At 41.3% G+C, this 115,343-nt stretch carries 101 protein-coding genes, 13 tRNA genes, 9 rRNA genes, 1 other RNA gene and 2 other annotated features (2 of these 126 cut by a window edge); of the genes, 120 read left to right on the top strand and 4 right to left on the bottom strand.

The annotated features are described in order from the left end of the window. On the bottom strand, positions 1-381 hold the 5' portion of the coding sequence (locus JFU24_RS16370; protein ID WP_201222479.1) for an isochorismatase family cysteine hydrolase. It extends 165 nt beyond the left edge of the window; 381 of the gene's 546 nt are visible here — the first part of the coding sequence; the start codon lies at positions 379-381; its stop codon lies off the left edge, out of view. Positions 382-521: 140 nt separating this feature from the next. Between JFU24_RS16370 and tadA the strand changes: the two genes are divergently transcribed. From tadA to rsmI, 23 genes are all read left to right on the top strand, one after another. After that, positions 522-1,028 carry a tRNA adenosine(34) deaminase TadA gene (gene tadA / locus JFU24_RS16365; RefSeq protein WP_201250186.1) on the top strand — a complete coding sequence of 169 codons (507 nt, stop codon included), beginning with the start codon at positions 522-524 and terminating at the stop codon, positions 1,026-1,028. A 151-nt stretch (positions 1,029-1,179) separates the two neighbouring features. Then, an RNA gene (ffs, locus tag JFU24_RS16360) (signal recognition particle sRNA large type) lies at positions 1,180-1,444 on the top strand. Positions 1,445-1,630: 186 nt separating this feature from the next. Continuing rightward, positions 1,631-3,319 carry a DNA polymerase III subunit gamma/tau gene (gene dnaX, locus JFU24_RS16355; RefSeq protein WP_201222478.1) on the top strand — a complete coding sequence of 563 codons (1,689 nt, stop codon included), beginning with the start codon at positions 1,631-1,633 and terminating at the stop codon, positions 3,317-3,319. 21 nt (positions 3,320-3,340) lie between these two features. After that, a complete protein-coding gene (locus JFU24_RS16350) occupies positions 3,341-3,658 on the top strand; it encodes a YbaB/EbfC family nucleoid-associated protein (protein ID WP_053348895.1) in 318 nt (105 codons plus the stop codon). Positions 3,659-3,718: 60 nt separating this feature from the next. Then, positions 3,719-4,315: a recombination mediator RecR gene (recR, locus tag JFU24_RS16345; RefSeq protein WP_053348887.1), complete on the top strand. Its 597-nt coding sequence runs from the start codon at positions 3,719-3,721 to the stop codon at positions 4,313-4,315. A 20-nt stretch (positions 4,316-4,335) separates the two neighbouring features. Next, complete coding sequence (locus tag JFU24_RS16340) at positions 4,336-4,554, top strand: YaaL family protein (protein ID WP_056528984.1); 219 nt, start codon at positions 4,336-4,338, stop codon at positions 4,552-4,554. A gap of 114 nt (positions 4,555-4,668) precedes the next feature. Then, positions 4,669-4,932 carry a pro-sigmaK processing inhibitor BofA family protein gene (locus JFU24_RS16335; protein WP_201187772.1) on the top strand — a complete coding sequence of 88 codons (264 nt, stop codon included), beginning with the start codon at positions 4,669-4,671 and terminating at the stop codon, positions 4,930-4,932. A gap of 366 nt (positions 4,933-5,298) precedes the next feature. Beyond that, a 16S ribosomal RNA gene (locus JFU24_RS16330) occupies positions 5,299-6,850 on the top strand. A gap of 117 nt (positions 6,851-6,967) precedes the next feature. Beyond that, a tRNA-Ile gene (locus JFU24_RS16325) sits at positions 6,968-7,044 on the top strand. A gap of 16 nt (positions 7,045-7,060) precedes the next feature. After that, positions 7,061-7,136, top strand: a tRNA-Ala gene (locus JFU24_RS16320). Between the two features lie 104 nt (positions 7,137-7,240). After that, positions 7,241-10,175, top strand: a 23S ribosomal RNA gene (locus JFU24_RS16315). A gap of 61 nt (positions 10,176-10,236) precedes the next feature. Beyond that, a 5S ribosomal RNA gene (rrf, locus tag JFU24_RS16310) occupies positions 10,237-10,352 on the top strand. The 16S, 23S and 5S rRNA genes sit together here with 2 tRNA genes alongside, the layout of an rRNA operon. Positions 10,353-10,561: 209 nt before the next feature. Continuing rightward, positions 10,562-10,780, top strand: a complete 219-nt coding sequence (locus JFU24_RS16305) for a sigma factor G inhibitor Gin (RefSeq protein ID WP_082527567.1) — start codon at positions 10,562-10,564, stop codon at positions 10,778-10,780. Positions 10,781-11,018: 238 nt separating this feature from the next. After that, a complete protein-coding gene (locus tag JFU24_RS16300) occupies positions 11,019-12,473 on the top strand; it encodes an aminotransferase class I/II-fold pyridoxal phosphate-dependent enzyme (RefSeq protein WP_201250185.1) in 1,455 nt (484 codons plus the stop codon). 39 nt (positions 12,474-12,512) lie between these two features. Further along, positions 12,513-13,154 (top strand): dTMP kinase, encoded by a 642-nt coding sequence (gene tmk / locus JFU24_RS16295; protein ID WP_201187776.1) that lies wholly within the window; start codon positions 12,513-12,515, stop codon positions 13,152-13,154. A 110-nt stretch (positions 13,155-13,264) separates the two neighbouring features. Further along, a complete protein-coding gene (locus tag JFU24_RS16290) occupies positions 13,265-13,594 on the top strand; it encodes a cyclic-di-AMP receptor (RefSeq protein WP_053349015.1) in 330 nt (109 codons plus the stop codon). Between the two features lie 24 nt (positions 13,595-13,618). Beyond that, complete coding sequence (locus JFU24_RS16285) at positions 13,619-14,059, top strand: YaaR family protein (protein ID WP_201187778.1); 441 nt, start codon at positions 13,619-13,621, stop codon at positions 14,057-14,059. Between the two features lie 14 nt (positions 14,060-14,073). Then, positions 14,074-15,072 (top strand): DNA polymerase III subunit delta', encoded by a 999-nt coding sequence (gene holB, locus JFU24_RS16280; RefSeq protein WP_053349022.1) that lies wholly within the window; start codon positions 14,074-14,076, stop codon positions 15,070-15,072. A 1-nt stretch (position 15,073) separates the two neighbouring features. Beyond that, a complete protein-coding gene (locus JFU24_RS16275; protein WP_053349013.1) occupies positions 15,074-15,904 on the top strand; it encodes a PSP1 domain-containing protein in 831 nt (276 codons plus the stop codon). Between the two features lie 50 nt (positions 15,905-15,954). Continuing rightward, positions 15,955-16,293 (top strand): DNA replication initiation control protein YabA, encoded by a 339-nt coding sequence (gene yabA, locus JFU24_RS16270; protein ID WP_207196469.1) that lies wholly within the window; start codon positions 15,955-15,957, stop codon positions 16,291-16,293. A gap of 178 nt (positions 16,294-16,471) precedes the next feature. Continuing rightward, positions 16,472-17,215 (top strand): tRNA1(Val) (adenine(37)-N6)-methyltransferase, encoded by a 744-nt coding sequence (locus JFU24_RS16265; protein ID WP_053349011.1) that lies wholly within the window; start codon positions 16,472-16,474, stop codon positions 17,213-17,215. Continuing rightward, a complete protein-coding gene (locus JFU24_RS16260) occupies positions 17,202-17,462 on the top strand; it encodes a GIY-YIG nuclease family protein (RefSeq protein ID WP_056525514.1) in 261 nt (86 codons plus the stop codon). The genes JFU24_RS16265 and JFU24_RS16260 overlap by 14 nt, the downstream gene beginning before the upstream one ends. Positions 17,463-17,465: 3 nt before the next feature. Then, positions 17,466-18,347 (top strand): 16S rRNA (cytidine(1402)-2'-O)-methyltransferase, encoded by an 882-nt coding sequence (gene rsmI / locus JFU24_RS16255; protein WP_053349009.1) that lies wholly within the window; start codon positions 17,466-17,468, stop codon positions 18,345-18,347. Between the two features lie 61 nt (positions 18,348-18,408). Here the strand turns inward: rsmI and JFU24_RS16250 are convergent, their stop codons facing one another. Beyond that, positions 18,409-18,693: an AbrB/MazE/SpoVT family DNA-binding domain-containing protein gene (locus JFU24_RS16250; protein WP_056525508.1), complete on the bottom strand. Its 285-nt coding sequence runs from the start codon at positions 18,691-18,693 to the stop codon at positions 18,409-18,411. Positions 18,694-19,337: 644 nt separating this feature from the next. Here JFU24_RS16250 and metG point away from each other — a divergent pair. The 30 genes from metG (at position 19,338) to JFU24_RS16100 (ending at position 49,361) form a co-directional block, all read left to right on the top strand. Further along, positions 19,338-21,299, top strand: coding sequence for a methionine--tRNA ligase (gene metG, locus JFU24_RS16245; RefSeq protein ID WP_201222475.1), 1,962 nt, complete (start codon positions 19,338-19,340; stop codon positions 21,297-21,299). Between the two features lie 206 nt (positions 21,300-21,505). Further along, positions 21,506-22,273 carry a TatD family hydrolase gene (locus tag JFU24_RS16240; RefSeq protein ID WP_201222474.1) on the top strand — a complete coding sequence of 256 codons (768 nt, stop codon included), beginning with the start codon at positions 21,506-21,508 and terminating at the stop codon, positions 22,271-22,273. A 275-nt stretch (positions 22,274-22,548) separates the two neighbouring features. Beyond that, a complete protein-coding gene (locus JFU24_RS16235; protein ID WP_242485348.1) occupies positions 22,549-23,703 on the top strand; it encodes a G5 and 3D domain-containing protein in 1,155 nt (384 codons plus the stop codon). A 282-nt stretch (positions 23,704-23,985) separates the two neighbouring features. Then, complete coding sequence (gene rnmV / locus JFU24_RS16230; RefSeq protein ID WP_201188168.1) at positions 23,986-24,549, top strand: ribonuclease M5; 564 nt, start codon at positions 23,986-23,988, stop codon at positions 24,547-24,549. Then, positions 24,542-25,420 (top strand): 16S rRNA (adenine(1518)-N(6)/adenine(1519)-N(6))-dimethyltransferase RsmA, encoded by an 879-nt coding sequence (gene rsmA, locus JFU24_RS16225; protein WP_201187786.1) that lies wholly within the window; start codon positions 24,542-24,544, stop codon positions 25,418-25,420. Before rnmV ends, rsmA begins: the two co-directional genes overlap by 8 nt. Positions 25,421-25,630: 210 nt before the next feature. Further along, positions 25,631-26,509 carry a sporulation peptidase YabG gene (gene yabG, locus JFU24_RS16220; protein WP_201187789.1) on the top strand — a complete coding sequence of 293 codons (879 nt, stop codon included), beginning with the start codon at positions 25,631-25,633 and terminating at the stop codon, positions 26,507-26,509. A 312-nt stretch (positions 26,510-26,821) separates the two neighbouring features. Then, positions 26,822-27,073 (top strand): biofilm formation stimulator Veg, encoded by a 252-nt coding sequence (gene veg, locus JFU24_RS16215; protein ID WP_034316343.1) that lies wholly within the window; start codon positions 26,822-26,824, stop codon positions 27,071-27,073. A gap of 151 nt (positions 27,074-27,224) precedes the next feature. Then, positions 27,225-27,401, top strand: a complete 177-nt coding sequence (locus JFU24_RS16210) for a small, acid-soluble spore protein, alpha/beta type (protein WP_053349002.1) — start codon at positions 27,225-27,227, stop codon at positions 27,399-27,401. A 323-nt stretch (positions 27,402-27,724) separates the two neighbouring features. After that, complete coding sequence (gene ispE, locus JFU24_RS16205; protein ID WP_053349001.1) at positions 27,725-28,594, top strand: 4-(cytidine 5'-diphospho)-2-C-methyl-D-erythritol kinase; 870 nt, start codon at positions 27,725-27,727, stop codon at positions 28,592-28,594. A gap of 61 nt (positions 28,595-28,655) precedes the next feature. Continuing rightward, the gene (purR, locus tag JFU24_RS16200; protein WP_053349000.1) at positions 28,656-29,480 is read left to right on the top strand and encodes a pur operon repressor; all 825 of its coding nucleotides are present in this window, start codon (positions 28,656-28,658) and stop codon (positions 29,478-29,480) included. A gap of 12 nt (positions 29,481-29,492) precedes the next feature. Further along, the gene (locus tag JFU24_RS16195; protein WP_053348999.1) at positions 29,493-29,867 is read left to right on the top strand and encodes a RidA family protein; all 375 of its coding nucleotides are present in this window, start codon (positions 29,493-29,495) and stop codon (positions 29,865-29,867) included. Between the two features lie 199 nt (positions 29,868-30,066). Next, positions 30,067-30,363 carry a septation regulator SpoVG gene (gene spoVG / locus JFU24_RS16190; RefSeq protein ID WP_034316332.1) on the top strand — a complete coding sequence of 99 codons (297 nt, stop codon included), beginning with the start codon at positions 30,067-30,069 and terminating at the stop codon, positions 30,361-30,363. A gap of 687 nt (positions 30,364-31,050) precedes the next feature. Beyond that, positions 31,051-32,424: a bifunctional UDP-N-acetylglucosamine diphosphorylase/glucosamine-1-phosphate N-acetyltransferase GlmU gene (gene glmU / locus JFU24_RS16185; protein ID WP_201187791.1), complete on the top strand. Its 1,374-nt coding sequence runs from the start codon at positions 31,051-31,053 to the stop codon at positions 32,422-32,424. Positions 32,425-32,439: 15 nt separating this feature from the next. Then, a complete protein-coding gene (locus tag JFU24_RS16180) occupies positions 32,440-33,393 on the top strand; it encodes a ribose-phosphate diphosphokinase (protein ID WP_053348997.1) in 954 nt (317 codons plus the stop codon). Positions 33,394-33,731: 338 nt separating this feature from the next. Continuing rightward, on the top strand, positions 33,732-34,712 hold the full coding sequence (locus JFU24_RS16175) for a sulfonate ABC transporter substrate-binding protein (RefSeq protein WP_201250184.1): 981 nt from the start codon (positions 33,732-33,734) through the stop codon (positions 34,710-34,712). A gap of 13 nt (positions 34,713-34,725) precedes the next feature. Beyond that, on the top strand, positions 34,726-35,898 hold the full coding sequence (gene ssuD / locus JFU24_RS16170; protein WP_201250183.1) for an FMNH2-dependent alkanesulfonate monooxygenase: 1,173 nt from the start codon (positions 34,726-34,728) through the stop codon (positions 35,896-35,898). Beyond that, positions 35,867-36,646 (top strand): aliphatic sulfonate ABC transporter permease SsuC, encoded by a 780-nt coding sequence (gene ssuC / locus JFU24_RS16165; RefSeq protein ID WP_201187798.1) that lies wholly within the window; start codon positions 35,867-35,869, stop codon positions 36,644-36,646. Before ssuD ends, ssuC begins: the two co-directional genes overlap by 32 nt. A 13-nt stretch (positions 36,647-36,659) precedes the next feature. Continuing rightward, positions 36,660-37,412, top strand: coding sequence for an ATP-binding cassette domain-containing protein (locus JFU24_RS16160; RefSeq protein ID WP_201187800.1), 753 nt, complete (start codon positions 36,660-36,662; stop codon positions 37,410-37,412). A 179-nt stretch (positions 37,413-37,591) separates the two neighbouring features. After that, positions 37,592-38,230 carry a 50S ribosomal protein L25/general stress protein Ctc gene (locus tag JFU24_RS16155; RefSeq protein WP_201222471.1) on the top strand — a complete coding sequence of 213 codons (639 nt, stop codon included), beginning with the start codon at positions 37,592-37,594 and terminating at the stop codon, positions 38,228-38,230. A gap of 262 nt (positions 38,231-38,492) precedes the next feature. Next, positions 38,493-39,053: an aminoacyl-tRNA hydrolase gene (gene pth / locus JFU24_RS16150; protein ID WP_201187804.1), complete on the top strand. Its 561-nt coding sequence runs from the start codon at positions 38,493-38,495 to the stop codon at positions 39,051-39,053. A 98-nt stretch (positions 39,054-39,151) separates the two neighbouring features. Continuing rightward, positions 39,152-39,382, top strand: a complete 231-nt coding sequence (locus JFU24_RS16145) for an anti-sigma-F factor Fin family protein (protein ID WP_056525473.1) — start codon at positions 39,152-39,154, stop codon at positions 39,380-39,382. Positions 39,383-39,552: 170 nt separating this feature from the next. Continuing rightward, entirely contained in the window at positions 39,553-43,089 is a 3,537-nt protein-coding gene (mfd, locus tag JFU24_RS16140; RefSeq protein WP_201222469.1) for a transcription-repair coupling factor, read from the top strand. A gap of 190 nt (positions 43,090-43,279) precedes the next feature. Continuing rightward, a complete protein-coding gene (gene spoVT, locus JFU24_RS16135) occupies positions 43,280-43,816 on the top strand; it encodes a stage V sporulation protein T (RefSeq protein ID WP_053348988.1) in 537 nt (178 codons plus the stop codon). A 222-nt stretch (positions 43,817-44,038) separates the two neighbouring features. Further along, positions 44,039-45,649 (top strand): putative polysaccharide biosynthesis protein, encoded by a 1,611-nt coding sequence (locus tag JFU24_RS16130; RefSeq protein ID WP_201250182.1) that lies wholly within the window; start codon positions 44,039-44,041, stop codon positions 45,647-45,649. A 4-nt stretch (positions 45,650-45,653) separates the two neighbouring features. Then, positions 45,654-47,126: a nucleoside triphosphate pyrophosphohydrolase gene (mazG, locus tag JFU24_RS16125; RefSeq protein ID WP_201222465.1), complete on the top strand. Its 1,473-nt coding sequence runs from the start codon at positions 45,654-45,656 to the stop codon at positions 47,124-47,126. A 23-nt stretch (positions 47,127-47,149) separates the two neighbouring features. Then, positions 47,150-47,413, top strand: coding sequence for an RNA-binding S4 domain-containing protein (locus JFU24_RS16120; RefSeq protein ID WP_034316386.1), 264 nt, complete (start codon positions 47,150-47,152; stop codon positions 47,411-47,413). A 75-nt stretch (positions 47,414-47,488) separates the two neighbouring features. Next, positions 47,489-47,797 carry a sporulation protein YabP gene (gene yabP / locus JFU24_RS16115; protein WP_053348985.1) on the top strand — a complete coding sequence of 103 codons (309 nt, stop codon included), beginning with the start codon at positions 47,489-47,491 and terminating at the stop codon, positions 47,795-47,797. After that, positions 47,794-48,426, top strand: coding sequence for a spore cortex biosynthesis protein YabQ (yabQ, locus tag JFU24_RS16110; protein WP_053348984.1), 633 nt, complete (start codon positions 47,794-47,796; stop codon positions 48,424-48,426). The genes yabP and yabQ overlap by 4 nt, the downstream gene beginning before the upstream one ends. 37 nt (positions 48,427-48,463) lie before the next feature. Next, positions 48,464-48,826: an FtsB family cell division protein gene (locus tag JFU24_RS16105; protein ID WP_309446321.1), complete on the top strand. Its 363-nt coding sequence runs from the start codon at positions 48,464-48,466 to the stop codon at positions 48,824-48,826. 79 nt (positions 48,827-48,905) lie between these two features. Beyond that, the gene (locus tag JFU24_RS16100; protein ID WP_201222463.1) at positions 48,906-49,361 is read left to right on the top strand and encodes a S1 domain-containing RNA-binding protein; all 456 of its coding nucleotides are present in this window, start codon (positions 48,906-48,908) and stop codon (positions 49,359-49,361) included. 200 nt (positions 49,362-49,561) lie between these two features. Here the strand turns inward: JFU24_RS16100 and JFU24_RS16095 are convergent. Together JFU24_RS16095 and JFU24_RS16090 are read right to left on the bottom strand one after the other, a co-directional pair. After that, positions 49,562-49,633: transfer RNA gene (locus JFU24_RS16095), tRNA-Glu, on the bottom strand. Positions 49,634-49,651: 18 nt separating this feature from the next. After that, positions 49,652-49,725: transfer RNA gene (locus tag JFU24_RS16090), tRNA-Met, on the bottom strand. Between the two features lie 327 nt (positions 49,726-50,052). Here JFU24_RS16090 and spoIIE point away from each other — a divergent pair. The 67 genes from spoIIE to rplB form a co-directional block, all read left to right on the top strand. Further along, positions 50,053-52,527 carry a stage II sporulation protein E gene (spoIIE, locus tag JFU24_RS16085; protein WP_201187816.1) on the top strand — a complete coding sequence of 825 codons (2,475 nt, stop codon included), beginning with the start codon at positions 50,053-50,055 and terminating at the stop codon, positions 52,525-52,527. 208 nt (positions 52,528-52,735) lie between these two features. Further along, positions 52,736-53,473, top strand: a complete 738-nt coding sequence (locus JFU24_RS16080) for a VWA domain-containing protein (RefSeq protein ID WP_053348980.1) — start codon at positions 52,736-52,738, stop codon at positions 53,471-53,473. Then, positions 53,439-54,437: a protein kinase domain-containing protein gene (locus JFU24_RS16075; protein WP_397444148.1), complete on the top strand. Its 999-nt coding sequence runs from the start codon at positions 53,439-53,441 to the stop codon at positions 54,435-54,437. The genes JFU24_RS16080 and JFU24_RS16075 overlap by 35 nt, the downstream gene beginning before the upstream one ends. Before the next feature lie 94 nt (positions 54,438-54,531). Beyond that, positions 54,532-55,926 carry a tRNA lysidine(34) synthetase TilS gene (gene tilS / locus JFU24_RS16070; RefSeq protein ID WP_201187818.1) on the top strand — a complete coding sequence of 465 codons (1,395 nt, stop codon included), beginning with the start codon at positions 54,532-54,534 and terminating at the stop codon, positions 55,924-55,926. 32 nt (positions 55,927-55,958) lie between these two features. Beyond that, a complete protein-coding gene (gene hpt, locus JFU24_RS16065) occupies positions 55,959-56,498 on the top strand; it encodes a hypoxanthine phosphoribosyltransferase (RefSeq protein WP_053349019.1) in 540 nt (179 codons plus the stop codon). A gap of 117 nt (positions 56,499-56,615) precedes the next feature. Continuing rightward, positions 56,616-58,676 carry an ATP-dependent zinc metalloprotease FtsH gene (gene ftsH / locus JFU24_RS16060; RefSeq protein ID WP_082612830.1) on the top strand — a complete coding sequence of 687 codons (2,061 nt, stop codon included), beginning with the start codon at positions 56,616-56,618 and terminating at the stop codon, positions 58,674-58,676. Positions 58,677-58,858: 182 nt separating this feature from the next. Beyond that, positions 58,859-59,638, top strand: a complete 780-nt coding sequence (locus tag JFU24_RS16055; RefSeq protein WP_201187820.1) for a type III pantothenate kinase — start codon at positions 58,859-58,861, stop codon at positions 59,636-59,638. 33 nt (positions 59,639-59,671) lie between these two features. Then, on the top strand, positions 59,672-60,553 hold the full coding sequence (gene hslO, locus JFU24_RS16050; protein WP_057217165.1) for an Hsp33 family molecular chaperone HslO: 882 nt from the start codon (positions 59,672-59,674) through the stop codon (positions 60,551-60,553). A 19-nt stretch (positions 60,554-60,572) separates the two neighbouring features. Beyond that, the gene (locus tag JFU24_RS16045; RefSeq protein ID WP_053348977.1) at positions 60,573-61,469 is read left to right on the top strand and encodes a peptidyl-prolyl cis-trans isomerase; all 897 of its coding nucleotides are present in this window, start codon (positions 60,573-60,575) and stop codon (positions 61,467-61,469) included. A 129-nt stretch (positions 61,470-61,598) separates the two neighbouring features. Beyond that, positions 61,599-62,525, top strand: a complete 927-nt coding sequence (cysK, locus tag JFU24_RS16040; protein ID WP_053348976.1) for a cysteine synthase A — start codon at positions 61,599-61,601, stop codon at positions 62,523-62,525. 162 nt (positions 62,526-62,687) lie between these two features. Next, positions 62,688-63,533: a dihydropteroate synthase gene (gene folP, locus JFU24_RS16035; RefSeq protein ID WP_201187824.1), complete on the top strand. Its 846-nt coding sequence runs from the start codon at positions 62,688-62,690 to the stop codon at positions 63,531-63,533. Further along, entirely contained in the window at positions 63,526-63,885 is a 360-nt protein-coding gene (gene folB / locus JFU24_RS16030) for a dihydroneopterin aldolase (protein WP_201187826.1), read from the top strand. Before folP ends, folB begins: the two co-directional genes overlap by 8 nt. Positions 63,886-63,887: 2 nt before the next feature. Further along, entirely contained in the window at positions 63,888-64,415 is a 528-nt protein-coding gene (gene folK, locus JFU24_RS16025; RefSeq protein WP_201222459.1) for a 2-amino-4-hydroxy-6-hydroxymethyldihydropteridine diphosphokinase, read from the top strand. Further along, positions 64,367-64,579, top strand: coding sequence for a helix-turn-helix domain-containing protein (locus JFU24_RS16020; RefSeq protein WP_098177753.1), 213 nt, complete (start codon positions 64,367-64,369; stop codon positions 64,577-64,579). Before folK ends, JFU24_RS16020 begins: the two co-directional genes overlap by 49 nt. A gap of 24 nt (positions 64,580-64,603) precedes the next feature. Further along, positions 64,604-65,602 carry a tRNA dihydrouridine synthase DusB gene (dusB, locus tag JFU24_RS16015; protein ID WP_053348971.1) on the top strand — a complete coding sequence of 333 codons (999 nt, stop codon included), beginning with the start codon at positions 64,604-64,606 and terminating at the stop codon, positions 65,600-65,602. Between the two features lie 188 nt (positions 65,603-65,790). Beyond that, positions 65,791-67,290: a lysine--tRNA ligase gene (gene lysS, locus JFU24_RS16010; RefSeq protein ID WP_277950976.1), complete on the top strand. Its 1,500-nt coding sequence runs from the start codon at positions 65,791-65,793 to the stop codon at positions 67,288-67,290. Between the two features lie 426 nt (positions 67,291-67,716). After that, positions 67,717-69,269: ribosomal RNA gene (locus JFU24_RS16005) — 16S ribosomal RNA — on the top strand. Between the two features lie 174 nt (positions 69,270-69,443). Next, positions 69,444-72,378 (top strand): 23S ribosomal RNA (locus tag JFU24_RS16000). 61 nt (positions 72,379-72,439) lie between these two features. Further along, positions 72,440-72,555, top strand: a 5S ribosomal RNA gene (gene rrf, locus JFU24_RS15995). Positions 72,556-72,565: 10 nt separating this feature from the next. Then, positions 72,566-72,641, top strand: a tRNA-Val gene (locus JFU24_RS15990). An 11-nt stretch (positions 72,642-72,652) separates the two neighbouring features. Next, positions 72,653-72,728: transfer RNA gene (locus JFU24_RS15985), tRNA-Thr, on the top strand. Positions 72,729-72,770: 42 nt separating this feature from the next. Further along, positions 72,771-72,846 (top strand) — tRNA-Lys (locus tag JFU24_RS15980). Between the two features lie 9 nt (positions 72,847-72,855). Further along, positions 72,856-72,937 (top strand) — tRNA-Leu (locus tag JFU24_RS15975). Between the two features lie 5 nt (positions 72,938-72,942). Next, positions 72,943-73,017, top strand: a tRNA-Gly gene (locus JFU24_RS15970). A gap of 12 nt (positions 73,018-73,029) precedes the next feature. Beyond that, a tRNA-Leu gene (locus JFU24_RS15965) sits at positions 73,030-73,118 on the top strand. Between the two features lie 9 nt (positions 73,119-73,127). After that, a tRNA-Arg gene (locus JFU24_RS15960) sits at positions 73,128-73,204 on the top strand. An 8-nt stretch (positions 73,205-73,212) separates the two neighbouring features. Beyond that, positions 73,213-73,289: transfer RNA gene (locus JFU24_RS15955), tRNA-Pro, on the top strand. Positions 73,290-73,298: 9 nt separating this feature from the next. Beyond that, a tRNA-Ala gene (locus JFU24_RS15950) sits at positions 73,299-73,374 on the top strand. A 161-nt stretch (positions 73,375-73,535) separates the two neighbouring features. After that, positions 73,536-75,089, top strand: a 16S ribosomal RNA gene (locus JFU24_RS15945). 174 nt (positions 75,090-75,263) lie between these two features. Continuing rightward, positions 75,264-78,197, top strand: a 23S ribosomal RNA gene (locus JFU24_RS15940). Positions 78,198-78,258: 61 nt separating this feature from the next. After that, a 5S ribosomal RNA gene (gene rrf / locus JFU24_RS15935) occupies positions 78,259-78,374 on the top strand. A 349-nt stretch (positions 78,375-78,723) separates the two neighbouring features. Further along, positions 78,724-79,185 carry a CtsR family transcriptional regulator gene (locus tag JFU24_RS15930; RefSeq protein ID WP_053349092.1) on the top strand — a complete coding sequence of 154 codons (462 nt, stop codon included), beginning with the start codon at positions 78,724-78,726 and terminating at the stop codon, positions 79,183-79,185. A gap of 20 nt (positions 79,186-79,205) precedes the next feature. Beyond that, positions 79,206-79,757, top strand: a complete 552-nt coding sequence (locus tag JFU24_RS15925; RefSeq protein WP_098175000.1) for a UvrB/UvrC motif-containing protein — start codon at positions 79,206-79,208, stop codon at positions 79,755-79,757. Further along, positions 79,754-80,830, top strand: coding sequence for a protein arginine kinase (locus JFU24_RS15920; protein WP_053349090.1), 1,077 nt, complete (start codon positions 79,754-79,756; stop codon positions 80,828-80,830). The genes JFU24_RS15925 and JFU24_RS15920 overlap by 4 nt, the downstream gene beginning before the upstream one ends. 118 nt (positions 80,831-80,948) lie before the next feature. Then, a complete protein-coding gene (gene clpC / locus JFU24_RS15915; RefSeq protein ID WP_056521792.1) occupies positions 80,949-83,390 on the top strand; it encodes an ATP-dependent protease ATP-binding subunit ClpC in 2,442 nt (813 codons plus the stop codon). Between the two features lie 233 nt (positions 83,391-83,623). After that, entirely contained in the window at positions 83,624-85,012 is a 1,389-nt protein-coding gene (gene radA / locus JFU24_RS15910; protein ID WP_201188189.1) for a DNA repair protein RadA, read from the top strand. Between the two features lie 2 nt (positions 85,013-85,014). Beyond that, positions 85,015-86,088 carry a DNA integrity scanning diadenylate cyclase DisA gene (gene disA / locus JFU24_RS15905; RefSeq protein ID WP_201188190.1) on the top strand — a complete coding sequence of 358 codons (1,074 nt, stop codon included), beginning with the start codon at positions 85,015-85,017 and terminating at the stop codon, positions 86,086-86,088. Positions 86,089-86,314: 226 nt separating this feature from the next. Next, complete coding sequence (locus JFU24_RS15900) at positions 86,315-87,412, top strand: PIN/TRAM domain-containing protein (protein WP_056521799.1); 1,098 nt, start codon at positions 86,315-86,317, stop codon at positions 87,410-87,412. A gap of 21 nt (positions 87,413-87,433) precedes the next feature. Next, positions 87,434-88,114, top strand: a complete 681-nt coding sequence (gene ispD, locus JFU24_RS15895; protein ID WP_201188191.1) for a 2-C-methyl-D-erythritol 4-phosphate cytidylyltransferase — start codon at positions 87,434-87,436, stop codon at positions 88,112-88,114. Between the two features lie 17 nt (positions 88,115-88,131). Continuing rightward, a complete protein-coding gene (gene ispF / locus JFU24_RS15890) occupies positions 88,132-88,611 on the top strand; it encodes a 2-C-methyl-D-erythritol 2,4-cyclodiphosphate synthase (protein WP_056521805.1) in 480 nt (159 codons plus the stop codon). Between the two features lie 90 nt (positions 88,612-88,701). After that, positions 88,702-90,159, top strand: coding sequence for a glutamate--tRNA ligase (gene gltX, locus JFU24_RS15885; protein WP_201188192.1), 1,458 nt, complete (start codon positions 88,702-88,704; stop codon positions 90,157-90,159). A 42-nt stretch (positions 90,160-90,201) separates the two neighbouring features. Continuing rightward, positions 90,202-90,451 (top strand) — a binding site (T-box leader). 85 nt (positions 90,452-90,536) lie between these two features. Further along, positions 90,537-91,187, top strand: coding sequence for a serine O-acetyltransferase (gene cysE / locus JFU24_RS15880; RefSeq protein WP_201188193.1), 651 nt, complete (start codon positions 90,537-90,539; stop codon positions 91,185-91,187). Between the two features lies 1 nt (position 91,188). Beyond that, positions 91,189-92,586 carry a cysteine--tRNA ligase gene (gene cysS / locus JFU24_RS15875; protein WP_201188194.1) on the top strand — a complete coding sequence of 466 codons (1,398 nt, stop codon included), beginning with the start codon at positions 91,189-91,191 and terminating at the stop codon, positions 92,584-92,586. A gap of 3 nt (positions 92,587-92,589) precedes the next feature. Further along, positions 92,590-93,012, top strand: a complete 423-nt coding sequence (locus tag JFU24_RS15870; protein ID WP_201188195.1) for a Mini-ribonuclease 3 — start codon at positions 92,590-92,592, stop codon at positions 93,010-93,012. Then, positions 93,009-93,752 carry a 23S rRNA (guanosine(2251)-2'-O)-methyltransferase RlmB gene (rlmB, locus tag JFU24_RS15865; protein ID WP_056521815.1) on the top strand — a complete coding sequence of 248 codons (744 nt, stop codon included), beginning with the start codon at positions 93,009-93,011 and terminating at the stop codon, positions 93,750-93,752. Before JFU24_RS15870 ends, rlmB begins: the two co-directional genes overlap by 4 nt. Positions 93,753-93,756: 4 nt before the next feature. Continuing rightward, positions 93,757-94,266: an NYN domain-containing protein gene (locus JFU24_RS15860; protein ID WP_053349078.1), complete on the top strand. Its 510-nt coding sequence runs from the start codon at positions 93,757-93,759 to the stop codon at positions 94,264-94,266. An 85-nt stretch (positions 94,267-94,351) separates the two neighbouring features. Continuing rightward, positions 94,352-94,984 carry an RNA polymerase sporulation sigma factor SigH gene (gene sigH / locus JFU24_RS15855; protein WP_098175004.1) on the top strand — a complete coding sequence of 211 codons (633 nt, stop codon included), beginning with the start codon at positions 94,352-94,354 and terminating at the stop codon, positions 94,982-94,984. A gap of 206 nt (positions 94,985-95,190) precedes the next feature. Beyond that, positions 95,191-95,340 carry a 50S ribosomal protein L33 gene (rpmG, locus tag JFU24_RS15850; protein ID WP_082527447.1) on the top strand — a complete coding sequence of 50 codons (150 nt, stop codon included), beginning with the start codon at positions 95,191-95,193 and terminating at the stop codon, positions 95,338-95,340. Positions 95,341-95,394: 54 nt separating this feature from the next. Next, entirely contained in the window at positions 95,395-95,577 is a 183-nt protein-coding gene (gene secE, locus JFU24_RS15845; protein WP_053349076.1) for a preprotein translocase subunit SecE, read from the top strand. Between the two features lie 257 nt (positions 95,578-95,834). Further along, positions 95,835-96,368 (top strand): transcription termination/antitermination protein NusG, encoded by a 534-nt coding sequence (gene nusG, locus JFU24_RS15840; RefSeq protein WP_053349075.1) that lies wholly within the window; start codon positions 95,835-95,837, stop codon positions 96,366-96,368. A gap of 174 nt (positions 96,369-96,542) precedes the next feature. Next, on the top strand, positions 96,543-96,968 hold the full coding sequence (gene rplK / locus JFU24_RS15835; protein WP_053349074.1) for a 50S ribosomal protein L11: 426 nt from the start codon (positions 96,543-96,545) through the stop codon (positions 96,966-96,968). 104 nt (positions 96,969-97,072) lie between these two features. Then, positions 97,073-97,768, top strand: a complete 696-nt coding sequence (rplA, locus tag JFU24_RS15830; RefSeq protein ID WP_056521819.1) for a 50S ribosomal protein L1 — start codon at positions 97,073-97,075, stop codon at positions 97,766-97,768. Positions 97,769-97,814: 46 nt separating this feature from the next. Further along, positions 97,815-97,965: a sequence feature (ribosomal protein L10 leader region), on the top strand. 39 nt (positions 97,966-98,004) lie between these two features. Beyond that, positions 98,005-98,505 carry a 50S ribosomal protein L10 gene (gene rplJ, locus JFU24_RS15825; protein WP_201188196.1) on the top strand — a complete coding sequence of 167 codons (501 nt, stop codon included), beginning with the start codon at positions 98,005-98,007 and terminating at the stop codon, positions 98,503-98,505. Positions 98,506-98,568: 63 nt separating this feature from the next. After that, the gene (gene rplL / locus JFU24_RS15820; protein ID WP_053349071.1) at positions 98,569-98,928 is read left to right on the top strand and encodes a 50S ribosomal protein L7/L12; all 360 of its coding nucleotides are present in this window, start codon (positions 98,569-98,571) and stop codon (positions 98,926-98,928) included. Between the two features lie 190 nt (positions 98,929-99,118). Next, the gene (locus tag JFU24_RS15815; RefSeq protein ID WP_201188413.1) at positions 99,119-99,724 is read left to right on the top strand and encodes a class I SAM-dependent methyltransferase; all 606 of its coding nucleotides are present in this window, start codon (positions 99,119-99,121) and stop codon (positions 99,722-99,724) included. Between the two features lie 238 nt (positions 99,725-99,962). Continuing rightward, positions 99,963-103,532: a DNA-directed RNA polymerase subunit beta gene (rpoB, locus tag JFU24_RS15810; protein ID WP_201188198.1), complete on the top strand. Its 3,570-nt coding sequence runs from the start codon at positions 99,963-99,965 to the stop codon at positions 103,530-103,532. Between the two features lie 183 nt (positions 103,533-103,715). After that, positions 103,716-107,315 (top strand): DNA-directed RNA polymerase subunit beta', encoded by a 3,600-nt coding sequence (gene rpoC / locus JFU24_RS15805; RefSeq protein ID WP_098174991.1) that lies wholly within the window; start codon positions 103,716-103,718, stop codon positions 107,313-107,315. Between the two features lie 294 nt (positions 107,316-107,609). Continuing rightward, positions 107,610-107,858, top strand: a complete 249-nt coding sequence (locus tag JFU24_RS15800) for a 50S ribosomal protein L7ae-like protein (RefSeq protein ID WP_034305040.1) — start codon at positions 107,610-107,612, stop codon at positions 107,856-107,858. Between the two features lie 104 nt (positions 107,859-107,962). After that, a complete protein-coding gene (rpsL, locus tag JFU24_RS15795; protein WP_053349068.1) occupies positions 107,963-108,385 on the top strand; it encodes a 30S ribosomal protein S12 in 423 nt (140 codons plus the stop codon). Between the two features lie 41 nt (positions 108,386-108,426). After that, positions 108,427-108,897 (top strand): 30S ribosomal protein S7, encoded by a 471-nt coding sequence (gene rpsG, locus JFU24_RS15790; RefSeq protein WP_048677878.1) that lies wholly within the window; start codon positions 108,427-108,429, stop codon positions 108,895-108,897. Between the two features lie 44 nt (positions 108,898-108,941). Beyond that, the gene (gene fusA, locus JFU24_RS15785) at positions 108,942-111,020 is read left to right on the top strand and encodes an elongation factor G (protein WP_201250181.1); all 2,079 of its coding nucleotides are present in this window, start codon (positions 108,942-108,944) and stop codon (positions 111,018-111,020) included. A 120-nt stretch (positions 111,021-111,140) separates the two neighbouring features. Beyond that, positions 111,141-112,328: an elongation factor Tu gene (tuf, locus tag JFU24_RS15780; RefSeq protein ID WP_201188200.1), complete on the top strand. Its 1,188-nt coding sequence runs from the start codon at positions 111,141-111,143 to the stop codon at positions 112,326-112,328. Between the two features lie 422 nt (positions 112,329-112,750). Continuing rightward, on the top strand, positions 112,751-113,059 hold the full coding sequence (gene rpsJ / locus JFU24_RS15775) for a 30S ribosomal protein S10 (protein ID WP_019244375.1): 309 nt from the start codon (positions 112,751-112,753) through the stop codon (positions 113,057-113,059). 40 nt (positions 113,060-113,099) lie between these two features. Beyond that, the gene (rplC, locus tag JFU24_RS15770; protein WP_201188202.1) at positions 113,100-113,729 is read left to right on the top strand and encodes a 50S ribosomal protein L3; all 630 of its coding nucleotides are present in this window, start codon (positions 113,100-113,102) and stop codon (positions 113,727-113,729) included. 25 nt (positions 113,730-113,754) lie between these two features. Further along, a complete protein-coding gene (gene rplD / locus JFU24_RS15765; protein WP_053349064.1) occupies positions 113,755-114,378 on the top strand; it encodes a 50S ribosomal protein L4 in 624 nt (207 codons plus the stop codon). Continuing rightward, positions 114,378-114,662 carry a 50S ribosomal protein L23 gene (gene rplW / locus JFU24_RS15760; RefSeq protein ID WP_034305023.1) on the top strand — a complete coding sequence of 95 codons (285 nt, stop codon included), beginning with the start codon at positions 114,378-114,380 and terminating at the stop codon, positions 114,660-114,662. Before rplD ends, rplW begins: the two co-directional genes overlap by 1 nt. A 26-nt stretch (positions 114,663-114,688) precedes the next feature. After that, positions 114,689-115,343, top strand: partial view of a 50S ribosomal protein L2 gene (rplB, locus tag JFU24_RS15755; RefSeq protein WP_053349063.1) — the 5' portion only. The gene runs 176 nt beyond the window's last position; the window shows 655 of its 831 coding nt (coding positions 1-655); its start codon is at positions 114,689-114,691; its stop codon lies beyond the right edge, outside the window.

Genomic DNA, 115,343 nt, shown 5'->3' with positions numbered 1-115,343 from the left:
ACCAGCAATGCCGGTAAGAATTAAGGTTTCCACCTTCAGTTGTTTAAGCAGTGTATTAAGGGCAGTCCCATAAAAAGCCGAATGCTTCGGTTTGATGAGAAAGAACTCATCTTTTTGTGGTTTGATTTTTTCAATTAGCTGAGCATTTCCTGTATTTTTACAGGTGTCGATAATCTTATCGAAGTCAGCCTGCCATAAATCATAATGGTCATTGATATAAATGATAGGGAATCCCTTTTCTTTCATGTGCTTTTTCAACTTCAGTATTGGCTCGATGATAAGCTTCGTATGTTCAAGGAGCATGTCACCGTGATTGAAATTAAAATCATTAATTATATCAATGATAAGCAAAGCAAAGGAAGGGGAAGTAGATTTTTTCATGTTAAATCCTCCTTATATTGTTTGAATTTACTTGCAGCCTGTAGGTCGCTTGCGTTACTATTCATTAGAATAAGTAGTATGACCTTTATTTTGTCTTATATTTGTCTGTTTACTCCTACTTAATATGAGGGGGTTTTTTTATGAAAGATGATGCCTATTACATGAAATTGGCTTTAAAGGAAGCTGAAAAGGCGCAGATGTTGAACGAAGTGCCGATTGGAGCTTTAATTGTGATAGATGATCAAATAGTTTCGAGGGGGCATAACCTGCGGGAAACAGAGCAGAATGCTACTGCCCACGCGGAGCTACTTGCGATTAATGAGGCTTGTGGTTCACTTGGTAGTTGGCGCCTTGAGAAGGCGACACTTTATGTAACGTTGGAACCTTGCCCTATGTGTGCAGGGGCTATTCTGCAATCGAGGCTGAAAAGGGTCGTTTTTGGCGCCCATGATCCAAAGGCAGGCTGTGCAGGGACATTTATGGATTTACTTCAAGACGAACGCTTCAACCATCAGTGTGAGGTTACAAGCGGTGTGTTGCGGGACGAGTGCGGAGGGATCCTGACAGCCTTTTTTAAAGAGCTTAGGAATCGAAAGAAAACCTTGAAAAAGGAGAAAGCACTCAAAAATATGGAAGAAAATAAATAACCTTGTCTGAATACTTGATGTGCGTGCCTTTTTCCTTTTATAAAGATTAGGGAAATAGACTGTTCAATGAACAAGGCTTGCGTTTTTTTTGTTACCTTAGTATAATGAATTATGCGTCGATGTGACGCTATGAAAATTGGTATTACATTTGCCGTGCTAGACGGGGAGGTAGCGGTGCCCTGTACTCGCAATCCGCTCTAGCGAGGTTGAATTCCTTCTCGAGGTTAGCGTACTGTAGGGTCTGCCTTAAGTAAGTGGTGTTGACGCCCGGGTCCTGCGCAATGGGTCTCCATGAACCATGTCAGGTCCGGAAGGAAGCAGCATTAAGTGGAAGTTCTCATGTGCCGCAGGGTTGCCTGGGCCGAGCTAACTGCTTAAGTAACGCTTATGGTTGCTAATCGACAGAAGGTGCACGGCAGTTATTTTACATAATCAAAAAACTCATTCGTATCGGGTGAGTTTTTTTGCACGTTAAGAAGTTAAATTAGTTGTAAATCTTGAAAAGAATATGACAATCAGTGAGTTTTCTTTAAGCTGACTTTGAAAATAAGGAAATCAGTAATGTATAATAAACAAGATGGAGAAAATAAGGAGGGATTTCCGTGGGGTATCAAGCATTATACCGGGTATGGCGGCCACAACAATTTATTGATGTAGTTGGGCAGGAACATGTAACAAAAACGTTGCAGAATGCCCTAATCGGGCAAAAGGTTTCGCATGCCTATTTATTCTCCGGTCCACGTGGGACAGGGAAAACGAGCGCTGCCAAAATTCTTGCAAAAGCAGTGAATTGTGAGCATGCCCCGATAAGTGAACCCTGTAACGAATGTGCTACCTGCCGCGGAATCACTGATGGCTCCATATCAGATGTTATTGAAATTGATGCAGCATCCAATAATGGTGTCGAAGAAATCCGTGACATTCGTGATAAGGTCAAATATGCACCGAATGCGGCTACATATAAAGTTTATATTATTGATGAGGTACATATGCTTTCACAAGGGGCCTTCAATGCGTTATTAAAAACATTGGAAGAACCGCCAAAGCACGTTATTTTTATATTAGCAACGACTGAACCTCATAAGATTCCGCTAACGATTATTTCGCGTTGTCAACGGTTTGATTTCAAAAGAATTCAGCCGCAGGATATTGTTGGGCGTATGGCTCAAATCATTGCTGAAACAGGGGTTTCATGTGATGAACAGGCCTTGCATATTATTGCGAGAGCAGCTGAAGGCGGGATGCGTGATGCGCTAAGCTTGCTTGACCAGGCAATTTCATTCAGTTCAGAGACGGTATCTGTAGAAGATGCATTGACTGTCACTGGTTCTGTTTCGCAGGCATTCTTAAGTCGGTTGGCAAAAGCAATTTATGATAAAGAAGTAGCAGTGGCACTTGAAGTACTTGATGAATTGTTGGCTATGGGAAAAGACCCAGCTCGGTTCATTGAAGACATGATTTATTATTTCCGTGATATGTTGTTGTACCAAACAGCACCAGCTCTCGCTGAATCTTTTGAGCGCGTGTTAATCGATCCGCAATTTAAAGAATTATCAGAAGTCATCTCTTCTGAATCGATTTATTCCACTATTGAAAGTTTCAATCAAACACAGCAGGATATGAAATGGACGAATCATCCAAGGATTTTCCTTGAAGTGGCTCTTGTGAAATTATGTAATGAGCAAAGGCCAAATCAAATGGACAATGGGCAGATTCAACAATTGCTTCAGAAAATAGAGGATTTGGAAGTTAAATTACAGGAAATACAGAGAAGTGGCATCTCAGCGGCTGTGGCAGAAAAGCCTGCAGAACAGGCGAAATCACAGCGGGTTATAAAAAAGGCTTATAAAGCGCCAACAGGCAAGATTAATCAAGTTTTAAAACAAGCAACGAAACCAGATTTGAATGTAGTGAAAAGCAAGTGGGGCGAAGTACTTGAACAATTAGGTCAGCAAAACCAAAAGTCATTAGCAGCTTTATTAACAGAAGCAGAACCTGTTGCTGCGTCAACTGAGGCTTTTGTGGTAAAATTCAAATATGATATCCATTGTCAAATGGCAATGGAAAATAACCGTTTCGTGGAAGTGATTGCCTCAATCATGCAGCAATTAACTGGTCGCCGTATGGAGATAGCTGGAGTTCCAGAGAGCCAATGGCAGAGGTTGCGAGAGGACTTTATTTCAACACAGCAGTTCGAAGGTACAGAAGAAACGGAATCAAAAGAAGAAGACCCCTTTATAGCAGAGGCTAGAAAATTAGTCGGCGATGATTTACTTGAAATTAAAGAATAATTGGAGGTAGGAAAAATGGGTATGCGCGGTGGTAATATGCAAAACATGATGAAACAAATGCAGAAGATGCAAAAGAAGATGGCAGAGGCACAAGAAGAGCTAGGTGAAAAAAAGATTGAAGGTACTGCAGGCGGTGGAATGGTAACAGTTATCGTGACAGGGCATAAAGAAATAGTTGATGTAATCATCAAACCAGAAGTTGTTGACCCAGATGATATCGATATGCTTCAGGATTTAGTATTAGCTGCTACCAATGATGCTCTGAAAAAAGCAGAAGAACTGACAAACCAGACGATGGGGCAATTTACTAAAGGGATGAACCTTCCAGGTATGTTTTAAGCAAGTTCAAAAGAAACTTCCTTTCAGGAGGTTTCTTTTGAAATTTTTAGGAGGAATTTGATGCATTATCCAGAACCGATTTCCAAGCTTATTGACAGCTTTATGAAATTGCCGGGGATTGGGCCGAAAACGGCTGCGCGATTAGCCTTTCATGTGTTAAGCATGAAGGAAGATACTGTTTTGGATTTTGCAAAAGCGCTGGTAAATGCGAAGCGGAATCTGACGTATTGTTCAGTCTGTGGTCATATCACAGATCAGGATCCCTGTTATATCTGCGAGGATCAAAGGAGAGATAGAAGTTTAATCTGTGTCGTACAGGACCCAAAAGATGTAATAGCGATGGAAAAAATGAGAGAGTTCAATGGCTTATACCATGTACTACATGGCAGTATTTCACCGATGGACGGAATCGGTCCGGAAGATATAAATATTCCCGATTTATTAAAGCGCCTGCAGGACGAAACAGTGCAGGAGGTCATTTTGGCTACTAATCCTAATATTGAAGGAGAGGCAACTGCCATGTATATTTCGCGGCTGCTCAGACCATCAGGGATTAAGGTGACAAGAATTGCCCATGGACTTCCTGTTGGCGGAGATCTGGAGTATGCGGATGAAGTGACGCTATCAAAAGCAATAGAAGGAAGAAGAGAAATATAAGATAGCTGGGAGGACTTCACTTGTTCTTTCGTAAAAAAAAGCGACTTCGAAATGAATTCAATGAGGCATTAATTGAAGAGCTTGAACAATTGAAACGGAATTGGCATAATCAAAAATCTTTACTTGAAAAAAGCGTAGACCCATCTGAGGAAGTAATTGCTCAAACAAGACTAGCGGAAGTAAAATATTTTTACTTATTTAGAGAAGTAAAAAGAAGAAACGTCCGCATTCAACGATAATAGCAGAGTGGTTATAAAGGAATACCCTTTATAACCACTTTTTATTGGATTGAGTTCTTAAACCAAGACTCCCTTCATATAAGTGTAGTACAAGCTTACGGGGAGGAATGAGTTGTGGAACCAGTTGTTTTTGTTGCCGTAGTTGGAGGCTTGATCTTAATGCTCCTCATTATCGGTGCACCTATAAAACCCATTCGGTTTCTAGGGCAGGGGGTAATAAAGATTATTATTGGTGCGGTCTTTCTATTTTTTTTGAATACGCTAGGGAATCAAGCGGGCATTCATGTACCCATTAATCTCGCCACTTCAGCAGTTGCCGGTCTGCTTGGAATACCGGGAGTCGCGGCGTTGGCTGCCATTGGTTACTGGGTTATTTAAGGGGAATCTGATTGAATATTAAAGGTAATAAAAGCCTCAAGGATTTTGTCTTGAGGCTTTTATCTATATATAAGTTAGAAGTGTATTAATGTTTTTTTGTAAAATCTTGATTTAACTATTGACGAGAAATAAACAAACTGATAATATATTAGGAGTCGCCAACAACGACAACCATAACATTCAATCGAAAAAACAATATAAAATAAATGTTGACATAAGATTAAATGGGTGGTAAGATAATAAAGTCGCTTACGAGATAAACGACACTGAAATTGCTCTTTGAAAACTGAACAAAACAAAGCGCCAACGTTAAATTTTAAGTGAGCACACACTATCAAAAAAAGCAAAATGAGCAAGTCAAACATTTCTTCGGAGAGTTTGATCCTGGCTCAGGACGAACGCTGGCGGCGTGCCTAATACATGCAAGTCGAGCGAATCGATGGGAGCTTGCTCCCTGAGATTAGCGGCGGACGGGTGAGTAACACGTGGGCAACCTGCCTATAAGACTGGGATAACTTCGGGAAACCGGAGCTAATACCGGATACGTTCTTTTCTCGCATGAGAGAAGATGGAAAGACGGTTTACGCTGTCACTTATAGATGGGCCCGCGGCGCATTAGCTAGTTGGTGAGGTAATGGCTCACCAAGGCGACGATGCGTAGCCGACCTGAGAGGGTGATCGGCCACACTGGGACTGAGACACGGCCCAGACTCCTACGGGAGGCAGCAGTAGGGAATCTTCCGCAATGGACGAAAGTCTGACGGAGCAACGCCGCGTGAACGAAGAAGGCCTTCGGGTCGTAAAGTTCTGTTGTTAGGGAAGAACAAGTACCAGAGTAACTGCTGGTACCTTGACGGTACCTAACCAGAAAGCCACGGCTAACTACGTGCCAGCGACCGCGGTAATACGTAGGTGGCAAGCGTTGTCCGGAATTATTGGGCGTAAAGCGCGCGCAGGTGGTTCCTTAAGTCTGATGTGAAAGCCCACGGCTCAACCGTGGAGGGTCATTGGAAACTGGGGAACTTGAGTGCAGAAGAGGAAAGTGGAATTCCAAGTGTAGCGGTGAAATGCGTAGAGATTTGGAGGAACACCAGTGGCGAAGGCGACTTTCTGGTCTGTAACTGACACTGAGGCGCGAAAGCGTGGGGAGCAAACAGGATTAGATACCCTGGTAGTCCACGCCGTAAACGATGAGTGCTAAGTGTTAGAGGGTTTCCGCCCTTTAGTCTTCGCGACTAACGCATTAAGCACTCCGCCTGGGGAGTACGGCCGCAAGGCTGAAACTCAAAGGAATTGACGGGGGCCCGCACAAGCGGTGGAGCATGTGGTTTAATTCGAAGCAACGCGAAGAACCTTACCAGGTCTTGACATCCTCTGACAACCCTAGAGATAGGGCGTTCCCCTTCGGGGGACAGAGTGACAGGTGGTGCATGGTTGTCGTCAGCTCGTGTCGTGAGATGTTGGGTTAAGTCCCGCAACGAGCGCAACCCTTGATCTTAGTTGCCAGCATTCAGTTGGGCACTCTAAGGTGACTGCCGGTGACAAACCGGAGGAAGGTGGGGATGACGTCAAATCATCATGCCCCTTATGACCTGGGCTACACACGTGCTACAATGGATGGTACAAAGGGCTGCAAACCTGCGAAGGTAAGCGAATCCCATAAAGCCATTCTCAGTTCGGATTGTAGGCTGCAACTCGCCTACATGAAGCCGGAATCGCTAGTAATCGCGGATCAGCATGCCGCGGTGAATACGTTCCCGGGCCTTGTACACACCGCCCGTCACACCACGAGAGTTTGTAACACCCGAAGTCGGTGAGGTAACCTTTATGGAGCCAGCCGCCTAAGGTGGGACAGATGATTGGGGTGAAGTCGTAACAAGGTAGCCGTATCGGAAGGTGCGGCTGGATCACCTCCTTTCTAAGGATAAATACGAGAGCGCTTTTGTTTTGTTCAGTTTTGAATGAGTAATTCATTCAATTAAATAGTAATCCCGCGATAAGCTTGGGAAGCAGAAGCTTATTATTTTATGTGAATGGGCCTATAGCTCAGCTGGTTAGAGCGCACGCCTGATAAGCGTGAGGTCGATGGTTCGAGTCCATTTAGGCCCACCATTCATTCCCCTATAATGGGGCCTTAGCTCAGCTGGGAGAGCGCCTGCCTTGCACGCAGGAGGTCAGCGGTTCGATCCCGCTAGGCTCCACCAATTGAAACAATCACGTTGTGATTGGGACAACTTGTTCCTTGAAAACTAGATAATAGATAGAAGGCAATTAATTTTTTCAAAGCATCAGCAAGATCTTTTTTAACGGTTAAGTTAGAAAGGGCGCACGGTGGATGCCTTGGCACTAGGAGCCGATGAAGGACGGGACTAACACCGATATGCTTCGGGGAGCTGTAAGTAAGCTTTGATCCGGAGATTTCCGAATGGGGAAACCCACTGTTCGTAATGGAACAGTATCTTTACCTGAATACATAGGGTACTGAAGGCAGACCCGGGGAACTGAAACATCTAAGTACCCGGAGGAAGAGAAAGCAAATGCGATTTCCTGAGTAGCGGCGAGCGAAACGGAATTAGCCCAAACCAAGAGGCTTGCCTCTTGGGGTTGTAGGACACTCAACATGGAGTTACAAAGGAACGGGGTAAATGAAGTGATCTGGAAAGGTCCGTCAAAGAAGGTAAAAACCCTGTAGTTGAAACTTCGTTCCCTCCTGAGTGGATCCTGAGTACGGCGGGACACGAGAAATCCCGTCGGAAGCAGGGAGGACCATCTCCCAAGGCTAAATACTACCTAGTGACCGATAGTGAACCAGTACCGTGAGGGAAAGGTGAAAAGCACCCCGGAAGGGGAGTGAAATAGATCCTGAAACCGTGTGCCTACAAGTAGTCAAAGCCCGTTAATGGGTAATGGCGTGCCTTTTGTAGAATGAACCGGCGAGTTACGATTTCATGCGAGGTTAAGTTGATAAGACGGAGCCGCGACGAAAGCGAGTCTGAATAGGGCGAATGAGTATGAGGTCGTAGACCCGAAACCAGGTGATCTACCCATGTCCAGGGTGAAGTTCAGGTAACACTGAATGGAGGCCCGAACCCACGCACGTTGAAAAGTGCGGGGATGAGGTGTGGGTAGCGGAGAAATTCCAATCGAACCTGGAGATAGCTGGTTCTCTCCGAAATAGCTTTAGGGCTAGCCTCAAGATGAGAGTATTGGAGGTAGAGCACTGATTGGACTAGGGGCCCCCAACGGGTTACCGAATTCAGTCAAACTCCGAATGCCAAATACTTATTCTTGGGAGTCAGACTGCGAGTGATAAGATCCGTAGTCGAAAGGGAAACAGCCCAGACCACCAGCTAAGGTCCCAAAGTATACGTTAAGTGGAAAAGGATGTGGAGTTGCTTAGACAACCAGGATGTTGGCTCAGAAGCAGCCATCATTTAAAGAGTGCGTAATAGCTCACTGGTCGAGTGACTCCGCGCCGAAAATGTACCGGGGCTAAACGTATCACCGAAGCTGTGGATTGACACCGTATGGTGTCGATGGTAGGAGAGCGTTCTAAGGGCGTTGAAGTCAGACCGGAAGGACTGGTGGAGCGCTTAGAAGTGAGAATGCCGGTATGAGTAGCGAAAGAAGGGTGAGAATCCCTTCCACCGAATGCCTAAGGTTTCCTGAGGAAGGCTCGTCCGCTCAGGGTTAGTCGGGACCTAAGCCGAGGCCGAAAGGCGTAGGCGATGGACAACAGGTTGATATTCCTGTACCACCTATACATCGTTTGAACGATGGGGGGACGCAGAAGGATAGGGTAAGCGCGCTGTTGGATATGCGCGTCCAAGCAGTTAGGCCGGAAACGAGGCAAATCCCGTTTCCATTAAGGCGGAGCTGTGATGGCGAGGGAAATATAGTACCGAAGTTCCTGATTCCACAGCTGCCAAGAAAAGCCTCTAGTGAGATGTAAGGTGCCCGTACCGCAAACCGACACAGGTAGGCGAGGAGAGAATCCTAAGGTGTGCGAGAGAACTCTCGTTAAGGAACTCGGCAAAATGACCCCGTAACTTCGGGAGAAGGGGTGCTTTTTAGGGTGAATAGCCCAGAAAAGCCGCAGTGAATAGGCCCAGGCGACTGTTTAGCAAAAACACAGGTCTCTGCGAAGCCGCAAGGCGAAGTATAGGGGCTGACACCTGCCCGGTGCTGGAAGGTTAAGGGGAGAGGTTAGCGCAAGCGAAGCTTTGAACCGAAGCCCCAGTAAACGGCGGCCGTAACTATAACGGTCCTAAGGTAGCGAAATTCCTTGTCGGGTAAGTTCCGACCCGCACGAAAGGTGTAACGATCTGGGCACTGTCTCAACGAGAGACTCGGTGAAATTATAGTACCTGTGAAGATGCAGGTTACCCGCGACAGGACGGAAAGACCCCGTGGAGCTTTACTGCTGACCTGATATTGAATTTTGGTACAGCTTGTACAGGATAGGTAGGAGCCTGAGAAGCCGGAGCGCTAGCTTCGGTGGAGGCGTTGGTGGGATACTACCCTGGCTGTATTGAAATTCTAACCCGCGCCCCTTATCGGGGTGGGAGACAGTGTCAGGTGGGCAGTTTGACTGGGGCGGTCGCCTCCTAAAGAGTAACGGAGGCGCCCAAAGGTTCCCTCAGAATGGTTGGAAATCATTCGTAGAGTGTAAAGGCACAAGGGAGCTTGACTGCGAGACCTACAAGTCGAGCAGGGACGAAAGTCGGGCTTAGTGATCCGGTGGTTCCGCATGGAAGGGCCATCGCTCAACGGATAAAAGCTACCCCGGGGATAACAGGCTTATCTCCCCCAAGAGTCCACATCGACGGGGAGGTTTGGCACCTCGATGTCGGCTCATCGCATCCTGGGGCTGTAGTCGGTCCCAAGGGTTGGGCTGTTCGCCCATTAAAGCGGTACGCGAGCTGGGTTCAGAACGTCGTGAGACAGTTCGGTCCCTATCCGTCGCGGGCGCAGGAAATTTGAGAGGAGCTGTCCTTAGTACGAGAGGACCGGGATGGACGCACCGCTGGTGTACCAGTTGTCTTGCCAAAGGCATAGCTGGGTAGCTACGTGCGGACGGGATAAGTGCTGAAAGCATCTAAGCATGAAGCCCCCCTCGAGATGAGATTTCCCATAGCGCAAGCTAGTAAGATCCCTGAAAGATGATCAGGTTGATAGGTCAGAGGTGGAAGCGTGGCGACATGTGGAGCTGACTGATACTAATAGATCGAGGACTTAACCACGCTTTAAAAAATGAAATACCTTCTTATTATCTAGTTTTGAAGGAACAACGTTCCTTTATTGTTTGGTGGCGATAGCGAAGAGGTCACACCCGTTCCCATTCCGAACACGGCAGTTAAGCTCTTCAGCGCCGATGGTAGTTGGGGGTTTCCCCCTGTGAGAGTAGGACGCCGCCAAGCCATTTTGAAAAGATCAGCCATCCTGGCTGATCTTTTTTGTTTAATGAAAAAAAAGTCATTAATAATAAAGTGTTTATCAATTTTGGAAACTTTTATAGAGACATACACGTATTGAAAACCTTCATCATACATTGTTAAAAGCAGCCCCGGTTCTCTTAAACTATCTAAAGTTATGTATGCGAACAATGGTTTTTGGGGAGAATGCAGGTATGGAGGTGGAGATGTTGGGGACAACAACAACCAAAACAACGGCAGGGGAATCGTGCGTGGTTTGTGAACAGATAAAAGGTATGGGGATACACTTATATACGACTTTTATTTGTGAGGAATGCGAAAGGGATATGATTGGGACGGATACAAACGATCCTAGGTATAAATATTACTTGAAACAATTAAGAAAAATCACCAATCCTGAAATTTGTTCTTAAGCAATAGTAGTTTATAGAAAGTTGAAGAGTTAGAGAATAAAGAAATGGAATGTTTCTTATTCTCTAACTCTTTTTTTGCTTTAGAAGAATAGTTGCAGACAGCAGGTGCTTGTTTCAGAATTACAAATATACGGAGCGTAGTCCTACATAATTGCTATCCCGCTCGTGTCAATAAGAGATTAAATCGAACTTTTTTGATAAAATGAAATAATACTATGATTTGAGGGAAGAGAGAGAAATGAATCAATTACAGACGCCATTGTTCGATGCAATGAGTGCATTTAATAAAAAGAATCCGATATCTCTGCATGTCCCAGGGCATAAAAATGGACGGGTGTTTAGTAATAAAGGTCAAGCAGTATATAACTCCTTACTGGGAATAGATACTACGGAACTAAGCGGTTTAGATGACTTACATGCCCCTGAAGGTGCTATTTTGAGATCTGAGGAACTACTCGCTGATTTATTTGGTGTACAGAAGAGTTATTTTCTAGTCAATGGTTCAACTGTTGGGAACCTTGCGATGATCCTTGCCACCTGCCGGGAAGGAGATAAGGTGCTTGTCCAAAGGAACTGTCATAAATCAATTTTACATGGACTGATGTTAGCGAATGTACAACCGATTTTTTTACAACCGATTTTTTACGAGGAATGGGGGGTTGCAGGTGGTGTCAGAATGGAACTATTTGAAGAAGCCCTGGAGGTTCATTCAGATGTAAAAGCTATCATTGTAACGTATCCAAATTATTATGGTCTTGGTGAAGATCTTTCTGAAATGGTGAAGCTGGCACACCAAAAGAGAATTCCAGTGCTGGTAGACGAGGCACATGGTGCTCACTTTCAGTTAGGAGGTCCCTTTCCTAGAACAGCAATTTTAGCTGGGGCGGACGCCGTTGTTCACTCGGCTCATAAAACATTGCCAGCAATGACGATGGGTTCCTATCTCCATATTAATACAACCTTATTAGATATAGATCAGGTGTCATTCTATTTGCAAATGCTCCAATCAAGCAGTCCATCTTATCCGATTATGGGATCTCTAGACTTAGCCAGGGCTTATCTAGCCTCATTTACATTAGAAGATCAAAACTGCCTTATTAAAAGGATATCGGATTTCAGAAGGGAATTAGCTAGTCTCCAATCGGTACGGGTGTTAGAAGCACCACCGGGAACGTCAGCAGACCCTTTAAAAGTAGTCATTCAATCAACAAAGGGTTTAAGTGGGTTTGAGTTACAGCAGTTGTGTGAAGCAGAAGGTATTTATTCAGAATTAGCTGATCCCTTTAATTTGTTAATGATTTTGCCATTATTAAAGAAAAATGACTATTTTCCTTTTCATGAAATTGTTCAAAAAATAAAAAATGTAACTGAAGAAAAAACTGGAAGACGGGAGGCCAATCAAGCAGTGAGCTGGCTAGCTGAGAATTCAATGACAAGCCTTGCACTTCCATATTCTGTAATGAGTCAAAGGAAATCGAGACACGTAGTATTAAGTCAAGCTGTTGGAGAGGTATCTGCTGAGATGGTCATCCCTTATCCGCCGGGGATCCCTTTAATTATGTCCGGGGAAATGATTACCTCGAAGCATATATTCAACTTAAAAAGACTGCTTGACCTGGGATCGAGATTTCATGGCGGTTCCTCCCTTTCAAACGGAGAGCTAATCGTTTATGAAAGCGGGCAGGTTGGTTAAAATGATATACTACAAACAAAGAACCTTGGAGGTACACCGATGAACCGTGGTATTTTTATAACAATGGAAGGACCTGAGGGAGCTGGGAAAACAACAATTATCCAAATGCTCGGTAAGGCTCTTCAAGAAGAAGGCTACCAAGTCCTATTAACACGAGAACCAGGAGGCGTTCCCATTTCCGAGCAAATTAGGGAGGTTATCCTGAATAAAGCCAATACAGCTATGGACCCAAGAACAGAGGCTTTATTATATGCAGCTGCAAGGCGTCAGCATTTAGTTGAGATAGTTATTCCGGAGCTAGAGCGAGGAGGTATCGTTCTGTGTGACCGTTTTATAGATAGTTCTCTGGCCTATCAAGGGTATGCAAGGGGCTTAGATATAGAAGAAGTATACAATATCAATAAATTCGCAATTGGAGATATGATGCCGGATGCTACGTTCTTTTTTGATATCGATCCAGAAGAAGGGTTGAGACGTATTCAGTCCAATGGAGACCGGGAAGTGAACCGACTAGACCTGGAAGCCATAGATTTTCATAGAAAAGTATGTGAGGGGTATCAGTTAATAATAAATAGATGGAAAGACCGGTTCATTATCGTGGATGCGGGTCGGACAATTGAGGATGTTTTTGAGGAAACGAAAGCCCGCTTACTGACGTTTTTAGAAAAAACAGAACAGTAACTACTTGAATTTCCATATTATTCAACCGGACACTATTCCAAGCAAAGACTAATTGCTATAATAGAGATAGTAGAGTTAGAAAAATTCAGAGTAACCGGAGGATGATGAGAATGAAAATGATCATTGCTGTCGTTCAAGACAAGGATAGTCATCGGCTGCTGAATGAATTAGTAGAAAATAATTTCGGGACAACCAAGCTTGCCAGTACGGGCGGGTTTTTAAAATCAGGAAATACAACCTTTATGATTGGTACAGAGGATGCACGTGTTGACCAAGCCATTCAGATTATCAAACAGAATTGTCAATCACGATCCCAGTTAGTGTCACCGGTTTCACCGATGGGTGGGAATGCCGAATCCTATGTACCTTATCCAGTGGAAATTCAAGTAGGCGGTGCAACCATATTTGTTCTGCCAGTTGAAAACTTTTTACAATTTTAACGGTTAGTTGTATGGAGGTTCATTGTGAAAATCAACCATGATATCCCAATTAAGTTGGATAAAGCGCGGCAGGATACCAAACATACTCAAACGGGCAATGGAAGGTTTCAACAAATGGTCCAAACACAGGATCAAAAGATGCAAATCCAAACATTAAACCGTTTAATAGGTGATATTGAAGGGGCGGGCCAGCGATTGGTTCGGTCACGTACCTTTAGAGAATTGGCGAAATATAAAGCGTTAGTGAAGCGGTTTGTCCGAGAAGCTGTTGAATATGGTCTAGAATTGAAGCAGTCTACGACCTGGAACCAATACGGTCAAAGCCAACCATTGAAAACCGTGGAAACGATCGATGCGAGATTAGTTGAATTAAGCGAGGAAATTCTGAATAAAGAGAAGAGCTCGCTCGAAATATTAGAAATGATTGGTGAAATTAAAGGACTTCTGATTAATTTATATACTTAAGTGAGTTGATAGTGTTGGATAAAACATGGCAAGACATGAGTCAAATTCAGCCACAGGTTATGACGATGCTACAAAACAGCATAACGAAAAACAGAGTGGCTCATGCGTATATATTTGAAGGGGAAAAAGGGTCAGGTAAGCAGGATATAAGTAAAACCTTCGCTAAAAGCTTACTTTGTGAGGCCCTGACAGCAGGTTACAAGCCATGCGAGCAATGTCGGAATTGCAAACGAATTTCAAGTGGGAATCACCCTGATGTTCATTTGATTGAGCGGGATGGGCTGTCGATCAAAAAGGAACAAATTAAGAGTCTTCAAGAAGAATTCTCGAAGAAAAGTGTAGAGGCAGATCGGAAAGTTTATATGATTGCCGATGCGGATAAAATGTCAGTCGGGGCAGCAAACAGCCTATTGAAATTTTTAGAAGAGCCTTCAGCTGATACTGTGGCCATTCTGATGACCGAACAGCTTCAGAGAATTCTTCCAACGATATTATCAAGATGCCAAGTGATTTCGTTTAAGCCGTTATCCCCGGAAAATGTAAAGCGGAAGCTGATAGAACAGGATTTAGATCCGCAGCTTGCCTCGGTTATCTCACATTTAACACAGAATGTGGAAGCTGGAATCGAACTTAGCCATGATGAATGGTTTGTACAAGCTCAAAAAATAGTGGTAAAATTATATGAAGTGTTAAAACAGAATTCCTTGAAGGCTTTGTTATACCTTCAGACGGATTGGTTTTCACACTTTAAAGAAAGAGAACAGGTTGATAGAGGTCTTGATTTGTTACTTCTTATATATAAGGATTTATTATACATTCAGTTGGACAAGAAGGACCTAGTTGTATTTCAAAGTAAACTGAAGGAATTTGAAACTCACGCTCTTCATCTTTCTCCGAGACGCCTCGCTGAACATATGGGGTATATTTTGGAAGCAAAAAGGAAGCTGATGTCCAACACAAATCCACAGCTGTTAATGGAACAGCTTGTGCTGAATTTGCAGGAGGGATCATGATTTGTATGATGTTGTAGGTGTCCGTTTTAAAAAAGCGGGCAAAATATACTACTTTGATCCGGGTGAATTCGCTATTCCTAAGGACGATTTTGTAATAGTGGAGACTGTCCGCGGTGTTGAATTCGGTAAAGTTGTTACAGCCCGTAAACAAGTAGATGAAAATGATGTTGTCCTGCCATTGAAAAAGGTACTTCGGGTTGCCGATGCAAAAGATAAGTTAATTGTTGACGAAAACAAGGCAGCTGCAGAAGAGGCTTATTCTATATGTTGTCAAAAGGTCGATGAGCATAAGCTGGATATGAAGCTTGTAGATGTGTCATATACGTTCGACAGAAATAAAGTTGTATTTTATTTTACAGCGGATGGTCGCGTGGATTTCCGAGATTTAGTCAAAGATTTAGCTGCCATATTCAGAACACGGATTGAACTGCGCCAAATTGGGGTCAGGGATGAGGCAAAAATGCTTGGAGGAATCGGGCCATGTGGCAGAATGCTATGTTGCTCAACGTTTCTTGGTGATTTTGAACCTGTTTCAATCAAAATGGCGAAGGATCAAAATTTATCATTGAACCCTACAAAAATCTCAGGATTATGCGGTCGATTGATGTGCTGTCTGAAATATGAAAATGATGAGTATGAAAGTGCGAAGGAAATGCTTCCTGATTTAGGTGAAATGATTAATACGCCTGGTGGCAAAGGCAAGGTAGTGGGGCTTAATATTCTAGAACGCGTACTTCAGATTGAACTAATCGAGCAGGAAAGAGTATTAGAGTATACTTTAGATGAGATTCTAAAAGAGGGAGCCGTTTCTATTCAAGCCACAGATTATTAAGGTGGTGGGAGAGCGTGGATAAGAAAGATATTTTTGAGTCGGTGACCAATATGGAAACGCAGATAGGCCAATTATATAAACAGCTTGGTGAATTGAAGCAGAATCTAGCGGAAATTCTCGAGGAAAATCAGTCGCTCAAGTTGGAAAACGAGCACTTACGTCATCGATTAGGCCTTGTGGAAGTCGAGAGTGCACCTGCTTCTGTAAAGGTTAAACAAAAAGTAAAAAATCGTACTGCGAGTGCGGAAAAGGTTATGGATATCGGGGAAGGCTATGACAATCTAGCCCGTATCTATCAAGAAGGCTTCCATATTTGTAATCTGCATTTTGGGAGTTTACGAAAAGAAGGAGATTGCCTGTTCTGTTTATCTTTTTTAAACAAGAAGTGAAAATGGAATAATATAAAAGAATGTTCCATCTCTTTTACGTGATAGATAGACCGTTTACAATATATAGTGATTCGGGGTCTGACGCTTACTATGAGTCAGACCCTTTTTGTACGATAGATATGTTAAAGCATGGGCCCTAAACATGCTTTTTCTATACATATATAGGAGGGTAACAGCATTGGTAGAACTTAAAGGAGATGAACGCCTCGATTATCTATTGGCTGAGAATTTAAGAATCATCCAAAGCCCATCGGTGTTTTCTTTCTCATTAGATGCCGTTTTATTATCAAGGTTCGTAAACGTGCCGATTCAAAAAGGAAAACTCGTCGATCTTTGCTCAGGAAATGGGGTTATACCATTGCTGTTGAGCACAAGAACGAAAGGAACAATTAAAGGTATCGAGATTCAAGAGCGGTTATATGACATGGCTCAGAGAAGCGTAGATTATAATGACGTATCCTCCCAGATTGAGATGATTCATGGAGATATAAAAGAGATTCCAAAACAGATAGGGTATAGTAAATATGACGTGGTAACATGTAATCCACCCTATTTTCCTACTCCATCGATCGAGGAAATAAATAAGAATGAGCATTTTGCAATTGCTCGGCATGAAATTATGTGTAACCTTGAGGACGTAATGCGTGTCTCAAGTCAGTTATTACGTCAGGGTGGCAAAGCAGCATTCGTTCATAGGCCTGGCCGTTTAATGGATATTTTACATTTAATGAGAGTGTACAGGATTGAACCAAAGCGACTACAATTTGTTTATCCAAAAAGCACAAAAGAAGCAAATACGATTCTTATTGAAGGGATAAAGGACGGAAGCCCTGATTTAAAGATTCTCCCACCTCTTGTTGTGTATAATGAACAAAATGAATATAATCCGGAAATCAGAAGGATTTTATATGGAGAAGAATAGGCATTATTTTTATGTGTTGAAATGCAAGGATGGCAGCTATTATGCAGGGTATACAAATAACTTAGATCGTAGGGTCGACACGCATAATCAAGGCAAGGGGGCGAAGTATACACGGGGACGTACCCCGGTTGAACTGATTTATCATGAAACGTTTGAATCTCAGACATTAGCCATGCAGGCAGAATACCAGTTTAAGCAATTAACAAGAAAACAAAAACAAAAGTGGATGGCAAAGGAGGATAAGTAACCTATGTGGCAGCAAAAGAGTTTTGAAAAAGAAGGATTGGAGCCGGCCCTATATCTAGTTCCTACACCGATCGGAAATCTTGAGGATATGAGCTTCCGGGCTTTGAGAATTTTAAAGGAAGCGGATGTTATTGCTGCTGAGGACACGCGAAACACGAAGAAACTATGTAATTACTTTGAAATTTCGACCCCTATCGTTAGTTACCATGAACATAATAAGGAATATAGCGGGAAGCAGATGCTTGAGAGGCTTCGTTCAGGAGAAGTAATAGCCTTAGTCAGTGATGCTGGTCTGCCGACAATTTCTGACCCTGGATATGAACTGGTTAAAGATGCGATTGCTGAGCAGTTTAAGGTCATCCCATTGCCGGGTGCTAATGCTGCATTAACTGCGTTGATTGCTTCGGGTCTTGCGCCACAGCCTTTTTACTTTTATGGCTTTTTACAGCGGGGAGCAAAAGAAAAAAAGCAAGAGCTAGAGAAGTTGAAAAAAATGGAAGCGACATGGATTGTCTATGAATCGCCACATCGTTTAAAAGAAACATTAAAACATATGCATGAAATTCTAGGAGACCGCCGGATTGTATTATGCCGTGAATTAACGAAGAAGTTTGAAGAGTTCATTCGTGGGACGGTAAGTGAGGCATTGGCGTGGGCAGTGGAATCCGAGATACGCGGTGAGTTCTGTTTGATAATAGAAGGGGCGCAATGGTTGGAGGAAGAGCCTGAAGAAGCATGGTGGATGGCCTTTGACATTGTTGGTCATGTCAATTATTATATAGAAACCAAACAGGTTACCTCCAAGGATGCTATCAAGCAGGTCGCAAAAGACCGTAATATACAAAAACGCGACGTATACCAGGCGTACCACATTGATGAACAATAATATGTTTAAGTAAGCAATAAAAAAAACTTCCGAAGATCGGAAGTTTTTTTATTTATATCATTTATTTAGAAGTTGAAAAGTTTTGTTGAATTTCTTGGATAAGTAATTCAGCGCCTTCACGACTAAGAATTAATTTACCGTTTGCAAGTGTAAGATTATTATCAGAAACTTCACCAGTAACTTGGCAAGTCATGTTTGGTTTGTATTTTTTCAAGATGATGCGCTCGTCATCAACATAGATTTCAAGAGCGTCTTTCTCAGCGATTCCCAATGTACGGCGAAGCTCGATTGGAATAACCACCCGGCCTAACTCATCAACTTTACGAACGATTCCTGTAGATTTCATTTTTGAAAATTCTCCTCTCAGTTTACAATCTAGTACCCATTTTCTATTTTTTTCGCCAATATTCGACAAATTTTTTTATAAATTTATAATACCAGCCATTCCCAAATTCGTCAATGATTTATTTTCATTTTTTTGTAAGAAGAGAGTATAGCTTTTCTTCCCAAGGAAGCAAAAAGGCTGGGAAAGAGAAAAATCCAGCAATTTCGTTTTATGCGAAGATTAAATCAGTAACAAGGAACTACTTACTTCAGCATGATTCGACAAACTACGCATGAAGAACACGCTTCTCTATTATATGATTAAATCCAATTTAGTTTCAAAGTATAAGTTCTGAATTAAGGATAATTTTCTTGGAAAAGACTTTAAATTATGTGATTTGTTGCACAAAAAATAAATATTAGGTATATTTTGTTGAGGTAAGAGGTAATGCTTACATAATATGGGGGCGTGTGTCCTGATATCGAAGGTTTAACTGGGGTATCTACTTATAATATTTTTTATTCTATTATCAAGATAATTTGATTAATGATTCTTGTCGCGTAGAATAGTATATAGAGTTAAAATAGAGATAATAGTTTTAAAGTAGTCTCATTGGCTTGGCCAAGTCCTAAAGCCAGTTTTTTAAAAGTTGAGGAGGGAATAAAGTGCAGGATAAATTAAAAACATTTTATATTACAACACCCATATATTATCCTAGTGGTAATTTACATATAGGGCATGCGTATACGACAGTGGCAGGGGATGCTATGGCTCGTTATAAAAGGATGCGTGGCTTTGATGTGATGTACTTAACAGGAACAGATGAACACGGTCAAAAAATCCAGCGTAAAGCGGCGGAAGAGGGAATTACTCCGCAGCAATATGTAGATAATATCGTATCAGGAATTAAAGAGCTTTGGCAAAAGCTTGATATCTCTTATGATGATTTCATTAGGACAACCGAAGATCGTCATAAAGATGTGGTAGCCAAAATCTTCAAGAAGTTACTTGATCAGGGCGATATATACTTGGACGAATATGAAGGATTATACTGTACACCTTGCGAATCTTTCTTCACGGAACGTCAGGTTGAAGAAAGCAATGGAAACTGTCCAGATTGCGGAAGACCTGTTGAAAAGGTAAAAGAAGAGTCTTATTTCTTCAAGATGAGTAAGTATGCAGATCGGTTGCTAAAGTTTTATGAGGAAAACCCAGAGTTCATACAACCGGAATCCCGTAAAAATGAAATGATTAATAACTTCATTAAACCAGGATTGGAAGATTTGGCTGTTTCCCGTACAACGTTCGATTGGGGTATTAAAGTACCAGGAAATCCAAAGCATGTTATTTATGTCTGGATTGATGCGTTGACTAATTATATTACAGCTTTAGGGTATGGAACGGATAATGATTCTAAATACCTGAATTATTGGCCGGCGGATGTGCATCTAGTCGGAAAGGAAATTGTTCGTTTCCATACGATTTACTGGCCTATTATGTTAATGGCTCTGGACATACCGCTTCCTAAGAAAGTTTTTGCCCACGGATGGCTGCTCATGAAAGACGGTAAGATGTCGAAATCAAAGGGAAATGTAGTCAACCCTGTTACATTAATTGATCGATATGGCTTGGATTCATTACGCTATTACCTTCTACGCGAAGTTCCATTTGGTTCAGATGGAGTATTTACGCCGGAAGGATTTGTAGAAAGAATCAATTTTGATCTGGCGAATGATTTAGGGAACTTATTAAATCGAACAGTAGCAATGGTCAATAAGTATTTTGACGGTGTAATTCCAAGTTACAAAGGTTCGAATAATGAGTTTGAAAAGGCACTGTTAGAAATGAATCAAGATACTGTGGGCAAGTATGAGGAAGCCATGGAGAACATGGAATTTTCAGTTGCTTTAACATCTATTTGGCAGCTTGTCAGCAGAACAAATAAGTTCATCGATGAAACTCAGCCATGGATGCTTGCAAAAGATGAAGCAACAAAAGAAGAGCTTGCGAGTGTTATGGTGCATTTGGCAGAATCTTTACGCAGGACGGCTATCCTTCTGAAACCATTTTTGACACAAACACCGGAAAAAATCTTTGCTCAGCTTAACATCCAGGATGAAATTTTAAAGTCGTGGGATAGCTTAGCGGACTTCGGTCAGATTCCTTCTGAAACAAAAGTGCTAAAGGGAGATCCAATCTTCCCTCGTTTAGACATGGAAGAGGAAGTTTTATATATTAAAGAACAAATGCAGGGTGGAACACCTAAGGTTGCAGAAAAAGTAGAAGAGACTATTCCAGAGGTTGATGAAATTACTATTGATGACTTTACAAAAGTAGAGCTTCGTGTAGCTCAGGTCATAGAAGTAGTGCCAGTAAAGAAAACAGATAAGCTTCTTAAATTGCAGCTTGATTTAGGATATGAAAAGCGGCAGGTTGTCTCAGGTATTGCTCAACACTATAAACCTGAAGATTTAGTAGGGAAAAAAGTGATTTGTGTAACGAATTTGAAACCTGTGAAGCTTCGTGGCGAGCTTTCTCAGGGGATGATTTTGGCTGGTAGCCAGGATGGTGTTCTCTCTGTTGCTACAATAGATGCCTCCATTCCAAATGGTTCGAAGGTAAAATAAACTCAAAACATAAAAGTGTTTCATATGAAACACTTTTATGTTTTTTCTTTATACTTTTGGAAAACATAACTATTATAGGGTCTATGTTTTTAGTCATATATTTGGTGTTGATACATAAAGGGAATATTTGTAATATTTTTGTTACCTAAATGTGAAACATAAAACTCTCATTTTTTTATAAAATAGTGCTAGAAAGGAAGAAAAGTATGTTATTTGATACACATGTGCATGTAAATGCGGAGCAATTCAACGAGGACCTCGAAGACGTCATCGAAAGAGCACAGGAAGCAGGAGTGAATAATATGGTTGTCGTCGGGTTTGACCGACCAACTATAACTAGAGCGATGGAATTAATAGAAACTTATGATTTTATGTATGCTGCAGTCGGTTGGCATCCTGTAGATGCGATAGATATGACAGAAGAAGACTTAAAATGGATTGAGGATCTATCCTCTCATCCTAAGGTTGTGGCTATAGGAGAGATGGGACTTGACTATCATTGGGATAAATCACCGAAAGCTATCCAAATGGAGGTGTTCAGGAAGCAAATCCGATTGGCTAAAAAGGTAGGTCTACCCATTATCATCCATAATCGGGAAGCGACCGCGGATATCGTGAACATATTAAAGGAAGAAGAGGCATCAGAAGTAGGAGGCATCATGCATTGCTTTAGTGGTAGTGCTGAAACGGCAATGGAATGTATTGATATGAACTTCTATATTTCATTGGGAGGTCCTGTAACCTTTAAAAATGCGAAAAAGCCAAAAGAGGTGGCAGCTGCAGTACCTTTAGATCGTCTACTAATCGAAACAGACTGCCCCTATTTAGCACCACACCCTTATAGAGGAAAGCGTAATGAACCGTCCTATGTGAAGCTTGTCGCTGAACAAATCGCTGAAATTAAACAACTTTCAGTAGAGGAAGTTTCTCAAGCGACGACGGATAATGCTAAGAAATTATTCGGCATTAACTGACAGCATTTTTGACACTATCTCCCGGGGTCTGCTAACTAAAATCGCATTTTTTAAGGTTTCTACAAATCTCACTCCTATCATAGGCATATTATGTCGAGAATTCGCCCTTTCCTTTTCAATAGAGAATATGCATAATAGGTAGTAATTTCCTGAATGAGAAGTGAATGGGTTGACAGCTTGATAACTATGTCTATATAATCACCGGGAGGAAGGAGGAGTTTTTCATTCTATTAAAAACTATGAAAAACCTTATTCCCAAGCTAGGAAAGAAGAGAATGGTAATTGCAATATGCAGTGCGATTCTTGTTTCTACGGCACTGGGAATACTAATCCATCAAGGAACAAAGCATACTGTTACAATAATGCTGGACGGAAAAAAAGAGGTAGTGCGGACACACGCAGCTACTGTAAATGATATGTTAAAAGATTTAGAGATTACCGTACAAGCTGCGGACTATGTCCACCCTTCAGGAGACAGTAAGGTAGAGGATAATCTAGAAGTTGTCTGGAAGCCTGCTCAAAAAATTACTTTGGTACAAGATGAAGAGACTGAGGAGGTTTGGTCAACAGCCGATACGGTGGAAGAATTTTTAAAGGAACAAGACCTTGAAGTGAATGAGAAGGATAAAATCACACCTTCAAAAAACACGAAGATGGAAGCGAATATGGAAGTTGCCATCGATAAGGCTTTTTCACTAAAATTAGTGGTAGGTGGAAACGAAAAGCAGGTATGGTCAACTTCGACTACTGTCGCTGACTTTTTAAAGCAACAAGGTGTAAAGCTCAATGATTTGGATCGAGTTGAGCCGGGATTAGTCGAAAAAGTTGAAGCTAAGAATACGGTAAACGTTATTCGAATTGAAAAAGTCACCGATGTAGTGGAAGAACCAGTGGACTTTGCTGTCATAACTAAAAAAGATGACTCCTTATCGAAAGGGAAAGAGAATATCGTCAAAGAAGGAAAAGACGGACTCATTTCTAAGGAATATGAAGTTATTAAGGAGAATGGCAAAGAGGTCAAAAGAAAATTACTTTCAGAAAAAGTCGTAAATAAAAAGCAGGATAAGGTTATAACGGTCGGAACAAAAACGACGGTTGCTCAGGCATCACGCGGAGCGAGTAATGTTAATTCTACAAGTGGAAAAGAGATTTATGTTTCATCAACGGCTTATACAGCAAGTTGTAAGGGCTGTTCAGGTGTTACTTCAACGGGTGTGGACCTTAAGAGTAATCCTGATGCCAAAATTATTGCGGTCGATCCAAGTGTAATTCCAATGGGTTCGAAAGTATATGTAGAAGGTTATGGCTATGCAGTAGCTGCTGACAAAGGCGGAGCGATAAAGGGAAATAGGATAGATGTCTTCTTTTCCTCAAAAAATGATGCATATCGCTGGGGTGTAAAGAAAGTAAAGATTCGCGTATTGAACTAATAAGGTTTCTCTCGCAGGAGATAAATTGTCTCCTGTTTTTTGACGTTTTATTTTCCATTTGTTGAAAACCCCAGTGTAAAACTGTTTTAATAAGATAGACGATTCAATAAGTCATAGGGTTTCCACAATAAGCGGTAAAATTATTTTTATTTAGCAATGGTGTCTAGTTCTAGATTCTAACTCATGGGAAAAACGATGACTCAAAAGGTAATTGTCTATCTGAGTAAAGTCCGTTTTAAAGAGCTAATCAAAGTGCTTGCGCTTTTCTGTATGGAGGAAAACATGAAAAAAATCAAAGAAATAATTGTTGTAGAAGGTAAAGATGATACGGTAGCGATAAAAAGGGCTGTTAATGCTGATACAATAGAAACGAATGGTTCTGCGGTGAATGAATCCTGCATTGAGCAGGTAAAGCTTGCACAAGAGACACGAGGAGTTATCATTTTTACAGATCCGGACTTTCCTGGACAAAAAATCAGGAATATAATTTCAGAACAAGTAAAAGGCTGTAAACACGCCTTTTTAACGAAAAAAGAAGCACTTCCTAAGTCTGGGAGAGGGATAGGTGTGGAGCACGCTTCCCCTGAAGCAATTCGTAATGCCTTGAAAGACGCTCAATTAATGGATGAAGAGGCTTCAGAAGAGATTTCACAGCAGGATTTAATAGATGCAGGTTTAATCGGAGGATCAGGTGCCAAAGAGCGAAGGGAAAGACTTGGCTCTATCTTGAAGATTGGTTTTACAAATGGGAAACAGTTATATAAGAGATTAAAAATGTTCCAAATATCAACTGAGGCTTTTTATGAAGCAATTGTACAGATAAATCAGGAGGAAAAACATGAATAAGGATATTGCAACCCCTGTCAGAACGAAAGAAATACTAAAGAAGCACGGATTCTCTTTTAAAAAGAGCTTAGGCCAAAACTTCTTAATTGATACGAATATTTTGAAACGTATTGTCGATCATGCTGAGTTGACCGAGGAAAGCGGCGCCATTGAAATTGGGCCGGGAATAGGCGCCTTGACGGAACAACTAGCGAAAAGTAGCAAAAAAGTCACGGCTTTTGAGATTGATCAGCGTTTGCTGCCGATTTTATCGGATACACTGTCACCTTATAACAATGTGAACATCATTCATGAGGATATTCTAAAAGCGGATGTAAAAAAGGTCATTGAAGAGGAATTCGCTGATATCTCAGACTTGATGGTTGTTGCAAATCTACCTTACTATGTCACAACACCTATTATTTTAAAGCTTTTGTCTGAGAACCTTCCCATAAGAGGCATTGTGTGTATGTTGCAAAAAGAAGTGGCTGATCGAATTGCTGCTAAACCTGGGACAAAGGAATATGGTTCTTTATCCATCGCCATCCAATATTATACCGAAGCAGAAACAGTGATGATTGTGCCGAAAACGGTTTTCATGCCGCAACCTAATGTCGATTCAGCGGTAATACGTCTGACTAAGCGGGTTAAGCCGATTGTTGAAGTACAAGATGAGGATTTCTTATTTATTGTTACCCGTGCTAGTTTCGCGCAACGTCGGAAAACGATTTTAAATAACTTAACAAGTCAACTACCAGATGGGAAATCGAAAAAAGAACTTATCCTTGACGCTCTCGAAGCCTCAGACGTGGATCCAACAAGACGTGGTGAAACACTAAGCATTAAGGAATTTGGCCGCTTGAGTGATGCGTTATTACCGAATTTCAAATAAGGTAAATGTTAGAAAAGTTTTAGTCGGAACGGGTCTACTCCCAGCTTCCGGCTTTTTTTTATCTAAGCATAGCCTTAGGGGAATAGACTTCTTCTTCCAATAGATATATGTAGTCTCCTTTACTTTCACCTTTCAAGAATGGTTCGCATAACTTAAGAATGAAAATAATCTAGGGCGGGCTGAAAATAAGTCTTCTCATGGGGTGAGGCCATGAATATTCAAATAAACGATATTGTTGGTCGGGTTTCTTATAAATGCGACGTGTTGTTTCGAGTAATCGATATCCGTGATATTGATGGAAGACGTGAAGCGATTCTTTATGGGGAAGATATCCGATTGATTGCAGATGCACCTTTTCAAGACTTAATGATAATAAATGATAATGAGAGAAATGTCCGACAAAGGTCCAATGAGGTACTTCAGGAACAATCTTACCGCTTATTAACACAGGACTTAGAGCTGCAGCAACAAAAAAGCGGCTATCTATCCAGTAATGGGTACCGCTATAGTGGCGAATATTTTCAGATACCAGGTAGGGTGCTTCATGTGGACGGTGATGCTTCCTACCTTAGGAAATGCCTGGATTTATATCAGAAATTCGGTATTCCAGTTAACGGTGTCTATTGCAACGAAAAGGAAATGGCCCAGCGAATAGGGGGGTTATTGGACCATTACAGGCCGGATATCCTTGTTGTCACTGGTCATGATGCCTATTCTAAATCAAAAGGACCAATGAGCGATATCAATGCCTATCGTCACTCAAGGGACTTTGTACAGACCGTACGAGAGGCGAGGAAGAAGGTATCTCATTTGGATCAATTGATTATATTTGCAGGAGCTTGTCAATCCCATTTTGAATCCCTTATCCAAGCTGGGGCCAATTTCGCAAGCTCACCTTCACGTGTTAATATACATGCTCTTGATCCAGTATATATTGTCGGGAAGGTAAGCTTTACGCCTTTTATAGAACATATCCATGTATGGGATGTTCTTCGGAATACGTTAACGGGAGAGAAAGGTTTAGGTGGAGTTGAAACAAAAGGGGTGCTGCGGACAGGGCTTCCCTTTAAGCCATTTCAGGAAGAATAAACGAGCTGCATTTTGAAAGAATGCAGCTCGCTTTTATCATGTTAGAATTCGGATATCATAACAAATAATCTGCTTTTTCTAGATGAAAAGAGCCTAGAAGTGGATTTATTTACGAAAATTCGGCATATTTTATAATGAATAGTTCGTTTACATATTTTCTCATTTACCAGGATATAATAAAAATGTTCGCGATTTTGCCGAATTTCAGGTAAAAATATATTGACTACATTTTTAAGTGCTGATATAATTTATTATTTTGTTTGCGTATATTTACAATTTGTGATATACTAAACTTAGTGAGGTGGACCGAAAATGCCAAAAACTCTAGCTGATATTAAAACTGCACTTGATTCAAACCTAGGTAAAAGATTGCTTTTAAAAGCAAACGGTGGAAGAAGAAAGACTGTAGAACGTTTTGGAACTTTGGCGGAAACTTATCCGGCTGTTTTTGTAATTGAGCTCGACCAAGATGAAAATGCGTTTGAAAGAGTATCTTACAGCTATGCGGATGTTTTAACGGAAACCGTGGAACTAACATTTTTAAACAAACAACAAGAGATGTAACTTAGAGGAGGCAGCGAACAATTATGTTTGCTGCTTTTTGTTTTGTGTTAAATATCTAATACTAACTAGTTTAGGATGAAAAAGGGTGTTATGAAATAGCGTATGATGCAAACACTAGGCATGTGACAGCATGTGAAAGGGGTTGTTTCGCTTGAGTAGAAAAAAAGGGATTATGTCAGAAGGTTTTAAAGAGGAATTGGCAAAAGAACTTGGATTTTACGATGTTGTCCAGAAAGAGGGCTGGGGAGGAATTCGAGCTCGGGACGCAGGAAACATGGTAAAACTAGCTGTCGAAAAAGCACAACGTCAATTGGTGGATAAAGAGTAAGACAAACACTAAATGGAATCATGCTGTCCTTATAAACAAGGCCAGACTCTTTCTACAATGTATAGTCATATTCATTTATGCTTACATTGTAGATATGGAGTCTGGTTTTTTTATGCATGGATCAATACAAATCGGCTGCATATTCACACTTTTTGTGGAGTAGGAGCGATCCCTTCTTCCAAGTGTCTATAGGTGACTATTCCCCTCTATAGTTCAATCTCCACTTCAATACATTGAAATTACGATGAAAAAACCTTTAGAATATAAACAAATATGATAAAATAGGACAAGAACTTTTAAGAACGTTAAAGTAGGTGGACATATTGAAGCTTATGGAAAAAGCCCCGGCTAAGATTAATTTGGCTTTGGATGTGCTTTTCAAACGGCCTGATGGGTATCATGAGGTAGAAATGATCATGACGACAGTCGACCTTGCCGATAGAATTGAACTAAAAGAAATAAAGGGAAATCACATTCAGATTCTATCCCATAATCGATTTGTTCCGGATGATCATCGGAATTTAGCTTATCAAGCTGCATTTATCCTAAAGGAACGTTTTGGAATTAATAAAGGTGTTTCTATTACTATAGAGAAAAATATACCTGTAGCAGCAGGACTTGCAGGTGGAAGCAGTGATGCCGCTGCTACATTAAGAGGTTTGAATAGACTGTGGAAGCTTGGTCTTTCTATGGATGAGCTTGCGGAAATTGGAGCTGAGATTGGCTCTGATGTGTCATTTTGTGTGTATGGGGGTACGGCGTTGGCTAGGGGCCGTGGGGAAAAAATCACGCATCTTCCTGCACCGCCAAAATGCTGGGTTATTTTAGCTAAACCGACAATCGGTGTATCGACTGCTGATATTTACAAAAGGCTGCAAATTGCAAAAATGGAACATCCTGATGTCCCTAGTATGATTTCAGCCATTAAGGAAAGCAGCTATCAAGATGTTTGCCAAGGTTTGGGGAATGTACTTGAGCAAGTGACGTTGCAGTTATATCCCGAGGTTGCGAATATTAAAGATCAAATGAAGACATTTGGAGCAGATTCTGTCTTAATGAGCGGAAGCGGTCCGACCGTTTTTGGTTTGGTGGAACATGATTCCCGCATGCAAAGAATTTATAATGGTCTTCGCGGATTTTGTGATCAAGTCTATGCAGTGCGCTTGTTAGGTGATCGAAACGACCTTGAATAGATACGTACATTAATGGTATAGTTGCAATATAATATTCGGAATTTACAAAGGGGGTGTTTCAATGAAATTTCGTCGCAGCGAGAGGCTAGTCGATATGACAAATTATTTATTAGAACATCCAGGGGAACTTGTTTCGCTGACCTACTTTGCTGAAAGGTATAGTTCTGCCAAATCTTCGATAAGTGAGGATTTAACAATCATTAAAGATACCTTTGAACAACGCGGTATAGGGTCTTTAACGACCGTGCCAGGTGCCGCGGGTGGAGTGAAATATATTGTTTCCATCAAGGAAGATGAAGCCAATGCCTTTATAGATGAACTATGCGATACAATCGCTAGTCCTGAAAGGCTACTTCCGGGCGGCTATCTGTATATGACCGACATATTAGGACATCCGCAAACGGTGAATAAGGTTGGCAGAATAATCGCTTCCATGTATGCTAAAAAAAATGTCTCAGTCATCATGACAATGGCAACCAAAGGGATATCATTAGCATACGCAGTGGCAAATTATTTGAATGTTCCTGTTGTCATAGTAAGAAGAAATAATAAAGTAACAGAAGGTTCTACAGTGAGTATTAACTATGTTTCTGGCTCATCAAAGAGAATTCAGACAATGGTGCTCTCAAAAAGAAGTCTGGTAGAGGGTTCGAATGTATTGATTGTTGATGATTTCATGAAAGCTGGAGGTACGATTAATGGTATGGTCAGCTTGCTGGATGAATTTAAGGCTACCGTTGCCGGAATTGCCGTGCTAGTGGAATCCGAACATACAGAAGAATGTCTCGTAGAGGACTATGTTTCATTAATTAAATTGACGCAGGTAGTTGAAAGAGATAAGAAAATAAATGTCAGTCGTGGCAATTATCTTACGAAAAAGAATTAGGGGGAATTTTTCATGAAAACGATACATACGAATGAAGCACCAGCTGCAATTGGTCCATATTCACAAGGCGTGATCGTAGATAAGTTATTTTTCAGTTCAGGTCAAATTCCTCTTACTGCTTCTGGTGAAATGGTAACAGGAGATGTTAAAGAACAAACACATCAAGTGTTTAAAAATCTTCAGGCTGTATTGAAAGAAGCAGGCGCCTCTTTAGAAACAGTCATTAAAGCTACAGTATTTATTAAAAGTATGAACGATTTCAGTTCAATTAATGAGGTATACGGGGAATATTTTTCAAGTCATAAGCCTGCACGCTCTTGTGTAGAGGTTGCACGTCTTCCTAAAGATGCACTAGTGGAAATAGAAGTGGTTGCGCTCGTTAAATAAACGGGCGTTTTTTATTTTGTCTTCTTTTAGGGGGAATTCGTCATGGGCATTTTCCCTGAAATTTAAGGGGGATTTTTATTTTTTTTGAAAACTAGGCTGAATTTTCTAAAAAACTTACAGATAATAGAAGGAGTTCACGTTTTTTTGTTGAATATGTACTTTAAGTTTTAACAACAACAAAAAGGGATGGTGAGCTTAAATGGAAGTAACTGACGTAAGATTACGCCGTGTGAATACGGATGGTCGTATGAGAGCTATCGCATCAATTACACTGGATAATGAATTTGTGGTTCATGATATTCGTGTAATCGACGGAAACAATGGTTTATTTGTAGCAATGCCAAGTAAACGAACTCCAGATGGAGAATTCCGAGATATCGCACATCCAATCAATTCCTCTACACGCGGGAAAATTCAAGAAGCTGTCTTGACAGAATATCATCGATTAGGAGAACTTGAAACTGAATTAGAGGAAGCGGGAGCTGGAGCTTCTTAATCACTCTTAATTTTGAACTTTAAATTTAAAATTCGTGCATCTAGAGCCTACTTCATAAGTAGTGCTCTTTTTTATTGTTTCAAAACAGAATAGTTTTTTTACTTAACAACTTTAATCGCTTTTTGTTCCACTATTGTCTTATTTTGTATTATTTATGTTAATATCTTCAAAAATTTAAATACCCCCTCTTTTTATTTTTTAAACATTTTTGGACACACTAATTTTTTATTATTTTTAGTTAAAAGGCATTTTAACTATTTTGTAAAAATGTTAACGTAACCTGTGAAAGTCTGAATGTGAAATGACTAGGTAACTCGGATTCGGAATGGAAGTTTACAACAGTGGTTGTGCTTCTAAATGATGTTTACATAGGGCAAAATGCAATTGTAGCAATGCTTTAACATAAGGAGTGGAACGTATTAAAAAGGGTGAGGAGATATCATTTGTGTACTTCTAGCCATTAAGGGGATAATGAAAAAATCTCATTTTTGTAGGCAAATAATTAATATTTAAAGGATTTAATAAATACTAAAACATCAAAAATAAAGTTTGCGAGTAGGTAGAAAATTGAACTTTTTCTTGAATTAGCTGTTGACAATAATATGTACTTTTAATTGTTACCTTGAAATGAATCACTATTTGAGATAATATTTTTAGTGGATAAAAAGGTGAAAATGGAGGCCTGTTATGAGTAATCGCTATGCAATAATTTTGGCCGCTGGGCAAGGTACTAGGATGAAATCTAAGCTTTACAAGGTTTTACACCCTGTTTGCGGAAAACCAATGGTACAACATGTTATCGATCAAGTCAATCAACTTCAGATAGAAGATATTGTAACAGTTATCGGCCATGGAGCTGAAAAAGTTCAAGAACAGCTTGGTGATTCTTGCAAGTATGCATTACAAGAGCAGCAATTAGGCACGGCACATGCTGTAATGCAAGCGGGAGACGTTTTATCCGATAAGAGTGGAATTACCCTTGTTATTTGCGGAGATACACCGTTAATCAAAGCAGAGACGATGGAAGCGCTTATAACATTGCATGAGCAAAGCAAGGCGAAAGCAACGATTCTGACAGCATATGCGGATAATCCGGATGGCTATGGAAGAGTTCTTCGCAGTGAGAACGGCCTGGTTGAAAAGATCGTCGAGCATAAGGATGCCTCAGATGAAGAAAGATATGTTAAGGAAATAAATACCGGTACATATTGTTTCGATAATCAGGCATTATTTAGCGCGCTGAAAAAAGTTTCAAATGATAATGTCCAAGGTGAATATTATTTGCCGGATGTTATTGAAATTTTAAAAGAAGAAGGCGAATCGGTGACAGCCTTTCAATCAAGTGATTTTGATGAGACATTGGGTGTAAACGACCGAGTGGCTTTATCGCAGGCTGAGCAAACTCTACGGAGTCGTATCAATGAATCACATATGAGAAATGGTGTAACGATTATCGATCCACTTACAACGTTTATTGAAGCTGATGTGAAAATTGGGCAGGATACGGTTATTTATCCTGGGTCATTGATTAAAGGGAAAAGTATTATCGGGCAGGATTGCCTGATTGGTCCTAATTCGGAGATTAGTGATTGTGAAATTGGTGATGGAACTGAAATTCACCAATCGGTTGTACACGAAAGCAGTATTGGAAGTTTAGTTAAAATCGGTCCTTTTGCACATGTTCGACCTCAATCCGATATTCAGGATTCTGTTAAAATCGGTAATTTTGTCGAAATTAAAAAAACCGTTTTTGGTAAAGGAAGCAAAGCCTCTCATTTGAGTTATATTGGGGATGCAGAGGTTGGAGAGAATGTTAATATTGGCTGCGGATCTATTACCGTGAATTATGACGGTACAAATAAACATTTGACGAAGATTGAAGACGATGTTTTTATAGGCTGTAATTCTAATCTTGTTGCACCTGTAACGATAGGAAAAGGGGCATATGTAGCTGCTGGGTCAACCATCACTCAAGATGTACCGCAGGAAGCTTTATCTGTTGCTCGTGCTCGTCAAGTAAACAAAGAAGATTATGTGAAAAAGTTAAAATTTAATAATTAACCCACGGAGGTCATCATGTCAAATCAGTATTTAGATCCTAATTTAAAAGTATTCTCTTTAAATTCAAACTTTGATTTAGCTCAAGAAATTGCTGCTGCAATCGGTGTTGAACTTGGAAAATGTAGCGTAACAAGTTTCAGTGACGGTGAAGTTCAGATTAATATTGAAGAAAGTATTCGTGGTTGTGACGTTTACGTAATCCAATCAACAAGCCAACCAGTCAATGAAAATTTAATGGAACTTTTAATTATGATCGATGCTCTAAAACGTGCTTCAGCTAAAACAATCAATATAGTAATGCCTTATTACGGTTATGCTCGACAAGACCGTAAAGCACGTGCTCGTGAACCAATTACAGCTAAACTTGTAGCGAATCTTTTAGAAACAGCTGGTGCCCATCGTGTCATCACATTGGATCTACACGCGCCACAAATCCAAGGTTTCTTTGATATTCTAATTGATCACCTTGTTGCAGTTCCAATTTTAGCTGATTTCTTCAAAGAAAAAGATCTAAGTGACATTGTCATCGTTTCTCCGGATCACGGTGGAGTAACGCGTGCCCGTAAAATGGCAGATCGCTTAAAAGCACCGATTGCTATTATCGATAAGCGTCGTCCAAGACCGAATGTGGCTGAAGTCATGAACATCATCGGTAATATTGAAGGTAAAACGGCAATCCTGATTGATGACATCATCGATACAGCAGGTACTATTACACTTGCAGCTAATGCACTTGTAGAGAATGGTGCGAAAGCAGTCTATGCTTGTTGTACACACCCAGTCCTGTCGGGCCCTGCTATCGAACGGATTCAAAATTCAACTATCAAGGAACTGGTCGTAACAAATTCGATTGTTCTATCTGAAGACAAGAAAATCGATAAAATTGTTGGGCTTTCTGTAGCTCCTTTGATTGCGGAAGCAATTATTCGTGTTCATGAAGAACAATCTGTTAGCACATTATTTGATTGATAAAAAATAAAGAAAACATGGTGGGCCTAGTGTCCGCCATGTTTTTTTATATAAAATATTTGAATTATTCCGAAAATAAATTAATTCTTAGTTGACAGGTGTGAATACTGATATTAATATGTATACATATTCAATTTATATTTTATGAATCTAAAGAAAAAACTCTCTTTCTGGTTCTGAGTAAGAAAAAAGCTCACAAATTAAATGGCCGATCGGGCTACCGAAGGCTCCTTTTCACTTACCATCTCACATTAGGCATCTTTTTGACCTATTGTACTTTTGGTGAAGAAAAGGAGCTTTTTATTTTATACAAATCAGTTTTATGAGGGGTGTATAGTATGGAAAAAAAATGCAATGTGTGGATACTGAGTATTCTTAGCATCATTATGCTGGTATTAGGAGCATGTGGGCAGGAAAAAAGCAGTACAAAGAGTGCTAACGCAAAAGAAAGTGATAAGACTATCAGAATCGGCTATCAAAAATTCGGGACATTAAATATTTTAAAATCAAAAGGAGAGCTGGAAACACGTTTAAAAGAAGTGGGTTATACCGTTAAGTGGACTGAATTTCCTGCTGGGCCTCAGCTGCTTGAGGCTTTGAATGTTGGAAGTCTTGATTTTGGGCACACAGGAGAGGCACCACCGATATTTGCACAGGCTGCTAAGGCCCCACTTGTCTATGTGGCTAATCAGCCAGCAAACCCCTCAGGAGAAGCCATAGTCGTGCAAAAGGATTCGCCTATAAAGAGTGTGGAAGATTTAAAAGGCAAGAAAGTAGGCTTGAATAAAGGGTCCAATGTTCATTATTTATTAGTTAAAGCATTAGAGGAGGCGGATCTTACTCTTGACGATATTCAGCCCGTCTACTTGCCACCGGCTGATGCGAGGGCTGCTTTTGAAGGAAATCAGATTGATGCTTGGGTAATATGGGACCCATTTCTATCTGCAGCGGAACTAGAACTTGAAACAAAAACGATTCAGGATGGAGAAGGATTAGTGGCGAATCGAGAATTCTTTTTGGCAACGGATACATTCGCAGAGAATAAAGAAGTCTTGAAAATTATTAAAGAGGAATTGAAAAAAGTAGATAAGTGGATTGAAGAAAACCCAAAGGATGTTGCAGAGTTCTTAGCTCCAGAGATTGGGATGAGTGTTGAGGCATTAGATAAAACATTAAAAAGAAAAGAATATGGACTAGAGGAAATTTCAAAAACGGCTCTGAACGACCAACAAAAAATTGCTGATACATTTTACAATCTTAAATTAATTCCAACCGAAGTAAATGTTTTCGATGCATCAATAGATGTTAAAAAAAATTAAGGGGGAAATAAAAATGAAAGTATTTTGGTTTATTCCATCACATGGAGAAAGTCGTTATTTAGGGTCAACTAAGGGTGGGAGACCTATTACACTTCCTTATTTGAAGCAAATTGCTCAGGCAGTTGACCATCTTGGGTTTGAAGGAGCATTACTTCCAACTGGACGGTCTTGTGAAGATGCCTGGGTAGTGGGATCTTCATTAATATCTGCAACGGAAAGAATGAAATTTTTAGTAGCCATTCGTCCGGGTTTAATGTCACCGACCTTGGCAGCCCGGATGGCTGCGTCCTTTGACCGGCTGTCGGGTGGTCGCCTTCTAATCAATGTAGTAACTGGAGGAGATCCTGTCGAATTGGCTGGTGATGGTGTATTTCTGAACCATACGGATCGTTATAGGTTAACAGATGAATTTTTGGATATTTGGAGAGCGGAAATGTCTGAAGATCAGGTGAATTTTGAAGGGGAGCACTTGAAGGTTGAAGGTGGGAATATTCTGTTGCCTCCGGTACAAAAACCTTACCCTCCACTATACTTTGGAGGTTCATCTGACCCGGCCATTGATATTTCAGGAAAGCATATTGATGTGTATTTAACTTGGGGTGAACCACCAGCACAAGTGGCTGAAAAAATTGAAAAAGTTCGTAAAAAGGCAGCAGAGTACGGCCGCGAAGTTCGATTTGGTATCCGTATGCATGTCATTGTAAGGGAAACAGAAGAAGAGGCTTGGCAGGCAGCAGATGAACTCATTAAATATGTAGATGATGAAATGATCGAAAATTCACAAAAGATTTTCGAGCGGTTTGATTCAGTTGGTCAGAAGAGGATGTCCCAACTTCATAACGGCAGTAGGGATTCCCTTGAAATCAGCCCTAACCTATGGGCAGGTGTAGGTCTTGTGCGTGGTGGCGCCGGTACAGCATTAGTCGGAAGCGCAGAGAACGTTGCTGCACGAATGAAAGAATATGAGGAAATTGGGGTAGAATCCTTTGTTTTATCTGGCTATCCTCATTTAGAAGAAGCATATCGAGTGGCGGAACTGTTATTCCCTATACTCCCTGTTGAACAGCTGCAAGGTCCCGTGTCAAAAGCTACGAGTCCATTTGGAGAAATATTAGCCAACAACCACTACCCTACAAAAGGAAGTGAAAATAAAAATGAAGAAAAAGTTAAACAAAAAGTTCAATAAGTTCCCTTTCATAACGTGGCTTGTACCTGTTTTTCTACTGGTAGCTTGGCAGTTGCTGTCATTGTGGGGCATTCTGTCGGAGCGGATATTACCTGCTCCGACTGAAGTTCTTAAAGCAGGCATTGCTTTATTGAAAACAGGAGAACTTATAGACTATATCGGCATCAGTGCCCAGCGTGCCTTAATCGGCTTTTTGATTGGTGGGATTATTGGTTTTGTACTTGGTATGTTAAATGGGCTTTCAACCATTGCTGAAACATTATTCGATACTTCTCTTCAGATGTTGCGAAACATCCCACATTTAGCCTTGATTCCGCTCGTAATCCTTTGGTTTGGTATTGAGGAAGAAGCGAAAATATTCCTAGTGGCCTTAGGAGTTCTATTCCCGATCTATTTAAATACGTTTCATGGTGTGAAGTCGGTCGATAAAGGTTTAATTGAAGCGGCGAAGGTTTATGGGTTAAGCGGTTTTTCTTTATTCTGGAACGTGATTCTCCCTGCAGCTTTTCCATCCATTTTAGTGGGCATCCGCTTTTCGCTTGGAATTATGTGGGTCACATTAATAGTCGCGGAAACGATATCCGCCAATTCTGGAATTGGGTATATGGCTATGAATGCCAGGGAATTCATGAGAATGGATATCGTTGTACTCAGTATTCTCTTATATGCTTTATTAGGGAAAATATCAGATGTTTTTGCCAAGGTAATAGAAAAAAGATGCTTGAAATGGCATCCATCATACCAATGAGGAGGCCTTTTATATGAAAAGTGGAAGTTCATTGGAGCTGCAGAATATTAGGAAGGATTTTGGAGGTTTTGAAGTTTTAAAGGGAATAAACCTTACTTTTAAAAAAGGGGAATTCGTAGCTATTGTCGGCAAGAGTGGATGCGGGAAAAGTACCTTACTACGTCTTGCGGCAGGCCTGGATGAACCAACGGAAGGGAAGATACTGGTGGATGGCGAGTCATTAAACGGACTGAATCGATCATCCCGCACGATGTTTCAGGATGGGAGGCTTTTCCCTTGGAAAAAAATTCTTCAAAATGTTGGTGTTGGTTTAAAAGGGGATTGGAAGCCAAAAGCTATAGAGCTACTAGAGCAGGTGGGGCTGGCAGACCGAGCATATGAATGGCCATCGGTTCTATCGGGAGGGCAGAGACAAAGGGTTGCCTTAGCTAGGGCATTGGTGAACGAACCTGACATTCTTCTATTGGATGAACCATTAGGGGCGCTGGACGCTTTGACAAGAATCGAGATGCAAAGGTTAATTGAAGAATTATGGAGAAAAAGAGACTTTACTGCCTTACTCGTTACACATGATGTGGAAGAAGCGGTTACGCTGGCTGACCGGGTCATATTAATTGAAGAGGGCAAAGTGGTTATGAATAAGGAAATTAATCTACCGAGGCCACGGAAAAAGGACAATATTCTTTACTCATCCTTGGCTGGCCAAATTCTTAATAGAGTCATGCAAGTTGAGGAGCAGGTAGAAAAAAAGGCGATTCATGCATAAAGTCTGTAATTGAATGAGTGAGGAAAAAAGAATTCCATTCGATACTTTTCTTTGTTTATCATTCGTTTAAGTTCATATTAGAGCTTTCTGTCATTCCTTTCATGTTTAATACACCGCTATTTAGGGAACTGTTAATTATAGTGAACCTGTAATTAATATTTTAGGAAGGCGGAGGATGTATGAGTAATTTATTAGCTGCAAAAGAACGTACGGATTTAAAACACTCTAATTTAAGGAACTTGAGAGAAAGCGGAGAAATCCCTGCTATTGTATATGGTAATCAAAACGGCAATACGGCCATCTCAGTCAATAATATTGAACTTCAAAAAACAATGAAAGAAATAGGACGAAATGGTATTATTTCTCTTGACTTGAATGGAACTGAATTTAAAGTCATGCTCTCTGATTATCAAAAGGATCCGATAAAGAATTTCATTTATCATGCTGACTTTTTAATTGTAGATATGTCTGCTCAATTACAGGCACAAGTACGCATCAACCTTACCGGTGTCTGTAAAGGGGTGAAAGACGGTGGTGTTCTACAGCAGTCTCTTCATGAAGTAACGGTTACGGCTAAGCCTAATGATATTCCCGAATCCATTAATGTTGATGTTACTGAGCTTCAGGTCGGCGATACAATCTACATATCTGACATTCAAACAAATCAGCAAGTTACAATTAACAACGATGGTGAAGAAGTCGTTGCCTCCGTATTGGCGCCTCGTCAGGAAGAGGAAATTAGTACAGGTGAACAGCAAGATGGCGGTATTCCTGAAAATGAAGAAGGCAGGGAGACTAAGGCTTCACCAGAGTCATGATGCCGGGATTAAACAAGTAAGTCATGGTATAATAGGCGTAGCTCTTAATGAGTTACGTCTTTTCTACTTCTGTATGCGTCCGTTTACATCTGGTAAAACTATTGGGAATTGATTTCTTTAAATAGAGTTTATTTCTAATTAGTTCTCCGGTCGCTTGCAGGTAAGCTTGAAATTGAGGTACTATTTTTCTAGGGTCATTCTGATCTTAGAATTTTCGTCCACACGTAACTCCCTAAATATCGGTAATGACGGAGTGTGAATCATGAAAATTATTGTAGGGTTAGGGAACCCAGGTAAACAATATGAAAAAACACGGCATAACGTCGGTTTTGAAGTAATAGATGAGTTATCTAAAAAGTGGTCGATCTCACTCGATCAAGCCAAGCATAAGGGAATCTATGGTGTAGGAATGGTACGGGGAGAAAAGGTTTTATTACTTAAGCCGCTAACCTACATGAATTTATCAGGTGAATCGATTTCGGCTGTTATGCATTTCTTTAAGGTGGAAATAGCGGATGTGGTTATTATATATGATGACCTCGATTTACCGCCAGGAAGAATCCGTCTTCGTCAAAAAGGAAGTGCAGGCGGTCATAATGGAATAAAATCTACAATTTCTCACTTGGGTACACAAGATTTTAACCGAATTAGAATAGGTATCGGTCGCCCAATCGGCCATGTTCCAGTACCTGACTATGTATTGGGGCGTTTCTCCCAAGAAGAATGGAATCATGTAGGGGCTACGATTGAAAAAAGCGCCGCTTCTTGTGAAGCTTGGTTGGAAAAACCATTTATACAGGTCATGAACGAATATAACCAATAAGCTAAGAGTAGATATAAGTAAAGAATAAAATCTTTCGCTGAATAAATCCCCCTTACTTTTGTACATACTAACACTATTACAAAATAGGGGGTTACCAAATGGCTCTCCATTATCGTTGCCGACATTGTGGAACTAAGCTGGGTTCTATCGAGGCACACGCACTGAGTACGGAGCAGTTAGGTTTTAATCAACTTACTGATGAAGAGCGTCAAGAGATGATCGTTTATGATTCTGAGGGAGATATGCATGTGAGGGCGATATGTGAAGATTGTCATGAATCGCTGCAAAGAAACCCTGAATTATATGAAAGCGATTATATTATTCATTAGCGGGAGAGGGCTTTGGACAAAATCCAAAGCATTTTTCCGTTTGTTTTGTTTTAAAGATATGAAGATAGAGAATGAACCAGTTAATAAAGAGAGACCTTGGCTGAATATGCCGGGTTAAAAATACAAGGACTTGAAACGGTTTTCGCACGTTAAGAGAGGAGGGACAGATTGTGAATGGATTGCAAAACTTATTCTCCAAACAAGATGATGTTCATTCGTTAATAGCCGGCATTGATGAGGGACTTAAGGAACAAATAGTATCTGGTCTAACAGGTTCTTCGAGATCACTTCTGCTGGCGGCCGTATATGAAAAGACGAAGAGGCCGATTTTATTAGTAACCCATAATTTATTGCAAGCACAAAAATTCCATGAGGATTTATCCAGTTTTATCCCAGAGGATGAACTATATATTTATCCCGCCAATGAGTTAATTGCTGCTGATTTGAGTGTAGCCAGTCCTGAATTAAGAGCCCAACGTGTAGAGGCATTGAATTTTTGGACGGAGGGAAAGAAAGGGATTGTCATTGCGCCTATTCCTGGGGTTCGCCGTGTGCTTCCTCCAAAGGATATTTGGAAGAGGCATCAGCTTACATTTAAACTAGGTGAAGAAATTGAACTTGACCCAACGCTTAATAAATTTATTGCAATGGGCTATAACCGGGCGGAAATGGTTGCCTCTCCAGGAGAATTCAGCATTCGGGGCGGTATCATCGATATATATCCGATTACGGAACCTAATCCAATGCGAATTGAGTTATTTGATACAGAAATAGATTCCATTAGAACCTTTTCTACGGAAGATCAGCGATCAATTGAGAAGCTCCAAAAAGTGACAATCGGTCCGGTTAGTGAGGCCTTGCTAGAAGAAAGGCACATTGAAAGAATTATATCGAAACTCGAAAGCGGATTAAGTAAAAGTTTGAAAAAGCTTAAAGATGAAAAAACAAAGGAACAATTGGTTCAAACGATCAGCTCTGAACTTGAACAGCTGAAAATGGGGAATAAGCCCGACCAAATCTTTAAATACTTAAGTTTAGCTTATGAGGAACCAGCTAGTTTAATAGACTATTTACCTGTAAATGGCTTAGTTTTCTTAGATGAAATCAGTAGAATCCAGGAAATCAATGATTCTTTGGAAAAGGAAGAGGCAGGATGGTATACCGACCTTTTAAGTCAAGGGCAGATTATCCATGATATTAAATTGGCTCATCCCATGCATGAATTAATTATGAAATCAAACAGGCCGTTTGTGTATCTTTCATTATTTTTAAGGCATGTACCGCATACAAATCCTCAGAATATCCTGAATTTTGCCAGTAAACAAATGCAAAATTTCCACGGACAGATGAACGTGTTTAAAACTGAACTGGAACGTTGGAAAAAAGGAAAGTATACAGTCGTTATACTAGGCCAGGATGATGAACGGGTGAAAAAGCTGCATTCGGTTTTAGAGGATTATGATATTGAAGCGGCAGAGCTTTTTGATGCGAACAGTATTCTTCCGGGGAAAGTACAGATTTTACGCGGCAGCCTTAACAGTGGCTTTGAATTACCTATGCAAAAATTTAGTATTATTACGGAAACGGAATTATTTAATAAGAAATCTAAAAAATCAATTCGCAGGCAGAAACTATCGAATGCGGAACGAATAAAGAGTTATTCCGAACTGAAAATCGGTGACCATGTCGTTCATGTTAACCATGGTATCGGGAAATATTTGGGGATTGAAACGCTAACCATCAATGGAGTTCATAAGGATTATCTACATATCCGGTATCAGGCGGATGACAAGCTGTATGTACCAGTTGACCAAATTGATCTTGTCCAAAAATATGTCGGTTCCGAAGGCAAGGAGCCGAAGCTTTACAAATTAGGCGGGACGGAATGGAAACGTGTTAAAAGCAAGGTTCAATCATCTGTTGAGAATATTGCGGATGATTTAATCAAGCTGTATGCAGAAAGGGAAGCGGCAAAGGGTTATGCCTTTTCACCTGATGGGGATATGCAGAGGGAATTTGAAACATCATTCGCCTATAACGAAACAGAAGATCAACTGCGTTCTATTGTAGAGATTAAAAAAGATATGGAACGTGAAAGGCCAATGGATCGTTTATTATGTGGTGATGTTGGTTATGGGAAGACAGAGGTAGCTATTCGCGCTGCTTTTAAAGCTATTATGGATGGCAAGCAGGTTGCTTTTCTCGTTCCAACCACTATCCTTGCCCAACAGCATTTTGAAACATTGAGAGAGCGTTTTCAGGACTATCCTATTTCGATTGGGCTTATGAGTCGTTTTCGGACGAAAAAGCAGCAAACGGAAACGATAAAGGGATTAAAAGCTGGAACGGTGGATATCGTTGTGGGTACGCACAGAATTTTATCCAAAGATATTGTGTATCGAGACTTAGGCTTGCTTATTATTGATGAAGAACAGCGGTTTGGCGTAACGCATAAGGAAAAAATCAAACGCTTAAAAACCAATGTCGATGTATTGACTTTGACAGCGACGCCAATTCCAAGGACTCTCCATATGTCCATGCTTGGCGTGCGGGATTTGTCTGTCATCGAAACACCTCCAGAGAACCGTTTCCCAATCCAAACGTATGTAATGGAGTATAATGGCTCGCTGGTAACAGAAGCAATTGAGCGAGAATTGGCAAGGGATGGTCAGGTTTATTTTCTCTATAATCGGGTAGAAGATATAGCAAGAAAAGCAGAAGAAATTTCCATGTTGGTGCCAGATGCCCGCGTCACATATGCACATGGGCAAATGTCTGAGCAGGAACTAGAAGCTGTTATGTTTGGATTTTTAGAAGGCGAATACGATGTTTTAGTAAGTACAACTATTATAGAGACCGGTGTGGATATTCCAAATGTCAATACACTTATTGTGAATGAAGCAGATAGAATGGGACTTTCCCAACTTTATCAGCTGCGTGGTCGTGTTGGGCGATCCAATCGGGTAGCATATGCATTCTTTACTTACAGAAAAGATAAAGTTTTGACGGAAGTAGCAGAAAAACGTCTCCAATCCATTAAGGAATTTACAGAATTGGGATCAGGGTTCAAAATTGCGATGCGTGATTTATCCATCAGGGGAGCTGGGAATATACTAGGTGCTCAACAACATGGCTTCATCGATTCAGTCGGTTTTGATTTGTACTCTCAAATGCTGAAAGAAGCTGTAGAGGCGAAACGTAATGATCAACCAGTTGAAGAAAAGTCTTCACTTGAAATTGACGTTGAAGTAGATGCGTATATCCCTGATGCCTACATAGCGGATGGACATCAGAAAATCGAAATGTATAAAAGATTCAGAGGCATTACTTCTCTAGAAGAAGTGGAAGAATTACAAGATGAAATGCTCGATCGATTCGGTGAATATCCTGATGAAGTCGCCTATTTATTTCTAATTGCTGAAATGAAGGTGTATGCTGAAAAAGCTGGAATTGAAAGCATTAAGCAATTGAAGCAGGAAATCAGCATTCTTCTCAGGGAAAAAGTAAGTAGCGGCGTAGATGGACAAAAGGTATTTGAGCTAGGATCAAAGTACGGCCGTATGGTTGGCTTTGGTATGGATGGCAATCGAATGAAGCTTGTTTTACACATTAAAGGTGTAGAACAAAGCAAGTGGTTAGACATCCTCTTTGAGATGGCTAAAGGCTTACAACATGTAAAAAAAGAAATTCAAGCAACAAAAAATTAAAGAAAATGATTGTCTTTTTGAAGTTGTCTGTTTTTAAGATGTTATGGTAAAAAGGTGTATCAAAAAGAAAAATTTTTTCAAAGTGCATAGAACTTACCATTAGAAAAATACTAAGTACAATAGCTGGTGTTGATTTTGCTACGAAAAGAGGATTTATCAAATCAATTAGAGGAAAGTGAGGCAACATTAGATGAAAGCAACTGGTATCGTTCGCCGAATTGATGATTTAGGAAGAGTTGTCATCCCGAAAGAAATTCGAAGGACTCTCCGCATTCGTGAAGGTGATCCATTAGAGATTTTTGTGGACAGAGATGGAGAAGTCATCTTAAAGAAATACTCTCCTATTAGTGAATTAGGCGATTTTGCAAGAGAATATGCAGAAGCACTTTATGATAGCCTTGGAAACCCAGTTATGATCTGTGACCGGGATACTTACATTGCAGTGGCAGGTGGATCTAAAAAAGAATACTTAAATAAAAGTGTTAGTGAACTAGTAGAAAAAATTATGGAAGAAAGAAATCCCGTTCTGGAATCTCCAAATGGACAGATTTCCTTCGTGGATTCGAATGATGAAGAGATTCAATCATATACAGCAGCTCCGATCATTGCGAGTGGTGACCCGATTGGTGCCGTCTTGATTTTCTCTAAAGAAGGAACATTAGGTGAAGTGGAACAGAAATCGGTTGAAACAGCAGCAAGTTTCCTAGCTAGACAAATGGAACAATAGGTTAGGACATGCCATTATATTTTTGGATGTAAAAAGGGCAGCAATCGCTGTCCTTTTTGTCTTTTAATAAAGACAAAAAAATATAGAGGAACATTTAAAGCGGGGAGGCCCAAGCCTCTTTGTGGAAATTGGAAAATCATTAACAGTATGGATAACCTATGAAAAACAACCACTCAATTATGCTATAATTACTACCACATATGAGTGAAAAGGGGAAAAAAAATGGCTGCAAAGCCTTACAAAACTTCAAAAGAACTTTTCAGGGGCGCGTTAATCCTAAGTGCAGCCGCGATTATCGTAAAGATTTTGAGTGCGGCCTATCGCATTCCTTATCAAAACATAGCTGGAGATATCGGGTTTTATATCTATCAGCAGGTATATCCGTTTTATGGGGTTGCTTTAACGCTCTCTACACTAGGCTTCCCGGTTGTCATATCTAAACTAATTGCAGAACGGGAGTCTTCTAAAAATAGTTTTGCGGTTAAAGATATTTTATTGACCTCGTTTGTCGTCTTATGTTCGTTAGGGATTATCATGTTTATTGCACTGTTCCTAGGGGCAGAATGGATTGCCGGGATGATGAAAGATCCTCAACTATCAGGTCTGCTGAGAATCATTGCTTTTTCCTATTTATTAATGCCGTTTTCTTCTGTTTTAAGGGGCTACTTCCAAGGAATAAACGACATGATTCCTACAGCAAGTTCGCAGGTCGCTGAACAATGTATCCGGGTTTTAACAATACTGGTGTTGTCTACTCTATTGGTGTATTGGGATTACTCTGATTATGATGTCGGTAAGGGAGCAGTCTTTGGTTCGATTACGGGTGGCATAACAGGACTGGTACTGCTTTTTGTTTTCGTTTTCTTAAGAGAAGAATGGAAGCTTTTTTCCCAAATGAAAATCAAACCGGCAATTTTCATCAGGATTTCCAAAGCTTTGATCTTTCAAGGTTTGGCTTTTTGCATCACGGGCCTTATTCTAATCTTGTTTCAGTTCGTTGATTCACTGCACCTGTATTCTCTATTAAGGGAAACGGGGATGGGAGAAATAGAAGCAAAAGAATGGAAAGGGGTTTATGACCGTGGACAGCCCTTACTACAGCTAGGGACAGTCGTGGCGAACTCTTTTGCATTGGCACTTGTACCAGTTATTGCTGGATTCGTTCAGAGGAGAAATAAACAGGAATTGATTAATAAGATAAAATTAGCACTGCGTGTAAGTGCGACTATTGGAATGGCGGCCGCTATCGGGTTGGTAGTAACAATGAAACCGGTCAATTATATGCTGTTTACTGACGATAAGGGGACAATTACTTTAGCAATTTTCTCCTTATCGATATTATTTACATCGCTCATTATGGCGAAAGCGGCAGTTATTCAAAGTTTAGGGTATTCGATTGTCCCGGTGATCATTACGATTGTAGGGGTGTGCAGCAAATGGGCGTTGAACCTTGTTCTTGTGCCCCGTTACAAAATTGCAGGGGCAGCCTCAGCAACAGTACTTGCCTTTATAATCATGACTGTATTGTTTTATATAGTATTGAAAGTACATATAAAAAAACCTTTAATTGAAAAGAAGCAGCTGTTTATAATTTTAAAGAGTACGGTCTACATGGGTACATCAGTTCTGTTATTCAACACCGTATTTCAGGTGGTGTTGCCAGATGAAAGCCGACTGTTAGCTACAATTCAGGCATTGATTGGTGTGGGAATTGGTGCAGTTGTTTTTGTTATGGCAGTCATTCGGGCAGGTTTATTTAGTCAGGAAGAACTCTCCTTTATACCTGTAGGGTCAAAGCTTAAACGATTTATCATAACGAATAGGAGTAAATGAAATCATGAATGAGATTACTATAATAGGACTCGGGGCAGGCGATTTAGACCAGCTTCCATTTGGGATTTATAAAAAATTAACAAAGACAAAAGAATGCTTCGTCCGGACGATAGATCATCCGGTGATCAGAGATTTAACAATTGAAGGAATTAAGTTCACTGCTTTTGACAAGGTATATGAAAAACACGATCAATTTGAAGAGGTATACGAAGAAATTTCAGAAGCATTATTACAAGAAGCTGTAAATAGTTCTGTTCTGTACGCGGTTCCAGGGCATCCAATGGTTGCAGAAAAAACAGTCCAACTCTTGCTAGAGAAAGGTCCAGCTAGAGGCATTGCTATTAAGCTTGAGGGAGGACAAAGTTTTCTTGACCCGTTATTTCAGGCCGTTCAAATTGACCCAATTGAAGGATTTCAGCTTCTAGATGGAACTGCTCTTTCACCAGATGACCTGCATATTAGACAGCATATGATAATCGGGCAGGTGTATGACGCGTTCAGTGCTTCCAATGTGAAGTTGACTTTGATGGAAAAGCTTCCAGATGACTACGAGGTATATATCGTTACAGCGGCAGGCAGTAGCCAGGAAAAAGTAACAAAATGTGCACTTTATGAACTGGACCGCCAAATGGAGTTAAGTAACTTAACGAGTGTCTATGTGCCACCCGTTAAAGAAGATGCATTACAGTATCGTGAATTTTCTAAGTTGCGACAGATCATCGCGGAACTGAGGGGACCTGACGGATGTCCTTGGGATAAGAAACAAACTCATCAAAGCTTGAAGAAATATCTAATAGAAGAGGCATACGAACTTATTGATTCCATTGATGCCGAGGACGATGAGGGCATGATTGGTGAACTAGGGGACGTACTCCTTCAAGTGATGCTTCATGCGCAAATCGGAGAGGATGAGGGCATGTTCACAATAGATGATGTGATCGAAGGAATTACAGCAAAAATGGTTCGACGCCACCCTCATGTGTTTGGAGATATAGAAGTGACCGGTGAAGAAGATGTTTTAGTGAACTGGCAGAAAATCAAGGAAGAAGAAAAAGGAAGCGAGAAAAATGTTCCACAATCCATTCTAGATGGTATAGAAAAATCGCTGCCAAACTTACTTCGTGCTGAGGAGTATCAAAAAAGGGCTGCGAAGGTCGGATTTGACTGGGATGAGGTTTCCGAAGCGTGGAAAAAGGTTAAAGAAGAAGTGCAGGAACTTGAAGATGAGATACTGAACCCGAATCCGGATATCGACCGGATCAAATCCGAATTGGGAGACCTCTTTTTTGCGATTGTCAACATTTCGCGCTATTATGACATACAAGCAGAAGAAGCTGTCTATAAAGCAAACCAGAAGTTTCACCAGCGTTTTACATATATCGAAGAGCGTATTCAAAGGGAAGACAAGAAGTTTGCTGATTATACATTAGAAGAACTGGATTCATATTGGGATGAGGCAAAAGCTAAAGGACTTTAATTAAAGGAGAGAATTGAATGTCGATGAGATTAGATAAATTCTTAAAAGTATCAAGGTTGATTAAGCGCCGCACTCTTGCTAAAGAAGTAGCGGATAAAGGGAGAATTACAATTAACGGCCAACAGGCTAAAGCAAGCTCGAATGTAAAAGATGGTGATGAATTAACCGTACGTTTTGGTCAAAAGCTAGTCACGGTACGCGTTGACAAAATTCAAGAAACGACGAAAAAAGAAGCTGCTGCCGATATGTATACAATCGTAAAAGAAGAAAAGCTAGCAGAGGAGTAAGGACAGGCTTTGTTCTAATTTCCCTCTTACGGACATACACTTGTACAAAATCAGTGGTACTGTGAGGGATGAAAAATGAGCCAATATATTGATCCGAATGCTGGTTACACAAAGGGAACAATCCAAGAGCATGATGTAACGATGAAAGGCCGCCGTTTATTGGATATTACCGGAGTAAAACAAGTGGAAAGCTTTGATAATGAAGAATTTTTGCTTGAAACGTCAATGGGCTTCTTATCTATACGTGGTCAGAACTTGCAAATGAAGAATTTAGACGTAGATAAAGGGATTGTTTCAATCAAGGGGAAGATTTTTGACCTTGTATATTTAGATGAGCAATCCGGGGAGAAAGCTAAAGGCTTCTTTGGCAAGCTGTTCAAATGACCTTAACGATCCAATTTTATACGTTGCTTGCGATGATAGGCATGGGCAGTTGTTTTGGAGCTGCCCTCGATACGTATAACCGGTTCCTGAAGCGTTCAGTAAGGAAGAGGTGGATTGTCTTCCTCCATGATTTTCTTTTCTGGATTATTCAGGGTCTCCTTATTTTTTATGTTTTGTTTTTAGTGAATGAAGGAGAGTTTCGCCTATATTTATTTTTGGCCTTATTATGCGGTTTTTCAGCATATCAAGCACTTTTTAAAGGAGTCTATCAACGCTTTTTAGAGTTTTTGATTTTACTGGTAATAAAGGTGGTCAGATTTTTAACTAAATCGGTTCAAATGCTGATATTTCTTCCGATAAAATGGGTAATAGTTACTGCAATTTCCATCATCATAGGTATGGGCAGATTTGTTTTAGTCCTTTTAAAATGGATAGGGAAAATAATTCTCTTTATTTTAAATGTTTTCTGGAAACCTTTAAAATGGATACTAACAAGGATATGGAATTTATTGCCGGTTTTTGTTACAAAAAACGTCGGGAAGTTTTATAATAAAGGAAAAGGGATTTTATTGAAAATAAAGAATTCTATAGTTAGCATGGTAATTAGATGGAGAACTAAAAAGAAATGAGGAGTGATAAAACATGAGTAGCCTTCGGAAGAGGAAAGTGGCAAAAATAGAAAATCCCTACGTCGCTCTACAAGAGAAAAAAGTACAAACTGTTGAAAAAAAGAAGCGTGGTCTTATGCGTAGATTAACACTGTATTCAGTTTTCGCCGCTATCTTTTTGATTTTGGCTGTTTCCACCCTCATTACGCAAAATGTTGCACTAGATGAAAAAGTACAGCAGAAAGAAAAATTAGAAGTAAAGTTAGCTAAATTGGAAAAAGGTGAAACCCTTCTTAAAGAAGAAATTGTAAAACTCAATGATGATGACTATATTGCTAAAATAGCAAGACGAGATTATTTCTTATCGGACAATGGTGAAATCATTTTTAATCTTCCAAAAGCAAAGGAAGATAGTGACTAATATTGACACTGTTTTTTTACTTTCGTTATAATATAGTGTGAAGAGATTTTTAACATTTCTAAGGAGGAACATTTTTTTTATGTCAATCGAAGTAGGCAGCAAGTTACAAGGTAAAGTAACAGGCATAACTAATTTTGGTGCATTTGTAGAGCTCCCTCAAGGTTCAACAGGTCTTGTCCATATCAGTGAAGTAGCAGATAACTATGTCAAAGATATTAACGATCACTTAAAAGTGGGCGATACAGTTGAAGTGAAAGTCATCAATGTGAAAGATGGCAAAATTGGCTTGTCCATTAAAAAAGCAATAGACCGTCCTGAAGGCGAGCAAAAACCTGCATACACACCACGTCCGCGCCAAGGAAGAGGGAACGACAGCCGTTCCAAAGACTTCCGCTCAAAAGGTAGTAGTTTCCAACCCAAGGAAAACTTTGAGCAAAAAATGGCTAAATTCTTAAAAGATAGCGAAGACCGCCTAACAACCCTTAAACGTAGCACCGAAACAAAACGGGGAGGTCGAGGAGGAAGACGCGGATAAAACTGCTGCTGAAAATAATAGATTAGCAACTTTTCCTGTGAAATTATTCATAGTGTAGATAAAGGCAAGCTTGCTGGCTTGTCTTCTTTTATATATATAAAGGTGTTTCTCTTATTAGATTCGCCATCAATACCAATAAAAAAAGCACCTCATGTACACTTTCTCGATTGAGTGTGCTGAGGCGCTTTTTTTATATTTGATGACCCGTACGGGATTCGAACCCGTGTTACCGCCGTGAAAGGGCGGTGTCTTAACCGCTTGACCAACGGGCCAAAATTAATATTAAAAGATAGCGGCAGAGGGGATCGAACCCCCGACCTCACGGGTATGAACCGTACGCTCTAGCCAGCTGAGCTACGCCGCCATAATGGTAAGTGCTACTGAAGCACAAGTTATATCTTACATTCGTGAGGAAAGATTGTCAACAAAAAAAAGAAAGATTGTCGGTTTCCATTTTTTAAAGATATATTCGTGTTATTTTCCACAAAAATAACCTAAAAACTTTGCTTTTCCTTTAAAAAAAAAGAACGCCTGTTTCTGTATTTTAAAAAAAGGTATAAAAACCTGTATACAAATGATTGTTCAAGGAGAATTTCGTCGAACGTTTTTCATTTGCGCTTTTAAAATTCTGACAAAAAAATGGTTAAGCCCTCTATATAATAAAAATCACTAATATGAATGGGGTGTTGAAATGGAAAAAGTAGAAAGACCTATGATGGAACCTCTTGGGGATGTTCAGTTAAAAGAAGCAAAGGAGGGAGCCATCAATTGGATCCAACAGCTGCAAACGAAAACAGATGATATCTTTATAAAGAAAGGTATCTCTTTAGCCATTATCGGTTTTTTATTAGGACGAGCATTAATTCTTTCGCAGTTAGCACCATTTGGGCTTCCGTTTTTCGCAGCCGTTTTTCTCATGAGACGTGACCGAGCTCCACTCGCACTGTTTGGCTTAATCGCTGGGGGGCTCACCGTTCACTATTCTAATAGTTTAGTCATCTTTACATCGGCGTTCCTGCTTCTCTTATTTCATAAAATCAAGAAGCCGGCCGTAGAAGGGCAATTTAAGACGATGTCGATGTACGTCTTTGCTTCACTCTTCCTGGTAAACCTGGCCGAGCAATATCTTGTGTTTCGAACGATTCAGCTGTACGACCTGATGATGATAGGAGTAGAGGCGGGGCTCGCCATGATTTTAACTTTAATTTTCATACAGTCCATCCCGCTGCTATCAATACGGACAAAGTCACAATCTTTAAAGACAGAAGAGATCGTCAGCATTATCATTCTACTCGCGTCGGTGATGACCGGAACAATTGGGTGGATGATATATGACTTGTCACTCGATCATATATTTTCACGGTACCTTGTCCTCCTATTCGGGCTGGCGGGAGGGGCCGCCATAGGCTCCACTGTAGGTGTCGTTACCGGATTAATATTCAGCTTAGCGAGTATAGCCAGCCTTTATCAAATGAGCCTCCTCGCTTTTTCAGGCCTGCTCGGTGGTTTGTTGAAGGAGGGTAGGAAGATAGGGGTTGCGGCAGGCCTGTTAATTGCTACGTTACTAATTGGTCTATACGGAGAGGGAACTAATAATATTATGGTTACCCTCTATGAATCACTTATAGCTGTGGTGTTATTTATTTTAACACCATCTTCCATAATCAATAAAATAGCAAAGCATATACCCGGGACCGTAGAGAACTCGGATGAACAGCAACAGTATGCCCGGAAAGTGAGGGACGTTACCGCCCAAAGAGTGGAACAATTCTCTCATGTATTTGAGGCGCTCTCAAATAGCTTTTCCCAAATAGATGAACGAGGAAGATTGGAGGAAGATGAGAAAGAGTTCGATTATTTTTTAAGTAATGTAACTGAAAAAACGTGCCAAATCTGCTTTAAAAAGGAACAATGCTGGGCTAAAAACTTTAATACAACCTATGACGGTATGCAGGAAATTATGCTTCAATTAAGTGAAAATAATGGACAGCTCCCCCAAAAAACTTCAAAAGAATGGGGGAAATACTGTAGTCGTGGGCCGCAGGTCATTGGGGCAATTTCTCAGGAACTTACTTACTTTGAAGCAAACCAAAAATTAAAAAGGCAGGTGAAAGAAAGCAGGAAGCTAGTGGCGGACCAACTACGTGGAGTTTCTGCAGTGATGGATGATTTCGCGAAAGAAATTCAAAGGGAAAGGAAGAATCATCATTTACACGAGGAATCCATTATGGAGGCCATTCAGGATTTTGGCCTGCATATCGGTTATGTGGAAATATACAGCCTTGAACAGGGAGGTGTTGATATAGAGATGAGTGTCCCATACTGCCAAGGCAGAGGGGAATGTGAGAAGTTGATTGCACCTATGCTTTCAGACATTTTAGGAGAAACGATTGTTGTACATTCCGAAGAGTGTGCAACTTATCCAAACGGGCAATGTGAGGTGATATTTAGGTCAGCAAAAAAATTCACGGTCGAAACGGGTGTGGCTCATGCTGCCAAGGGGGGAGGGCTTGTTTCAGGAGATAGTTATACGACCATGGAAATTGGTTGCGGCAAATTTGCAATAGCCATTAGTGATGGGATGGGTAATGGGGAAAGGGCCCATTTTGAAAGCACCGAGACTTTGAAGCTGCTACAAAAATTTTTACAATCGGGAATAGAAGAAAAAATAGCCATTAAATCCGTAAACTCCGTATTATCCCTTCGCACGACCGATGAAATATTTTCAACTCTTGATCTGGCAATGATTGACCTTCAGGATGCAAAGGCTAAGTTTTTAAAAATATGTTCGATACCAAGTTTCATTAAAAGGGGGGATAAAATCATTAAAATTGAATCAAGTAACCTGCCGATGGGTATCATCCAGGATTTCGATGTTGATGTCGTATCCGAGGAGCTAAAGGCAGGGGATATTTTAATAATGATGAGTGATGGGGTATTCGATGGTCCCTCTCATGTGGAAAATATCGAGTTCTGGCTTAAACGAAAAATCAAGGAAATGGAGACAGATGACCCACAGGAAATATCTGATTTAATATTAGAAGAGGTCATTCGAACAAAAGGGATCATAGATGATGATATGACAGTGGTAACCTCAAAAATTAAACATAATACACCGAAATGGGCATCCATCCCCGTTTCACCAAAACGGAAAAAGGCTCAGTAACGAGAAATCTTTCCATAAATTAAGATAAGGAGGTCGTCTACAAACGAGGTGTTATGTTGGCAGCTATGTAAAGAAATAGTTGGTTAACTCCATGGATCCCCTGCCAAAGTGTATAAGAAATGTGACTTGGTAGTGTGTGTTTTTGGTGTATAAATTATCCCCTTTTAGTCAATTATGGTAATAGATTGAATGGAAGGGAGAGCCAAACATGAAAGCAGGAACATTAAGACAGGTTTTGCTTATTACCGACGGCTGTTCAAATCATGGTGAGGAGCCGGCTGCTATGGCTGCTTTAGCACGGGAGCAAGGCATAACCATCAATGTCATAGGTGTCATGGAAAATGATGTGATAGATGAAAAGGGACTTAAAGAAATTGAGAAGATTGCTGGTTCCGGGGGTGGTGTAAGCCAAATTGTCTATGCACAGCAGTTGTCACAAACCGTCCAAATGGTTACCCAAAAGGCAATGACTCAAACCATACAGGGAGTTATTAATCGTGAACTTCAACAAATATTAGGTGATTCAAGAACAATGGAAGATCTCCCTCCGGATAAACGAGGAGAAGTGATGGAGGTGGTTGATGAGCTTGGGGAAACTAGCAAGCTTGAAGTGCTAATTCTTGTCGATACAAGTGCGAGTATGAAACATAAGCTGCCAACTGTAAAAGAATCCTTATTAGATCTTTCCCTAAGTATGAATGCAAGAATGGGTGACAGCCGATTTTCCGTATTCGTATTTCCTGGGAAAAGAAATGATGTGGAAAAGTTGCTTGATTGGACCCCGAACCTTGAAGCTTTGACGGCAACTTTCCCTAAGCTTAGTACAGGTGGGCTCACTCCAACAGGGCCAGCAATTCGTGAAGCTTTATCTTATTTTAATAAAAAACGTTCATTGAGGGGATTGTTATCACATGATGATGAACAATACTTTGAGGAATCAATGTAAACTCCTTCCTGGCAGCTTAATCACTGGAAAGTGGAATAAAAACCGGTACAAAATTATCAAGGAATTGGGGTGTGGCGCTAACGGGATTGTCTATTTGGTGGAAAGTGAAAATCGTCATTATGCGCTTAAGCTCAGTGATAATGGGACGTCTATTATTTCAGAGATGAATATCCTAAAATCCTTTTCCAAGGTCCAGGGGTCTACCCTTGGACCTTCCTTTTTGGAAGCGGACGACTTTATGGAAACAGGAAAGCAGCTACCTTTTTATGTTATGGAATATATCCATGGGCACGATTTTTTGCGTTTTATTGAAAAAAAAGGATCATCGTGGATTGGTGTCTTAATGCTTCAGTTATTAACTAGTTTGTCAGCTTTGCATACAAATGGCTGGGTATTCGGTGATTTAAAACCTGAGAATTTAATAGTGACCTCTCCAGCCTACAAAGTCCGATGTGTAGATGTTGGTGGGACAACCTTGATTGGTAGATCTGTTAAAGAGTTCACCGAGTTCTTCGACAGAGGTTATTGGGGACTTGGGTCAAGAAAGGCTGATCCACAATATGATTTGTTCGCGGTAGCGATGATAATCATCAATTCTGCCTATCCTGCACGTTTTCACAAGAAAGGGGAGGGGTATCGGCAGCTTATCGACTTGATTAAGCAGAAAAAGGAATTACACCCATATAGAAAGATGCTAGATAAAGCACTACTCGGGAAGTATGATTCAGCATTACAAATGCGGGAGGACCTAGTTACTATGCTAAGTAATCAAAATCATTTAAAGAAAAAGCCCTCGAGTCAAGCTGCGACAAGGCAAGCTACAACGAGACAAGCTACAACGAGACAAGCAAGAAGGTCTCAGAGTCATTCTAAAAAAATGAAGGGAGGTTTTTTTGAAACCTTTTTGCTGGTTGCCATAATATCGATACTCTATGTTCTTTACATATATGAACAGTTGTTATGATATAGTTAAATACGTTACCAACATGGAATATTTGAAACCATTTCATGTTTGAATCGTATAAAATAATACCTGTCCATAAAAGAAGGAAGATTGTATGTTAAAGGAAAAAGTTCTTAAGACCATTTATAGAAACGAATTAATTCAGGAAAAGTCGAAGTTGCTTGTAGGTGTTTCTGGGGGTCCTGACTCATTGGTTCTTCTCCATTTTCTAAAGCAAGTTCAACCTCTTTTTCATTACGAGTTAACTGTAGCGAGTGTTGACCATATGTTCCGTGGCGAGGAATCCTACGAAGATTATAAGTATGTCGAACAAATATGTGAACAGTGGGGCATCGTTTTTGAAGGTAGAAGGATCGACGTACCAGCCTATATAGAACAGACAGGAGAAAGCTCCCAATTAACTTCAAGAAAGTTACGTTTTGCTTTCTATGAAGAAATGATGGCTAAACACCAAACCTCCACTCTTGTTTTAGGGCATCATGGAGATGATCAAATTGAAACGGTGCTCATGCGTTTAACAAGAGGGGCGACAGGTAAGGCCAGAGCGGGTATTCCTCTAAAGAGACCTTTTCATACCGGTTATCTAATAAGGCCCTTTCTTGAACTTACCAAAGACGAAATAATTGAATATGCGGGTATTCATAAACTTGAGCCAAGGTATGACCCGAGCAACGAAAAAGATGACTATGTAAGAAACCGTTTTAGGCATGAAGTTCTTCCATTTTTAAAGAAAGAAAATAGAAAGGTTCACGATCATTTTCAACGCTTTAGTGAAGAACTTTATGAAGATGAAGAGTTTTTTCTGAACCTTGTCTCAAGCAAAATGCCTGAGGTTTGGGCTCAACAGGAAAAAGATTATGCAGTAATTCAGATTGATAGGGTTCTGGCGATGCCTAAACCTTTACAAAGAAGAGCGATTCAACTAATATTAAACTATCTTTATTTGGAGAGACCTTCATCGCTTTCAGCATTACATATTGACCAACTTTTAGCTTTGTTTTTAAATCCTCAACCATCTGCAGAATTGCATCTTCCGGAGGGCCTTATTGCGGAAAAATCATATAAAACTTGTACCTTTAGATTTTTTCGGCAAGAAAGCCAAAAATATTCCCTTAAATTACAAATTCCCGGTGAGACTATTCTTCCGAATGGATATAAGATTAAAGCGCACTATATAAAAGAAGAAATTCCCGTTCTTAGAGGAAACTATTCTTTTATTCTTCCCGAATCCGCGGTTCAGTTTCCGCTTACAGTCCGAACTAGGAATGAAGGCGAACGGATGGCAGTTAAGGGATTGGGTGGAAGTAAAAAGTTGAAGGAGATTTTTATTAATGAAAAAATCCCGTTGCTAGAAAGAAATGTATGGCCGGTTATCGTCGATCAGGCAGGAACGGTTATTTGGCTTCCTGGCTTGAAAAAATCGAATGTTGAACCGGATATAATTTCTGATGAAACATCTTTAATCTACTTAGAATATAAAAAAGCTTAATTCTTCATGGGGGGCAATTAATTACAATGACCATGCAAAATGACATTGAAAAAGTTTTAATAACTGAGGAAGAACTTCAAAAAAAAATCAGGGAACTTGGAGCACAGCTTGAAGCTGATTACCAAGGTAAGTTTCCGTTGGCTATCGGTGTGCTAAAAGGCGCCATGCCATTTATGTCAGATTTACTAAAACGTGTGGATACACACCTTGAAATGGACTTCATGGATGTTTCAAGCTACGGCAACTCCACTGTATCTTCTGGTGAAGTGAAAATCATTAAAGATCTTGATACATCAGTAGAAGGCCGTGATATTTTAATTATTGAAGACATTATCGACAGCGGTTTGACCCTGAGCTACCTTGCTGAACTTTTCCGTTATAGAAAAGCAAAATCAATTAAAATCGTTACCTTATTAGATAAACCAACAGGCAGGAAAGCAGATATTACTCCGGACTATTTTGGATTTATCGTACCAGACGCATTTGTTGTCGGATACGGTCTTGATTTTGCAGAAAAATATCGTAATCTCCCGTATATTGGCATATTAAAGCCTGAAATTTACTCGAATTAATAGTACCTGTTTGAAAGAGAAGACCAGATAAAAACAGCGGTGTTAAATTATTGTAATTCATTAATTTTATATGATAGTATTTACTATAGTTTGTTTACCCGTGGGAGGAGGTAAGGGATGAATCGGATCTTCCGTAATACCATATTTTATTTACTGATCTTTTTGGTCATCATTGGGATTGTAAGCATCTTTAATAATAACAATGAACCAACACAGAAAATGACCCAAGATGAATTCTATAAGCATTTGGAGAGTGGGGACGTTACATCACTAACGATGCAGCCCGAAAGCAGTGTGTTTGAAATCACAGGGAAGCTCAAAGGTTATGAGGAAAACAAATACTTTGTGACGTACGTGCCTTTCAGTGAATATTCGCAGAGTCGAATTAATGATGCCGTAACTAAGTTAGGTAAAGACATCATCACTGTTGAACCTCCAGAAAAGACAAGTGGCTGGGTGACATTTTTCACTTCCATTATTCCATTTGTAATCATTTTTATCCTCTTCTTCTTTTTACTTAACCAAGCTCAAGGTGGCGGCGGTGGTCGCGTCATGAACTTCGGGAAAAGTAAGGCGAAATTGTATAATGATGATAAGAAAAAAGTACGCTTCAATGATGTTGCTGGAGCGGACGAAGAAAAGCAGGAACTTGTAGAGGTCGTTGAATTTTTAAAAGATCCTCGCAAATATGCCGAGCTCGGTGCCCGTATTCCAAAAGGAGTACTTTTAGTGGGACCTCCTGGTACAGGTAAAACTTTACTTGCCCGGGCAGTAGCTGGTGAAGCCGGTACTCCTTTCTTCTCAATCAGTGGTTCTGATTTTGTTGAAATGTTTGTAGGGGTCGGTGCATCACGTGTTCGTGATTTGTTTGAAAATGCTAAGAAAAATGCACCATGTATCATCTTTATTGATGAAATTGATGCAGTAGGACGTCAACGTGGCGCTGGTCTTGGTGGCGGACACGATGAACGTGAACAAACGCTAAACCAATTACTTGTAGAAATGGACGGTTTCGGTGGAAATGAAGGTATCATTATTATCGCCGCGACAAACCGAGCTGATGTATTAGATCCGGCACTATTGCGCCCTGGACGTTTTGACCGTCAAATTACGGTTGGCCGCCCGGATGTTAAAGGCCGTGAAGAAGTACTGAAGGTCCATGCACGTAACAAGCCTTTAGCGGAGACTGTTGATTTAAAAGCAATAGCTCAGCGTACACCTGGATTTTCTGGTGCCGATCTTGAAAACTTACTAAATGAAGCAGCTCTTGTAGCAGCACGTCAAGATAAGAAGAAGATCGACATGTCCGATTTGGATGAAGCCTCGGATCGCGTTATTGCCGGACCTGCTAAGAAAAACCGTGTTATTTCTAAAAAAGAACGGAATATTGTAGCATGGCATGAAGCAGGCCATACTATTATCGGATTGGTTCTTGATGATGCCGAAGTGGTTCATAAAGTTACGATTGTCCCTCGTGGTCAAGCTGGTGGATATGCAGTAATGCTTCCGAAAGAAGATCGTTTCTTCATGACGGAGCCTGAACTAAAAGATAAGATTGTTGGCCTTTTAGGTGGCCGGGTTTCCGAAGAAGTTACATTCGGTGAAGTGAGTACCGGAGCTCATAATGACTTCCAACGTGCAACAGGCATAGCCCGTAGCATGGTTATGGAATATGGTATGAGTAAGCTTGGACCTCTTCAATTCGGTAATTCACAAGGTCAGGTCTTCTTAGGCCGCGATTTCAATAATGATCAAAATTATTCAGATGCAATAGCATATGAAATTGATCTTGAAATTCAACGTATCATTAGAGAAGCATACGAAAGATGTAAGAAAATTCTTACTGAAAATCGTGAAAAACTTGATTTGGTTGCCAAAACCTTGCTTGAAGTAGAAACACTTGATGCTGAACAAATCAAAGGTTTATTCCATAACGGTAAATTGCCAGAACGGGATTATACCGCTCTAAATGGGAATTTAACTACTGATGAGAATGTCAAGGTAAACATCAATACGAAGAAGGAAGAAAAAGAAGCTCTTTTAGATCCATTGGATAAGAGAGGACCTGAGGACCTTGAAGTAACGGAGGAAGGATTGAATACTCCTCCAATCAAAGAAGGAACACCTCAAGATCAGCCGCTTTCCTTCCCGAACGAAGATGACAATAAAAAGTCTTAAGTTGACTAATTCAAAAGGGTATTTCCGCCTCGGAAATACCCTTTTCTTAACCCTTAAATAAATATGTGGGGCTAAGAAAAATCTGATTGGATTTTTTTACCTCTCGAAAAGTTTGACTAATAGCGTGGGAAATAACAGTGTGGTATGATGTGGGAGAATAATTTACCGGAGTGATGATTACGATGATTTTTGTATTGGATGTTGGGAATACGAATACTGTATTGGGCGTATACGATGAAGATATTTTAAAATATCATTGGCGAATTGAGACGAGCCGTAATAAGACAGAAGATGAGTATGGAATGGTCATAAAGTCTTTGCTACAACATGAAGGTCTTTCGTTTGATCAATTCGATGGCATCATCATTTCTTCAGTTGTACCGCCAATTATGTTTGCACTTGAACGCATGTGTAAAAAATACTTTGGTATAAAACCGCTTATAGTGGGACCTGGAATAAAAACTGGATTGAATATTAAATACGAAAATCCCCGTGAGGTGGGAGCAGACCGAATTGTTAATGCTGTTGCAGGCATTCAGGAATATGGAAGCCCTCTCATTATCGTGGATTTTGGCACGGCAACGACATATTGCTATATAAATGAGGATAAACAATACATGGGTGGAGCCATTGCCCCGGGTATTAACATTTCTACAGAAGCACTTTATTCAAAAGCAGCCAAGCTTCCAAGAATAGAAATTAATCGTCCTGATGGGGTTATTGGGAAAAATACAGTATCCGCTATGCAGGCAGGCATTTTGTATGGGTATGTCGGGCAGGTAGAAGGAATCGTAAATCGAATTAAAGCACAAAGTAATCTAGAGCCAACGGTAATAGCTACTGGCGGACTAGCGACCTTAATTGCTAATGAGTCTACTGTGATTGACGTTGTTGAACCATTTTTGACCTTAAAAGGATTGCAGCTGATTTATAAACGTAATCGTGAGCAAGTGAAGAAATAAAGAAGGAATCACAGCATGGAAGGAGCACAACAAATGAAGGATTATCTAATAAAGGCGTTAGGCTATGAAGGACAGGTTCGGGCATATGCTGTTTCAACAACGGATACCGTAGGAGAAGCTCAGCGACGCCATTATACATGGCCTACTGCTTCCGCAGCCCTTGGGCGTGCAATGACGGCAGGCGTGATGATGGGCGGCATGTTAAAAGGTGAAGAAAAGCTGACGATTAAAATCGAAGGCGGAGGTCCAATTGGATCAATTCTTGTCGACAGTAACGCTAAGGGCGAAGTGCGGGGATATGTGACAAATCCTCAAACCCACTTTGACCTGAATAAACAAGGAAAGTTAGATGTCAGTAGAGCGGTTGGTACTGATGGATTGTTGACAGTTGTGAAAGATATTGGTCTGCGTGATCACTTTTCAGGACAAGTACCGCTTGTATCGGGAGAATTAGGAGAAGATTTCACTTATTATTTTGTAACTTCCGAACAGGTGCCTTCTTCAGTGGGGGTTGGGGTTCTGGTGAATCCGGATAATTCGATACTTGCAGCAGGTGGATTTATCATTCAACTAATGCCTGGTACATCCGATGACACGATTTCTAAAATCGAGAGTCGACTAAGCACGATAACTCCTGTCTCTAAAATGATTCAAAATGGCCTGACTCCAGAGGAAATCCTAACGGAGATTTTAGGTGAGGGTAATGTGAAAATCTTAGAAAAAATGGATGTCGAGTTCTCCTGTCAATGTTCAAGGGAGAGAATTGCCAATGCATTGATTAGTCTTGGACAAAATGAGATTCGGGATATTATTGAGACAGAGGGACATGCAGAGGCACAATGCCATTTTTGTAATGAGACCTACCAGTTCTCGAAAGAAGACCTTGAGGAATTAGAAGCAGAAACCAAAAAATAATTGACGGGGGAAAAGGGTTTTGCCTAAACAAAAGCTTCGGGCAATTATTGCCGGCCTTGCCTTGTTGAACCTATTGACTATCGTTATCTTTGTTATAAAACCATTAATCATCTCAAAATCCGTTATTGGGGAAGAAACGGTTGCAAAGATTGGATCTACAGATATTTCCCGGGAAGCATGGATTAATGAACTCGAAAAGAGATACGGGGAAGATGTTCTTGAGGAAATGGTCGATAAAGAGGTAGTGAAACAAGCTGCAGAAAAATACAAAGTGAAAACTTCGGATGAAGAGGTTGATCGGGAACTTAAAATGATGAAAACGATGTATGGAACCGCCGGTCAGACTCTTAATAAAAGTACAGATCAATTGAGGCAGGAAATTCAATCGAGTCTCCTGCTTGAGAAGTTGCTTACCAAGGACGTTTCGGTTTCCGAAACGGCGATGCAGAAATATTATGATAACAATAAGGATATATACCGAATCCCTACTACGTATCATATTTCTCATATTACCTCGTCTACAAAAAAGCAAGCAGATCAAATCATTAATGAGTTGGAGAAAGGCGTTTCGTTTGCTGTTTTAGCAATGGAAAAGTCGCTTGATGAATTTACTGCCAATCAAGGGGGCGACTTGGGATATATATCGCAAGATAACGAGCAAGTTTCTAAGGAATACATTACAGCTGCAGAGAAATTAAAGGTAAATAAGTGGAGTGGTCCTGTAGAAACAGATGAAGGATGGGCTGTTCTCTATTTGCATGAAAAAATAGAGGGCAATCAATATACGTATGATGAAGTTAAAGACCAAATTCACCGCCAAATAGCTCTTGAACAGATTCAGTCACCGGTTTCCGGAAAGATTTTTTGGGACGAATTAGATGTAGAATGGTTTTATGGATTGAAAGAACAGAAATAGGTCAATAGTTGTGAAAGAAAATTTAGAATATAGTAGATAATCATTGACAATGAACTATTAAAACTGGTAACTTTAAATTAATAAAACCAATAAACATACTCGGTATTGGGATGATAAGGAGTGGAGAACATGGCACGTATAGCTAATTCTGTAATAGATTTGATTGGACAAACACCTATTGTAAAATTAAACAAGCTTCAAAATGAAAACAGTGCAGATATTTATTTGAAACTTGAGTATTTTAACCCGGGCAGTAGTGTAAAAGACCGAATCGCTCTTGCGATGATTGAAGCGGCAGAAAAAAGCGGAGACCTTAAACAAGGTGATACGATCATTGAACCTACAAGCGGAAACACTGGAATAGGGCTTGCAATGGTAGCTGCAGCAAAAGGATATAAATCTATCCTTGTTATGCCAGAAACAATGAGCTTGGAACGTCGTAACTTGCTTCGTGCTTATGGAGCAGAGTTAGTTCTTACACCTGGACCAGAAGGAATGAAAGGCGCAATTGCTAAGGCAACGGAGCTATCTAAAGAAAAAGGATACTTTATTCCACAGCAATTCGAAAACAAAGCAAATCCTGAAGTGCACCGTAACACTACTGGTCCTGAAATTGTAGAAGCTTTTGGTGACGATGGTCTGGATGCATTTATTGCAGGAATCGGTACTGGCGGAACAATTACAGGTGCGGGAGAAGTGCTACGTGAAAAATACCCTGACATTAAAATCTACGCTGTTGAGCCTGCAGATTCTCCTGTATTATCTGGCGGGAAACCAGGGCCACATAAAATTCAAGGAATCGGCGCAGGCTTCATCCCAAGTATTTTAAATACTGATCTTTACGATGAAATCATACAAGTTGATACAGAGGAATCGTTTGATTACGCACGTCGTGCAGCCAAAGAAGAAGGGATCCTTGGTGGAATTTCTTCTGGTGGTGCCATCGCTGCGGCTATTAAAGTAGCTGATAAACTTGGAAAAGGCAAAAAGGTACTTGCTATCATACCAAGTAATGGTGAACGTTACTTAAGTACACCGTTATATAACTTTGAGTAAGATTAACCATTAAACGAGAAGCAAAGTTCCTATAGGGGCTTTGCTTTTCTTTTTTGTAGTAAAGACTAACAGATTTTTTCTATTCTCTAAGGTGCTTGCACTTTACCTATGTAAATAGGTAAACTCGTATATATAGATTTTTTTGGTGAAGGAGAACGCTGGATGTCATTATCTGATACTTTAAAGATTACATGTGGTTCATTTGAATTGGATTACAGCAAGAAGACCTTAATTATGGGGATTTTAAATGTTACGCCAGATTCCTTTTCGGATGGCGGGAAATATAACCGGGTAGATGCTGCTTTGAAGCATGCTGAACAGATGGTTAAGGACGGAGCTGATGTTTTGGACATTGGCGGAGAGTCCACCCGTCCTAATTATGAGCGGATTTCGGATGAGGAAGAGATAGAGAGAGTAGCCCCTATCATTGAGGCTATCTCCCGTAATATTCAAGTTCCAATCTCAATCGATACATATAAGTCTAGGGTTGCAGAGGAAGCAGTAAAAGCAGGAGCGCATATATTAAATGATATTTGGGGGGCAAAGGCTGATACCATGATGGCAAGTGTTGCAGCAAAGTATCAGGTGCCGATTATTTTAATGCATAACCGGGACAAAATGGATTATCGTCATTTTGTCCGGGATGTCCTTCAAGATTTGTTTGAAAGCATCACGATTGTAAAGAAAGCGGGAGTCCAGGATGAAAATATCATTCTCGACCCCGGCATAGGGTTTGCGAAAGACTTAAAGTTAAATTTGGAAATGATGAGGAATCTTGATAAGCTGGTATCATTAGGTTACCCTGTGCTTCTTGCGACATCAAGAAAGTCCATGATTGGACATGTTCTCGATTTGCCGCCTAGTGAGCGAGTGGAAGGTACGGCTGCCACAATCTGTAATGGAATTCAACAAGGCTGTCAAATGGTACGTGTTCATGACGTTAAGGAAATGGCACGCACCGCTAAGATGATGGATGCTCTTTTAGGAAAAGGTGGTTTCAATGGATAAAATTTTTGTGAATAAAATGGAGTTTTATGGTTATCATGGTGTGTTTCCGGAAGAAACGAAGCTTGGGCAGCGGTTTAAAGTGGATTTGATTGTAGAGGCCGATTTAGCCAAGGCGGGGAAGAGTGATGAACTAGAGGACTCAATAAATTATGGAGAGTTATATGAAGTTTGTAAAGGCGTTGTTGAAGGGAAGCCGTTTAAGTTAGTGGAAGCCGTTGCCGAAGAGATTGCCTCAGAATTACTTAATAAGTTTTCTTCAATTGAGAAGTGCACCGTGAAAGTCTATAAACCAGATCCACCTATAGCAGGGCACTATGAATCGGTTGCTGTAGAAATTGTAAGAGGGCGCTGACGGTGGTAAATATTTCGTACCTTTCAATTGGATCGAATCTAGGAGATCGCCTAGTCACCATCCAAAACGCTTTCCAATTATTGGCTGAAAACGCACACATCGAGTTGGTTGCCTGCTCGTCTTTATACGAAACAGACCCAGTCGGATACGCTGATCAGGATTGTTTTTTAAACGCTGTTTTTAAAGTGAAAACGGATTTAAAGCCAGAGGAGTTACTGCGAACTTGTATGCAGATTGAACAAGGATTAGGAAGAAAAAGGGAAGTTAGATGGGGGCCCCGTACTTTAGACCTTGACATTTTGTTATATAATCATGAAAATATTGAGACAGAGATTCTTTCAGTCCCACATCCTCGGATGCAAGAAAGAGCATTCGTGCTCGTGCCTTTAATGGAAGTGGACCCTGATATTAAACTTCCGCAAATGTATACACCTTTGAGCGGCCTGCTTGAACAGATTCCGGATAAAGAAGGAGTTCGATTATGGAAGGCGAAAAATGGGGAAGGCGTATTCGCGCTTTTCGAAAGTTAAAGGGATTTACCCAAGAAGGGTTTGCGAAAGAAATTGGCGTTTCTGTTTCCTTACTAGGAGAAGTCGAAAGAGGGAACCGCAATCCTTCAGAGTCGTTTTTAATAGAAGTGGCGGATGTGCTCCGTGTTTCCATTGAGGAGCTTAGACCGCCTGAGGATAAATGAAAGAATGTTATAGGAGGCCACACCGTGTTAAAAATAGGCGATATTGAAATGAAGAATCCAGTAGTGCTTGCACCGATGGCTGGAGTATGTAACTCAGCATTCCGTTTGACGGTCAAAGAATTTGGTGCTGGATTAGTCTGCGCGGAGATGGTCAGTGATAAGGGAATCGTTCTTCAAAATGCAAGAACGATGAATATGCTTTATATAGATGAAAGAGAGAAGCCGCTAAGCTTGCAAATCTTTGGTGGTGAAAAGAAATCATTGGTAGAAGCTGCACAGTTTGTAGATAAAAATACAAATGCCGACATCATTGATATAAATATGGGTTGCCCTGTTCCGAAGATCACCAAATGTGATGCTGGTGCAAAATGGTTACTAGACCCGAATAAAATTTATGAGATGGTTTCAGCGGTTGTTGATGCTGTTGAAAAGCCAGTTACTGTTAAAATGCGTATGGGCTGGGACGAGGAACATATCTTTGCTATTCAAAATGCTCAAGCTGTGGAACGTGCAGGTGGTAAAGCAGTTTCTCTCCATGGTAGAACTCGAGTTCAAATGTATGAAGGAAAAGCTAACTGGGATATCATTCGTGAAGTGAAAAAATCCATTAATATTCCCCTTATCGGGAACGGTGATGTGGAAACACCTCAGGAAGCGGAGAGAATGTTAAAAGAGACTGGTGTCGATGGAGTCATGATTGGCCGTGCAGCTCTAGGTAATCCTTGGATGATCTACCGTACTGTTAAATATTTAGAAACAGGACAACTGATGGATGAGCCTACAGTTCGTGAAAAAATGGATGTTTGCGTTCTTCACATGGATCGACTAATTGCATTGAAAAATGAAAATGTTGCTGTCCGTGAAATGCGCAAGCATGCTTCTTGGTACCTAAAGGGTGTTAAAGGGAATGCTAATGCTCGTAAAGGCATTAATGATTGTGAGACAAGAGAAGATGTTGTAAGCCTTCTTTATGGACTTGTTGATGATATTGAAGCGAAGCAACAGAATATTCAAATGGTCTGATGTTTGACATTACCTTCCTGTTTTCCTATAATACGCTTATCTAAAACTGCCAGTAATCCTGGCAGTTTTTATATGTACATAAACAAGATTTTAAGATAAAAAGCTGTTGAATTCCTTTACTTTATGTAAGAATAAATACGTATGCAAAAGAAATCCTCAATAATTATATAAGTTTTTTATTAATAGAGATGGAGATGATTTTCGTGAGTCATGAAGAATTAAATGACCAACTGCAGGTAAGACGCGATAAAATGCAGGCCATGATTGATAATGGACAAGACCCTTTTGGGAGCAGATTCGAACGTACCCATAACGCCCAGGAGATTGTAAGCGCATATGGTGAATTAGAGAAAGAAGAACTAGAGGAAAAAGAGATCGAGGTTACGATTGCAGGTCGTGTAATGACTAAACGTGGGAAAGGGAAAGCAGGATTTGCTCATATTCAGGATATCAGCGGTCAAATCCAAATCTACGTTCGTTTAGATAAAATTGGTGAAGATTCATACAAGTTATTCAACCAAACGGATCTTGGCGATATCGTAGGGATCACTGGTGTTATCTTTAAAACAAAAGTTGGGGAACTTTCTATTAAAGCTAATGACTTTGTGTTCCTTGCCAAAGCGCTTCGCCCGCTACCTGATAAGTTTCATGGTCTGAAGGATGTCGAAGAACGTTATCGGAAACGTTATGTGGATTTAATTACAAATGAGGAAAGCAAAAACACCTTAATCATGCGCAGTCGAATTGTTCAGGCTATGAGACGTTATTTAGACGATCATGGATATCTGGAAGTGGAAACGCCGCTATTACACTCTGTTGCAGGTGGAGCTGCTGCGCGCCCTTTCCTTACTCATCATAATGCGCTTGATATGCCATTGAACTTGAGGATTGCTATTGAACTTCATCTAAAACGCCTGATTGTCGGTGGGTTAGAGAAAGTTTATGAAATCGGCCGTGTATTCAGAAATGAAGGTGTATCTACAAGACATAATCCAGAATTCACTCTAATTGAATTATATGAGGCCTATGCGGATTATAAGGATATTATGAGTCTGACAGAAAACCTGGTTGCTCATATTGCTCAAGAAGTTCTGGGTACAACAACCATTCAATATGGAGAATATGAGATAGAATTAAAACCAGAATGGAAACGACTTCACATGGTTGACGCTGTAAAAGAATACACAGGTGTAGACTTCTGGACTCACATGAGTAAGGAAGAGGCACAGCAGCTTGCTAAAGACAATGGCATTGAAGTGAAGGAATCCATGGAGTTTGGCCATATTGTAAATGAATTCTTTGAACAGAAGGTAGAAGACAAATTAATTCAACCTACGTTCATTTATGGACATCCGGTAGAAATTTCTCCATTAGCTAAGAAAAATCCGGAAGATTCCCGTTTTACTGATCGTTTTGAACTATTCATTGTGGGTAGAGAGCATGCAAATGCTTTCACGGAACTTAATGATCCTATTGATCAACGTCAACGCTTTGAAGCTCAATTAAAAGAGCGTGAGCAAGGTAATGATGAAGCTCATGAAATGGATGAGGATTTCTTGGAAGCCTTAGAATACGGCATGCCACCAACTGGTGGATTGGGAATTGGTGTTGACAGACTAGTTATGCTATTAACCAATTCACCTTCAATCCGTGATGTCCTGTTATTCCCGTTAATGAGACATCGCTAATAATATATGAAGAGTAAAAAAGGAAACCGAGTTGGGCCTGAGGATCCATAGAGCATAGCTCTTGGTCCTCGGGCAGTCCAGTTCGGTTTTTGTTTTTTAATAATAATTTAACAGGCTGTTTATTGATTGAATTCTAAGGCATGAAAGAAAAACAATATTATCTCAAAAAAACTTTATAAAAGGTATTGCGCAGTTAACCTAATGATGTTATATTTATATCTGTTGTTACGAACGAGTTTCAAATGGATTACAAACTTTTAAAAAAAGTTTTAAAAAGTTGTTGACTCGAAGTAATGAAATGTGTTATTATAAATAAGCTGTTCCGAAAGACATTGCTCTTTGAAAACTGAACAAAACAAAGCGCCAACGTTAATTTTTAAAAGTGAGCACACACTATCAAAAAGCAAAATGAGCAAGTCAAACATTTCTTCGGAGAGTTTGATCCTGGCTCAGGACGAACGCTGGCGGCGTGCCTAATACATGCAAGTCGAGCGAATCGATGGGAGCTTGCTCCCTGAGATTAGCGGCGGACGGGTGAGTAACACGTGGGCAACCTGCCTATAAGACTGGGATAACTTCGGGAAACCGGAGCTAATACCGGATACGTTCTTTTCTCGCATGAGAGAAGATGGAAAGACGGTTTCGGCTGTCACTTATAGATGGGCCCGCGGCGCATTAGCTAGTTGGTGAGGTAATGGCTCACCAAGGCGACGATGCGTAGCCGACCTGAGAGGGTGATCGGCCACACTGGGACTGAGACACGGCCCAGACTCCTACGGGAGGCAGCAGTAGGGAATCTTCCGCAATGGACGAAAGTCTGACGGAGCAACGCCGCGTGAACGAAGAAGGCCTTCGGGTCGTAAAGTTCTGTTGTTAGGGAAGAACAAGTACCAGAGTAACTGCTGGTACCTTGACGGTACCTAACCAGAAAGCCACGGCTAACTACGTGCCAGCGACCGCGGTAATACGTAGGTGGCAAGCGTTGTCCGGAATTATTGGGCGTAAAGCGCGCGCAGGTGGTTCCTTAAGTCTGATGTGAAAGCCCACGGCTCAACCGTGGAGGGTCATTGGAAACTGGGGAACTTGAGTGCAGAAGAGGAAAGTGGAATTCCAAGTGTAGCGGTGAAATGCGTAGAGATTTGGAGGAACACCAGTGGCGAAGGCGACTTTCTGGTCTGTAACTGACACTGAGGCGCGAAAGCGTGGGGAGCAAACAGGATTAGATACCCTGGTAGTCCACGCCGTAAACGATGAGTGCTAAGTGTTAGAGGGTTTCCGCCCTTTAGTGCTCGCAGCCTAACGCATTAAGCACTCCGCCTGGGGAGTACGGCCGCAAGGCTGAAACTCAAAGGAATTGACGGGGGCCCGCACAAGCGGTGGAGCATGTGGTTTAATTCGAAGCAACGCGAAGAACCTTACCAGGTCTTGACATCCTCTGACAACCCTAGAGATAGGGCGTTCCCCTTCGGGGGACAGAGTGACAGGTGGTGCATGGTTGTCGTCAGCTCGTGTCGTGAGATGTTGGGTTAAGTCCCGCAACGAGCGCAACCCTTGATCTTAGTTGCCAGCATTCAGTTGGGCACTCTAAGGTGACTGCCGGTGACAAACCGGAGGAAGGTGGGGATGACGTCAAATCATCATGCCCCTTATGACCTGGGCTACACACGTGCTACAATGGATGGTACAAAGGGCTGCAAACCTGCGAAGGTAAGCGAATCCCATAAAGCCATTCTCAGTTCGGATTGTAGGCTGCAACTCGCCTACATGAAGCCGGAATCGCTAGTAATCGCGGATCAGCATGCCGCGGTGAATACGTTCCCGGGCCTTGTACACACCGCCCGTCACACCACGAGAGTTTGTAACACCCGAAGTCGGTGAGGTAACCTTTATGGAGCCAGCCGCCTAAGGTGGGACAGATGATTGGGGTGAAGTCGTAACAAGGTAGCCGTATCGGAAGGTGCGGCTGGATCACCTCCTTTCTAAGGATAAATACGAGAGCGCTTTTGTTTTGTTCAGTTTTGAATGAGTAATTCATTCAGATTCGAAAGATCTCATCACGTTGTGATGAAGTTTTTTCTTCTTTGTTCCTTGAAAACTAGATAATAGATAGAAGGCAATTAATTTTTTCAAAGCATCAGTAAGATCTTTTTAACGGTTAAGTTAGAAAGGGCGCACGGTGGATGCCTTGGCACTAGGAGCCGATGAAGGACGGGACTAACACCGATATGCTTCGGGGAGCTGTAAGTAAGCTTTGATCCGGAGATTTCCGAATGGGGAAACCCACTGTTCGTAATGGAACAGTATCTTTACCTGAATACATAGGGTACTGAAGGCAGACCCGGGGAACTGAAACATCTAAGTACCCGGAGGAAGAGAAAGCAAATGCGATTTCCTGAGTAGCGGCGAGCGAAACGGAATTAGCCCAAACCAAGAGGCTTGCCTCTTGGGGTTGTAGGACACTCAACATGGAGTTACAAAGGAACGGGGTAAATGAAGTGATCTGGAAAGGTCCGTCAAAGAAGGTAAAAACCCTGTAGTTGAAACTTCGTTCCCTCCTGAGTGGATCCTGAGTACGGCGGGACACGAGAAATCCCGTCGGAAGCAGGGAGGACCATCTCCCAAGGCTAAATACTACCTAGTGACCGATAGTGAACCAGTACCGTGAGGGAAAGGTGAAAAGCACCCCGGAAGGGGAGTGAAATAGATCCTGAAACCGTGTGCCTACAAGTAGTCAAAGCCCGTTAATGGGTAATGGCGTGCCTTTTGTAGAATGAACCGGCGAGTTACGATTTCATGCGAGGTTAAGTTGATAAGACGGAGCCGCGACTGAAAGCGAGTCTGAATAGGGCGAATGAGTATGAGGTCGTAGACCCGAAACCAGGTGATCTACCCATGTCCAGGGTGAAGTTCAGGTAACACTGAATGGAGGCCCGAACCCACGCACGTTGAAAAGTGCGGGGATGAGGTGTGGGTAGCGGAGAAATTCCAATCGAACCTGGAGATAGCTGGTTCTCTCCGAAATAGCTTTAGGGCTAGCCTCAAGATGAGAGTATTGGAGGTAGAGCACTGATTGGACTAGGGGCCCCCAACGGGTTACCGAATTCAGTCAAACTCCGAATGCCAAATACTTATTCTTGGGAGTCAGACTGCGAGTGATAAGATCCGTAGTCGAAAGGGAAACAGCCCAGACCACCAGCTAAGGTCCCAAAGTATACGTTAAGTGGAAAAGGATGTGGAGTTGCTTAGACAACCAGGATGTTGGCTCAGAAGCAGCCATCATTTAAAGAGTGCGTAATAGCTCACTGGTCGAGTGACTCCGCGCCGAAAATGTACCGGGGCTAAACGTATCACCGAAGCTGTGGATTGACACCGTATGGTGTCGATGGTAGGAGAGCGTTCTAAGGGCGTTGAAGTCAGACCGGAAGGACTGGTGGAGCGCTTAGAAGTGAGAATGCCGGTATGAGTAGCGAAAGAAGGGTGAGAATCCCTTCCACCGAATGCCTAAGGTTTCCTGAGGAAGGCTCGTCCGCTCAGGGTTAGTCGGGACCTAAGCCGAGGCCGAAAGGCGTAGGCGATGGACAACAGGTTGATATTCCTGTACCACCTATACATCGTTTGAACGATGGGGGGACGCAGAAGGATAGGGTAAGCGCGCTGTTGGATATGCGCGTCCAAGCAGTTAGGCCGGAAACGAGGCAAATCCCGTTTCCATTAAGGCGGAGCTGTGATGGCGAGGGAAATATAGTACCGAAGTTCCTGATTCCACGCCGCCAAGAAAAGCCTCTAGTGAGATGTAAGGTGCCCGTACCGCAAACCGACACAGGTAGGCGAGGAGAGAATCCTAAGGTGTGCGAGAGAACTCTCGTTAAGGAACTCGGCAAAATGACCCCGTAACTTCGGGAGAAGGGGTGCTTTTTAGGGTGAATAGCCCGGAAAAGCCGCAGTGAATAGGCCCAGGCGACTGTTTAGCAAAAACACAGGTCTCTGCGAAGCCGCAAGGCGAAGTATAGGGGCTGACACCTGCCCGGTGCTGGAAGGTTAAGGGGAGAGGTTAGCGCAAGCGAAGCTTTGAACCGAAGCCCCAGTAAACGGCGGCCGTAACTATAACGGTCCTAAGGTAGCGAAATTCCTTGTCGGGTAAGTTCCGACCCGCACGAAAGGTGTAACGATCTGGGCACTGTCTCAACGAGAGACTCGGTGAAATTATAGTACCTGTGAAGATGCAGGTTACCCGCGACAGGACGGAAAGACCCCGTGGAGCTTTACTGCGACCTCGATATTGAATTTTGGTACAGCTTGTACAGGATAGGTAGGAGCCTGAGAAGCCGGAGCGCTAGCTTCGGTGGAGGCGTTGGTGGGATACTACCCTGGCTGTATTGAAATTCTAACCCGCGCCCCTTATCGGGGTGGGAGACAGTGTCAGGTGGGCAGTTTGACTGGGGCGGTCGCCTCCTAAAGAGTAACGGAGGCGCCCAAAGGTTCCCTCAGAATGGTTGGAAATCATTCGTAGAGTGTAAAGGCACAAGGGAGCTTGACTGCGAGACCTACAAGTCGAGCAGGGACGAAAGTCGGGCTTAGTGATCCGGTGGTTCCGCATGGAAGGGCCATCGCTCAACGGATAAAAGCTACCCCGGGGATAACAGGCTTATCTCCCCCAAGAGTCCACATCGACGGGGAGGTTTGGCACCTCGATGTCGGCTCATCGCATCCTGGGGCTGTAGTCGGTCCCAAGGGTTGGGCTGTTCGCCCATTAAAGCGGTACGCGAGCTGGGTTCAGAACGTCGTGAGACAGTTCGGTCCCTATCCGTCGCGGGCGCAGGAAATTTGAGAGGAGCTGTCCTTAGTACGAGAGGACCGGGATGGACGCACCGCTGGTGTACCAGTTGTCTTGCCAAAGGCATAGCTGGGTAGCTACGTGCGGACGGGATAAGTGCTGAAAGCATCTAAGCATGAAGCCCCCCTCGAGATGAGATTTCCCATAGCGCAAGCTAGTAAGATCCCTGAAAGATGATCAGGTTGATAGGTCAGAGGTGGAAGCGTGGCGACATGTGGAGCTGACTGATACTAATAGATCGAGGACTTAACCACGCTTTAAAAAATGAAATACCTTCTTATTATCTAGTTTTGAAGGAACAACGTTCCTTTATTGTTTGGTGGCGATAGCGAAGAGGTCACACCCGTTCCCATTCCGAACACGGCAGTTAAGCTCTTCAGCGCCGATGGTAGTTGGGGGTTTCCCCCTGTGAGAGTAGGACGCCGCCAAGCAGTTTCATATGGAGGATTAGCTCAGCTGGGAGAGCATCTGCCTTACAAGCAGAGGGTCGGCGGTTCGATCCCGTCATCCTCCACCATTTTTACACCTGCCGGTGTAGCTCAACTGGTAGAGCAACTGACTTGTAATCAGTAGGTTGGGGGTTCAAGTCCTCTTGCCGGCACCATTTTCATACAAGCTTAATATAGCATTTATAAATAGTTTCTATGAGCCATTAGCTCAGTTGGTAGAGCATCTGACTTTTAATCAGAGGGTCGAAGGTTCGAATCCTTCATGGCTCACCATTTTATTATGCGGGTGTGGCGGAATTGGCAGACGCACCAGACTTAGGATCTGGCGCCGCAAGGCGTGGGGGTTCAAGTCCCTTCACCCGCATGTTTGCGGAAGTAGTTCAGTGGTAGAATACAACCTTGCCAAGGTTGGGGTCGCGGGTTCGAATCCCGTCTTCCGCTCCACTATTTATTTATGCCGGGGTGGCGGAACTGGCAGACGCACAGGACTTAAAATCCTGCGGTAGGTGACTACCGTACCGGTTCGATTCCGGTCCTCGGCACCATCTTAATATGCGCCCGTAGCTCAATTGGATAGAGCATCTGACTACGAATCAGAAGGTTGTAGGTTCGACTCCCGCCGGGCGCACCATGTTTTTTCGGGAAGTAGCTCAGCTTGGTAGAGCACTTGGTTTGGGACCAAGGGGTCGCAGGTTCGAATCCTGTCTTCCCGACCATTGATTTTTGGGGCCTTAGCTCAGCTGGGAGAGCGCCTGCCTTGCACGCAGGAGGTCAGCGGTTCGATCCCGCTAGGCTCCACCAAAAAAAACTTGACAAGCTAAACAAGCTTTGATATGATGTAAAAGTTGATTCTTTAAAGGAATCAAATATTGCTCTTTGAAAACTGAACAAAACAAAGCGCCAACGTTAAATTTTAAGTGAGCACACACTATCAAAAAAGCAAAATGAGCAAGTCAAACATTTCTTCGGAGAGTTTGATCCTGGCTCAGGACGAACGCTGGCGGCGTGCCTAATACATGCAAGTCGAGCGAATCGATGGGAGCTTGCTCCCTGAGATTAGCGGCGGACGGGTGAGTAACACGTGGGCAACCTGCCTATAAGACTGGGATAACTTCGGGAAACCGGAGCTAATACCGGATACGTTCTTTTCTCGCATGAGAGAAGATGGAAAGACGGCCTCTAGCTGTCACTTATAGATGGGCCCGCGGCGCATTAGCTAGTTGGTGAGGTAATGGCTCACCAAGGCGACGATGCGTAGCCGACCTGAGAGGGTGATCGGCCACACTGGGACTGAGACACGGCCCAGACTCCTACGGGAGGCGACAGTAGGGAATCTTCCGCAATGGACGAAAGTCTGACGGAGCAACGCCGCGTGAACGAAGAAGGCCTTCGGGTCGTAAAGTTCTGTTGTTAGGGAAGAACAAGTACCAGAGTAACTGCTGGTACCTTGACGGTACCTAACCAGAAAGCCACGGCTAACTACGTGCCAGCAGACTCGCGGTAATACGTAGGTGGCAAGCGTTGTCCGGAATTATTGGGCGTAAAGCGCGCGCAGGTGGTTCCTTAAGTCTGATGTGAAAGCCCACGGCTCAACCGTGGAGGGTCATTGGAAACTGGGGAACTTGAGTGCAGAAGAGGAAAGTGGAATTCCAAGTGTAGCGGTGAAATGCGTAGAGATTTGGAGGAACACCAGTGGCGAAGGCGACTTTCTGGTCTGTAACTGACACTGAGGCGCGAAAGCGTGGGGAGCAAACAGGATTAGATACCCTGGTAGTCCACGCCGTAAACGATGAGTGCTAAGTGTTAGAGGGTTTCCGCCCTTTAGTGCTGCAGCTAACGCATTAAGCACTCCGCCTGGGGAGTACGGCCGCAAGGCTGAAACTCAAAGGAATTGACGGGGGCCCGCACAAGCGGTGGAGCATGTGGTTTAATTCGAAGCAACGCGAAGAACCTTACCAGGTCTTGACATCCTCTGACAACCCTAGAGATAGGGCGTTCCCCTTCGGGGGACAGAGTGACAGGTGGTGCATGGTTGTCGTCAGCTCGTGTCGTGAGATGTTGGGTTAAGTCCCGCAACGAGCGCAACCCTTGATCTTAGTTGCCAGCATTCAGTTGGGCACTCTAAGGTGACTGCCGGTGACAAACCGGAGGAAGGTGGGGATGACGTCAAATCATCATGCCCCTTATGACCTGGGCTACACACGTGCTACAATGGATGGTACAAAGGGCTGCAAACCTGCGAAGGTAAGCGAATCCCATAAAGCCATTCTCAGTTCGGATTGTAGGCTGCAACTCGCCTACATGAAGCCGGAATCGCTAGTAATCGCGGATCAGCATGCCGCGGTGAATACGTTCCCGGGCCTTGTACACACCGCCCGTCACACCACGAGAGTTTGTAACACCCGAAGTCGGTGAGGTAACCTTTATGGAGCCAGCCGCCTAAGGTGGGACAGATGATTGGGGTGAAGTCGTAACAAGGTAGCCGTATCGGAAGGTGCGGCTGGATCACCTCCTTTCTAAGGATAAATACGAGAGCGCTTTTGTTTTGTTCAGTTTTGAATGAGTAATTCATTCAGATACGAAAGATCTCATCACGTTGTGATGAAGTTTTTTCTTCTTTGTTCCTTGAAAACTAGATAATAGATAGAAGGCAATTAATTTTTTCAAAGCATCAGTAAGATCTTTTTAACGGTTAAGTTAGAAAGGGCGCACGGTGGATGCCTTGGCACTAGGAGCCGATGAAGGACGGGACTAACACCGATATGCTTCGGGGAGCTGTAAGTAAGCTTTGATCCGGAGATTTCCGAATGGGGAAACCCACTGTTCGTAATGGAACAGTATCTTTACCTGAATACATAGGGTACTGAAGGCAGACCCGGGGAACTGAAACATCTAAGTACCCGGAGGAAGAGAAAGCAAATGCGATTTCCTGAGTAGCGGCGAGCGAAACGGAATTAGCCCAAACCAAGAGGCTTGCCTCTTGGGGTTGTAGGACACTCAACATGGAGTTACAAAGGAACGGGGTAAATGAAGTGATCTGGAAAGGTCCGTCAAAGAAGGTAAAAACCCTGTAGTTGAAACTTCGTTCCCTCCTGAGTGGATCCTGAGTACGGCGGGACACGAGAAATCCCGTCGGAAGCAGGGAGGACCATCTCCCAAGGCTAAATACTACCTAGTGACCGATAGTGAACCAGTACCGTGAGGGAAAGGTGAAAAGCACCCCGGAAGGGGAGTGAAATAGATCCTGAAACCGTGTGCCTACAAGTAGTCAAAGCCCGTTAATGGGTAATGGCGTGCCTTTTGTAGAATGAACCGGCGAGTTACGATTTCATGCGAGGTTAAGTTGATAAGACGGAGCCGCGACTGAAAGCGAGTCTGAATAGGGCGAATGAGTATGAGGTCGTAGACCCGAAACCAGGTGATCTACCCATGTCCAGGGTGAAGTTCAGGTAACACTGAATGGAGGCCCGAACCCACGCACGTTGAAAAGTGCGGGGATGAGGTGTGGGTAGCGGAGAAATTCCAATCGAACCTGGAGATAGCTGGTTCTCTCCGAAATAGCTTTAGGGCTAGCCTCAAGATGAGAGTATTGGAGGTAGAGCACTGATTGGACTAGGGGCCCCCAACGGGTTACCGAATTCAGTCAAACTCCGAATGCCAAATACTTATTCTTGGGAGTCAGACTGCGAGTGATAAGATCCGTAGTCGAAAGGGAAACAGCCCAGACCACCAGCTAAGGTCCCAAAGTATACGTTAAGTGGAAAAGGATGTGGAGTTGCTTAGACAACCAGGATGTTGGCTCAGAAGCAGCCATCATTTAAAGAGTGCGTAATAGCTCACTGGTCGAGTGACTCCGCGCCGAAAATGTACCGGGGCTAAACGTATCACCGAAGCTGTGGATTGACACCGTATGGTGTCGATGGTAGGAGAGCGTTCTAAGGGCGTTGAAGTCAGACCGGAAGGACTGGTGGAGCGCTTAGAAGTGAGAATGCCGGTATGAGTAGCGAAAGAAGGGTGAGAATCCCTTCCACCGAATGCCTAAGGTTTCCTGAGGAAGGCTCGTCCGCTCAGGGTTAGTCGGGACCTAAGCCGAGGCCGAAAGGCGTAGGCGATGGACAACAGGTTGATATTCCTGTACCACCTATACATCGTTTGAACGATGGGGGGACGCAGAAGGATAGGGTAAGCGCGCTGTTGGATATGCGCGTCCAAGCAGTTAGGCCGGAAACGAGGCAAATCCCGTTTCCATTAAGGCGGAGCTGTGATGGCGAGGGAAATATAGTACCGAAGTTCCTGATTCCACGCTGCCAAGAAAAGCCTCTAGTGAGATGTAAGGTGCCCGTACCGCAAACCGACACAGGTAGGCGAGGAGAGAATCCTAAGGTGTGCGAGAGAACTCTCGTTAAGGAACTCGGCAAAATGACCCCGTAACTTCGGGAGAAGGGGTGCTTTTTAGGGTGAATAGCCCGGAAAAGCCGCAGTGAATAGGCCCAGGCGACTGTTTAGCAAAAACACAGGTCTCTGCGAAGCCGCAAGGCGAAGTATAGGGGCTGACACCTGCCCGGTGCTGGAAGGTTAAGGGGAGAGGTTAGCGCAAGCGAAGCTTTGAACCGAAGCCCCAGTAAACGGCGGCCGTAACTATAACGGTCCTAAGGTAGCGAAATTCCTTGTCGGGTAAGTTCCGACCCGCACGAAAGGTGTAACGATCTGGGCACTGTCTCAACGAGAGACTCGGTGAAATTATAGTACCTGTGAAGATGCAGGTTACCCGCGACAGGACGGAAAGACCCCGTGGAGCTTTACTGCAGCCTGATATTGAATTTTGGTACAGCTTGTACAGGATAGGTAGGAGCCTGAGAAGCCGGAGCGCTAGCTTCGGTGGAGGCGTTGGTGGGATACTACCCTGGCTGTATTGAAATTCTAACCCGCGCCCCTTATCGGGGTGGGAGACAGTGTCAGGTGGGCAGTTTGACTGGGGCGGTCGCCTCCTAAAGAGTAACGGAGGCGCCCAAAGGTTCCCTCAGAATGGTTGGAAATCATTCGTAGAGTGTAAAGGCACAAGGGAGCTTGACTGCGAGACCTACAAGTCGAGCAGGGACGAAAGTCGGGCTTAGTGATCCGGTGGTTCCGCATGGAAGGGCCATCGCTCAACGGATAAAAGCTACCCCGGGGATAACAGGCTTATCTCCCCCAAGAGTCCACATCGACGGGGAGGTTTGGCACCTCGATGTCGGCTCATCGCATCCTGGGGCTGTAGTCGGTCCCAAGGGTTGGGCTGTTCGCCCATTAAAGCGGTACGCGAGCTGGGTTCAGAACGTCGTGAGACAGTTCGGTCCCTATCCGTCGCGGGCGCAGGAAATTTGAGAGGAGCTGTCCTTAGTACGAGAGGACCGGGATGGACGCACCGCTGGTGTACCAGTTGTCTTGCCAAAGGCATAGCTGGGTAGCTACGTGCGGACGGGATAAGTGCTGAAAGCATCTAAGCATGAAGCCCCCCTCGAGATGAGATTTCCCATAGCGCAAGCTAGTAAGATCCCTGAAAGATGATCAGGTTGATAGGTCAGAGGTGGAAGCGTGGCGACATGTGGAGCTGACTGATACTAATAGATCGAGGACTTAACCACGCTTTAAAAAATGAAATACCTTCTTATTATCTAGTTTTGAAGGAACAACGTTCCTTTATTGTTTGGTGGCGATAGCGAAGAGGTCACACCCGTTCCCATTCCGAACACGGCAGTTAAGCTCTTCAGCGCCGATGGTAGTTGGGGGTTTCCCCCTGTGAGAGTAGGACGCCGCCAAGCCATTCAAAAAGATCAGCCATCCTTGGCTGGTCTTTTTTCTTTTACAAATAGATAGCGATTTAAAGATCAGCAAAGATGTTGGTCTTCTTTGTATTTGACCAGGTGTTTGGATTCGGCAGGAGAATTAATACACGTAATAGAATATTCTATTATAAAATAGGTTTTGTGTTTAACTGTTTAGGGTATTTAAGTAAGATATTTAAATTTTAGTGTGCATTAGGGTATGTAAGTACATATAATTTGGAGAAAATGGATAATACATTTAAATGAGTGCATTTAAGTTGCAAAATGCATTTTTCCTTGTATAATAATAGTCAAATATAGTCAAAGTCAGATTGGAGGAGGCTGAGTGAGAAACATATCTGATATTATCGAAACTTATTTGAAACAAGTACTAGAAATAAGTCAGAAAGATATCTTAGAAATTAAAAGAAGTGAAATAGCAGATAAATTTCAGTGTGTTCCTTCTCAAATCAATTACGTAATTAATACCAGGTTTACAATCGAAAGAGGTTATGTTGTAGAGAGTAAGCGTGGAGGCGGCGGTTATATACGGATCATGAAAGTGAAATCGCAGGATTACGTGCATCTTATTAACCAATTATTGTCCCTTATTGGTTCTAGGGTAACTCAATCGATGGCTGAAGGTGTTATTTCTCGGCTTATGAGTGAAGAAGTTATAAATGAAAGAGAAGCCAAGATCATGATGAGCGTCATTGATAGATCGGTGATTTATATAGATTTACCCGACCGAGATGAGCTTAGGGCAAGGATTTTAACTGCGATGCTTACAACTTTAAAATATAAATAAAACTGGCAGAGGTGATGAACATGATTTGCCAAGAATGTCATCAAAGACCTGCTACCCTGCACTTCACCAAGATCATTAATGGAAAAAAAACCGAGGTTATGATTTGTGAGAAATGTGCTCAGGAAAAAGGTGAAATGGCTATGGTTGCAGGAGGACATGGTTTTTCAATAAATAATTTATTAGCAGGATTGTTGAATATGGAGTCGAATATTCAACAGACGAAGGCAAATGCATTTCCTAAGACAGAAGAGAAGCGCTGCCCTCATTGTCACCGATCCTATAAAGAGTTTGTCCACCTTGGTAAATTTGGATGTGCTGAATGTTATAAAACTTTCAATGATCAATTAAATCCGATTTTAAAGAGGGTTCATAGCGGCAACATTGCACATATAGGTAAAATTCCAAAAAGGATTGGTGGCACCATTTATCTTCGAAAACAAATTTCAGATTTGAAAGAGGTTTTAAAGGTTCACATCAATCAAGAGGAATTTGAGAAAGCAGCAGAAGTAAGAGATAAGGTTCGTTCCCTTGAAAAAAGGTATGAAGCACAAGAGGGAGGCGACGAATTATGAGTTTAGAAAAGTTTGTAGAAAACGCCTTGAGTTCCTGGATGAGTGCCGAAGGGCCTGAAATTGATATTGTATTAAGTTCTAGAATTCGGTTGGCCAGGAATTTCAAAGATTTCACCTTTCCTACCTCCTTTTCTAACGAAGAAGCTAAAGAAATCATTGAATTAGTAAAAAAAAGAATTGAAGAGGAAGTTACCCCGGAGATTGGCAAACTTGAACTTCTAGAGATTGACCAAATCCAACCACTAGAAAAGCGTGTTCTCGTTGAAAAGCATTTAATCAGTCCTCATTTAGTTGATGAATCAGCAAAAGGTGCTTGTCTTCTCTCAGAAAATGAAGAAATAAGTATCATGATCAATGAAGAGGATCATCTCCGTATTCAGTGTTTAATGTCTGGGCTGCAGCTAAAAGAAACGTTAAAGCTCGCAAATGTTCTTGACGATTGGATTGAAGAATCCATAGACTATGCATATGATGAAGAAAGAGGATACTTAACTAGTTGTCCAACTAATGTGGGAACAGGATTAAGGGCTTCGGTCATGATGCATCTGCCGGGCCTAGTCCTTACACAGCAGATGAATCAAATTATACCGGCTATCAATCAATTAGGGTTGGTAGTTCGAGGGATTTATGGAGAGGGCAGTCAAGCGTTAGGGAATATCTTTCAAATCTCTAATCAAATTACTCTCGGAAAGTCTGAAAGAGACATCGTTGAAGATCTAACGAGTGTAGTTCAACAAATCATTGCCCAGGAAAGGTCAGCAAGGGATGCATTAGTGAAGACCTCTCACATACAATTAGAAGATAGAGTTTACCGTTCTTATGGGATTTTGTCTAATGCTCGAGTCATTGAGACTAAGGAAGCAACTACCTGTATCTCCGATGTTAGGTTAGGTATAGATCTTGGGTATATAAAAAATATTTCTAAAAGCATCTTAAATGAGTTGATGATATTAACTCAGTCAGGATTTTTACAAAAATACGCAGGTGGCCCATTAAGATCCCATGAAAGGGATATCCGTAGAGCAGCACTCATTCGAGAACGCTTAAACTTCACGGAAACTTCCTCCTCATAGAGGTTAATTACCTCTGAGTGAGTACCTATATTCATGTAATAAATGTAGTGCAATGAAGCCTCTGCCGTTACTTAGAGTAGCTTTACTCAAAACGAAAATTCTTAAGGAGGAATTCCCTATGATGTTTGGTCGTTTTACTGAAAGAGCCCAGAAAGTATTAGCATTAGCCCAAGAAGAAGCAATCCGCTTAGGACATAATAATATTGGTACAGAACATATTTTGTTAGGCCTGGTTCGAGAAGGCGATGGTATTGCAGCTAAAGCGTTATATGCTCTTGGTTTAGGAGCGGAAAAAATCCAGAAAGAAGTAGAAAACCTGATTGGCCGTGGACAGGATACTGCCCAAACAATACACTATACCCCAAGAGCTAAAAAAGTCATTGAACTTTCAATGGATGAAGCAAGAAAATTAGGCCATTCATATGTTGGGACAGAGCATGTACTTCTTGGTCTAATCCGAGAAGGTGAAGGTGTTGCAGCCCGAGTACTGAACAACCTTGGAGTAAGCTTAAATAAAGCACGCCAACAGGTATTACAACTGTTAGGCAGTAATGAATCAGGTGGACATCAGGGGTCAGCAGCGTCAAATGCAAGCACACCAACCCTGGATAGTCTTGCCCGAGATTTAACGGCGATTGCTCGTGAAGGCAGCCTGGATCCTGTTATCGGAAGAAGCAAGGAAATACAGAGAGTCATTGAGGTATTAAGTCGTCGTACAAAAAATAACCCAGTATTAATCGGTGAACCTGGGGTTGGTAAAACAGCCATCGCTGAAGGTCTTGCCCAACAGATCATTAATAATGAGGTACCTGAAATCCTGCGCGATAAACGCGTTATGACACTTGATATGGGTACTGTTGTAGCTGGTACGAAATATCGTGGTGAGTTTGAGGACCGTTTAAAGAAAGTAATGGACGAAATTCGTCAGGCAGGCAATATAATCTTATTCATCGATGAGTTGCACACATTGATTGGTGCTGGCGGGGCTGAAGGTGCCATTGATGCTTCTAATATCCTTAAACCTTCATTGGCCCGTGGTGAATTACAATGTATCGGTGCAACGACTTTGGATGAGTACCGTAAATATATCGAAAAAGACGCTGCGCTAGAACGACGCTTTCAACCAATTCAAGTCGACGAGCCAACGATGGAAGAGTCCATTCAAATATTGAAGGGTTTACGTGACCGGTATGAAGCCCATCACCGCGTTTCAATTACGGATGAAGCGATTGACGCTGCAGTTAAATTATCTGATCGTTATATTTCCGATCGCTTCTTACCGGATAAAGCGATTGACTTGATTGATGAAGCAGGTTCAAAAGTACGGTTACGCTCATATACAACACCACCAAACTTAAAAGAACTTGAAGTGAAACTAGATGATGTTCGTAAGGAAAAGGACGCTTCCGTTCAAAGTCAAGAGTTTGAAAAAGCTGCTTCACTTCGCGATACAGAACAACGTTTAAGAGAACAATTGGAAGAAACGAAGAAAACATGGAAAGAAAAACAAGGGCAAGAGAACAGTGAAGTGACAGTGGACGATATTGCCCATGTCGTTTCCAGCTGGACGGGAGTTCCGGTTACTAAACTGGCGCAAACTGAGTCTGATAAACTGCTTAATATGGAATCAATCCTCCATGATCGTGTAATTGGGCAGGAAGAAGCCGTCATAGCGGTCTCTAAAGCGGTACGACGTGCAAGAGCAGGATTGAAAGATCCTAAGCGTCCAATCGGTTCATTCATCTTCTTGGGGCCTACAGGAGTTGGTAAAACCGAGCTTGCCCGTGCTCTAGCTGAATCCATCTTTGGTGATGAAGATGCCATGATAAGGATCGACATGTCTGAATATATGGAGAAACATTCAACTTCACGTCTTGTTGGATCCCCTCCAGGATATGTAGGATACGAAGAAGGCGGACAGTTAACAGAAAAAGTGCGGAGAAAACCATATTCCGTCGTTCTGCTTGATGAAATTGAAAAGGCACATCCAGATGTTTTTAATATTCTTCTTCAAGTACTAGAAGACGGAAGGCTGACAGACTCTAAAGGCCGTACTGTCGATTTTAGGAATACGATTCTGATTATGACTTCAAATGTTGGGGCTTCTGCATTAAAAATTGATAAGTATGTCGGCTTTAACATCCAGGACACTGGCCAGGACTACAAAAATATGAAAGGGAAAGTGATGGAAGAACTTAAACGTGCCTTCCGTCCAGAATTCCTGAATCGTATTGATGAAACCATCGTGTTCCACTCGTTAGAGAAAGATCACTTGAAACAAATTGTTACATTAATGTCTAATCAGCTGACTACTCGTTTGAAAGAACAGGAAATATACTTGGAGCTGACAGATGCGGCTAGAGAAAAAATTGCTACGGAAGGCTTTGATCCTGAATACGGGGCACGTCCAATCCGAAGAGCGCTTCAGAAACATGTAGAAGATTATTTGTCCGAAGAGTTGCTGAAAGGTAATGTGAAAAAAGGGCAAACGGTCGTGATGGACGTTGTGAATAATGAGTTTGCAATCCGACAAGGCGAGCCTGTTAACGTAAGTGAATAATCTGATTCTAAACTTCGAGGTACACGCAGATTTTTTGCAGTGTACCTCTGTTTTTTATTCATAGGTAGAAATGTTCATATTTAAAATTTTTAAGCAATCAATATCTGGCGAAAAAAGGGAAATATGGGTGCAGAAGTTATTTTTTAAAAAACTTATCATTAAGAAGGTTTAAATAAAACCGAGATATAATATCCTTTATATAGGTATTTTTTCAAATAGGAAGAGGAGTAATTATGGCTGCAAAAAAGAAAACGAAGTTTATGTGTCAGTCTTGTGGGTATGAATCAGCGAAGTGGATGGGAAAGTGCCCGGGCTGTGGAGAATGGAATAAGATGGTCGAGGAAACCGAAATTGTTAAACCGGCTAGAAAAGGAGCTTTTACTCATTCAGAGGTTAGAGGTTCCGGGGAACGTGAGAAGGCGGCACCTATAACTACTATTCAGTCAGACAAGGAACCTCGAATTAAGACAGATTTAATGGAATTGAATCGTGCGCTTGGTGGCGGGATTGTGCAGGGGTCACTTGTGTTAATTGGAGGAGATCCGGGTATTGGTAAATCCACCCTACTTTTGCAAGTATCTTCACAGTTGGCGCATAAACAGAAAAAAGTGCTATATATTTCAGGTGAAGAATCAGTTAAACAGACCAAACTGAGAGCGGACCGGCTTGGGGTTATGTCAGAAAATCTATTCGTTTATGCGGAAACTGATATGGATTATATCCAACAGGCAATTCAAGAGGTAAATCCGGATTTAGTTATTATTGATTCAATTCAAACAGTGTATCATTCTGAAGTGACTTCCGCGCCGGGAAGTGTTTCACAAGTAAGGGAATGTACGGCATCGCTCATGCGTATTGCGAAGACGAATGGAATTGCGATCTTTATCGTCGGGCATGTTACGAAAGAAGGGGCGATTGCAGGGCCAAGGTTGCTTGAGCATATGGTAGACACTGTTTTATATTTCGAAGGAGAAAGACACCATACATATCGAATTATACGCGCGGTCAAAAACCGCTTTGGTTCGACAAATGAGATGGGTATTTTTGAAATGAAGGAACATGGTCTAGAAGAAGTCGCGAATCCCTCGGAAATTTTCCTTGAGGAACGGTCACAAGGAGCTTCGGGATCTACCGTTGTTGCGTCAATGGAAGGAACAAGACCGGTGCTTGTCGAAATTCAGGCATTAATTTCACCGACGAGTTTTGGGAATCCAAGGCGAATGGCTACTGGGATTGATCACAATAGGGTCTCGCTTTTAATGGCAGTCTTGGAAAAGAGAGTGGGTTTGTTATTACAAAACCAAGATGCGTACCTAAAGGTTGCTGGAGGTGTCAAGCTGGATGAACCGGCAATTGATCTGGCTGTGGCAATTAGCATTGCCTCAAGCTTCCGTGATAAACCAACAAATCCTGCCGATTGCATCATTGGAGAAGTTGGGTTAACGGGGGAAGTAAGAAGGGTGTCCCGGATTGAACAACGAGTACAGGAAGCAGCAAAACTAGGGTTTGAACGGGTCATTATACCAGCTAATAATATAGGTGGATGGACAGCTCCAAAGGGTATTAAGATTGTTGGGGTTTCATCGGTTTCGGAGGCTCTTCATCATTCGTTAGGGGGGTAAAGATGACAGATAAAAAAGGGTATGAGAAAACCAAATTGGAGATTTTGCAAATTGTAGCCCCGGGTACCCCGCTTCGGGAAGGCATTGAAAATGTCCTGAGGGCAAATACGGGTGGATTGATTGTAGTTGGATATAACGAAAAGGTACGCACAATTGTAGATGGTGGCTTCCAAATTAACTGTAACTGTACCCCAAGTACATTATATGAGCTGGCGAAGATGGACGGAGCCATCATTTTAAATGAAAAGGCCGATACTATCATTTTCGCCAATGCTCAATTAGTACCTGATAATAGTACACCCTCCACTGAAACAGGTATGCGGCACCGGACAGCGGAGCGTGTAGCTAGAGAGACCAAGTCTTTAGTAATTGCAATCTCACAACGTCGAAATGTAATTACTTTATATCAAGGTAATTTTCGATATGCCCTTAAAGATATTGGTGTCATACTCGCTAAGGCTAATCTAGCCATTCAAACCTTGGAAAAATATAAGGTGGTACTGCAGCAGAGCATATCTGTGTTAGGAGCTCTGGAATTTGAAGAACTTGTGACTTATGCTGACCTTTTACAAGTATTTCATCGTTATGTTATGGTTCTTCGAATCAAAGCTGAGTTACTTACCTACCTAAATGAACTCGGTACAGAAGGACGGCTGATCCGTCTGCAAATGAACGAAATTCTGGCGGATATTGAAACGGAAGGAAAATGGCTTATCAAGGATTATACCTCTAGTAATGATGAAAAACCTGAAGAAATTATCTTCCGGCTTCAAGAGTTGGCCATGCAGGAACAATTGGACGAAAGCATACTTTTAAAAATACTGGGCTATCATGGTTACATTCATCTTGATGAGGCTATACATGCCCGTGGATACCGGATTCTTCATAAAATCCCACGCTTGCCGGGTTTGATCATTGAAAATTTAGTGAAACAGTTCGAAAGCTTTAAGGAGGTCAATAAAGCGACGGTTGAAGATCTTGACGATGTAGAAGGTATTGGGGAAGTCCGTGCCAATAAAATTAGAGAAGGACTTCGTATTTTGAAAAATCAGCTTGTCACAAATCGAAGGATGTAAGGTGCAAACTTACATCTAAATTTTCCTATATTAGCTTGAAATTGATTGGTGTTTATTTTTGACACTCAAAACTTAGGGTGCTAGGCTAATAATACGAAAAAGAGAAGGAATCATATTTGTAAATCCACTAATTCCTTAGGTGAATTTCACGTATATAATGAAAACGAATTTTCGAAGGTTTCATTTTTTTTTATTGGTCAATAATGAGTAGAGGGAGGTGAAAGGGATGTTAAAACGCATTATACAAGCATGCTTCTTAATAGTCGGTGGGACACTTGGTATGTTACTTATTCCGGAATTATTAATTGTTTTACATGCAGATGATATTGCTTTAATAAACAATCCTTATGTAAGTGTACTGTTGGGTGCCATTATCTTTTATCTTATTACTTTTTGGGCAGTAGATCATGTGATCTATTTTATGAAGTGGCTGGAGGAACAGCTTGTTAAGATACCAAGTACGGACATAATCTTTGGCAGCGTCGGTCTTTTAGTGGGACTACTTGCGGCATTTTTAGTTGGATCCGCTTTTAGTGCAATTAGGGTGCCTATTTTAAATACTGTAGTTCCTATCATCCTTACGCTTTTGTTTGGTTATCTTGGGTTTCAGGTTGGCTTTAAAAAACGTGATGAACTATTGAATTTATTTACGAAAAATAATAAGAAAAAAACTTCAGACGGTGAAGAGAGTGAAGAGGACGAAGAAGGTTACAGCAAGCGATTGAAGATCCTCGATACAAGCGTTATTATTGACGGTAGAATTGCAGATATCTGTCAGACAGGCTTCCTAGAAGGTACCATAGTAATACCACAATTCGTATTAAACGAGCTTCAGCACATTGCTGATTCCTCAGATGCTTTGAAAAGGAACCGCGGTAGACGTGGATTGGATATCCTTAACCGGATTCAAAAAGAACTACCGATTAAAGTAGAGATGTACGAAGGGGATTTTGAAGACATCCAAGAAGTGGACAGTAAATTAGTGAAGCTTGCCAAAATATCAGGTGGGATGGTTGTTACAAATGACTTTAATTTAAATAAAGTATGCGAGTTTCAAAATGTAGCAGTCCTTAATATTAATGACCTGGCGAATGCTGTTAAACCTGTTGTACTTCCTGGAGAAGAAATGAATGTGCAAGTCATTAAGGATGGGAAAGAGCAGAATCAAGGCATTGCTTATTTAGACGACGGTACGATGATTGTTGTCGAAGGTGGTCGTGATCATATTGGAAAACGCATTGATGTACTTGTGACAAGTGTACTGCAAACCTCAGCAGGTCGGATGATTTTTGCTAAACCGAAACTATTAGAAAAAGCATTATAAAGAAGAGTAGGAGAAACCGTTATGTTTTATGAAGTAGTGATACCTGCAGCTGGACAAGGAAAACGAATGAAAGCGGGCAAGAATAAACTTTTTATTGAACTATCAGGTACCCCGATTATTGTTTATACACTTCGTGTTTTTGAAGAAGATCCTAACTGTCGGGGGATTATCCTTTCGATAAATCCGACAGAAGAGGATTATTTCATACAAATGATAGCGACTTATGACCTTAAGAAGGTCAAGAAACTCGTGACAGGTGGCAAGGAACGTCAACAGAGTGTTTATAATGGGCTAAAACATGCAGGAGAAGAAATTATCCTGGTCCACGACGGCGCTCGCCCTTTTATCGACCAGGTGCAAATCAGTGAATTAACGTCTTCTGCTTCCCTTCATGGAGGGGCGGTCATTGCGGTTCCAGTAAAGGATACCATAAAAAAAGCCGCCGATAAAAAGGTTCTAGAAACGGTGGAACGATCAAGCTTGTGGGCGGTACAAACTCCACAAGCTTTTCGTGTATCTATATTAAAAAGGGCGCATGAACAGGCGGAGTTGGAGTCATTTTTAGGTACGGACGATGCAAGTTTGCTAGAACGGATCAACGAACAGGTAGTTATTATTGAAGGCACTTATGATAATATTAAAATTACGACACAGGAAGACCTTTATTTTGCAGAAGCGATTTTACATAAACAACAACTTTGATGATAGGGGAGAATAAGATGTTTCGAATTGGACAAGGATATGACGTTCATCAGCTTGTAGAGGGAAGACCTTTAATTATTGGTGGGATTACAATTCCTTATGAGAAAGGGTTACTTGGCCATTCGGATGCGGATGTGCTTCTACATACTGTTGCCGATGCTTGCTTAGGAGCAATTGGTGCAGGAGATATTGGTAAGCATTTTCCGGATACTGACCCGGAATTTAAAGACGCTGATTCGGCAAAACTGCTGCAGTATATTTGGGCGATTGTAAAAAAAGAAGGCTATGTACTAGGGAATGCTGATTGTACAATCATTGCACAAAGTCCGAAGATGGCTCCATATATTGAAGAAATGCGAGTCAGGATTGCAGAACTTTTAGATGCTTCAGTTGATCAAATCAATGTAAAAGCAACCACAACCGAGAAGCTTGGATTTACTGGCAGAAGTGAAGGAATTGCGGCACAGGCTGTTGTCTTATTGGTTAAATCAAACTAAATTCGTTTTTAGAGTGGATACCTTTATCCCAATGAATTTAAATGATAAAATAAACGATAGAAAAGAAAGACTGGGAGGTCTAGATATATCATGAGCAGCGATATTCGAGTTCGCTATGCACCGAGTCCGACTGGACATTTACATATAGGAAATGCACGGACGGCTTTATTTAATTATTTATACGCACGAAATAAAGGCGGGAAATTCATCATCCGGATTGAAGATACCGACAAAAAGAGAAATATTGAAGGCGGCGAAGAAAGTCAGCTGAAATATTTAAAATGGCTTGGTATGGACTGGGACGAAGGTGTTGATATTGGCGGGGAATATGGCCCGTATCGTCAATCAGAGAGAAACGACCTGTACCAAGAATTGTATCAAGAGCTTCTGAACAAAGGCTTGGCTTATAAATGCTATTGTACGGAAGAGGAACTTGAAGCAGAGCGGGAAGGACAGGTTGAACGTAATGAAACACCAAAGTATTCAGGGAAGTGCAGGCATTTAACTGATGAAGAGCAAGTGAAACTAGAGGCAGAAGGCAGAAAGCCTAGCGTTCGTTTTGCCGTTCCTTCAGGTAAGGTCCTTACGTTCAAAGATATGGTTAAGGATGACGTATCGTTTGAGACAGATGGCTTTGGAGACTTTGTTATCGTTAAAAAAGATGGTATTCCAACTTATAACTTTGCGGTAGCGGTTGATGATCACTTGATGAAGATTTCCCATGTTCTTCGCGGTGATGATCATATCTCCAATACTCCAAAGCAATTAATGATTTATGAAGCATTCGGTTGGGAACCGCCTGTGTTCGGTCATATGACTCTAATTGTAAATGAAAGCCGAAAAAAACTAAGTAAACGTGATGAATCGATTATTCAATTCATTGAGCAATATGAAGAGTTGGGTTATTTGCCTGAAGCGTTATTCAACTTCATTACTTTACTAGGATGGTCACCGGGCGGCGAGGAAGAGATCTTCTCAAAAGAAGAGTTTATTAATCTTTTTGAGCCTGATCGATTGTCTAAATCGCCTGCACTTTTCGATAAGCAAAAGCTTACTTGGATGAATAACCAATATGTGAAGCAATTGGATGAGGATCGTGCAGTGGAATTGTCTATGCCACATTTAATCAAGGCTGGGAAGGTTTCTGCGTCCCTAACTGCTGAAGAAGAAGAGTGGGTACACGGGCTTGTTTCTCTTTATCAAGAGCAGATGAGCTATGGAGCGGAAATTGTTGAGCTGTCTGAACTATTTTTCAAGGATGAGGTCGAGTTTGAGACTGAAGCGAAAGAAGTCCTAGCAGAAGAGCAAGTACCAGAAGTCATGAATGCTTTCCTTCAAGAAATCGAAGGGCTGGAGGAATTTAAGGCCGACGAAATTAAGAAGTCAATTAAAGCTGTACAAAAAAGCACAGGGCATAAAGGGAAAAAATTATTCATGCCAATTCGTGCAGCTGTGACTGGTCAAACACATGGACCTGACTTGCCTAAAGCTATTTCATTACTTGGCAAAGAAAAAATTAAACAACGTATTCAAAGTATTTTATATTAACAATTTGTCAAAAATGTAATATAGTATTTAATAATCTTACAAAAGAACGCGTAGATGGGGAGAAGTAAGTAAACGAAGCTTATTAGAGAGAACCATAACCTGCTGAAAGTGGTTCAAGCCTCTCGTTTTCTGAAATGCACCCTTGAGTCCTTTGCTGAACTAACCTCTAGTAGGCACAGGCGGAATATCCTCCGTTATAGGGATAAAAGTTGGGAATGGAAAAACAGGGGTGCTTTTTACCTGCTGGAAACCATTCCAAACAGAGTGGAACCGCGCTTAGAGCGTCTCTGTCTATTAGGACAGAGACGCTTTTTTATATGCTTTAAAAGGTTTATGAGGGGATGTTGGAAAAGGAAGGAACATAGGGGGGAATCATTTTGTTAAAGATGTTTAAAGAGGATATCGAAGTGGTTTTTGATCAAGATCCTGCTGCGCGTAGTTATTTGGAAGTTATTTTAACGTATGCTGGTTTACATGCAATTTGGAGTCATAGAATGGCTCACGTACTTTTCAAGAAGAAGTTTTTTTTCCTAGCGAGAAGTATTTCTCAAATCAGTCGGTTTTTTACTGGGATTGAAATTCACCCAGGGGCTACTATAGGCCGTCGATTTTTCATTGACCATGGAATGGGGATCGTCATTGGTGAAACATGTGAAATTGGCGACAATGTGTCTGTCTTTCAAGGGGTCACGCTTGGAGGAACAGGTAAGGAAAAGGGAAAACGCCATCCTACGATAAAAGATAATGTATTGATTGCAACAGGAGCAAAAGTACTGGGTTCCATCACAGTTGGTGAAAACTCAAAAATCGGTGCAGGTTCTGTCGTTTTAAAGGAAGTACCTCCTAATTCAACGGTGGTAGGCATTCCAGGTAAAGTAGTCATTCGAGATGGTATCAAAATCAATAAAGACTTAAATCATTCAGATCTTCCTGATCCGATTGCTGACCGTTTCAAGGAAATGGATAAAGAAATCTTTGCCTTAAAAGCGAAGTTGGCTGAGCAGAGGCAGGAAGAAAGGAGTTTATAATATGGCAATTAAAATATATAACACAGTTACAAGACAGAAAGAAGCCTTCGTTCCGATTGAAGAAGGAAAGGTGAAAATGTATGTGTGCGGACCTACTGTCTACAATTACATTCATATTGGAAATGCTAGACCCGCAATAGTATTTGATACCGTTCGAAGATATTTAGATTATCGTGGGTATGAAGTTCAATTTGTTTCGAATTTCACAGATGTTGATGATAAACTCATTCGCGCAGCAAAAGAATTGGGGGAAGATGTCCCGGCCATTTCAGAACGTTTTATTAAGGCGTATTTTGAAGACGTTTCTGCGCTTGGTTGCAAAAAGGCGGATGCACATCCGACCGTGATGGAGAACATGGATACAATTATTGAATTTATTTCGGCATTGATTGAAAAAGGATTCGCTTATGAATCTGAAGGTGATGTGTACTACCGAACTCGTAAATTTGAAGGGTATGGAAAGTTGTCCCACCAATCCATCGATGAGCTGCGAGTTGGGGCACGCATTGAAATTGGTGAGAAAAAACAAGATGCCCTTGATTTTGCCCTTTGGAAAGCGGCTAAGGAAGGTGAAATATCTTGGGAGAGTCCATGGGGTAAGGGGCGTCCTGGTTGGCATATCGAATGCTCTGCCATGGTCAGAAAGTATTTGGGCGATACAATTGATATACACGCAGGCGGCCAAGATCTAGCTTTTCCCCATCATGAAAATGAAATTGCACAATCTGAGGCATTAACGGGCAAGACCTTTGCGAATTATTGGATGCATAACGGATATATCAATATTGATAATGAAAAAATGTCTAAGTCCTTAGGCAATTTTGTTCTTGTGCATGACATCATTCAGAAGCATGATCCACAAGTGTTACGCTTCTTCATGTTATCCGTACATTACCGCCATCCTATCAATTACAGCGAAGAAGTACTAGAGAATGTAAAGGCGGCACTTGATCGTTTAAGAACATCATACCAAAACTTAAAGCATCGTCTCCAAGTAAGTGATGGGTTGACTGAGAATAATGATGTTTGGCTGGAGAAAGTAAATGCGTTACATGAACAGTTCATTCAAGAAATGGACGATGATTTTAACACAGCTAACGCGATATCCATTCTCTTTGAACTGTCCAAGCAAGCAAATTATTACTTGATGGAGAAAAATACCGACAAGGAAGTCATTGAGGCTTTCCTTGAAGAATTCCAAACACTGTTTTCAGTTCTAGGTTTGTCTCTAGAAGAAGAAGGGTTGTTGGATGAAGAAATTGAAGGCTTGATTCAGCAGAGAATTCAAGCGCGGAAAGATCGCAACTTTGGGTTATCTGATGAAATTCGTGACCGCTTGAAAAACATGAATATTATATTAGAGGATACCCCTCAAGGTACAAGATGGAAAAGAGGGTAATTGATGCTTCATTACGATAATAAAGTAGATGAAAAAATGTTAAACAGTCTTGCTCTAGCCTATATAGGTGATGCCGTATATGAAACGTATATCCGGCATCATCTCATTCAAAAAGGAGCGGTCAAGCCTAATCTTCTTCACAAAAAAGCAACATCTTTTGTATCAGCTAAAGCTCAAAATAAGATTATTCATTTTTTCTTGGAGTCAGGTTGGTTATCAGAAGAAGAATCCGCTGTCGTCCGTCGCGGCCGTAATGCGAAATCCGGTTCGGTTCCGAAGAATACAGATGTGCAAACGTATCGTTACAGTACGGCCTTTGAGGCTCTTATGGGCTTTCTGTATTTATCCGGTCGAATAGAAAGAATGGAAGAGCTTATTAGAAAGTCTATTGAATTCATTGAAGAAGAAAAGGGGAGTAACCCATGAGTGAAGAATACATCATTGGAAGAAACCCCGTATTGGAAGCACTTCGCTCCGAACGGGATATAAATAAAATTTGGATAGCAGAAGGCTCACAAAAAGGGTCAATGCAACCACTTATTGGTCTTGCTAAAGAAAAGAAGGTATTTGTGCAAATTGTTCCAAAGAAAAAAATTGATCAAATGGCAGATGGTATTCATCAAGGTGTTGTCGCACAAGTGGCGGCTTATGAATATGTAGAATTGGATGACTTATTCGCCAAAGCGGCAGAACGGGATGAAGCGCCATTTTTCATGATTCTTGATGAAGTTGAAGATCCACATAATTTAGGATCAATTATGAGAACAGCAGATGCTGTCGGAGCCCATGGAATTATTATTCCAAAACGGAGAGCAGTGGGATTAACGGCAACAGTAGCGAAAGCATCGACCGGTGCAATTGAGTATATTCCAGTTGCTCGTGTTACGAATTTGGCACGAGCAGTTGAAGAGTTAAAAGAGCGTGGTGTCTGGATTGTCGGTACAGATGCGAAAGGTAGCGATGATTACCGTAACATGGACGGCAAGATGCCCATTGGACTTGTAATTGGTAGCGAAGGTAAAGGAATGGCCCGTTTAATGAAGGAAAAATGCGATTTCCTCATCCGTCTCCCTATGGCAGGACAAGTAACGTCGTTAAATGCATCGGTAGCAGCTGGTTTATTGATGTATGAGGTCTATAGAAAAAGAAATCCTTTAGGCCAATAATGGGATGAATATTCTGTTAGTGGACGGTTACAACATTATTGGGGCCTGGCCGGAACTGAGAGAATTGAAAGAACGGGATCTTGCTGCTGCAAGGGACCGGTTAATTGAAATGATGGCGGAATATCAAGCCTTTACCGGGTATCGCGTAATTGTCGTATTTGACGCCCAATATGTTCAAGGAATTGCCCGGATATTCAAAAATCATAAGGTAGATGTAATTTTTACAAAAGAAAATGAAACTGCTGATGAGAGAATAGAAAAGATGGCAATTGAACTGAATAATATCAAAACGCAGATTCAAGTGGCGACTTCTGACTTCACGGAGCAGTGGGTGATATTTGGCCAAGGGGCTCTAAGGAAATCTGCCCGCGAACTGCTTATTGAGATGGAAGAAATTCAAGGGGAAATTGAGAAGGATGTAAAAAAAACAACCATAATAAAACCCGCTGCTAAAATCCCTTTAAGTGAAGAAGTTGCAGAAATTTTCGAAAAATGGCGTCGAGGGAAGATTTGAACCATTGACGGGTAATTTTTACCTGCTGTATAATATTTCTATCTGAGTCAGGTCAGGGGGATATAATGTGGGTCTCAAATTCGGAATGAAACTGAACGAAAAGTATCTGCAGTTTGATGATGATGAATTGATAGAGTTGGTACACACTGGAGACAGTGAAGCGCTGGATTACTTGATCCAAAAGTATCGTAATTTTGTTAGAGCAAAGGCAAGGACTTATTTCTTAATTGGTGCAGATAAGGAAGACATCGTTCAAGAAGGTATGATTGGTTTATATAAAGCCGTCCGTGATTTTAAAGGTGATAAGTTATCCTCCTTTAAAGCGTTTGCCGAACTATGTATTACGAGGCAGATCATTACAGCTATTAAAACAGCAACGCGTCAAAAGCATATTCCGCTCAATTCCTATGTTTCCCTGGACAAGCCTATTTATGATGAGGAATCCGATCGAACTCTTATGGATATAATATCGGGTACAAAAGTTTTAGACCCGGAAGAGCTGATTATCAATCAAGAAGAGTTTGACGATATCGAATTAAAGATGGCCGAGCTTCTGAGTGATCTGGAGAGAAAAGTGTTAGCTCTTTACCTAGATGGACAAACCTACCAAGAGATTTCGGAAGAGTTGAACCGACATGTGAAGTCAATCGACAACGCCCTTCAGCGGGTGAAAAGAAAGCTCGAGCGCTATTTGGAAGTAAGGGAAATCAGTTTATAATCCCTCCGCTTTTTCCGCTTAATCTCATCTGTCCCATCTCCACTTGGAAGTTTTATTCACTAAGATTTGAAATTGGATGTAAAGAAAAAAAGGTTTTCGATACACGATTATCCATACTGGGATGGGCTCAGCCCGCTTTGTTATTGACAATAAAAGACAGTCGTGATAAGGTTTTATGGATATAGTAGATAGGATAGGTGTATCAAATGAGAAAAAAAATTGTTCTAGCTTGTACTGAATGTGGTTCAAGAAATTATAGTTATGAAAGTAATCAATCAACAAGCAGCGAACGCCTTGAAATAAAGAAATTTTGTAGTACATGCAATTCACACGCGATTCATAAAGAAACGAAATAACCGTTTTATTAATAGATTAACAAAGAAGCTTTCTAATGCTTGGAGGATACATTCATGAAACGCTTGACCGAATTTTTCAGCGGAGTGGCTCGCGAAATGCAAAAAGTAAGCTGGCCGAAACGCAAAGAGCTTACCAAATATACAATCGTGGTAGTAACAACTGTATTGTTTATGGCTTTATTCTTTACGGTGGTAGATTTGGGCATTTCCGAATTAATTCGCTTAGTTATTGAATAAGAGATTCGAAAATAAGGTATAATAGTGATAGAATAATATGTGTCAGCAGAAAAGCCCGGAAACGGGTTTTTTAATTTGTCTTTTTTAAGAAGTGAAGAAGTTCAAAATTCAGCACTGCTGTAAAATGAATTATCACAATATATTCTAGTTAAGTCGGGATAACGCCGGGGATTGATTTTTGGCTAAAACGTTCAAAGATAAAGTTTAATAAAGAAAATGATTGTTGCAGGGAGGGAAGGACGTTAAAGTCCTAACACATGGAAAAGAATTGGTATGTAGTTCACACCTATTCAGGTTATGAGAACAAGGTTAAGGCTAACTTGGAAAAACGTGTTGAAACAATGGGGATGGAAGACAAAATCTTTCGAGTTGTAGTTCCTGAAGAAGAAGAAACAGAAATTAAAGATGGCAAAAAGAAAGTAACGAAAAAGAAAGTATTCCCAGGGTATGTACTAGTGGAAATCATTATGACGGACGATTCCTGGTATGTAGTTCGGAATACACCTGGCGTAACAGGTTTTGTGGGTTCGTCAGGAGCTGGATCTAAACCGACAGCGCTTCTTCCTGAAGAAATTGAAGTCGTTCTTAAGCGGATGGGCGTTGATGAAAGCAAAATCGAAGTTGATTTTGAAATCGGTGATACCGTTCAGGTTAAAGAAGGACCATTTGCAACCTTTGCAGGTCCTATTGAAGAACTTGATAAAGATAAAGGTAAAGTAAGAGTTCTGGTTAATATGTTTGGCCGTGATACGCCAGTTGAACTTGACTTTAATCAAGTGGAAAAATTATAAACGGAAAAAAACTTGAAATTGCCATTTGAAAGTGGTAAAATTTCAAAGGTCAGTATGTTTCAATTTTTAGGCCTCAACGATACAAGCATTCTTTATTAATATATAAAGAATTCAAGATGAGTGGGAGGGTATATCCCTATTACCACATCACGGACTTATAAGGAGGTGTGTCTCGTGGCTAAAAAAGTAATTAAAATGGTTAAATTGCAAATTCCTGCTGGTAAAGCGAATCCGGCTCCCCCAGTTGGTCCTGCATTAGGTCAAGCTGGTGTAAACATCATGGGATTCTGTAAGGAGTTCAACGCTCGTACAGCAGATCAAGCTGGTCTAATTATTCCTGTTGAAATCACGGTATTTGAAGACCGTTCATTTACATTCATTACAAAAACTCCACCCGCTGCTGTATTGCTTAAGAAAGTAGCAGGTATTGAGTCTGGTTCTGGTGAACCTAACCGTAAAAAAGTTGCTACAGTCAAGCGTGATCAAGTGCGCGAGATTGCTGAAACTAAAATGCCTGACCTAAACGCTGCAAACGTTGAAGCTGCAATGCGTATGGTTGAAGGTACTGCTCGCAGCATGGGTATTGTCATCGAAGACTAATCCATGTAATTGCTATTTGTTTCTACGGGGTTGCGATTGATACTCGCAACCTTTATTCGTGGGAGGTTATACCGTTAAAACCACAATTTAGGAGGATTTATATCATGGCGAAAAAAGGTAAAAAGTATCTTGAAGCAGCTAAGCTTGTAGAAGTTTCTAAGGCTTATGCTGTAACTGAAGCAATCGAAGTTGCTAAAAAAGCTAACTTCGCAAAATTCGATGCAACTGTTGAAGTGGCTTTCCGTTTAGGTGTAGACCCTAAGAAAGCAGACCAACAAATTCGTGGAGCAGTTGTTCTACCGAATGGTACTGGTAAAACTCAACGCGTATTAGTATTCGCTAAAGGCGAAAAAGCAAAAGAAGCTGAAGCTGCTGGTGCTGACTATGTTGGCGAATCTGACTACATCAACAAAATCCAACAAGGTTGGTTCGAATTCGATGTAATCGTTGCGACTCCAGACATGATGGGTGAAGTTGGTAAACTTGGTCGCGTATTAGGACCTAAAGGTTTAATGCCTAACCCTAAAACAGGCACAGTTACATTTGATGTAACAAAAGCAGTTAACGAAATCAAAGCTGGTAAAGTTGAATACCGCGTAGATAAAGCTGGTAACATCCATGCTCCAATCGGTAAAGTATCTTTCGAAGATGCTAAACTAGTGGAAAACTTCACTACTATCTATGATACGTTAATGAAAGTGAAACCTGCGGCTGCTAAAGGAACTTACATGAAAAACGTTTCTGTAACAACTACAATGGGCCCTGGTGTGAAAGTTGATTCTTCTTCTTTCAATAAATAATTGACATTCCAAAACTATTATTGTTATAATATGTTTTGTTGTGAATAAATGAATATCATTTGTACCGTAGACAGTAGGTGCTCAACTAGAGCTTAATTCCCTGCCGAGGTAATTCGATAATAATAGTCGTTGACTATGACCTTTGAAATTACTGCCTTCATGTCTGCAATAGAGATGAAGGCTTTTTCTTTGAAACGGTATAAATGTTTTCAAGCAAATCTACAGGAGGTGTAAGGATGAACGCAATTATTGAACAAAAGCAAAAAATCGTTGCTGAGATTTCTGAAAAATTAACTGCAAGCCAATCAACAGTAGTTGTTGACTACCGTGGATTGACTGTTGCTGAATTAACAGAACTTCGTAAGCAACTTCGTGATGCTGGCGTTGAGTTTAAAGTTTACAAAAACTCTTTAACTCGTCGTGCTGCTGAAAGTGCTGAACTTAGCGCTTTGAACGAATCATTAACAGGACCAAACGCAATTGCATTCTCAACTGAAGATGTTATTGCGCCAGCAAAAATCCTTAACGATTTTGCGAAAAAACATGAAGCGTTAGAAATCAAAGCTGGAGTTATCGAAGGAAATGTTGCAACTGCAGAAGAAATTAAAGCTCTTGCAGAACTACCTTCACGCGAAGGCCTACTTTCAATGCTACTCAGCGTGCTACAAGCACCTATGCGCGGACTTGCTATTGCTACAAAAGCAGTTGCAGATCAAAAAGAAGAACAAGGCGCGTAAGCTAACCGCTTATCTAGCCTATTGATTCAAAAAAAAACCAACCATTTCGAGGAGGAAATAACAATGACTAAAGATCAAATCTTAGAAGCAGTTAAAAACATGACTGTTTTAGAATTAAACGACCTTGTAAAAGCAATCGAAGAAGAATTTGGCGTAACTGCTGCTGCACCTGTAGCTGTAGCTGCTGCTGGTGGCGCTGCTGCTGAAGAGCAAACTGAGTTTGATGTAATCCTTACATCTGCTGGAGATCAAAAAATCAAAGTTATCAAAGCTGTACGTGAAGTTACAGGTCTTGGACTTAAAGAAGCAAAAGAACTTGTTGACAACACTCCAAAAGCAATCAAAGAAGGCGCTTCTAAAGAAGAAGCTGAAGAAGTTAAAGCTAAACTTGAAGAAGTTGGAGCTGGCGTTGAAGTTAAGTAATCTTGCATAAACAAAAAGCTCGCTATCACTGGCGGGCTTTTTTCTCTTCATTTTAAAGAAAATGACGGAAAATTGTTGTTAATAGTTTGGTTAAGAGATTCTACAAACTTAACGGCATGCAAGTATCCATTCTTCAAATCTCTTCTCTCATTAAATCTTCAATATTCCTTTCTGATAGGGGGAGATGACTCTGACAGAGCATTACTACTCACATAAACCGGATGTCGTAAGCAATCCGAAATTTTGGGATTTTACATTAAAGGGACGTACTTTCCGCTTCAAAAGCGATAATGGCGTTTTTTCAAAAAAAGAAGTTGATTTTGGTTCTCGTCTTTTGGTTGAAACCTTTAACCTTAATGAAGCTGTGGAAGGAGATATTCTTGATGTAGGTTGCGGTTATGGACCAATTGGAATATCAATTGCAGCAGCTTATCCCGATAGAGCGATAGAAATGATTGATATAAATAGCCGGGCAGTTGAATTGTCAAAAGAGAATGCCGCTTCTAACGGGATCGCCAATGTAAAAATATTCGAAAGTGATCGTTTTGACAAAGTTGGCTCCAGTCAATTCGCTGCAATTCTTACGAACCCTCCCATTCGCGCAGGTAAAAGTGTTGTCCACGAAATTTTAGAAGAAAGCTATCAAAGTTTGGTAGCTGGTGGAGAATTATGGGTTGTCATTCAAAAAAAACAAGGTGCACCATCCGCCATGGATAAAATGGAGCAGTTATTTGGAAATATTGAGGTGCCAGTTAAGAAAAAGGGTTACTATATACTATTATCCAAAAAGGTTTGACTCTAAATTTTCGCTATGTTAGTATTATAAAATGCATATATATAATTCCGTAACTATGCAATTTTTATACCATTGGTGTATAACCAATGGATAATATGGGAAAAATATATAAATAATAGTTCGTTTTATGAGAAATAGTGGTTTTTAAAATAAAAACCATTTTCTTTTTGTCTATGGAAATGATTCCTTTTCCGAGGCAAATTGATCCTTATAACGCTTGATTTAAGGGGTGAATCAGTTGACAGGTCAACTTGTTCAGTATGGACGACACCGCCAACGTAGAAGTTATGCAAGAATCAGTGAGGTTTTGGATCTTCCGAATCTGATTGAAATTCAAACAGCTTCTTATCAATGGTTTCTAGATGTAGGTTTAAAAGAAATGTTCCAGGATATTTCTCCTATTGAGGATTTTACAGGTAATTTATCATTAGAGTTCATCGATTACAGCCTAGCTGAACCGAAGTACTCTGTGGAAGAAACGAAAGAACGCGATGTTACTTACTCTGCTCCACTTCGTGTGAAAGTGCGCCTTGTTAACAAAGAAACAGGGGAAGTAAAAGACCAGGATGTATTTATGGGCGACTTCCCTCTGATGACTGAAACAGGTACATTTGTCATCAATGGTGCAGAACGGGTAATTGTATCCCAATTAGTGCGCTCACCGAGTGTTTACTACAATGGTAAAATGGATAAAAACGGTAAGCTTGGATTCTCTGCGACCGTTATTCCTAACCGTGGCGCATGGCTCGAATACGAAACAGACGCCAAGGATGTTGTGTATGTTCGAATCGATCGCACTAGGAAATTGCCTATTACGGTATTGATGCGTGCGCTTGGATTCGGAACCGATCAAGAAATTATTGATTTAATCGGTGACAATGAATACCTTCGTAACACTCTTGAAAAGGACAACACTGAGAGTGTGGAAAAAGCATTACTAGAAATTTATGAGCGTCTACGCCCGGGTGAACCACCTACAGTCGATAACGCGAAAAGTCTTTTAGTATCCCGCTTTTTTGATCCAAAACGTTATGATTTAGCTAACGTAGGTCGTTATAAAATAAACAAAAAACTGCATATTAAGAACCGTTTGTTTGGGCAACGTATTGCGGAGACTTTGATTGATCCAGAAACAGGGGAAATTATAGTTGAAAAAGGTACAATGCTTGACCGTCGGACTCTTGATAGAATTCTGCCTCATATTGAAGCGGGAATCGGTTTTAAAACATTCCACCCATCTGGTGGCGTGGTAGAAGAAGAAACTCTTCTTCAACCTATTAAAGTATTTGCACCAAACGATGCTGAAGGCGAAAAAGTGATTAATATCATCGGTAATGCTTACGTGACCGACCAGGTTAAAAACATTACACCGGCTGATATCATTTCTTCTATTAGCTATTTCTTTAACTTATTGCATGGTGTAGGAATCACAGATGATATTGACCATTTAGGAAACCGTCGTCTGCGTTCTGTTGGTGAATTGCTGCAAAACCAATTTAGAATTGGTTTATCTCGTATGGAACGTGTCGTTCGTGAAAGAATGTCTATTCAGGATACGAATACAATCACTCCACAGCAACTAATTAACATTCGTCCAGTTATTGCATCTATTAAAGAATTCTTTGGAAGCTCTCAGCTTTCTCAATTTATGGATCAAACTAACCCGCTGGCTGAGTTGACGCATAAACGTCGTCTATCTGCATTGGGACCTGGTGGTTTAACACGTGAACGTGCGGGCTTTGAAGTACGTGACGTTCATTACTCCCACTATGGCCGTATGTGTCCGATTGAAACGCCTGAGGGACCGAATATTGGTTTGATTAACTCATTATCTAGTTTCGCAAAGGTAAATCCGTATGGTTTCATCGAAACACCATATCGTCGTGTGGACCCTGAGACAGGTAGAATTACAAGCCAAATTGATTACTTAACAGCTGATGAAGAAGATAACTATGTAGTTGCTCAAGCGAATGTTCGTCTATCAGATGACGGATCATTCCTTGATGACGATGTCGTTGCTCGTTTCCGCGGTGAAAATACCGTTGTACCGCGTGACCGCGTAGATTACATGGATGTATCTCCTAAACAGGTTGTATCTGCCGCGACAGCATGTATTCCTTTCTTGGAAAATGATGACTCCAACCGTGCCCTTATGGGAGCGAACATGCAACGTCAAGCAGTACCTTTGCTTCAACCAGAAGCCCCTCGTGTTGGAACAGGTATGGAATATGTTTCAGCGAAAGACTCTGGTGCTGCTGTCATCTGTAAACATCCTGGTATCGTAGAACACGTTGAATCACGTGAAGTATGGGTACGTAGGGTAAGTGAGGTTGACGGACAGCAAGTAAAAGGAAACATTGATAAATATCGTTTATTAAAATTCATCCGTTCCAACCAAGGAACGTGCTATAACCAACGCCCAATCGTAAGTGTTGGTGACAACGTTGTAAAAGGTGAGATTCTTGCTGATGGTCCTTCAATGGAAAAAGGTGAGTTAGCGCTTGGACGTAACGTATTAGTTGCCTTCATGACTTGGGATGGATATAACTATGAAGATGCCATCATCATGAGTGAACGTTTAGTTAAAGATGATGTGTACACTTCTATTCATATTGAAGAATATGAGTCTGAGTCCCGTGATACGAAATTGGGACCGGAAGAGATCACACGTGATATCCCGAATGTTGGGGAAGATGCGCTTCGCAATCTTGATGAGCGCGGAATTATCCGTGTCGGCGCTGAAGTAAAAGACGGAGACCTTCTAGTTGGTAAAGTTACGCCTAAAGGTGTAACAGAATTGACTGCTGAAGAACGTTTATTACATGCAATTTTCGGTGAAAAAGCACGTGAAGTACGGGATACATCACTTCGTGTACCTCACGGCGGCGGTGGAATCGTTCTTGATGTTAAAGTATTTAACAGAGAAGATGGCGATGAACTACCTCCTGGTGTAAACCAACTTGCGCGTGTATATATCGTTCAAAAACGTAAGATCCACGAAGGCGATAAAATGGCTGGACGTCATGGTAACAAAGGGGTAATCTCTAGGATTCTTCCTGAAGAAGATATGCCTTACTTACCAGATGGCACACCGGTCGACATCATGTTAAACCCATTGGGTGTACCATCACGTATGAACATCGGGCAGGTGCTGGAGCTTCACTTAGGTATGGCAGCACGCGCGCTTGGCATTCATGTAGCATCGCCGGTATTCGATGGTGCTACTGAGGAAGATGTTTGGGGTACGATTGCAGAAGCTGGGATGTCCCGTGATGCAAAAACTGTCCTTTATGACGGACGTTCAGGTGAAGCATTCGATAACCGTGTGTCTGTTGGTGTCATGTATATGATTAAACTTGCACATATGGTTGATGATAAACTTCATGCTCGTTCAACTGGACCTTACTCCCTTGTTACGCAACAGCCACTTGGTGGTAAAGCGCAGTTTGGTGGACAGCGTTTCGGTGAGATGGAGGTATGGGCACTTGAAGCTTATGGTGCTGCTTATACATTACAAGAAATCCTTACCGTTAAATCAGATGATGTCGTCGGTCGTGTGAAGACTTACGAAGCGATTGTCAAGGGTGAAAATGTCCCTGAGCCTGGTGTCCCTGAATCCTTCAAAGTATTGATTAAGGAACTTCAAAGCTTAGGATTGGATGTTAAAATTCTTAATGCCGAAGACCGTGAAATTGAAATGCGTGACTTGGAAGATGAAGAAGAAGCCAACCAAGCAGACAAATTAAGCCTTGATTCAGAAACAAAAGATATGGTTGCTTCCGAAGTAGGGGCACCAGCTAAAGAATAAATTAAATATAAACACATCAATTTATATATTATCCGCTCTGACTGGCAGCAAGATGTTTCTTTTATGATCCTGCTGCCTTGTTAGAGTCTTATTGATTCAATCAACCATCATCCGGTGTAGATTGCCTGATATTAAGACGGCAATCAAGGGTTAAACCTGGAGATTAAAAGGGAGGTAGGCCCCTTGTTAGACGTTAATAATTTCGAGTATATGAAAATTGGTCTTGCTTCGCCAGACAAGATTCGTTCTTGGTCGCATGGAGAAGTTAAAAAACCAGAAACAATCAACTATCGTACGTTAAAGCCAGAAAAAGACGGTTTATTCTGTGAGAGAATTTTTGGACCTCAAAAGGACTGGGAATGTCATTGTGGAAAATATAAACGTGTTCGTTATAAAGGCGTAGTTTGTGACCGTTGTGGCGTTGAAGTCACTCGTGCTAAAGTTCGTCGTGAACGTATGGGTCATATTGAGCTGGCAGCTCCAGTTTCACACATATGGTATTTTAAAGGAATTCCGAGCCGTATGGGACTTGTTCTTGATATGTCTCCGCGTGCATTGGAAGAAGTTATTTACTTTGCATCTTACGTGGTAACTGAAACAGGCGATACAACTTTAGAGAAGAAACAGCTTCTTTCTGAAAAAGAATATCGTACATACCGTGAAAAATACGGTAAGAAGTTCCAAGCAGCGATGGGTGCGGAAGCTATTAAAAAACTTTTACAAGACATTGATACGGAAAAAGAAGTAGAGTCGTTGAAAGAAGAGCTTAAAACAGCTCAAGGACAACGCAGAACCCGTGCAATTAAACGCTTGGAAGTGCTAGAAGCATTCCGTAACTCTGGTAATGAGCCTTCATGGATGATACTAGACGTGCTACCGGTTATTCCACCGGAGCTTCGTCCAATGGTACAACTTGATGGTGGTCGTTTTGCTACATCTGATTTAAATGATTTATATCGTCGTGTTATCAACCGTAATAATCGGTTGAAAAGATTATTGGACCTTGGAGCACCAAGCATTATCGTTCAAAACGAAAAACGTATGCTTCAAGAAGCTGTCGATGCTTTAATCGATAATGGCCGTCGTGGTCGTCCAGTAACTGGACCTGGTAACCGTCCATTAAAATCTTTATCTCATATGTTAAAAGGTAAACAAGGCCGTTTCCGTCAAAATCTTCTTGGTAAACGTGTTGATTACTCTGGTCGTTCTGTTATCGTAGTTGGACCTAACTTAAAGATGTACCAATGTGGTCTGCCGAAAGAAATGGCGATTGAATTATTCAAACCATTCGTTATGAAGGAACTAGTTCAAAGAGGTTTAGCGCATAACATTAAATCTGCTAAACGTAAGATTGAACGACTATCTCCTGAAATTTGGGATGTCCTTGAAGAAGTTATTAGAGAACACCCGGTACTACTGAACCGTGCACCGACTCTTCATAGACTTGGTATTCAAGCATTTGAACCAACTCTAGTTGAAGGTCGCGCAATTCGTTTGCACCCGCTTGTATGTACAGCTTACAATGCTGACTTTGACGGTGACCAAATGGCGGTCCATGTTCCTTTATCTTCTGAAGCTCAGGCAGAGGCTCGTATGCTAATGCTTGCTGCGCAAAACATTTTGAATCCTAAAGATGGTAAACCTGTTGTTACACCTTCTCAAGATATGGTATTAGGTAACTATTACTTAACATTGGAAAGAGAAGGCGCTATCGGTGAGGGTATGATCTTTAAAGATACAAGTGAAGCGTTGCTTGCATACCAAAATGGTTATGTACACTTACATTCCCGTTGTGCTGTGCATGCATCATCACTAAATAATGAAACATTCACGGAAGAGCAAAATAGCCAACTCTTAATAACAACTGTTGGTAAATTGATCTTCAATGAAATTTTACCAAAATCATTCCCGTATATTAACGAACCAACACGTTATAATTTGGAAACAAAAACTCCAGAGAAGTATTTCGTGGAAAAAGGCGCTGATATACCTGAATTGATTAAGGCTCAACCCGCTATTGATCCATTCAAGAAAAAAATTCTTGGGAATATTATTGCGGAAGTCTTTAAACGTTTCAAAATTACCGAAACTTCTAAAATGCTTGACAGGATGAAAGATCTTGGATTCAAATATTCGACAAAAGCAGGTATTACCGTTGGTGTGGCTGATATTGTTGTTTTAAAAGAAAAACAAGAAATCATTACTGAAGCTCAAACGAAAGTAGATAACGTCCTAAAACAATTTAGACGGGGTCTAATTACGGAAGATGAGCGTTATGATCGCGTTATCTCAATCTGGAGTGCTGCTAAGGATACCATTCAGTCCAAACTTATGGACTCTCTGGACCGACGCAACCCAATCTTCATGATGAGTGACTCCGGTGCCCGTGGTAATGCATCCAACTTTACGCAGCTTGCGGGTATGCGTGGATTGATGGCCAACCCGGCTGGACGTATCATTGAATTACCGATTAAATCAAGTTTCCGTGAAGGTTTAACAGTGTTAGAGTACTTTATCTCTACACATGGTGCTCGTAAAGGTCTTGCTGATACAGCACTTAAAACAGCCGATTCCGGTTACCTTACACGCCGACTAGTTGACGTAGCTCAAGACGTTATCATTCGTGATGATGATTGTGGTACAGACCGCGGCTTGAAAATTTCTGCCTTGAGAGAGGGTACAGAAATAATCGAGCATCTAGAAGAGCGTCTAGTAGGTCGATATGCAAGAAAAGCGATTAAACATCCAGAAACAAATGAAGTGATTGTAGCTGAAAACGATCTTATCACTGAGGATCTGGCTAATTATATTGAATCTCTTGGTATTGAAACAGCATGGATTCGTTCTGCCTTTACATGTAACACTAGTCATGGTGTATGTAAAAAATGTTATGGACGTAACTTGGCTACTGGTCAAGAAGTTGAAGTGGGCGAAGCAGTTGGTATTATTGCTGCTCAATCAATCGGAGAACCAGGTACACAGTTAACGATGCGTACATTCCATACTGGTGGGGTTGCCGGAGATGATATTACTCAAGGTTTACCTCGTATCCAAGAAATATTTGAAGCGAGAAATCCTAAAGGTCAAGCTATCATTTCTGAAATCGAAGGAACAGTTGTTTCGATTAATGAAATCCGCGATAAACAACAGGAAATCGTTGTTCAAGGTGCAGTTGAATCACGCACTTATACTGCGCCGTACACAGCGCGTTTAAGGGTAGCTGTTGATACAGCCGTACGTCGAGGCGAAGAGTTAACAGAGGGTTCAATCGATCCGAAAGAATTGCTGAAAGTTACTGATGTACTTACTGTTCAGGAATACCTGCTTCATGAAGTACAAAAAGTATACCGGATGCAAGGGGTAGAAATCGGTGATAAACACATCGAGGTTATGGTTAGACAAATGATGCGTAAGGTCCGTGTGCTTGACGCTGGTGAAACTGAAGTTCTTCCAGGAACATTATTGGATGTTAACCAGTTTACAACTGCGAACACAGATGCATTACTGACTAGCAAATTACCTGCTACTGGACGTCCTGTATTACTAGGTATTACAAAAGCATCTCTAGAAACGGATTCCTTCTTGTCCGCAGCGTCATTCCAAGAAACAACTAGAGTCTTGACGGATGCAGCAATTAAAGGAAAACGTGATGAATTGCTTGGACTTAAAGAAAATGTTATCATCGGTAAACTTGTCCCTGCAGGAACAGGTATGCTTCGTTACAGAAAAGCTAACCCTGTCGTTGTTGGTGGCGAAAGCACAGATACAGTAACAGTAGATTAAATGAAATATGACCAGCTCATCATTAAAACTGAAGACCGCACTCCTTTACTATGGAGGAGTTGAAGGATCAGAATTTATTGAGCTGGTCTCTCTTAATAAGAACGACTAACTAAATAGACGAGTGAAAACTCGCTTTATTTCTATTTTAGGCAAAGTGAATATCTTAATAGTATTATGTAAGGAAAACCTTTTGCTTAAATTAATTTTTTGAAAGAAGTTGACAGTATCCGACTAAAAGTGATACTATAGCAAAGGTGCTCCTATGTTACCCTGTAACTTTGGAGGATATGGACCATGTCTTATGAAAAAGTAATACAGGCAAAGTCAGTGATTATAGGGACGAAACAAGCAGTTAGAGCTCTGAAAAACAATTTAATTCAAGAAGTTATCATCGCTGATGATGCAGATATATACTTGACTGGGCGTGTCGTTGAGACCGCTAAAGAATTGGATGTTCCTATCACATATGTTGATTCGATGAGAATGCTTGGCAAAGCATGTGGTATTGATGTCGGAGCAGCAACTGTTGCCATTAAAAAGTAAAAATGTTTTTGCAATACTATTTGCAAAGACTTTGTTTTTACCCATTTATGAACCACCTGGATGTGTGGTACTAGAAATGAAAACGTGAAGGGAGGAAAAATGTAATGCCTACTATTAATCAATTAGTGCGTAAAGGACGCGAGTCTAAAGAGGTTAATTCAAAATCTCCAGCACTTAACAAAGGCTACAACAGCTTTAAAAAAGCACAAACTAACGTATCATCTCCGCAAAAACGTGGTGTTTGCACTCGTGTGGGTACTATGACACCGAAGAAACCAAACTCCGCGTTACGTAAATATGCGCGTGTACGTTTAACAAACGGTATCGAGGTAACAGCTTATATCCCAGGTATTGGACACAACCTACAAGAACACAGCGTGGTTCTTATCCGTGGCGGTCGTGTAAAAGATTTACCAGGGGTACGTTATCATATCGTACGTGGTGCTCTTGATACTGCAGGAGTAAATAATCGTATGCAAAGCCGTTCTAAATACGGTACTAAGCGTCCGAAAGCAGCAAAAAAATAATTTGAAACAAAAAATTAACTTTCTTGAAAGGAGGAAATATAATGCCTCGTAAAGGACCTGTAACGAAAAGAGACGTATTACCAGATCCAATTTATAATTCAAAACTTGTGACTCGCTTAATCAACAAATTAATGGTTGATGGACAAAGAGGTAAATCACAAAAAATTCTTTACTCTGCATTTGATTTAATCAAAGAACGTACTGGCAATGAACCAATCGAAGTTTTTGATCAAGCACTTAAAAACATCATGCCTGTATTAGAAGTAAAAGCACGCCGTGTGGGTGGAGCTAACTACCAAGTACCAGTTGAGGTGCGCCCAGATCGTAAATCAACTCTAGGACTTCGTTGGTTAGTAAACTACTCTCGCCTTCGTGGAGAAAAAACGATGGAAGAGCGTTTAGCTTATGAAATCATGGATGCTGCTAACAATACTGGAGCAGCTGTTAAGAAACGTGAAGATACACACAAAATGGCTGAAGCTAATAAAGCATTCGCTCATTATCGCTGGTAAGATCAATTACTATAAAATCCTTATAGAAGGAAGGAGAAAGACAAATGGCAAGAGAGTTCTCCTTAGCAAACACTCGTAATATCGGTATCATGGCTCACATCGATGCTGGTAAAACGACAACAACAGAACGTGTTCTATACTACACTGGTAAAATCCATAAAATTGGTGAAACACACGAAGGTGCTTCACAAATGGACTGGATGGAACAGGAACAAGAACGCGGAATCACGATCACATCCGCTGCAACAACTGCACAGTGGAAAGGTCACCGTGTAAACATCATCGATACACCAGGACACGTAGACTTCACAGTTGAAGTTGAACGTTCATTGCGTGTACTTGATGGAGCTGTAGCTGTACTTGATGCCCAATCAGGTGTTGAGCCTCAAACTGAAACAGTTTGGCGCCAAGCTACAACTTATGGTGTACCGCGTGTCGTATTCGTAAATAAAATGGACAAAATCGGTGCGGATTTCCTTTATTCAGTTGGAACAATCCACGATCGTCTACAAGCTAATGCTCATCCAGTTCAGTTACCAATCGGTGCTGAAGATCAATTCTCTGCAATCATTGACCTTATTGAAATGAAAACTCATTTCTATGCCAATGATCTAGGAACTGATATCACTGTTGGTGAGATTCCTGAAGAACATCGGGAACTAGCTGAAGAATACCGTGAAAAGTTAATTGAAGCAGTAGCAGAAGTTAATGAAGACTTAATGGAAAAATACCTTGGCGGCGAAGAAATCAGCATTGCTGAATTAAAAGCAGCTATTCGTACAGCAACTGTTAACGTTGAATTCTTCCCAGTTATCTGTGGATCAGCTTTCAAAAACAAAGGTGTCCAATTAATGCTAGATAACGTTATCGACTTCCTTCCATCTCCTTTAGATGTACCTGCAATTAAAGGTACTCTTCCAGATACAGAAGAAGAAGTAGAACGCCACTCAGATGATTCTGAACCGTTCTCCGCTTTAGCGTTTAAAGTAATGACGGATCCTTACGTTGGTAAACTTACATTCTTCCGTGTGTACTCAGGTACATTAGAATCAGGATCTTATGTAATCAACTCAACTAAAGGTAAACGTGAACGTATTGGACGTATCCTTCAAATGCACGCAAACAGCCGTGAAGAAATATCAACTGTATACGCAGGAGATATTGCTGCAGCTGTAGGATTGAAAGATACTACAACTGGTGATACTCTATGTGACGACAAGAACCAAGTTATTCTTGAGTCCATGGTATTCCCAGAACCAGTTATTTCTCTTTCAGTTGAACCAAAATCGAAAGCAGACCAAGACAAAATGGGTCAAGCTTTACAAAAGCTACAAGATGAAGATCCAACATTCCGTGCGCATACTGACCAAGAAACTGGTCAAACGATTATCGCTGGTATGGGTGAACTTCACTTGGACATCCTTGTTGACCGTATGCGTCGCGAATTTAAAGTGGAAGCTAACGTTGGTGCTCCTCAAGTAGCATACCGTGAAACTTTCCGTGGTTCAGCTAAAGTTGAAGGTAAATTCGTTCGCCAATCAGGTGGTCGTGGACAATTCGGACACGTATGGATTGAATTTGGTCCAAACGAAGAAGGTAAAGGATTCGAATTTGAAAATGCTATCGTCGGTGGTGTAGTACCACGTGAATACATCCCTGCTGTACAAGCTGGATTAGTTGATTCACTTGACCGTGGTGTACTTGCTGGTTACCCGCTAGTCGACATTAAAGCAAAATTATTTGACGGTTCTTACCATGACGTTGACTCCAATGAAATGGCATTTAAAATTGCAGCATCCATGGCACTAAAAAATGCTGCTTCTAAATGTAAACCTGTTATCCTTGAACCAATTATGAAAGTAGAAGTTGTAATTCCTGAAGATTACCTAGGCGACATCATGGGAGATATCACATCTCGTCGTGGTCGTGTAGAAGGTATGGAAGCTCGCGGTAACACACAAATGGTTAAAGCGATGGTTCCACTATCTGAAATGTTCGGATATGCTACATCTCTACGTTCTAACACACAAGGACGCGGAACATTCTCTATGCACTTCGATCATTATGAAGAAGTACCTAAGAGCATTTCTGAAGAAATCATCAAAAAAAATAAAGGTGAATAATTGATTTTCATCTCTTATTAAAGTATAACTATCTTATGTAAGCTGTGATGGAAGAATTAGTCTTCCTTCACAGCCCTATATACTTAATCTATTATTTATAATTTTAAGGAGGAATTCCTAATGGGAAAAGCTAAATTTGATCGTTCAAAACCGCACGTTAACGTTGGAACAATTGGTCACGTCGACCATGGTAAAACAACTCTAACTGCTGCAATCACAACTGTACTTGCTAAATCAGGTGGAGCAGAAGCTCGCGCTTATGACCAAATTGATGGTGCTCCAGAAGAAAGAGAACGTGGTATCACAATCTCTACAGCACACGTTGAGTACGAAACAGCTACTCGTCACTATGCACACGTTGACTGCCCAGGACATGCTGACTATGTTAAAAACATGATCACTGGTGCTGCACAAATGGACGGCGGAATCTTAGTAGTATCTGCTGCTGATGGCCCAATGCCACAAACTCGTGAGCACATCCTTCTTTCTCGTCAAGTAGGTGTACCATACCTAGTAGTATTCATGAACAAATGCGACATGGTTGATGACGAAGAACTTCTTGAATTAGTAGAAATGGAAATCCGTGATCTTCTATCTGAATACGAATTCCCTGGCGATGACATTCCAGTTATCAAAGGATCTGCACTAAAAGCTCTTCAAGGAGATGCTGCTTGGGAAGAAAAAATTCATGAATTAATGACAGCTGTTGACGAGTATATCCCAGAACCAACTCGTGACACTGACAAACCATTCATGATGCCAGTTGAGGATGTATTCTCTATCACTGGTCGTGGAACAGTTGCTACTGGCCGTGTTGAGCGTGGACAAGTTAAAGTCGGTGACGTTGTTGACATCATCGGTTTCAACGAAGAGTCTAAACCAACAACTGTAACAGGTGTTGAAATGTTCCGTAAGCTTCTTGATTATGCTGAAGCTGGTGACAACATCGGTGCACTACTTCGTGGTGTTGCTCGTGAAGATATCCAACGTGGACAAGTTCTTGCTAAACCAGGTACAATCACTCCACACACAAGTTTCAAAGCTGAAGTTTATGTTCTTTCTAAAGAAGAAGGTGGACGTCACACTCCATTCTTTACAAACTACCGTCCTCAGTTCTACTTCCGTACAACTGACGTAACTGGTATTTGTAACCTTCCTGAAGGCGTAGAAATGGTTATGCCTGGAGACAACATCGAAATGACTGTAGAACTAATCGCTCCAATCGCTATCGAAGAAGGTACTAAATTCTCTATCCGTGAGGGTGGACGTACTGTAGGCGCTGGCGTCGTTGCTACAATCACAGAGTAATTGATTCTTTAATGAATATTGGAAGGGACGCCTTCCGGGAAAAGCAGATGGGACGCCATCTGCTTTTTTTTATTTATTAAAGACTTTTAATTTATTTCTTCTATAGTATTGCTTAAAAAGTAATTAAATTTTAAAGAGGTTTTTAATGATCTTTCAGAAGAAGAAAATGGATATGAAAGACCGTGTAGAATGTACTTGTAAATACTTGTGATAGTATGTATAATAATAAAAGTGTGTTGCACAAGAAAAGTTTAAGTTTAACTTGCATTCTACTTGTGCTTTATGTATAATAGACAATGTTGGTCTTTGACTGCGATGATATGGAAGGTTGCTGACACACCCGGCCGCTTTGCCATGGCGAGTGTGTGGGAAATTTCCATTGAGAAGGTCTATTTTAAAATAGGCGAAAAGGAGGGAAAATTATGGCAAAACAAAAAATTCGTATCCGTTTAAAAGCATATGATCACAGAATTCTTGATCAATCTGCTGAGAAAATTGTTGAAACTGCAAAACGTTCTGGTGCGGCTGTATCTGGTCCAATTCCATTACCTACTGAAAGATCGGTATACACGATCCTACGTGCGGTTCATAAATACAAAGATTCTCGTGAACAATTCGAAATGCGTACGCATAAACGTCTAATCGACATCGTTAATCCAACTCCACAAACAGTTGATTCATTGATGCGTTTAGATTTACCATCAGGCGTTGACATTGAAATCAAATTATAATTCATATAAATATGAACAATTACTCTAGGAGGTGTGACTTATGACCAAAGGAATCTTAGGAAGAAAAATCGGTATGACTCAAGTTTTTGCTGAAAACGGTGAACTTATCCCGGTAACAGTTATCGAAGCTGCTAATAACGTGGTTCTTCAAAAGAAAACTGTTGAAACTGATGGCTATGAAGCAGTTCAAGTTGGTTTTGAAAACAAACGTGAAAAGCTTTCTAACAAACCTGAAAAGGGACATGTTGAAAAAGCAAATACTACTCCTAAGCGCTTCATTCGCGAATTCCGCGGAACGGATCTTAATGAATATGAGATCGGTCAAGAAGTCAATGTTAGTATTTTCGCTGAAGGCGATTTAGTAGATGTAACAGGAATTTCAAAGGGTAAAGGTTTCCAAGGCTCTATCAAACGCCATGGACAATCACGCGGACCAATGTCTCATGGTTCTCGTTACCACCGTCGCCCAGGTTCAATGGGTCCTGTAGCTCCAAACCGCGTATTCAAAGGTAAACTATTACCAGGACGTATGGGTGGGGAACAAATTACTGTTCAAAACTTAGCTATCGTTAAAGTTGATGTTGAACGTAACCTACTATTGATCAAAGGTAATGTACCTGGTGCTAGAAAAGCATTGATCAAAGTAAAAACTGCTGTTAAAGCAAAGTAATTTCTGAGAAAGGAGGAGCAATAGAATGCCAAAAGTTACATTGTTCAACCAAACAGGTTCACAAGTTGGCGACATCGAATTAAATGAATCCATCTTTGGTATCGAACCTAATAATCATGTATTATTTGAAGCAATCATTATGCAACGAGCTTCCTTACGTCAAGGAACTCATAAAGTTAAAAACCGTTCTGAAGTTGCAGGCGGTGGACGTAAACCTTGGAAACAAAAAGGAACTGGACGTGCGCGTCAAGGTTCTATCCGTTCTCCACAATGGCGTGGCGGTGGCGTTGTTTTTGGACCAACTCCAAGATCTTACGCTTACAAGCTACCTAAAAAGGTACGTCGTTTAGCTATTAAATCTGCATTGTCTGCAAAGGCATTGGAAGAGAACATTTTGGTACTTGAAAGCTTGTCTTTCGAAGCTCCAAAAACAAAAGAATTTGTAGCAGTACTTAAAAACCTTTCTGTTGATACTAAAACGTTAGTCGTTACTGACGGTTTAGATGAGAAAGTTGCTCTTTCTGCACGTAACATCCCTGGTGTTACTGTAGTGGAAGCTGTTGGTCTTAATGTTCTTGATGTTGTTTCACACAACAAATTGATCTTGACTAAATCAGCTGTCGAAAAAGTAGAGGAGGTGCTTGCATAATGGATGCACGCGATATCATTAAGCGCCCCGTAATCACTGAACGCTCTTCAGACATAATGGCTGAGAAAAAATATACTTTTGAAGTTGATGTTAGAGCTAACAAAACTCAAGTTAAAGATGCTGTTCAAGAAATTTTCGGCGTTAAAGTTGAGAAAGTAAACATCATGAACTACAAAGGTAAATTTAAACGTATGGGCAAACATGCAGGCTATACTAACAAGCGCCGTAAAGCTATTGTTAAATTAACTGCTGACAGCAAAGAAATCGAGCTATTCGAGGCTTAATTCATTAGAGAAGGAGGGAAATACAAATGGCGATTAAGAAGTATAAACCTACCTCTAACGGTCGACGTAATATGACAACTTCCGATTTTGCTGAGATTACTACAGACAAACCGGAAAAATCATTACTTGCTCCTTTACACAGCAAAGGCGGCCGTAATAACCAAGGTAAGTTAACAGTTCGTCATCAAGGTGGCGGCCACAAGCGTCAATACCGTATCATCGATTTCAAACGGAATAAAGATGGTATACCTGGACGCGTTGCTACTATTGAGTACGATCCAAATCGTTCTGCAAACATTGCATTAATTAATTATGTTGATGGAGAAAAACGTTATATCCTAGCTCCGAAAAACCTAGAAGTAGGTTTGGAAATCATGTCAGGTCCAGAAGCTGACATTAAAGTGGGTAACGCTCTTCCTCTTATTAACATCCCAGTTGGTACAGTAATTCATAACATCGAACTTAAACCAGGAAAAGGTGGACAATTAGTCCGTTCAGCAGGAACATCTGCTCAAGTACTTGGTAAAGAAGGTCGTTATGTACTTGTACGTTTAAACTCAGGTGAGGTTCGTATGATTCTTGCTACTTGCCGTGCTACAATCGGTCAAGTTGGTAACGAACAACATGAACTTATCAACATTGGTAAAGCTGGTCGTAATCGTTGGTTAGGCAAACGCCCAA

The sequence above is a fragment of the Peribacillus sp. TH27 genome, from assembly GCF_016650915.1.
GTDB classification, from domain to species: Bacteria; Bacillota; Bacilli; order Bacillales; family DSM-1321; genus Peribacillus; species Peribacillus butanolivorans.
This window is presented reverse-complemented; position numbering and strand designations above follow the sequence as displayed.

What these genes read in the sequence shown, in the direction of transcription:
- hslO (WP_057217165.1), top strand. Translation starts at nt 59,672, where the DNA reads ATGAAGGATTATCTAATAAAGGCGTTAGGCTATGAAGGACAGGTTCGG.
- JFU24_RS16290 (WP_053349015.1), top strand. Translation starts at nt 13,265, where the DNA reads ATGAAAATGATCATTGCTGTCGTTCAAGACAAGGATAGTCATCGGCTG.
- rpmG (WP_082527447.1), top strand. Translation starts at nt 95,191, where the DNA reads ATGAGAAAAAAAATTGTTCTAGCTTGTACTGAATGTGGTTCAAGAAAT.
- tuf (WP_201188200.1), top strand. Translation starts at nt 111,141, where the DNA reads ATGGGAAAAGCTAAATTTGATCGTTCAAAACCGCACGTTAACGTTGGA.
- nusG (WP_053349075.1), top strand. Translation starts at nt 95,835, where the DNA reads ATGGAAAAGAATTGGTATGTAGTTCACACCTATTCAGGTTATGAGAAC.
- JFU24_RS16160 (WP_201187800.1), top strand. Translation starts at nt 36,660, where the DNA reads ATGAAAAGTGGAAGTTCATTGGAGCTGCAGAATATTAGGAAGGATTTT.
- yabG (WP_201187789.1), top strand. Translation starts at nt 25,631, where the DNA reads ATGAATATTCAAATAAACGATATTGTTGGTCGGGTTTCTTATAAATGC.
- JFU24_RS15920 (WP_053349090.1), top strand. Translation starts at nt 79,754, where the DNA reads ATGAGTTTAGAAAAGTTTGTAGAAAACGCCTTGAGTTCCTGGATGAGT.
- JFU24_RS16155 (WP_201222471.1), top strand. Translation starts at nt 37,592, where the DNA reads ATGAGTAATTTATTAGCTGCAAAAGAACGTACGGATTTAAAACACTCT.
- spoVG (WP_034316332.1), top strand. Translation starts at nt 30,067, where the DNA reads ATGGAAGTAACTGACGTAAGATTACGCCGTGTGAATACGGATGGTCGT.
- yabQ (WP_053348984.1), top strand. Translation starts at nt 47,794, where the DNA reads ATGACCTTAACGATCCAATTTTATACGTTGCTTGCGATGATAGGCATG.
- JFU24_RS16020 (WP_098177753.1), top strand. Translation starts at nt 64,367, where the DNA reads ATGGAAGGCGAAAAATGGGGAAGGCGTATTCGCGCTTTTCGAAAGTTA.
- glmU (WP_201187791.1), top strand. Translation starts at nt 31,051, where the DNA reads ATGAGTAATCGCTATGCAATAATTTTGGCCGCTGGGCAAGGTACTAGG.
- rsmA (WP_201187786.1), top strand. Translation starts at nt 24,542, where the DNA reads ATGAATAAGGATATTGCAACCCCTGTCAGAACGAAAGAAATACTAAAG.
- purR (WP_053349000.1), top strand. Translation starts at nt 28,656, where the DNA reads ATGAAATTTCGTCGCAGCGAGAGGCTAGTCGATATGACAAATTATTTA.
- rlmB (WP_056521815.1), top strand. Translation starts at nt 93,009, where the DNA reads ATGAGTGAAGAATACATCATTGGAAGAAACCCCGTATTGGAAGCACTT.
- yabP (WP_053348985.1), top strand. Translation starts at nt 47,489, where the DNA reads ATGAGCCAATATATTGATCCGAATGCTGGTTACACAAAGGGAACAATC.
- ftsH (WP_082612830.1), top strand. Translation starts at nt 56,616, where the DNA reads ATGAATCGGATCTTCCGTAATACCATATTTTATTTACTGATCTTTTTG.
- clpC (WP_056521792.1), top strand. Translation starts at nt 80,949, where the DNA reads ATGATGTTTGGTCGTTTTACTGAAAGAGCCCAGAAAGTATTAGCATTA.
- JFU24_RS16240 (WP_201222474.1), top strand. Translation starts at nt 21,506, where the DNA reads ATGTTATTTGATACACATGTGCATGTAAATGCGGAGCAATTCAACGAG.
- rpsL (WP_053349068.1), top strand. Translation starts at nt 107,963, where the DNA reads ATGCCTACTATTAATCAATTAGTGCGTAAAGGACGCGAGTCTAAAGAG.
- fusA (WP_201250181.1), top strand. Translation starts at nt 108,942, where the DNA reads ATGGCAAGAGAGTTCTCCTTAGCAAACACTCGTAATATCGGTATCATG.
- sigH (WP_098175004.1), top strand. Translation starts at nt 94,352, where the DNA reads ATGAAACTGAACGAAAAGTATCTGCAGTTTGATGATGATGAATTGATA.
- ssuD (WP_201250183.1), top strand. Translation starts at nt 34,726, where the DNA reads ATGAAAGTATTTTGGTTTATTCCATCACATGGAGAAAGTCGTTATTTA.
- JFU24_RS16350 (WP_053348895.1), top strand. Translation starts at nt 3,341, where the DNA reads ATGCGCGGTGGTAATATGCAAAACATGATGAAACAAATGCAGAAGATG.
- JFU24_RS15925 (WP_098175000.1), top strand. Translation starts at nt 79,206, where the DNA reads ATGATTTGCCAAGAATGTCATCAAAGACCTGCTACCCTGCACTTCACC.
- spoIIE (WP_201187816.1), top strand. Translation starts at nt 50,053, where the DNA reads ATGGAAAAAGTAGAAAGACCTATGATGGAACCTCTTGGGGATGTTCAG.
- ispF (WP_056521805.1), top strand. Translation starts at nt 88,132, where the DNA reads ATGTTTCGAATTGGACAAGGATATGACGTTCATCAGCTTGTAGAGGGA.
- ssuC (WP_201187798.1), top strand. Translation starts at nt 35,867, where the DNA reads ATGAAGAAAAAGTTAAACAAAAAGTTCAATAAGTTCCCTTTCATAACG.
- folB (WP_201187826.1), top strand. Translation starts at nt 63,526, where the DNA reads ATGGATAAAATTTTTGTGAATAAAATGGAGTTTTATGGTTATCATGGT.
- hpt (WP_053349019.1), top strand. Translation starts at nt 55,959, where the DNA reads ATGCAAAATGACATTGAAAAAGTTTTAATAACTGAGGAAGAACTTCAA.
- disA (WP_201188190.1), top strand. Translation starts at nt 85,015, where the DNA reads ATGACAGATAAAAAAGGGTATGAGAAAACCAAATTGGAGATTTTGCAA.
- pth (WP_201187804.1), top strand. Translation starts at nt 38,493, where the DNA reads ATGAAAATTATTGTAGGGTTAGGGAACCCAGGTAAACAATATGAAAAA.
- rplL (WP_053349071.1), top strand. Translation starts at nt 98,569, where the DNA reads ATGACTAAAGATCAAATCTTAGAAGCAGTTAAAAACATGACTGTTTTA.
- JFU24_RS16180 (WP_053348997.1), top strand. Translation starts at nt 32,440, where the DNA reads ATGTCAAATCAGTATTTAGATCCTAATTTAAAAGTATTCTCTTTAAAT.
- JFU24_RS16250 (WP_056525508.1), bottom strand. Translation starts at nt 18,693, where the DNA reads ATGAAATCTACAGGAATCGTTCGTAAAGTTGATGAGTTAGGCCGGGTG.
- rplW (WP_034305023.1), top strand. Translation starts at nt 114,378, where the DNA reads ATGGATGCACGCGATATCATTAAGCGCCCCGTAATCACTGAACGCTCT.
- JFU24_RS16055 (WP_201187820.1), top strand. Translation starts at nt 58,859, where the DNA reads ATGATTTTTGTATTGGATGTTGGGAATACGAATACTGTATTGGGCGTA.
- JFU24_RS15900 (WP_056521799.1), top strand. Translation starts at nt 86,315, where the DNA reads ATGTTAAAACGCATTATACAAGCATGCTTCTTAATAGTCGGTGGGACA.
- mazG (WP_201222465.1), top strand. Translation starts at nt 45,654, where the DNA reads ATGAATGAGATTACTATAATAGGACTCGGGGCAGGCGATTTAGACCAG.
- secE (WP_053349076.1), top strand. Translation starts at nt 95,395, where the DNA reads ATGAAACGCTTGACCGAATTTTTCAGCGGAGTGGCTCGCGAAATGCAA.
- rplA (WP_056521819.1), top strand. Translation starts at nt 97,073, where the DNA reads ATGGCGAAAAAAGGTAAAAAGTATCTTGAAGCAGCTAAGCTTGTAGAA.
- ispD (WP_201188191.1), top strand. Translation starts at nt 87,434, where the DNA reads ATGTTTTATGAAGTAGTGATACCTGCAGCTGGACAAGGAAAACGAATG.
- rsmI (WP_053349009.1), top strand. Translation starts at nt 17,466, where the DNA reads ATGTGGCAGCAAAAGAGTTTTGAAAAAGAAGGATTGGAGCCGGCCCTA.
- JFU24_RS16100 (WP_201222463.1), top strand. Translation starts at nt 48,906, where the DNA reads ATGTCAATCGAAGTAGGCAGCAAGTTACAAGGTAAAGTAACAGGCATA.
- JFU24_RS16175 (WP_201250184.1), top strand. Translation starts at nt 33,732, where the DNA reads ATGGAAAAAAAATGCAATGTGTGGATACTGAGTATTCTTAGCATCATT.
- JFU24_RS16235 (WP_242485348.1), top strand. Translation starts at nt 22,549, where the DNA reads ATGGTAATTGCAATATGCAGTGCGATTCTTGTTTCTACGGCACTGGGA.
- spoVT (WP_053348988.1), top strand. Translation starts at nt 43,280, where the DNA reads ATGAAAGCAACTGGTATCGTTCGCCGAATTGATGATTTAGGAAGAGTT.
- JFU24_RS15800 (WP_034305040.1), top strand. Translation starts at nt 107,610, where the DNA reads ATGTCTTATGAAAAAGTAATACAGGCAAAGTCAGTGATTATAGGGACG.
- JFU24_RS16300 (WP_201250185.1), top strand. Translation starts at nt 11,019, where the DNA reads ATGAATCAATTACAGACGCCATTGTTCGATGCAATGAGTGCATTTAAT.
- lysS (WP_277950976.1), top strand. Translation starts at nt 65,791, where the DNA reads ATGGAGATGATTTTCGTGAGTCATGAAGAATTAAATGACCAACTGCAG.
- recR (WP_053348887.1), top strand. Translation starts at nt 3,719, where the DNA reads ATGCATTATCCAGAACCGATTTCCAAGCTTATTGACAGCTTTATGAAA.
- JFU24_RS15860 (WP_053349078.1), top strand. Translation starts at nt 93,757, where the DNA reads ATGAATATTCTGTTAGTGGACGGTTACAACATTATTGGGGCCTGGCCG.
- folP (WP_201187824.1), top strand. Translation starts at nt 62,688, where the DNA reads ATGTCATTATCTGATACTTTAAAGATTACATGTGGTTCATTTGAATTG.
- rnmV (WP_201188168.1), top strand. Translation starts at nt 23,986, where the DNA reads ATGAAAAAAATCAAAGAAATAATTGTTGTAGAAGGTAAAGATGATACG.
- yabA (WP_207196469.1), top strand. Translation starts at nt 15,955, where the DNA reads ATGGAAACGCAGATAGGCCAATTATATAAACAGCTTGGTGAATTGAAG.
- JFU24_RS15870 (WP_201188195.1), top strand. Translation starts at nt 92,590, where the DNA reads ATGCTTCATTACGATAATAAAGTAGATGAAAAAATGTTAAACAGTCTT.
- tilS (WP_201187818.1), top strand. Translation starts at nt 54,532, where the DNA reads ATGTTAAAGGAAAAAGTTCTTAAGACCATTTATAGAAACGAATTAATT.
- rplC (WP_201188202.1), top strand. Translation starts at nt 113,100, where the DNA reads ATGACCAAAGGAATCTTAGGAAGAAAAATCGGTATGACTCAAGTTTTT.
- cysK (WP_053348976.1), top strand. Translation starts at nt 61,599, where the DNA reads ATGGCACGTATAGCTAATTCTGTAATAGATTTGATTGGACAAACACCT.
- JFU24_RS16080 (WP_053348980.1), top strand. Translation starts at nt 52,736, where the DNA reads ATGAAAGCAGGAACATTAAGACAGGTTTTGCTTATTACCGACGGCTGT.
- tadA (WP_201250186.1), top strand. Translation starts at nt 522, where the DNA reads ATGAAAGATGATGCCTATTACATGAAATTGGCTTTAAAGGAAGCTGAA.
- rplJ (WP_201188196.1), top strand. Translation starts at nt 98,005, where the DNA reads ATGAACGCAATTATTGAACAAAAGCAAAAAATCGTTGCTGAGATTTCT.
- cysS (WP_201188194.1), top strand. Translation starts at nt 91,189, where the DNA reads ATGGCAATTAAAATATATAACACAGTTACAAGACAGAAAGAAGCCTTC.
- JFU24_RS16195 (WP_053348999.1), top strand. Translation starts at nt 29,493, where the DNA reads ATGAAAACGATACATACGAATGAAGCACCAGCTGCAATTGGTCCATAT.
- JFU24_RS16145 (WP_056525473.1), top strand. Translation starts at nt 39,152, where the DNA reads ATGGCTCTCCATTATCGTTGCCGACATTGTGGAACTAAGCTGGGTTCT.
- rpsJ (WP_019244375.1), top strand. Translation starts at nt 112,751, where the DNA reads ATGGCAAAACAAAAAATTCGTATCCGTTTAAAAGCATATGATCACAGA.
- tmk (WP_201187776.1), top strand. Translation starts at nt 12,513, where the DNA reads ATGAACCGTGGTATTTTTATAACAATGGAAGGACCTGAGGGAGCTGGG.
- JFU24_RS16120 (WP_034316386.1), top strand. Translation starts at nt 47,150, where the DNA reads ATGAGATTAGATAAATTCTTAAAAGTATCAAGGTTGATTAAGCGCCGC.
- rplD (WP_053349064.1), top strand. Translation starts at nt 113,755, where the DNA reads ATGCCAAAAGTTACATTGTTCAACCAAACAGGTTCACAAGTTGGCGAC.
- JFU24_RS16075 (WP_397444148.1), top strand. Translation starts at nt 53,439, where the DNA reads ATGATGATGAACAATACTTTGAGGAATCAATGTAAACTCCTTCCTGGC.
- JFU24_RS16305 (WP_082527567.1), top strand. Translation starts at nt 10,562, where the DNA reads ATGGAGGTGGAGATGTTGGGGACAACAACAACCAAAACAACGGCAGGG.
- veg (WP_034316343.1), top strand. Translation starts at nt 26,822, where the DNA reads ATGCCAAAAACTCTAGCTGATATTAAAACTGCACTTGATTCAAACCTA.
- radA (WP_201188189.1), top strand. Translation starts at nt 83,624, where the DNA reads ATGGCTGCAAAAAAGAAAACGAAGTTTATGTGTCAGTCTTGTGGGTAT.
- rpsG (WP_048677878.1), top strand. Translation starts at nt 108,427, where the DNA reads ATGCCTCGTAAAGGACCTGTAACGAAAAGAGACGTATTACCAGATCCA.
- gltX (WP_201188192.1), top strand. Translation starts at nt 88,702, where the DNA reads ATGAGCAGCGATATTCGAGTTCGCTATGCACCGAGTCCGACTGGACAT.
- JFU24_RS16130 (WP_201250182.1), top strand. Translation starts at nt 44,039, where the DNA reads ATGGCTGCAAAGCCTTACAAAACTTCAAAAGAACTTTTCAGGGGCGCG.
- JFU24_RS16260 (WP_056525514.1), top strand. Translation starts at nt 17,202, where the DNA reads ATGGAGAAGAATAGGCATTATTTTTATGTGTTGAAATGCAAGGATGGC.